Raw genomic sequence first — 110,262 nt, 5'->3', positions numbered from 1 at the left:
TTCTGATTGCCGTCGGCGGCGGTGGCTTGATCGCGGGCGCGCTGGGCTGGTTGCAGGGCGCGCGCAAGGTTGTGGCGGTCGAGCCCGAAACCTCATGCGCGCTGAACGCGGCACTTCAGGCCGGAGAGCCTGTGGATGTTACCGTTTCGGGTATTGCCGCCAATGCGCTGGGCGCGCGGCGGATCGGGTCGATCTGTTTCGGACTGGCGCAGGGGCTGGCATCGGTTCTGGTCAATGACGAGGCCATCGCCGAAGCCCAGCAGGTTCTGTGGCGCACGCATCGGATTTTGGTAGAGCCAGCGGGCGCGACCGCATTGGCTGCGCTGCTGTCTGGTGCCTATCAGCCGGAACCCAATGAGCGTGTGGCGGTGCTGGTTTGTGGTGGGAACCTCTCGCCGGACCCATTGAACGGCTGAAACTGCAGCAATCAGCCGCAAAGCGCGCATTCTGCGTCGCATTGCGGCCTGTCCCCTGCTTGCGTATAGGCAACACCAACGTGAACAGATTCTGCAGGGAGCCGCCAAATGTCCAACGCGCAACTGGAAGCCGCTATCGAAGCCGCCTGGGAGGCACGCGATACCATCACCCCCGCCACCTCAGGCGAACAACGCGAGGCGATCGAAGATACGCTGAACGCGCTGGACAGCGGTTCGCTGCGTGTGGCCGAAAAGATGGACAGCGGCGACTGGCATGTGAACCAGTGGGCCAAAAAGGCGGTTCTGCTGGGCTTCCGCATCAAGGACATGGAGATTCAGTCGGGCGGTCCGCAGGCCGGCGGCTGGTGGGATAAGGTGGACAGCAAATTCGCGGGTTGGGGCGAGGATCAGTGGCGCACCGCCGGGTTCCGCGCCGTACCGAACTGCGTGGTTCGCAAATCCTCCTATGTCGCGCCCGGCGTGGTGCTGATGCCGTCTTTCGTGAACCTAGGCGCTTATGTCGACGAGGGCACCATGGTCGACACCTGGGCCACCGTGGGGTCCTGCGCACAGATCGGCAAGAATGTACACCTGTCGGGTGGCGTCGGCATCGGTGGTGTGTTGGAACCGATGCAGGCAGGCCCCACCATCATCGAAGACAATTGCTTTATCGGCGCGCGCTCTGAGGTGGTCGAAGGCTGCATCGTTCGCGAAGGCTCGGTTCTGGGCATGGGTGTGTTCATCGGCAGGTCGACCAAGATCGTTGACCGCGAAACCGGCGAGGTCACATATGGCGAAGTGCCGCCCTATTCGGTGGTTGTTGCCGGATCGATGCCATCAAAGAACAATATCAGCCTGTACTGCGCGGTGATCGTGAAACGTGTGGATGAAAAGACCCGCTCGAAAACCGGGATCAATGAATTGTTGCGGGACTAACAGGTAAGAAAAAAGATAATGCCCGAACCACGTTCGGGCATTTCATTTGTTTAAGCTCGGTTATCGAGCGATCTGATTGTTGGCGTCCGCGAGCTATATTCTCGTCATCTGACCAACACCAGATAAGCTTAGTTAGCGATCTTCGCCTGGACGTTCGACTGCGCTGCCATTTTCTTCGCCGCTAGTGTAGCCACTGCCGTTGGATTCACCGTCGTCTCCGCCGCCGGATTCACCGCCGTCATTGGGTTCACTGCCGTCATCGCCGTCATTGGGTTCACTGCCGTCATCGCCATCGTTGGGTTCACTGCCATCGTCACCGCCGGATTCACCGCCGTCATTGGGTTCACTGCCGTCATCGCCACCACCGGAACTGTCGCCGTCATCGCCACCACCGGAACTGTCGCCTTCATCGCCGCCACCGGAACTGTCGCCGTCATCGCCACCACCGGAACTGTCGCCTTCATCGCCGCCACCGGAACTGTCGCCTTCATCGCCGCCACCGGAGCTGTCGCCTTCATCGCCGCCACCGGAGCTGTCGCCTTCATCGCCGCCACCGGAGCTGTCGCCTTCATCGCCGCCGCCGGAACCGCCACCTTCTTCGCCGCCGCCGCTGGCTTCAGCTTGCACAGAGTTGGTGGATGCGATTGTCACAACAAAAGCTGCGGGAGCCAGAGCTAGAACGGACACACTTGCCACGGTAGTTAGGAGTTTAGACAAAGTACTCATTGAACTTTCCTTTGTTAAAAAATTGCGACCAATAGTGTTGGGTATTCTAAATTTCGCATGCCATACCTCGTATCGACCTAAAGATGTGGCGCTGCCGTAAGCTAATTTCCGCGCAAATAAACCCGGGCTGTCGGCGAAATTGTACCGATTTCAACCATGCGGATTCTCAATAATATTCCTGTCAATCCAGTGGGGAAATTTTTGCTAGTAACGTGTGTCAATTTTGCATGAAGGCGGAAGCCTGTTGGCTTTGATGCAACGTATTTCGGTTGCCCACAAATCGAATCAGGTCTTGCTGCCGGATCGTTCTATCAGTTGACCATGCCTTGTTGCGCCCGTAATGCAGGCGCCATGGAAAAGCAAAAGAAACCCTCGCGTCAGCAAGTCTATACCCTGCTTGTGCAGATCGGCCGCAAGGATGGCGATGGCCTGCCCGACGGCGCGACCGGCGCGGCGCTGATGTGTTTCGCCAGTGGCGTGGATGAGGCCGAAGCCGTGCGCGAGACCGTGGCGATCCTGAAACAGGCAGACACCGCGCCGCTGGACGTCACCGGCTATGGTACATTGGCCGAGCGAGAAGCACAGGGCCATGACATTGACGCCGACGAGCGCGCGCTGATGCAGCGGGCATTGGATGAAAACGCGGTCATAGTCGCGCAGATGACGCCGTTTTTCGGCGATGAGGAGCAGGGTTAGTTCCGAACCCCGAACCACTTGCGGTATATCTCGTCATAGGTGCCGTCTTCACGCAGCGACAGCAGCGCCTGATTGACGTCCTCGACCAAGGGTGATCCCGTCGGGAAGGCGATCCCGTAATTCTCTCGCAAGAACACGCCGCCGGTCACCGATGCGATCCGTCGTCCTTCGTGCGAGGCATAGTAAGACAGGATCGGCGCGTCAAAAACAACCGCGTCCAGCTCTTTGTCCTTGAAGGCGGTCAGCATCTCATCCAGACCGGAATATCCGGTAAACTCGATCTCGCGCCGGTTCAGGAAATTGGCGGCGGTCGAGTTCGAAATCGTGCCCACCTGTTTGCCATACAGATCGTTGACCGAATTCACGTTGCCGCTGATCGCATCCACCGTCATGACCGAGGTGATGCGCGCGGTAAAAACCGACACGATGAACAGGGATGACACCACCAGAACCACGCCCAGCACACGGCCAAACGGGGTGCGCGGCATGCGTTCTTCGAACCCGCCATTGACCACCAGGTTCAGCGCCCACCAGAAGGACGGGAACCATGCCTCATTCAATTTGCGGTCGAAATAGGGCTGCGAGCGGCGCTCGAACCCCCACATCAGCATGCCACCGCCCAACAGGATGGCAAAGGCCAGGCCAATGGCGATGAACAATTCGGTCGACAGCAACGCATGCAGCAGCGAGGGCCGGCGTGCGGCCTCGGACGGGACCATGATCTGCAAACCGGCCTCAAAGATCGGCTGGCTGAAATCCATCTGCGTTTCGCGCGCCGCGGTGATCGAGATGTTGGCGATGGCCAGATCGGCGGTACCGTCCTGCACTGCACCCAGCATGTCGCTGAACGCCTCGACCCGGTTGACCGAATAGTCCCAATCCAGCGACTGGGCCAGCGCCGCCAGCAGATCCATGGAAAAACCGGTCTGTGCCCCGTCTTCGACATAGGAAAACGGAGGGCGGGTCACGGTGGTGACGTCCAGTGTCTGCGCCTGGGCTTGTTGTGCAAGCGTGGCGAAGGTCAGGCAGATCAGTGCGAATAGGGCGCGTATCATCGTCAGTTTACCTGTTTGGCGCGGCTCTAACGCAATTTTGACGGGTGCGGCAAGGTAGTCGCGGGGTCAAGGTCCGTGTTTTATTGGGGTATCGGCGCGATACAAACAGAAAAAAGCCCGTGGAATCGGGCGTGCGGGGGTTGGCAATCGGCCCAATTCGTTGAATCTGTGCGCGAACCAGCGCCCGAATGAAGCAAAGAGGTCTCACCATGACAGATCCGGTAGAATTGACAGCGGACCTAATCCGTTGCCCATCGGTCACACCCGAAGAAGGTGGCGCGCTGGTGTTGTTGGAAAAGTTATTGTCGGATGCGGGGTTCGATTGCACGCGGGTCGATCGCGGGGGTGTCGCCAACCTGTTCGCGCGCTGGGGCAAAAAGGGCCATGCGCGCAGCTTTGGGTTCAATGGCCATACTGATGTTGTTCCGGTCGGGGATGAAGCCGCCTGGACCATGCTGCCCTTTGGGGCGGAAATCCGCGACGGCGTGATGTACGGGCGGGGGACGACCGACATGAAATCCGGCGTGGCGGCCTTTGCGGCAGCGGCGGTGGATTTCGTGCAAGATACGCCACCAGACGGTGCAGTCATTCTGGCCATCACCGGGGATGAAGAAGGTGATGCCGTGGACGGCACAACCGCGTTGCTGGATTACATGGACCGCGCCGATGAACGGATGTCGGTCTGTCTGGTCGGCGAACCGACCTGCCCGAACACGATGGGTGAGATGATGAAGATCGGGCGTCGTGGCTCGATGACGGCGTGGTTCACGGTGACCGGTGTACAGGGGCATTCGGCCTATCCGCATCGCGCCAAAAACCCGCTGCCTGCAATGGCGCGGCTGATGCACGACCTGGCCAGTCATGAGTTGGATCAGGGCACGGATCATTTCGATGCCTCGACGCTGGCCGTTGTGAATATCGATACCGGAAATACAGCAACCAATGTGATCCCGGCGCAATGCCGTGGGGCAGTGAATATACGGTTCAACGATTTGCACTCGGGTGCAAGCCTAAGCGACTGGTTGCGGGCCGATGCGCAACGTGTGGCTAAGGCATATGACGTCGAGGTCGATATCAAAATCAAAATCTCAGGCGAAAGCTTTCTGACCCCTCCCGGCCCACTGTCGGATCTGGTGGCGCAAGCGGTCGAGGCGGAAACGGGCCTGCGACCCGAGATGTCCACGACCGGCGGTACTTCGGACGCGCGGTTTGTGAAAAACCACTGCCCGGTGGTCGAATTCGGCCTGGTCGGTCGCACGATGCATCAGGTGGATGAATGCGTCGAGGTGGCGCAGATCGACCAGCTCAAGGCGATCTACATGCGCATCCTGCAGGATTATTTCGCCTGATCCATGCAGCGGACTCTGGTCATCATGGTCAAGGAACCGCGCCCGGGGCGGGTAAAGACCCGTTTGGGTCGCGATATTGGCATGGTCGGCGCAGCCTGGTGGTTTCGGCATCAGACACAGTCGTTGATCCGGCGGTTACGCGATCCGCGCTGGCAGATTGTCCTGGCGGTCTCCCCGGACCGCGAGGGGCTGAACAGCCGTATCTGGCCGGTGGATCTGCTGCGAGTGCCACAGGGGAACGGTGATCTGGGCGATCGCATGGGCCGGATGTTGCGGGACATGCCAAAAGGTCCGATCTGTTTAATTGGTGCGGATATTCCCGGCATCACGCGGGGGCATATTGCGCGGGCGTTCAAGGCGCTGGGCTCGGCGCAAATGGTGTTCGGGCCTGCGCCGGACGGGGGCTACTGGCTGGTTGGCGCGCAACGCTATGGGGCAATGTCCACGAACCTGTTCCGCGATGTACGCTGGTCCACGGAACACGCACTGGCCGATACTCTGGTCTCAATCCCCGGAACGCGGGTGGCTTTTCTGGATCATCTGCGTGACGTGGACACGGTTGCCGATCTGAAACCCTGATCTTTTTTAGTCATGACGCCGTCGCATCCCCGTGATACGCCGGACTTATGACTCGCATCCCTACCAAGCAAGAGGTCCTCGATTGGATCTCGGCGAACCCCACCCTGACCTCGAAACGCGATATCGCCAAGGCCTTTGGCATCAAGGGTGCAGATCGAATTGATCTGAAGCGTATCCTAAAAGAGCTTGAGGCCGAAGGGCATCTGGAAAAGCGCAAGCGCAGCTATCGTGACCCGGACCGGTTGCCGCCAGTCAGCGTGTTGCAAGTAAAGGCTCCGAATGCCGATGGTGACCTGTTCGCGCGCCCGCTGGAATGGCATGGTGAAGGCGTTGAACCCATCGTTCTGATCGTTGCGCGCGCCAGCGATCCGGCGCTGGGCGAGGGCGACCGAATTCTGGCTCGCCTGACGGTGGTACATGAAGAAGACCACAACTACGAAGCGCGCCTGATTCGACGTATCGGAACCAATCCGCGCAGGATCGTCGGTATCTTCCGTAAAGGGGCTGAGGGTGGACGGATCGTCCCCATCGACAAGACCGGCTCGACCGAATGGCTGGTGCATGACGGTGCGGTGCTGGGTGCCAAGGATGGCGAACTGGTCGAGGCCGAACAGGCAGGCCCCAAGAACCGCATGGGTCTGCCGCGCGCCCGTATCGTCGAGCGGCTGGGTGACCCATCGGCACCCAAGGCGGTGTCGCTGATCGCGATCCACCAGCACGGTATCCCCGACGATTTCCCTGATAAGGTGATTGCCGAGGCCGATAAGGCCAAACCCGTCGGCCTGAAAGGGCGCGAAGACCTGCGGGACATGCCGTTGCTGACCATCGACCCCTCGGACGCGCGCGACCATGACGACGCCTGTTATGCGCACGCGGATGAGGACCCGAAAAACCCCGGCGGCCATGTGATCTGGGTCGCCATCGCGGATGTTGCTGCTTATGTGCAGCCGGGAACCGCACTGGATCGCGAGGCGCGAAAGCGTGGTAATTCCAGCTATTTCCCGGATCGTGTGGTGCCGATGTTGCCGGATCGCCTGTCTGGCGATCTGTGTTCGCTGCACGAAGGCGTTCCGCGCGCCTGTATCGCCGTACGGATGCAGATCGACGCAGACGGCAACAAGATCGAACACCGGTTTGTGCGGGGCCTTATGCGTTCGGCAGCTTCGCTGAACTATGCCGAGGTGCAGGACGCCATTGACGGTAACCCGAATGACCGCACCGGACCTTTGTTGGAAACTGTTCTGAAACCGCTCTACGCCGCTTATGCGGCCCTGAAGAAGGCGCGCGCCGAACGGCAGCCGCTGGAGCTGGACCTGCCGGAACGCAAGATCGTTCTCAGCGATGCGGGCGAAGTGACCAGCGTGGCGTTCCGCGAGCGGTTGGACGCCCATAAGCTGATCGAGGAGTTCATGATCCTCGCCAACGTCGCCGCCGCCGAGACCCTGATTGCCAAGCGCCGCCCGCTGCTGTTCCGCGTGCATGAAGAGCCCGCGCCTGAGAAACTGGAAAGTCTGCGGGAAACGGCGCAGGCCGCCGGTCTTAATTTGGCCAAGGGCCAGGTTCTGCAAACCCGGCATCTGAATGCGCTGTTGAACGCCGCCGCCGGGACCGAGGATGCCGAGTTGATCAACCTCAGCACATTGCGGTCGATGGCGCAGGCGTATTACAACCCAGAAAACTTCGGTCATTTTGGCCTGGCACTGCGGAACTATGCGCATTTCACCTCGCCCATTCGACGCTATTCTGACCTGATCGTGCATCGGGCGCTGATCACGGCGCATGGTTGGGGTGACGACGGTCTGACCGAGGATGAAATCGCCAGGCTGGAAGAAACCGCCACCCATATTTCGGACACCGAGCGGCGTTCGATGATGGCCGAACGGGATACGACAGATCGCTACCTGGCTGCCTATCTCAGCGAGCGCGTAGGCAATGAGTTCAGTGGCCGTATCAGTGGTATCGCCCGGTTCGGGGCCTTTGTGAAAATGGACGAAACCGGTGCGGATGGTCTGGTGCCCGTCCGATCACTCGGGCGCGAATTCTTCCATTTCGACCGTGAGGCAGGGACGCTGATGGGATCGGACACCGGGCTGATCATCGCCATCGGACAGCGTGTCACCGTGCGTCTTACCGCGGCGACGCCTGTGACCGGCGGTTTGGAACTGGAATTGTTGTCCATTGACGATCAGGCCCTGCCACGGGGACGCGGTGCGAAAGGGCGGCCAACCCGACGCAAAGCGGTTAGCAACAAGCGCAAGAAAGACAAGATCAAACGCAAGGTCGAACGCAAACGCCGTCAGAGGTGATAGGTCAGCGCCCGCGCAATCAGCCAGCCATGGCGCGTCGGGTCGATCTGCGCGGGGTCGTCAAACAACACGGCCCTGTTGCCATCCAGCCGATCCTCGCTGGGAAAGGCCGAGGTGAAATCACCCATCAACCGGCTTTGGCAATGCACATACAGTGCAAATCGCGCGGACTTATGCGTGCCGATCCGGATTGTTGAACCCTTTGGGGCCAGATAGGCGGGCTGACCCCAGCGCAGCGATTCCTGCAAAGGCTGCGCGTCGGGCAAGGACGCGGCAGTGTCAAAGATCAAGTCACGCAGGGCAAGCGCCCCGACACGAGCATCAAATGGCAGCGCGTCAAATGCCGCGGCAACTTTTGGATCGTCAAAGGGTGTCATCTCAGCAGCTTATTCGGTTTGGCCGGGCGCGTCAGGTATTTTGGTCTGAGTGCTTTGTGAATCTCTCACTTTGCGCTATCCTGAGGTTGAGCAGTAATCAGGAATTTCGGAATGCGTAAATGCGTAAGTGGCATCATAGCCGCAGCATTATGGGCATCCATTGTGCAGGCGGAATCCCACAATTCAGCGGATAGGTCACAGACCTTTCAGCTGGCCTCGGCTGATATGACCGTGTCCCTCCGACCGGTCGTGCGGCCTTCAGCTAAGGAGTATCGGGTGTCGACCGAAGGAAACGCGCGGTTTCAGGCGTGGCTGGGAGCGTTCCGCGAACGGGCAGAACAACAGGGCATTTCAGCCGCGACGCTGGATCGGGCGCTGGCGGGCCTGACCTATGACAAGAAAATCATCGAACGGGATCGCAATCAGGCCGAGTTTTCAAAACCGATCTGGGAGTATCTGGATGCCGCTGTGTCAGACACGCGGATCCGCAACGGCCGCGCGGGGCTGGAACGCCATCACGCAACCCTGACCCGGATCGAGGCGCAATATGGCGTCGAGAAAGAGGTTGTGACAGCAATCTGGGGGCTCGAGACAGCGTTCGGGACGTTTAGGGGCAGTGATCAGACCATCCGTTCGCTGGCGACACTGGCCTTTGACGCGCGGCGGGCGCAGTTCTTTGAAACTCAGTTGATCGCGGCTTTGCGGATCGTTCAGGCCGGGGATGTCAGTGCCGGGAATATGGTCGGCAGCTGGGCGGGCGCGATGGGTCACACGCAGTTCATGCCGACCTCATACCTGGATCACGCGGTGGATTTCGATGGCGACGGGCGGCGCGATATCTGGTCCGAGGACCCGACCGACGCGTTGGCCTCTGCCGCCGCCTACCTAGCGCGGCACGGCTGGACCAAGGGTCAGCCTTGGGGTGTCGAAGTACGTTTGCCGGAAGGGTTCGACTATGCCGTGGCCAAGCGGGATCATACATTGATGCCCTCTGACTGGGCCGCGCGCGGCGTGTTGGGTCGCAATGGTAAGCCGGTGCCGGATTACGGGCAGGCGGCCATTCTATTGCCCGCCGGAGGGCAGGGCGTGGCGCTGATGATCTTCGACAATTTCGGCGTGATCGAGAAATATAACGGTGCCGACGCCTATGTGATCGGTATCGGCCATCTGTCCGACCGTCTGGCCGGCCAAGCGCCGTTTCAAGCCAACTGGCCGCGCGGTGACCGGGTGCTGAGTTTCACCGAGAAAAAGGAACTGCAATCCCGCCTGACCGAGGCTGGCTTTGATACGCAGGGCATCGACGGGCGCACCGGACCAAACACGACCGACGCCGTCCGCGCATATCAGTTGGCGCAGGGGCTGCTCCCGGATGGATATGCCAGTTTGAATCTATTAGAGCTGTTGCGGTGATAACGAACGGGTCCTGTACGGTGTTTAGGTGCGTGGTGCGGACATTCTCTCAGTTTTCGGCTTTATGGGATGAGTAACCTCCCGACTACCGGCACTCACTACGATAGGCGGGAGGTGGACCCAGCAGTTTAGCGGGTCGCGACGCCAGTAGAGGTAATAAAAAACTGGATCGCATTCATATATTTGAACCTAAGATGCATCAAATCAAGTTTTTTATCGCGCGACAATTTTTATATTCCCGCGCGATGCGGTTGCAATGCTCGTGTGCTGAGCTTTGCTTAGCGCTGAAAACTGCTAGCACGCCTGACAGAGGCTGGAACTGATACACAGGGTATAGACACGGGTGAACCGAGCCAAACACGACCGGCGTCGTACGAACGTACCAACTGTGCCGAATTTACTGCCGGATGATTTCGTCAGCTTGAATATGCAAGGGCGGCTTCAAACACTAACGTCACTGAGGTGTCTTAGTCTGAATCTTATGGTCTCGGCCGCCATTTTGTTGTGACTACCCGCCACGTATATTGCCGATAGCTTCATCAATCCCAAGTGTGCCTCAAATGATGAGGCCGCACTATGACCGAAGACACACCACAACCAGCGCAGTACTATGACAAACACGACATCTGGACGTTGGATCCAACGTCCACGGACAAAGAGGTCTATGATGTCTTTGCCACAGAAGTCGCCAAACTTGTTCAGTTGCTGGATGAAAACGAGCCACTCATGTCGCGGGATTTTTACGCACGACTTTTTGTGTCACTATTGGGGTTGTCCCGAGTTTTGGGAGAGTACGATGATAGCTGGAGCCGGAGTGTCTATTCTCCGGACGAAAATTAGCTCTGTCACATATAACCTAATGAGGCAGAGCAAGACTCGGATCTTCAAAGCTAAGGGCGGTTGTTAATCCAACCGCCCCTTGCGTTTCGTAGTTACTCTGAACGCCGACCTATGCCGCCACCTTCATCAAGCCCTGCGCGATGATTTCGGCATGTGCCTCATCCAGCGACTTGTAAATCCGCACGAACATCTCGTCGATATCCGCAGGGGTCAGGATCAGCGGGGGTGAGATGATCATCCGGTCACCCACATGGCGCATGATCAGGTTGTTGGCAAAGCAGCGGTCGCGGCAGATATAGCCGACCGTGCCGGGGTCCGAGGCAAACTTGGCGCGGCTGGCCTTGTCCGGCGTCAGCGCGATCGAGGCCATCATGCCGACGATTTTGGCCTCACCGACCAGCGGGTGATCGGCCAGCGCCTCCCATTTCTCTTTCAAATAGGGCGCGGCCACGTCGCGGACGTGTTCGACGATCTTCTCCTCTTCGAGGATGCGCAGATTTTCCAGCGCTACGGCCGCCGCGACCGGGTGGCCGGAATAGGTGTAGCCATGGTTGAACTCGGTGCCGCCGATAACCTTGGCGATCTCATCACTGACGATGGACCCCCCGATGGGCGCATAGCCCGAGCTGAGCCCCTTGGCGATGGTCATGATATCCGGTCGGATACCTACGGTTTCTGAGCCGAACCAGTTGCCCGTGCGGCCAAATCCGCAAATCACCTCATCCGCGATCAGTAGGATATCGTATTTATCGCAGATTCGCTGAACCTCGGGCCAGTAGCTGTCGGGTGCCACGATCACGCCGCCCGCACCTTGCACGGGTTCGGCGATAAAGGCGGCGACGCGGTCTTCGCCCAGCTCCAGAATGGCGTCTTCCAACTCGCGCGCGCGGGCAAGGCCGAATTCCTCGGGGGTCATGGTGCCGCCTTCGGCCCACCAGTTCGGTTGGTTAATGTGGTGGATGTTGGGAATCGGAATGCCGCCCTGCGCGTGCATCCCTGCCATACCACCCAGCGATGCGGACCCCACGGACGAGCCGTGATAGGCGTTGTGGCGGCTAATGATGATGTTTTTGTCGGGCTGGCCTTTTTCGGCCCAATAGGTGCGCACCAGACGGATGTTGGTGTCATTCGCCTCGGATCCGCCACCGGCGAAGAAGACGTGGTTCAGATCGCCCGGCGCCAGTTCTGCCAGCTTCGCGGCGAGCGCGATAACAGGCACATGGGTCGTTTTGAAGAAAGTGTTGTAATACGGCAGCTCGCGCATCTGGCGGGCGGCGACCTCGGCCAGTTCATCGCGACCATAGCCGATATTGACGCACCACAGACCGGCCATGGCGTCCAGAATCTCTTCGCCCTCGCTGTCGGTCAGATAGACGCCATTGGCGCGGGTGATGACGCGGGCGCCTTCCTGGCCAAGCGAACCATTGGCCGAGAACGGGTGCATGTGATGGGCAGCATCCAGCGCCTGCAATTCAGCGGTGGGCATGTGATTGGTGATGGTGGACATCCGGACGTCTCCTGCAAAAGCGGTTGGCATTTACAATATGATCAAATTTTTCCCTGTCAATCGAATCGCAAATTTCTAACCGTCGGTCAGGGCGTCGGCCATAAGTTCCATCCCCTGTTCGATATCCTGAGCCGTGGCTTTTGCTGCCATTTTCGCATCTTTTGCGCGCAGCGCGGTGATAATGTCCTTATGCCGGTCCGGCAGGCTCTGCGTGCCGAAACGGCCACAGACCACACGCAGAGACGGCCCGAATCTCAGCCAGAGCCGCTCGGTCAGATCAAGCAGAATTGGGGCGTCAGCGTAGGAATAGAGGGTTTCGTGAAACGTGTGATTCAGATGCAGATAACCGCTGACGTCGCCGTCCGCGATTGTGCGGTCAAGCCGCTGATCGATTCGTTCAAGATTTTCGATATCCGCGCTGTTCATATTCGCAACTGCGCGGCTTGAAAGCTCTGATTCTATTGAAATTCTGGCAAATATCATCTGTTCGACATCTCCCGCCGACAACAGCGGTACGCTGACCCTGCGGTTGCCCTGAAACATCAATGCGCCATCCGAGATCAAGCGGCGAATCGCCTCACGCACGGGGGTCATTCCCACCCCCAGCGAATCAGTCAGTCCCTGTATCGTGACGGGCTGTCCCGGCACCAAGTCACCGAACATGATCTGCGCTTTGAGGGTTTGATAGACCTGTTCGTGCGCGGGTCGTTTTTCGGTCTCTACCTTCGCGCTGGATGCCTTATTTTTGATCAAATCCAATTGGTTTGCCCCGTTTCCAGTGATGATGTCTTGCCAGGTTTCAGGCCTCGTGAAACCATACGCGGGATCGGGGGAAAACGCAAAACTTGATCAAATCCAAAAAAACGGGATTATACCCGTACACTTGCAGGGAGAAGAAAATGACAATCAAAACGCTGACCATGACAGCGGTCATCGCGCTGGGGACTTCGGCGGCCTTTGCCGAAGAAGTGCGCGTTTACAACTGGTCTGACTATATCGATGAGGAACTGCTGTCCAAGTTCGAGGAAGAAACCGGCCTGACGCTGATCTATGATGTGTTCGACAGCAATGAGGTTCTTGAAACCAAGATGTTGGCCGGTGGTTCGGGGTATGACGTTGTGGTGCCCTCCGGAACATTCCTACAGCGCCAGATACAGGCTGGTGCATTTCAGGAGTTGGATTCGTCCAAACTGTCCAACGCGGGCAACCTGTGGGACGTAATCCAGGAACGCACCGCGGGTTATGATCCCAGCAACGCGTATTCGATAAACTACATGTGGGGCACCACTGGACTCGGCGTGAATGTCGACAAAGTCAAAGAAGCGCTGGGTGATGACGTCGCCCTCAATAGCATGGATCTGGTGCTGAAGCCTGAGAACATGGAAAAGCTGGCCTCATGTGGGGTTCACTTCTTGGACGCGCCAGCCGAGATGATACCAATGACTTTGCAGTACATAGGCGAAGATCCTGATAGCCACGATCCTGACGTCATCAAGAAAGTCGAAGAGGTTCTGACTAGCGTCCGCCCTCACATCCAAAAGTTCCATAGTTCGGAATATATCAACGCGTTGGCCAATGGAGATATATGCGTAGCCGTCGGCTGGTCGGGCGATATTCTTCAGGCACGCGATCGCGCAGCAGAGGCTGACAACGGTGTCAACATTGAATACCACCCATTTGCCGAAGGCTCGTTGATGTGGTTCGACCAGATGGCAATTCCGGCGGATGCTCCGAACCCAGAAGGTGCACACAAGTTCCTGGATTTTATTCTGGATGCCAATAACATGGCCGCTGCATCGAACTACGTTTACTATGCCAATGGCAACAAGGCGTCACAGGAGTTTCTTGTAGAAGACGTGATCGGTGATCCGGCGATCTATCCTGATGATGCTACCATGCAGAATCTCTACATCACGACGCCATACCCGTCGAAAACACAACGGGTGGTGACCCGTCTGTGGACCAAGATCAAATCGGGCACCTGACCGGTTATCTGCACAGGGCGGATTGGCCCGCCCTGTGCCATTTCCCAGATTGATGCACGGGGGCCGTTTTGAACTCTGACGTCTTTGAGCCGTGGAATGATCCACAGGCGAAACCTTTGATCCAGTTCCGGAATGTCACCAAACGGTTTGGTGAATTCACGGCCATCGACAACCTGTCTCTGGATATCTTCGAAAAAGAATTCTTTGCTTTGCTGGGGCCTTCGGGCTGCGGCAAGACCACCATGATGCGGATGTTGGCAGGGTTCGAAACGCCGACCGAAGGGCACATCATGTTGGGCGGTCAGGACATCGACCCGATCCCGCCGAACAAGCGGGCGGTGAACATGATGTTCCAGTCCTATGCCCTGTTCCCGCACCTCAGTATCTGGGACAATATTGCCTTCGGCCTGCGCCGGGACAACATGCCCAAGCATGACTTGGAAGAGCGTGTCGAAGAGATGCTGCGCCTGACCCGGCTGGAACAATTTGCCCGCCGCAAGCCGCATCAGATCTCGGGTGGGCAACGTCAGCGTGTGGCGCTGGCGCGGTCGCTGGCCAAGGCACCAAAGCTGCTGTTGCTGGATGAACCGCTGGGCGCGTTGGACAAGAAACTGCGGCAGGACACGCAGTTTGAACTGATGGATATTCAGGAAAAGACCGGCACCACCTTTGTGATCGTGACCCACGATCAGGAAGAGGCGATGACCGTTGCCAGCCGCGTCGCGGTGATGGACCAGGGCAGGTTGATGCAGGTGGAAACGCCGGATCGCATCTATGAAAACCCTAACTCGGTCTATGTTGCGGATTTCATCGGGGATGTGAACATCATCGAGGGCCGGGCGTCCGCCAACGGCGAAGACTCCTATCAGATCGACTGGGCCGAGGGGCAGGCACCGCTGACGGCAACCTCAGCAAATGGGTTTTCTAGCGGTCAGACCTGCCATCTGGCGATCCGGCCCGAAAAAGTGACGATCTCGGCGGATCGCCCGGCAGATGCGATCAACGCAGTGCAGGGCAAGGTTCATGACATCGCCTATCTGGGCAACCTGTCTACCTATCATGTCGAGCTTGCAAACGGCACGATCATCAAGGCGCAGACGGCCAATACCCGTCGAATCTCGCGCCGGTCGTTCACCTGGGAAGACCCGGTCTGGCTGTCCTGGACAGCGACGGCCGCGGTTCTGCTGGCCAGCTGATGCGCCGCGCATTTCTGATTGCCGTTCCCTATGTCTGGCTGTTGGCGCTGTTTCTGGTGCCGTTCTTCATTGTTTTGAAGATCTCGTTGTCGGATACCGAACTGGCCATTCCGCCCTACACGCCAACGCTGGACCTGTCGCAGGGCTGGGCCGGGATCAAAGAGTTCTTCAGCCAGTTGGATTTCGAAAACTTCGTCTGGCTGACCGAGGATGACCTGTATTGGAAAGCCTACCTGTCCAGCGTCAAGATCGCGGTGATCTCGACTTTTCTGACGCTGTTGGTGGGCTATCCGATTGCCTACGGCATGGCCCGCGCGCCGGTCGAGTGGCGGCCGACGCTGATGATGCTGGTGATCTTGCCGTTCTGGACCTCGTTCCTGATCCGCGTTTACGCGTGGATGGGGATTTTGTCGAACGAAGGCTATCTGAACCAGTTTCTGCTGTGGCTGGGCATCATCTCGACCCCGCTGACCATTCTGAACACGCAATGGGCGGTCTATATCGGCATCGTCTACACGTATCTGCCGTTCATGATCCTGCCGGTTTATTCGTCACTGGAGCGTATGGACGGGTCCCTGATCGAAGCGGCTGAGGATCTGGGCTGCTCACGTCTGCAGGCCTTTTGGCTGGTGACTGTTCCGCTGTCGCGCCCTGGCATCATCGCGGGATGTTTTCTGGTGATGATCCCGGTGATTGGTGAGTTCGTGATCCCATCATTGCTAGGCGGCTCGGGTACATTAATGATCGGCAAGGTGCTGTGGGAAGAGTTCTTCTCGAACCGCGACTGGCCGGTGGCCAGCGCCGTGGCGGTGGTACTGCTGCTGATCCTTGTCGTCCCGATTGTGCTGTTCCAGCGCAACCAGCAAAAGCAGACGGAGGCCGAGCAATGAGCAGGCTAAGCTGGTTCAACGCGGTGTCCCTGACGCTGGGATTTGCGTTCCTCTATATCCCGATGATCATCCTGATCATCTTCAGCTTCAATGAGAGCAAGCTGGTGACAGTCTGGGCCGGGTTCTCGACCAAATGGTATGGCGAAGTGATCCAGAACGAGGCCTTTCTGGATGCAGCCTGGGTGACCGTGCGCGTCGCGGTATTCTCATCCACATTGGCGACAATCTTGGGTACCGCCGCGGCCTATGTGTTGGTGCGTGGTGGGCGGTTCTTTGGTCGCACGCTGTTTTCCGGCATGATCTACGCGCCGCTGGTGATGCCCGAGGTTATCACCGGGCTGTCGCTGCTGTTGCTGTTCATCGGCATCGGGTTGGATCGGGGTATCCTGACCATCGTTCTGGCGCATACGACCTTTTCGATGTGTTTCGTCTCGGTCGTCGTGTCTTCACGCCTAGTGACCTTCGATAAATCTTTGGAAGAGGCTGCGCTGGATTTGGGCTGTTCACCCGCTCAGGCGTTCCGGCTGGTGACTTTGCCGATCATCGCGCCTGCGGTGATCTCGGGTTGGTTGCTGGCCTTCACTCTGTCGCTGGATGATCTGGTGATTGCGTCGTTCACCTCTGGGCCGTCGGCGACAACCCTGCCGATCAAGATCTTTTCGGCCGTGCGCCTGGGTGTCAGCCCCGAGATCAATGCATTGTCCACGATCATGATCGCGATTGTGACGGTGGGCGTTATCACCGCATCATTGGTCACAAAACGTGCGATGGTGCGGCAAAAGCAGGATGAAATGGCTGCTGCGCGTACCGAATGAAGCGGCTGTTCCCGGATTACACCTATGGGCCCGGCCCCCGGACCAACTGCTGGTGGGACGAAACGATTGCCAGCCCCGACTGGCCGGTTCTCAACGGTGAACAGAAGGTAGACGTCGCCATTGTTGGTGGCGGTTTCACCGGGCTGTCAGCGGCGCTGCATCTGGCAAACGCGTGTGTTTCGGTTGCGGTGCTTGAGGCCCGGACACCTGGTTGGGGCGCCTCGGGGCGCAATGGTGGCTTTTGCTGTCTGGGCGGATCAAAACTGAGCTACAGCGCAATGGTCCGCCAATTCGGTGAGGCGGCCGCGCACAGTTATGATCAAGCTGAAATGGACGCGGTTCACCTTGTCGCTGATCTGCTGAAAACCAAAGCCATAGATGCGGATGTGCATTCACAGGGTGAAACCCAACTGGCCCACACCCCCCGTGCGATGGAAAGGCTGCGCAAACGGGCCGAGGCCACGGGCACTTTGCACACCCCAGATGATCTTCCCGGACTTGGGTTTGGTGGTCGGTTTTATGGCGGGTACACCAACCCGGTCGGATTTGCACTGAACCCCAGAAAATACCTGTTCGGGCTGGCGCAAATGACCCAGACACTGGGCGCCAAGCTGTTTCAGAACAGTGCGGTGCAGACAATTCGGAAGACGCAATCTGGCTTTGACTTGGAGGCAGCCTCGGGTCGGATCAGCGCCGCAAACGTTCTGATCTGCACCAATGGTTACTCCAGCGAGGACGTGCCGCCCTGGCTGGCTGGCCGGTATATGCCTGTCCAATCCACGGTTCTGGTGACGCGCCCTCTGACGCAGGAAGAATTGCAAACCCAGGGTTGGACATCTGACCAGATGTCTTACGATACCCGCCATTTGCTGCATTATTTCCGCCTGATGCCCGACCGACGGTTTCTGTTCGGAATGCGAGGCGGGTTGCGCGCGTCTCCGCAGGCTGAGGCGGCCATTCGCCGGAAGGCTCTGAACGATTTCAGGCAGATGTTCCCGGAATGGGCGTCGGTCGATGTCACCCATATGTGGTCCGGTATGGTCTGCCTGTCGCGAGGGTTAACGCCGTTTGTGGGTCCCGTGACGGATCAACCGGGGATGTTCGCCGGGTTTGCCTATCACGGTAACGGGGTGGCGATGGGGACCTATTGCGGACGGGCGCTGGCCCGGATGGTTTTGCAGCAAGAGACCGGGCTACCTGAACCCATAACACGTGTCCCAGCGCGGTTTCCGCTGGGACGCTGGCGGCGCGCATTGATGCCGCCGGCCTATGCCATGATGGGTCTATTGGACTTATGACCGCTCTAGCACCGCGCGTTCTAGTTCCAACCCCGTGGCATAGTCCGGTGACCCGTTTTCTATCCGCCACAAACAATAGGCCGCCATCCGCCAGGCATACCAACGACGCAGCGATTTGAACCGGGTCACGATGTCTGCGCGTCTGTACGAGGACAGAAACTGATCTTCTTCCTCAGGTGTCATAGCTGACCCCCGGTACAGGTGCTGCATGGCGGGCGACACAAACAGTGCAATGTCTTCGCACGGATCGCCCTGCGCCGGGCATTGCCAGTCGATCAGGGTCAGCCCGGATGGCGCAACCAGAATGTTCCCCGCAACCGGGTCGCCGTGTATCAGGCAAGTCTGTTGGGTCGGCTGTACCTGTTCGTCAGGTTTTAGCTGTTCCAATTGGTGCCGCATGGCCGAGGTGCATCCGTTAAGGATGCTCTGGCCGTGCCGGGCCAGATCCGCACTGCCATTGCATCCGCGGGGCGCCGGAACCGACACATCCAGCCCATGTAGTTTGCCGAGCAATAGGGCAACGTCGGTTGTGTCCTTACGCCAGGGCGTACCCGGCGCGTGATCGTAAAACACCCATCGACCGTTTTGATGTTGACCCGCCGCGCGCAGACGCGGGGCAAACCCGGTCGGCTCCAACGCGGTTAGGCACTGCGCTTCCAACTCGGCATCGTTGCGAAACAATGGATTGCGCAACCCTGTTCGGTACAGTTTCAAAACCTTGCCGCCGTTCTCTTCCAGCACTTTCCAGACCTTATTGGTCCGACCGCCATACAGGGTTTGAAACTGAGCATCAGGTGCGATCAGCCTTCGGTGACGCAGGTCATCAACAAGATCCAAAGGGGGGAGTGTCGGGGCGGGCAGTGGGTTCACCAAAAAAACGAGTCGCAGTTTGCACTGGTTTGGCCTGTCCCGCCCTGCAGATCAAGTTCCGGTTCGGACCCCGGTCACCATCCCTGCCGGAACCACCTGCCCGCTTTCCAACGTCAGCACGACAGCATCCTCGCCAACCTGTGCCTCGACCACCTGACTGTAGGTTGAGACAGGCTGGCCTGAAAGCAACTCTTCCCCGTCATAGCTTTCCAATGTGGCTGAATAGCTGCCGGTCGGCAAAGGGCTGCCATCGCTAGTTGTCCCGGCCCAGTCAAATTCGGTCTGGGTCACCGGTACGGAAATCCTTTCGATCTCGGTGCCGTCACTGTCCCGGATCACCATCACCGCACTGTCTGCCGCCGGTTCAGCCTGCGCGGACAGGGTCACAGGCTCGCCATCAAAGTGGAACGCTGCGGTGGTCTGGACATCCATACCGACCCAATTGGCAAGATCCTCCAGCTTTATACCGCCCAGAGACAGCGCCAGTTCGGACAAAAGCTCGTTGCTCTGAACCTGTTGTTCAACCATCGAAAATTGCGCCAATTGCGAGGCGTACTCGGTCGAATCCATCGGCTCCAACGGGTCCTGATTTTGCGCCTGGGTTGTCATCAGCAACAGGAAAGTGTCGAAATCCGACGCGATCGAGGTTGCCTGTGACTGGGATGCTGATTGGGCCTGGGTATTGGCTTGCGTCGTCGATTGGGTTGGGGTGATCATGCTCAAAGCCTCATGTCGATCCGGCCGTCGGGGCCTAGTTTCGGAATGGCGGGACCTGCCTCGGTGACAGGCTCGTCCTGCGTTTTCGCAAGCCGGGTGCCGTCGCCCGAGTCAGACCTATCCTGCTGTGCGTCTGCAGAGGTGCCCAGATCAAAGGACAGGTCGCCCAGCCCAAAGTTCTGGAATTCGGCCTCCAGCACCGAGATGTGACGGCGCATCATATCCAGTGTTTCCGGCCGTTCCGCCGAGATTGTTACGTGCAGACCATCCTCGCGACCATTCAAGACTATCGAAACGCGTCCCAGTTCTTCGGGGTTTAACGCGACCTCGATTGTGCCTTGCTGTCCACGCGCGGAAACAACGGTTGCCATTTGATTGGCAACCGCGCGTGCCGTTTCAGCGCGCGCCGTCGATGTAATGGTCTGTGTTAATGGTGCCGAATCTCGGGCAGAGGACAATGTCGGGGTCTCTCTGGTGGTCGATATTTCTTCGATTTCTGGAAAGGTCTGAAGCTCGGTCTGCGTGTTGGTTTGATCCGTGGCCAAAAGCTGCATTTGTGCAAGTGTTGGCGCCCGATCAGGCACCACCGCTTGCGATTGCGCCACCTGTGGCGTCGCGGGGACACTTGGTCCGCCCAGGTCGGGTCGGATGATGGGCGAATGATCCAACATCTCTTTTGGGAGCATGTTCGGTGTTACAAGCCCGGCGGGAAAGCTTGGCGGATTGGTGGCCGCCTGGGGCGTTCTTCTTGGCGAAACTGTATCGAAAAGCATGGCTTGAACGGCTGGAGATACCGCACGCCGAGCAGAGCCCGCCGCGGGTTCCAACCTGTCGGCTTTTTGAGGGGGCGGGTGCGTTTCGTCTACCGTTTCAGTCTCCTCCTCAACAGTTGATGACGTCATGGTTGGTTTTTCAGCCATCGTCTTTGCAACCGGAGCCGGAACAACTTCCGGCACAGCCGCATGCAATTCGGCAGGCGGCTGATCCTCGGGGGTATCGGAAACATCCGGAATTTCAACGTTTGCAGCGATGTCGTCCACCTCTGACACCGAGTCTGGGTCCTGAACCAAAAGGTCGGTGAGATCGGGCTCGGCTGACTGCGGATCGGCCTCTTGATCCATGACCATTTGAAAGGACGCGGCCCCTTTGGACGCACGAGGTTCTTGCGGTTTTGCATCGGGTTTCGCGGCGGTGCCCGACGAAGACAACAGTGCTGAAAGTGGGTTGGGCATTTTGCTCCGACTCCGTTTGTGTGAACGGAAATCTGCCCGCAGGAGGTTACGTTTATTTTAACCGCTTTCGCCTTTGATCAAGAAAGTTCGATGCAAATTTCGGAGAAAGTGATGAAGATTTCCACAACCCTTCCTACCGCGCAGCCCCCCACCACGGCCGAGAAATTGCAGGCTGCGGCGGTCGAGTTGGAGGCCGCGTTTCTGGCGGAAATGCTCAAGTCTTCTGGGTTGGGCAAGGCCAGCGAATCTTTTGGCGGCGGTGCCGGCGAAGATCAGTTTTCGTCCTTCCTCGTGCAACATCAGGCGCGTGCGTTGGCCGCATCCGGCGGCCTTGGCCTGTCCGAAATTTTGTTCCAGTCCATGATGGAGAAAACCGATGCCGACCAATTCTGAAACCGACCTGATCCGATCCCTTGAGGAAGTGCTGGATCTTGAGCGATCCGCGCTTGTCGACGGGGATCTGGACCGGCTGAGCCATATGGCGCCGGAAAAGGAAAAGCTGATCGGTGCGATCAATGAATTGCAGGTTCTGGACAGCGCCGAATTGATTCGCCTGCAGCAGAAAGTCGAACGGAACCAGGCGCTGTTGAACAGTGCCGCCGAAGGGATTCGGGCCGTTGCCAGCTGTATGGCCGAATTGCGGCGCGTTCGGCAGGAGTTCAGCACCTACGGAGCGGACGGGCAGCGCAACGGATACGCCGTGCGTCGCAATGCGAAACTGGAAAAACGGGCATAGGAGCGGGTTTGATTCAAATCCGAAGTTTCTGAGTGAGGGGCTTTAGCATTCCGTTAGGGGATCAGGGGCAAAGGTGGCCGGGCATCTGAAACAACAGGTGGCGCGAACAGCCCGACGGCGGATCGCATTGATCAGAAAGACGTCAAAGCCCGCGTGTGGTGCGGGGTAAGCATGGGCGCAAAGGGCCCGAACGGAAAAGGAAGAAAGCTATGTCCAGCATTCTGACAAACAATGGCGCAATGGTGGCGCTGCAAACCCTGAAATCGGTCAACAAGAATCTGGAGATGACCCAGAACGCGATCTCGACCGGTAAGGACGTCGCAACTGCCAAGGACAACTCGGCCGTCTGGGCAATCTCCAAAGTCATGGAGTCGGACGTCAAGGGCTTCAACGCGATCAAAGACAGCCTGGCGCTGGGTGAATCGACCGTTGCGGTGGCGCGGAACGCGTCGGAAACCGTGACCGATCTGTTGACGCAGATGAAAGAGAAAATCGTCGCCGCGCAGGAGGACAACGTTGACCGCGGCAAGATCAACGATGATGTGACCGCTCTGCGGGATCAGATTGCGTCGGTTGTTGGTGCGGCACAGTTCAATGGGCTTAACCTTGTGGACGGCTCGGCCGGTACTGCTTCGATCTTGTCCTCACTTGATCGGGATAGCACTGGTGCAGTGAATTCGTCGTCGATTTCGGTCGCAAGTCAGGACCTGTCCATTGGCGGTTATACTGCCAAAGGCGTACTTGCAGGTTCGGGAGGCGCGACCACCGACAATGATGTTGCAGGCTTTACCATGGATAAAGCCGGCGGGTCAGGTGACATTGTGATCGACAGCTCGACTGACAACTTTGAAGTCGGTGATAGTGTCTCGATCCGAGTCGGTGATCAGGATGTGTCGTACACCATTCAAGCCAGCGATCTGGATCCCTCTGGAACCTATGACGATGCCTATACAGATGCTCTTGTTGCTGTTGGCCTCAAGAACCAGGTTGATGCGCTGGGCATCACAGGTGTTGCAGTCGACTATGACTCGGGATCGCCGAACACCCTGTCCTTTACTACAGGTACGGCAACGGCTGGTGCGGATGCGGATCAGGACATTACCGTGTCGGCTCAATTCACTAATGCTGGTTCCGGTGGGCTTGGCGCACTCAGCTCGATTGACGTTTCGACAGATGCAGGCGCGGCAGCCGCACTGGGCACCATCGAAACACTGATCGACACGTCGATTGATGCAGCGGCAGCCTTTGGTTCGGCGCAGGGCCGTATCGAAACACAGCAGGATTTCGTTTCCAAACTGACCGACTCGTTCAAGTCCGGCATCGGTTCGATGGTTGACGCCGATATGGAAGAGACCTCGGCTCGTCTGCAAGCTCTTCAGGTTCAGCAGCAGCTGGCCACTCAATCGCTGTCGATTGCCAATCAGGCGCCGCAGTCGATCCTGTCGCTGTTCCGTTAATTTTCGGAACCTGGTCGGGGCGCCCAGACGCGCCCCGACTCTGACCGCCAAAAGACGGCCTATTGGAAGGATTTCAAGTGACACAGCAAACTCTTGCACAACGTGCCTACGCGCAGACCGCCGCCCCGACCCGCACCCCGCGCGATACCGAGTACGAGGCGATTTCGAAGATCACGCATCGGCTCAAGGTTGCGGCGGCCCGACGTAAAACCGATTTCGGAGGGTTCGTTCACGCGCTACACGAAAATCGTCGCTTGTGGACCGTTCTGGCAACTGGCGTGTCCGACTCGGACAACGCGCTGCCCAATGAATTGCGTGCGCGAATCTTCTATCTGGCAGAATTCACCGAGCAACACAGCAGTCAGGTTCTGGGCAATAAGGCGACCGTTGAACCGCTGCTTGAGATCAATATGGCCGTCCTGCGCGGCCTGCGTCAGATGGGTGCTACCTGATGGGGGGGCTGGTTCTGAAACTGGCACCGAAAGAGAGGGTGCTGATAAACGGCGTGGTTGTCGAAAACGGAGATCGCCGCAGCCGTTTTTCAATCATGACGCCGGACGCAAATGTCCTGCGCCTGCGCGATGCCATTCATCCGGATGAGGTGACTACCCCGGTGCGGCGGGTGTGTTATGCCGCCCAGCTTGTTTTGTCCGGCGATATGGAGCCTGAGCGGGCGCGGCAACAGCTTTTGCGGCGGGTTGAAGAGTTGAGCCAGGTCTTCACCGATTCCGACAGTCGTCGTGTTCTGTCGGAAGCTACTGAGGCTTTACTGGCCGAACAGTATTACAAATGCCTGAAATCCCTGCGGGCGCTGTTACCGCGTGAAGAACGGTTGATGGCGTATCAGCAATGACATTCCGGCCTGTCATCCCCTCTGATGGTATTGTCGGCTGGCGTTTTTTGCAGCGTACCTATGATACGCAGCTCGAAAGCTTTTCGGCCTCGCCAGTCAATGAACGAGAGACAAAGTACTTTCTGGACAATATCGGCAAGGTACAGACGGCTGAGGAATTGGTTTCGGATAGGCGGTTGCTGCAAGTGGCGCTGGGCGCCTTCGGACTAGAGGATGACATCAACAATCGCTATTTCATCCAGAAAATTCTGTCCGATGGGACAAGCGCCGAGGATGCATTGTCCAACCGTCTGGCCGATAAGCGGTATCGGGAGTTTTCCGAAGCCTTCGGCCTGGGTCCGGGCGAGGTGCGCAGAACGGGTTTGACCACCTTTATGGAAGCAATTGCGCAGGACAATGTCGTGTCTCGGTTCGAAATCGCTGTGGGTGAGAGCGATGAGACGATGCGCATATCGCTTTATACGCAACATACCTTGGCGGATCTGGCCGCGCAGGACAGCAGTTCGGACACAAAGTGGTTCGACCTGATGGGGCAACCGCCGCTGCGAAGCATGATGGAGACGGCGCTGGGGCTGCCAACAAGTTTCGCGCAGTTGGACATCGACAGGCAGCTTGAGGTTTTCAAGGATAGATTGTCGGGCCTGACTGGATCAGACGATCTGGCCCAATTTACCGACGAGGCGTCGGTGGCCCGGCTGACAGACCAATATCTTGCACGCAGCCAGATTGCACAGCTGCAAAACACGATTTCCCCTGCTCAAACGGCGCTGATTTTGCTGGGGGCGTAACCTAGGCGCGACACAGATAACTATTCGAAAACTCAGGCGTTCAACACGGCATCCGCCGAAGTTCTGAGTGCAAATGCGGTCACTGGCTGGGACACATTGTGCAGCTTGACCTCGCCCAATGACAAAGCATCCGCGCATGCAGGCTGAATATCGGCCGAGACGACAATGCGCTGACCGATCGTTTTGCTGTATTCCCCCAACCGGGCCGCGACATTTGCGGCCTGTCCGATGACGGTGAAATCCAGCCGTTCGCGCGATCCGACATTGCCATATGTGACCCGACCATAGGCAACCCCGATCGAGCAATCGCAATGAACGTCTGAGCCAGATTGGCGCAACTGACCAAGTTTTTCGACAATTTCAACGGCTGAGCGTTGCGCGTTTCGGCGCGCGACCATGGAATCTTCACCCTCGGGAAAGACTGCCAGAACAGCGTCACCGATGAACTTCAATACTTCGCCGCCATTGTTATGCACGATATCGGACACGGTTTCGAAAAAGTCGTTCAGCACGTTGATATAGGCGGTACGGCCAAGCTGCTCTTCCAGGCTGGTCGAATTGCGCAGGTCGCAGAACATAATGGCCGCATCAATCTCATCTCCGTCGCCGCGCCGGATTTCACCGCCCAGCACCCGCGCGCCCGAGCGTTTGCCGACATAAGTCTCAAGCAACACCTGTGCGTTCTCGCGCTGCATGAAAACTTCGTAAAAGCGGGCAATGACAGATGAGCACTCGAACACCAACCCGAGGTTTTCTGTTGTAAACCCGTCAGGATGATCGCAGGTCAGGGTCAGAACATTTGTCCGCCCGTCCGAGAACGGCAATGGCATGGCGACGTAATCGGTGGCACCCTTGGCCCGCAGATCCTCCATAATCGGGAAGCTGTTTTGGGGGTTTTCGTCGTTCAACCGCTGGCGCACGCCGCCCAGCCCGTTCGAGACGTGACGCAGGGGGCTATTGATATAGGCCGGGTGATCGTGGATTTCATACGTGGGCACGTTGGTCGAAATCTCGGCCTCACCCTTTTCCCAGATATAATGCTTGCCCGCGATCAGCGGATGCAGAGACCAGGCCAGAATGCTGAGCCGTTGAATCGCGATGCCGTGTTCCAACATCTTTTCGGCCAATGCCTTGGTGAAGGCTTCCGGCGTGCTGAGGTTTGATGCACCACGCATCAGCCAATCAATCAGAGGCCCGCTTATATTGCCATCCTCGGTATCTCGCAGTTGGTTTTCGCCCAAGTCGACCCGTGTATAGGCCGAGGGCATAAACCCGACATAGCCCTGAATGGCGGCGCTTTCAGGCAGCGCTTCTTCATAGGCCCAGACTGAGTTGGCCAGCCGTTGCCCATCCAGGAAGACATCGTGATAGGTCGCCGTTCCCTTGAATGGGCAAAACGTCTGCAACTCGGTTTCTGCACCAAGATCGACACAGATATCCGTGCGCGGGACGTAAATTGTGGCCGGCAGCCGCGTTTCATACATGACTTTCGCGTCGGTGCTTTCGGCCAACAGGGTGTCATCCCGATAGATCGCGATCCGACCTTTCAGCGATTCGACCGATATCCCGTAGCCTTTAGTCGGCGGTGTGGTATGGACGTTCATCATCAGTTTCCCTGACCCGCTTGGTATTAGGATGGGCCTTTGGGGCAAGCATTCCAAGGGGGATAACCGGCATTTTATCACACATACCTTGTGCGATGCGGCAAAGTCAGACCATCTGAATCACATCTTTTTCGATCGACAACATATAGCCTTTTTTGGCGATATTCTTGACCAGCAACTCACTGACCATCTGATTGCCCAAGGCATCGCGAAGCCGTTTGATCCGTGTGGCACCTGCGGCCTCGTCACAATCGGCGGTGTCTTTGCCCGAGATCATCGACTCGATCTGGACGCCGGACAGGACCTCGTCGTCCAGCCGGGATTCGGCCAGCACCGACAAGGTCTCCATTGCCGCGGGTGTCAGTTTGAAATCCATGTTGTTCAGATAGACGGTATTTTCCTCGCGGCTGATTAACAGCGAGGTGACCTGAATGCCGGTGCGTTCGATCTGTGCCATTCGCCGGTTCAACAACACCAGCATTACCAGAAACACCAGCGCCGTTACCAGCATAGCAGTGGCAAAAACCAGCAACACGAAAATCACCATTCGGTAGCTGGACAGTGTATCGGCAAAAGCGGTGCCCGATTGCGCCAATATCTCAAGCAAGCGGATTTCAGTTTGCGAGGTTAGATCGCTTTCGATGAACAATCGTTCGACCCGGGCGTTGAATGCGTTCGCATCGGGCAGGGTCCAGAATAAAAAGATGGCCGCTGTTACCAGAATCACCACGATCGCCGCGATGCCCGCGCCGACCAGTCTGACACCAGATCGGCGGGCCTCAGTAACGGAGATAGAATTTTCCGGCATTGACCTTCCTTTTATCCAACCCTTCCGGCCCGAACACGGACATGACGTTCAGCAGGGTCCAGCCCGACCCCTTGAGGCGCTGGGCGACTTCTTTTTTAGCCTGCCCTTTGCCGCAAGCCGATACCTGCATGACGCCGTAGTGCAGGCGCAGCGGATTGTCCTGCTTGGCCTTGTAGTCGGCATAGCAATCGGCCGCCGAAGCGGTGGTGCCAAGCGATATCAGGGCCAACAGGGCCAGAGAAGAGAGGATCTGTTTCATAGGCCGCATCCTGCGCATGTGTTGGCACGATATTCAATAACCTAAGGGGTTTCGCGGGCCTGATATCGGATAACACCGGCCCGTTATTGCCTGTCTGAACGAGGCGCGGCCAGTGTCGGGTCATCAACACGGCCCGCCACCGGGTCACCTCAAGACTACTGAAGGACAAGCACCATGCATAAGAAATTCATTGCCCTGATCGTGGCCTCGGCAGTTGCCATCACCGGTATTTCCGCGTCTCAGGCGCGGGCCGCGGATGTCGAGGATATTCTTGGCGGGCTTGCAGCCATTGCGCTGATTGGCGCCGCTGTGAAGCATTTCGACGACAAGAGCAAAAAGAACAACGTGACGCACAACTACAATCACATATATAAGGCGCCCCAGAAACACGTACACACCCGGCCAAAGCACCGGCCACATCACGTACGCCCGCTGCCCCCGCGTGTTGCGCGTTACAGCCTGCCGCAACGATGCTTGCGCACGTTCAAAGGGTATTCGCCCAATCAACGACTGTTGGGGAAGACCTGTCTGGGCAAGCATTACAAATACAGCAATAGCCTGCCTAACCAGTGCAAGGTCAGGTTCTGGAATGGCAAAAAGGTCAAGCGGGCATACCACCCCGGCTGTCTGCGCCAGAAAGGATACCGCGTTAGTTACAAGTAACGGTTTTCGAGCAGGAGCGGCGCCACAGAAGCGCTGTGCGGGAGAGGGCGGCGCAAGCTGCCCTCTCCTTTTTTCTTGCGGTGGGTGGCAAAACGCGGTTTTCCGGGGGTATGACGACTCCGGATTATGAAATTGAGAAGGCCGCAGCGGCGCGTGGATTTCTGCGGATCGCAGGTGTCGACGAGGTTGGGCGCGGACCGCTGGCCGGACCGGTGGTTGCCGCAGCCGTGATTCTGAACCCCAGTGATATTCCCGACGGGCTGAACGATTCCAAAAAGCTGACGGCGAAACGGCGCGCCGCGTTAGAGGCAGCCCTGCGTGAGAAGGCCGAGATCGCAATTGCCGAGGCGTCAGTGGCCGAGATTGACGAACACAATATCTTGCGGGCTTCGCATCTGGCGATGGAGCGCGCGGTGGCAGCGCTGGACCCGCCGCCTGATTACCTGCTGATCGATGGGAACATGATTCCACGAGGCCTGACGATCCCCGCGAGGGCGGTGGTCAAAGGCGATGCGCATTCTGTGTCGATTGCGGCGGCTTCGATCGTCGCCAAAAACTGGCGCGATCAACTGATGGTGGATTTGGCGCAACAGCATCCGGGCTACGGATGGGAGACAAACGCCGGTTATCCGTCGAAACAACACAAGGACGCGCTGCAAAATCTTGGTGTGACCCCACACCATAGACGTTCCTTCAAGCCAGTACACAATATCTTGTATCAAGAGTAAATTGTAAGTCGCTGATTCAAAAAAGAAATTGACGGCGAATCGACTTTGACTCATCCTTGTCTCAACCAAATGAGCGCAAAAGCGCCGTGGATACTTGAGGCAGTACAAATGACAACAACCACTAAAAAGGGCGCAAAAGCGCTCCCTTTAAACACGATTCTATCCGGGGACTGCATCGATGTGATGAACAGTCTGCCCGAGGCGTCGGTGGACCTGATTTTTGCGGATCCGCCCTATAATCTTCAGTTGAAGGGTCAATTGCACCGCCCCGATAACAGCCAGGTAGATGCGGTTGACGATCATTGGGATCAATTCTCCAGCTTTGCCGTTTATGACCAATTCACCCGCGAATGGCTGAAGGCAGCGCGTCGTCTGCTTAAACCAAATGGCGCGATCTGGGTGATTGGGTCTTACCACAATATCTTCCGTGTGGGTTCGGCCCTGCAGGACGCGGGCTATTGGATTTTAAACGACGTCGTGTGGCGCAAATCCAATCCGATGCCGAACTTCCGCGGCAAACGCTTTACCAACGCGCATGAGACGATGATCTGGGCGTCGAAATGCGAAGGGGCAAAGTACACGTTCAACTATGAAGCCCTAAAGGCGCTGAACGAGGGCGTTCAGATGCGCAGTGACTGGGTGCTGCCGATCTGCACCGGGCACGAGCGCCTGAAGGATGAAAACGGCGACAAGGCGCATCCGACGCAGAAACCGGAATCGCTGTTGCACCGTGTGCTGATCGGCTCGACCAATCCGGGCGATGTGATCCTTGATCCGTTCTTCGGTACCGGAACCACAGGTGCAGTTGCCAAGATGCTGGGCCGCGAATTCATCGGCATCGAGCGCGAGGAAAGCTATCGCAAGGTCGCTGAAAAGCGCATCTCGAAGGTCCGTAAGTTCGACCGTGAGGCGCTGGAGGTCAGCGCCAGCAAACGTGCCGAGCCGCGCGTGCCCTTCGGCCAACTGGTCGAACGTGGGATGCTGCGCCCGGGTGAAGAACTGTATTCCATGAACCAGCGCCACAAGGCCAAGGTCCGTGCCGACGGCACGCTGGTGGGCAACAACGTCAAGGGCTCGATCCACCAAGTGGGGGCGCAGCTGGAAAACGCGCCGTCCTGTAACGGCTGGACCTACTGGTGCTTTAAACGCGACGGCAAAACGGTGCCGATTGACGTGTTGCGTCAGCAGATCCGGGCCGAGATGAACTGAATTTACCAACACCGCCGGTGCCTGTGGCCTGACACAAGGCACTAAACCTTGCCCCGCCGATCTCGGCGGGGTCTTTTGTTTTTCAACATCTGGTTTCGAAACGGGCCTTCTGTATCCTGCGGTGAAGTGAAGGAGCTTGTGCAATGTCGGATACCACAGCCAGCGAGTCCCGCTTTGACCGGTTCTTTGTGACCCGCCCGGACAATTTCGATCTGGAAAACAAATATACCGAAGCCGCGATGGAACGACACAAGCGCGAGGGGCTTGAACTTGCGGTCCGCGCTCGCTGGATCGCGATGGCGCTGACTGGTGTGCTGCTGATCTACCTGAATCCGCAATGGGAAGTGCTGTGGTATCACTTCATCTTGCTGCTGATCTGCGCCAACGGCTGGTTTATCAGGCGCGCGGGGCGTGTGGGGCAATCGCGGACCGAGCTGCTTTTGATCTTTGTGGACCTGCTGATCATGACACTGGGGATGATTGTGCCCAACCCGTTCAGCGACGATGTCCGACCGTTGGCGATGCAGTACCGGTTCGACAATTTCCAGTATTTCTTCATCATTCTGGCGGCCGGTACGTTGGCCTATTCCTGGCGCACGGTGATTGCGATCGGATCATGGACGGCAGGGGTCTGGACGGCTGGATGGATCATCGCCTGGTGGGTCGCAACCCCGATGCCCGGTCTCAGCGAGCGTGTGGCTGAGGCATTGGCTGTCTATCCCGATGTGGCAGAATTGCTGGACCCCAACAGCTTTATGCCAGCGCAGCGTATTCAACAGGTGATCGTATTCATGATGGTGGCGGTGACATTGGGCGTGTCGATGCGGCGGCTCAATCGGTTGCTGATGTCAAATGCGGGGTTGGAGCGTGAAAGGGCAAACCTGTCGCGGTATTTCTCACCGAACGTGGTGGATGAACTGAGCCAGAATGATGAGCCGCTGAAGCAGGTGCGCAAAGAGGAAATTGCCGTCCTGTTTATCGATATCGTCGGATTCACCAGATATGCCGCCGGGCGCGACCCTTACGAAGTGATCGAGGTTCTGCGCGGCTTTCACGCTCGAATGGAGGCCGAAGTGTTCCGCCATCACGGAACGCTGGACAAATACCTGGGTGACGGGTTGATGGCCACGTTTGGGACGCCGGTGCCGACACCGCAGGATGCGAGTAATGCAGTGGCCTGCGCGCGCGGGATGATCGATGTGATTGACCGTTGGAACGTGGAACGCCGCCGTACGGGCGAGCCTGAGATACGTGTGGGGATCGGGGTCCATTTCGGCGCGGTCGTTCTGGGGGATATCGGCGCCAACCGTTTGGAATTTGCGGTGATAGGGGATGCGGTGAATGTGGCCGCAAAGCTTGAGGCGCAGACCCGCGAATTTCAGGCAAAAGTCATCATGAGCGACGCAGTTCGGAGCCGTTTGGAGGAAGAAGGCCGCAACGTATCCGAGCTGATGGCGGGGTTTGCGAAACACGAAAATCGTGCGGTCCGGGGGGTGGAGGCCCCGATGGATGTATGGGTGATGACCGGGTGAGGGCTCCCGCCGAACAACCATGCATCGAAGATGCAAGGCGGATCGTTGGGCCGGGCAGCACGCTGACGCGTGCTGCGGTCAGGCACGTGGCAGCGGGTTTTGCAATTTGTTATAGGGCGTCCAGTCCGCGACCTCGGGATAGTATTGGCGCCGCCAAGCGCGGACGCGCGGGTTCATGATGCGACGCCACAGCGGTGGGATCATCGCGGCGACCGTCATCACCGGATAGCCATAGGGCAATTGCGGGGCGGCGTCCTCGGAGTGGTGTTGCAACAGTGGAAAGCGGCGGTTGGGTTTATAGTGGTGGTCCGAGTGGCGCTGCAAATTGATGAGCAGCCAGTTCGACGCTTTCTGTGACGCATTCCATGAGTGGCGTGGTTGGACATGCTCATACTTGCCTGCGCCCAGATGTTTGCGCGTCAGGCCATAGTGTTCGACGTAATTAACCAATTCTAGCTGCCAGATGGCGACGCCCGCCTGGATCAGGAACAGTGCGAGCCCCGAGAGACCTCCGATCACGAAGGCCAATACCAGCATTGCACCTTGTAATGCCCAGTAGCGCCAGAACGGGTTGGAGAGGTCGCTCCACGGGCGGTCTTTACGGGCCAGTTTTTCGCGTTCAGCCCGCAAGGCCGAGAACAGGCATTGTTTCAGCACCCGCGGATAAAACCGATGAAACCCCTCGTTATAGCGGGCAGTCACCGGGTCGCGGGGCGTACCGACATAGCGGTGATGCACCAGCAGATGTTCAGAGCGGAAATGTGAATACAGCACCATCGCCAGAAGGATATCGCCCAACCAGCGTTCGACTCGGCCTTTTTGGTGCATCAACTCGTGGCTGTAGTTGATGCCGATCGTGCCCGAGATTACTCCCATTCCGAAGAACAGCCCAACCTTAGCCAAGGTTGACAGGTGGTCGGTATGCGTGGCGTACCAGATCAGCCCGTAAAGGGTCAGGAATTGCACCGGAACCCAGGCTTTTGTCAGCAGGATGTACCAGTGCAACACCGAGTCGGGGGTATCGGGGCTGGCATTGGTCAGATCCAGCCCGGTGAGCCGGTCGAGCAACGCAAAGGCCCACCATGTGGAAAGTGGCACCAGCAAGACCCACCAACCGCCAGCCATTGCGGTGAACCAGAGCAGCGGGATCAGCAGGAATGAGATCCAGAACGGCAGGGCCGATTGCCAACGGGGTAAGGTATCTGTTGCGGTCATTGGGTGGCTCCGGATGACTGCGCGCACATTAGCCACAGTCCGGCAGGACAGACAATGGGTTACCGGTTGCGCCAGAGGTCATATGCTTTGCGCATCACGGTCGGCAGGTCGCTGGGGCGGAAAGTGTGTTTTTCCAAAACGATCAGATCATCGAGGGTCGTTTCCGTCGGCAACGTAGCCGTCCAGACACACAGGATCAGGTGAAAATGGGTGAAGGTGTGGCGCACCTCACCTGCTAAAGCTTGCCAGTCAGCGGCAAAGGGAGGGGAGTCTGCTGGCGCATCTGACCAAACTGACCCCGGCCAGCCCAGCATGCCGCCCAGCAACCCTTTGTCGGGGCGCCGCTCCAGCAGCAAGGCTCCATCCGTACGCTGAGCGATATAGACATGGCCATACCGCGTGGGTTTCTGCTTTTTCGGTGTCTTGCGCGGCAGGTCGGGCTGGGTTCCGGCCGCACGAGCCTGACAAGGGTCGCGCAGGGGGCAGATGCCACAGGCCGGAGATTTCGGGGTACAGATCGTGGCCCCCAGATCCATCACGGCCTGTGCATAATCTCCGGGTCGCAGGTCGGGCGTTAGCGCAGCGGCTTTTTCTTTCAACAGGGGTTTCGAGCCTGGCAGAGGGTCGTGAATGTCATACAGACGCGCCATGACCCGTTCGACATTGCCATCCAGAACCGTCTCGGGCCGGTCAAAAGCGATGGCCGAGATGGCGGCGGCCGTATAGGGGCCGATGCCGGGCAGTTTCAGCAGGGCGTCATAGGTATCGGGAAAAACGCCGCCATGTTCATCGGCCACCGCGCGCGCGCATTTCAAGAGGTTGCGGGCACGGGCATAATAGCCCAGCCCGGCCCATTCGCCCATGACCTGATCGTCCGGTGCGGCCGCCAGCGTCTGAACCGTAGGCCAGCGCGCGGTGAATCGCGTAAAATAATCTCGGACAGCGGCCACGGTGGTCTGTTGCAACATCACCTCGGACAACCAGACCCGGTAGGGGTCGGGTATCATGCCCGCCGCCCGGTCGGCTGGACTAACACGCCACGGCATCGTGCGAGCGTGGCGGTCGTACCAGGCCAGTAACGCACCGCTCAGGTCATATTGAATAGTGTCACGCAAGTTTTATCTATCTCTCTGTCGGGTTTCGCTGGCGTCCGATATCATGCCCTTTACAATAGCGGCGCAGGAGTTGGAAACCAGATGCAGCGCAGACGTTCTTCGACCCGCGGGTTCAAACGCACCGCGACATTGCTGAACGGCCAGATCAGGCGCGCCGGGGAAAGCCGGGGCTTTGCCGTTTCGCGTCTGCTGACCCATTGGGCCGAGATCGTGGGCCAGGATATGGCCGCCATCGCGCGACCGGTGAATGTGGGCTATGGCAAGGGCGGGATCGGCGCGACGCTGACGGTGCTGACTACTGGCCCGCAGGCTCCGATGCTTGAAATGCAAAAGGAACAGCTGCGCGACAAGGTGAATGCTGTTTATGGCTATAACGCCATCAGCCGGGTGCGTATCACCCAGACCGCGCCGACAGGATTTGCCGAGGGGCAGGCCAGCTTCGATCACAAACCGAAAGCGGCGAAACCCAAAATCGATCCCGAAATCGTGGCCGAGGCGGACCGGACCGCGCGCGACGTCAATGACGGTGATCTGCGCGCGGCCCTTGAACGTCTGGGCCGCAACGTATTATCCAAGCAAAAACGCTGAGAAAGGGCTGAGAAATGAGCCGTATTGCAACCGGAATCTGCGCGGCCGTAGCTATCGCCGCTGGCGGCTATTGGCTGTCGAATTCCTCTACTTCCTATCCGATGATTGGCAGTGCCGAGGCGCAAGAGGCCGATATTGACACCTCGACCATCGTCGAGATGGTGCAGGGGGCCGAAGATGCGCCGGTCGAGATCATCGAATATGCATCCTATACCTGCCCGCATTGCGCCAACTTCCATACGGGGGCGTATAAGCAGCTGAAGAAGGATTTCATCGACACCGGCAAGGTCAAGTTCATCTACCGCGAGGTGTATTTCGACAAATATGGCCTGTGGGCTTCGATGGTCGCGCGTTGTGACGGCCCCGATAAGTTCTTTGGCATTTCCGACCTGATCTATGAAGGTCAGTCCGAATGGACCCGCGCGGGTGGTCCAGCTGAAATCGTGGACGAGCTGCGCAAGATCGGGCGTCTGGCTGGTATTGACAATGACCAGCTTGAAGCCTGCCTGCAGGACGGCACCCGCGCGCAGACACTGGTGGCCTGGTATCAGGAAAACGCCGAACGTGACGGTGTTCAATCCACGCCTTCGTTCGTTGTGAATGGCAAGAAGGTCGACAACCAATCTTATGCCGATTTCAAGAAGCTGATCGAAGAAGAACTGGGCAGCTGATTGCCTGTTGCGACCGGTTCTGCATGGACCGGTCGCACTTTACGGCGACGGGGCGATTTGCAGCAGCATCTGCCGCACCTTGTCGGCCTCATTCACATTCAAACGCACAGGCAGGGTGATGACCTTGCTGCGAAACGCCGGTGGCAGGCGCACGGCGTCTTTTTCTGTTGTCACCATTTGCGCGCCCAGCAGGCGGGCCTCGTTCTCTAACCGGGTCATAAGGGCAGGGGTCAGCGGTTGGTGATCGTCCAGTGCCTCGGCCCGCAAGAGTGTCGCGCCCTGTTGGCGCAAGGTGGCAAAGAACTTTTCAGGATGGCCGATCCCTGCAAAGGCCAGAACCGGCGTATCTGCCCAATCCATACCTGTTTGCAGGGGCTCAACCGCGCCGGTGGCGTGGGGAGCGGTCAATTTCGCCCCCCAGCGATCGGTAAATTGCGATTGCGCGTCGGTATCACCCAGCGACAGTACCAGATCGGCGCGTTGCAATCCGGTTTCAACAGGTTCACGTAAAGGCCCGGCAGGCAGACACAGCCCATTGCCGAATCCGCGCGCCGCATCGACCACGATGACCGAGAAATCCTTGGCGACCGAGGGGTTCTGAAACCCGTCGTCCAGCAGGATCACACTGGCCCCGGCTTCGGCCGCCGCGCGCGCGCCGGCGGCGCGGTCCTTGGCCACCCAAACCTCAGCAAATGCGGCCAGCAACAGGGGTTCATCCCCGACTTGCGCGGCGGTGTGTTTGGATGGGTCAACCTGCACGGGCCCTTCTAACGAACCTCCATGGCCACGCGTCACCACATGCGTTTCGTGCCAGGCGTCGCGCAATTGCTCGATCATCCAGATCACGGTTGGGGTCTTGCCGGTGCCACCCGCGTTCAGGTTGCCGATGCAGATGACCGGGACGCCAGGTTTAACCCCCGGTTCCGACGCAACCCGCCGGGCGGTTGCGGCGGCATAAATACGGCCAAGCGGTGCCAGTAGTCTGGCACGCATATCCAGCCGGTTGGGGGCGGTGTTCCAAAAACCAGGTGCTCGCATCAACCCGCACTCCGCTGATCCAGGCAATCCTGCACCATATCGATCAGTTGATCCGCTTGTGGTGCGCCTTCGGATACGATCTGCCACCCGGCCAGCGCCATATCTGCAGCCCGGTCAGGCGATAGCAGCTCGACCACGGCGTCGCCCAGTTCGGTTGCGGATCTGACCATGCGGGCAGCCCCAGCCCGATCCAGTTGATCGTACATCTGCTGATGACGATGCACAAACGGGCCGTGGATGACGGACGACCCAAGGGCAACGGCAACAAGTGGATCGCGCCCACCCGCGTCGCGCTCTAGGGAACTGCCCATGAATGTGACTGGCGAGACCCGGTGCCACAGGCCCAGATCTTCGGAGTGGGCGGACAGGATAACCTGCGTGTTGTCTTCGATCTGACCGCTGGTGTCCCAATTGGTACAACGCAGATCCATAGTCTCAAGGCGGTTTTGCAGTGGTTCTGCCTCGGCGGTGTCTGCCACATGCAGCACCAGTGTCAGCCGGGGCAACATCCGCAATGCCTGGCGATGGGCACTAAGGATCGAGATGAACTCTTTGTCCCGCACACTTGCTGCCAACCAGACCGGACGCCCCGCCAGTGCGTGATTGGTTTCGATCAGTTCATCCTCGGGCCAGGGCTGCGGGTTCGGGCTGACATACAATGGTGGAGAGTCGGTGACTTTGCCCGACGTGATGCCAAGGCGACGGATTGTCCGGGTGGTTTCCGAATTCGTGGTCAGGATGGTTTTGAAACAGTCTAGAGTAAAACGGGTGATGTCTGGTAGCCACCGGGCGCCGCGCGCGATCTTTATATCGACCCGTGCTTCGATCAGGATCAGGGGAATACCGCGCTCTTCGGCGCGCGTGATAACATTAGGCATCAGCCCGCCCCCGACCCACAGGCCGATTTCGGGGTGCCAATGGTCCAGAAACGCGCGTGCTGCCCCCGCTTGTTCCGAGGGCAGGTTCACCAGCGGGTAGTCTCCTTGCTCCCAAAGGCTCAGGTCGGCTTCGGCGGGCACTGTCAGCAGCACATGCAAAGTGGGTCGAACCTGCTGCAGTCTATGGCAGAAGTCTACGACCGCGCGCTGGCGATCCTGCGCGTTGATATGGACCCATAGCAACTCGCCCTCAGGGCGCTGGATCTCGGGTTGGCTGCTCGGGTTGGACACGCCCCAGGACAGAACCCGATAGGCTGCCAGGCTGAGGGATCGCGGTCGGCTCATGGGCGGATTCCGGTGCTGCCCGGGTCAAGCTGTGCGTGCAGGGTGTCATGAATGGGCGTGCCGGCTGCGATCACGCCGTTCAGGCGCGGATGGGCGTTGTTGAACCGCAAGGGTTGCGCCAACCGGTCGGAACAGCGGCCGCCAGCCTCGCGGATAAGCAGGTCGCCCGCGGCGATATCCCATTCCCAACTGGGCCGCAGCGTCAGCATCCCGTCGAAACGCCCTTGTCCGACCAGCGCCATTCGATAGGCCAGTGACGGGCGATAGACCCGTTCAAAGTCAGGCACCTGACCCTGCCGCCAATGGTGTGGCTTCATATTGGGTTTGGCCGCCAATATTTGCGCCGTGTCCAGCGTCGTGACGCCCGAGACGTGGATCGCCGCCCCATTCAGAAACGCGCCTTGTCCTTTGGCCGCAGTATACAGCAGATCGCGCAGGGGCAGGTAAATTACAGCCGCAATCACTTCGCCCTGTTCTGCAATGGCCAGTGAGTGTGCCCAGGTGCGCGATCCTTCGGCAAAGCTGCGAGTGCCGTCGATCGGATCGATGATGAACACCCGGTCCTTCGTCAGCCGGTCAGTGGAATCCTCGGTTTCTTCGCTCAGCCAGCCATAGCCTGGCCGGGCGGCGGGCAGGCTCTGTTCCAGCATGGCGTTGACGGCCAGATCGGCCTCGGTCACCGGTCCGGCGCCGTCGGGTTTATCCCAGCGCTGCGCCGTTGTGCCCGAGTATCGGGTGGCGATCTTTCCGGCCTCTAATGCGGCGTCGATCAAAAGTTGCAGGTCAGCTGCCGGCAAGTGTCATTCCTTCGATCAGCACCGACGGAACCACCCGCGACAGATACGGGCGCGCGTCGTTTGCCGGGATGATCCGTTTCAACATATCGCGCAGGTTGCCCGCGATGGTGCATTCGTTGACCGGATGCGTGATCTCTCCGTTCTCGACCCAGAACCCTGATGCACCGCGTGAATAGTCACCCGTGTTTGGGTTGATGGTCGAGCCGATCATAGATGTCACCAGCAGCCCGGTGCCCATGTCACGCAGCAGGTCCTGGCGGCTGTGTGTGCCTTGGGTCAGGCTCAGGTTCCAGTTGCTGGGCGAAGGTGGCCCCGACACGCCGCGCGTGGCGTTGCCGGTAGAGGTCATGTCCAGCTTGCGCGCGCTGGACAGATCAAGCGTCCAGCCGGTCAGCACGCCGTTTTCGACAATGGCGCGCCGCTGCGTTGGCAGTCCTTCGGCGTCGAAGGGGCGCGAGCCCGCGATGCGTGGGCGGTGCGGGTCTTCGATCAGCGACAGGTGGTCAGGTAACACCTGTTCGCCCAGGCAGTCCTTAAGCCAAGACGCGCCCCGCGCGATAGCCGCACCATTGCTGGCCCCCAGCAGGTGACCGATCAGCGAGGATGAGATGCGTTCGTCAAACAGCACCGGAAATGTGCCGGTGGCGGGTTTCTGAGCCCCGACCAGCGCCACAGCACGTTCACCTGCGGTGCGGCCAATTTCCTCGGGGCTGCGCAGGTCGCTTTGAAAGGTGCGGCTGTCGCCGTCATAGTCGCGCTCCATCCCGGTACCTTCGCCCGAGATCGCCACGCATGAGGTCGAGCGGCTGCTGCGGGCATAGCCACCGGAAAAACCGTTGGTTGCTGCCAGATGTACACGGTGCGTGCCATAAGCCGCCGCTGCATCGGATACTTGCGATACGCCGTGAACCGCCAGTGCCGTAGCTTCGGCGGCCAGCGCGTCATGCAGCAGGCCTTCGGCCGCTGGTTCCGGGGTAGGGTCGAACAATTCCAATGCGGGCAGATCCCAATCCGTGGCCAACTGCGCCGCATCGGCCAGCCCGGTGAACGGATCTTCGGGGGCTTCGCGGGCCATGGCCACGGCGCGCTCGGCCATCGCGGTCAAGGTTTCCGGGCGGCTGTCAGAGCTGGACACGATCGCCTGCCGCTGCCCCAGGAACACCCGCAGACCAAGGTCAGTACCCTCGGACCTTTCGGCATGTTCCAGCGCCCCGCTCCGCACTTCGACTGAAACCGAAGAGCCATCGATCACAATAGCATCCGCCGCGTCGGCCCCGGCATTGCGGGCCGCGTCAATCAAGGATTGGCTGATGTCTTCTGGTGTAAGGGTCATGCGGCCTCCGGTTGTATTGCATTGGACCTAGCCTTGGACCGCCCGTCCCGCAAGACCTCTGGGCAGATAGATCACAGGTCAGACCCCTTAGTTTGGCCCAAATTCAGATGGGGCAGCCGAAGGGTTTACATTACCGTATAAACTTTCATTAGTTGGGACGCATTACAGATTTCCGGGTGACGATCACAACAGATTGAATCTTTCACCCGGGCAAGTGAAGGCAAATAGGAGAGCTTGGCTTGGCTCAGTTTTTCGTAGTTGATTTTGACGAGCCGCATGTCGTTGCCGCGGGCAAAGGGTCGAGCAATATCATCAGCCATTTCACAAGGGTTCTTACCAAGCTGCAAGTCCCTGCTGAAGTTTTGCCTTTCCGGGAACTGATTGAGCGCGGCCCGACAACAGATCCGAAAAGCTATGTTTTGCTGCACTACAACGAGCTTTTCGTCGTTCAGCATCAAAAAGTAGACTGGCTGCGTGCACGTGAAACAGAGCTTGCTGCTCTGGGTCACAAGGTACTGCATTCCGTTGAACATGGGCGCGTCATTGGCCACAAAGTCCGCCAGAACAAGGTTTTGACGGCCGCGGGCGTTCCCATGCCTAGATTGATTGAGGCGGGTGACAGTTTCGGAACTGTTTTTTCGAACGAAGTGTCAAACGCGCATGTTCCGGTCCAACTCGTGAGTGACGAAAGGGAATTGGATTCCACGCGGTACAACACCGATTACATCAATTGCAAATACGAATACAAAGGTAAGCCCTGGCATGTATCCATTCGTGCCATGGCGGTAGGCGAACAGGTCCTGTTTTCGTGGATAAGAGCCGGAAAAGGACTCAATGTCCGAACTCGGGGGACGCCGGTCGATGCTGAAATGCTAACACATTTTCACGACCTACTGATCAAACCCAATATTGACCAAATCCGCGACATCGCGAAAAGCGTCAAGAATGCTGTGGGCGTCGGGCTTTACGCGCATGACATTCTTCCATGCGCAGAAACCGGGAAATTTTTTCTGTGTGAGACCAACTTCAAATTTTATGAGGGGATGTACCGGTTCCACATGCAGAGCATTGCTAAGGATCTGCCGACACCCGCGTATTTTAATGGTCGAACCGCCGGACGGCGTATCGCACGAGCTCTAGTCCACGAGTTGGATTTGCAGACCTGAGTCAGTTAGCGGGCGAAGCTCTGGTAATATTGAGCTTCGCCCCCCAACATCACTTGATGCGCTGACCGTTGGCCAGTATCTGGCCATCTTCCGTGAACTCGATTTTCGAGTTCAGCGTATCCGGTTCGTCGCCGGGTACGGCCATCAGGCCCATCATCATCCGCGCACCCATCGCGTCGCTTTCGCCGATCACGCCCATGGTGATCAGCGTGTCGATCAATGCGTTGGCGCCCGCCAGCTGAAGGTTCGCCACGCCGGCCGGGGTCGGCAGCCCGTCGAACTCCTCGGTGCTGGAATTGTCAAAAGTAAAGTCCGCGTCACCCGTCAATTTAGCTCCGACCATTGAGACCAGCAATTCGTTGATCTTCAGCGAGTTCAGCTCACCCGGTGCTTCGCCAGATGTTTCCAGAGCCTCGATGGCGGCCGGATCGAAGAAGTTCGTCAGGATTTTTGCGGTTCCGGTGGCGTCCAGCGCGATCGTTGCCGGGTCGCGCGGCAGGGCGCCTGCCGGGTCGAAGATGCTCCACAACACGTCCGACATGGTGAAATCGGTTACGTTGACCGACAGTCCAAAGGGCTGCTCTTCTTCCGATTGCTGCACCGGGAATTCGAACCCTAACCCCGTCTTGGCCATTGCCATCTCGATTGGGAACGGCAGCTCGGCCGTAGTCACGGCGAGGTTTGCGCTGTTTTGTTCGACATCATAAGCCAGACGCTGATCGTCCAAGCTGGCGCCGAACCGGCCACCTTCGGATTGGGTGGCCATCGAAAATGCCTGACCTTCGCTCGTCCCTTCAATCGCGGTCTGACCCGAAGCGTAAGTGAACAGACCCGAGAATGAGACCCCGCCGTTGAAGAAGGATTGCGGATCGGTGCCGTCGAAATCTTCGGGGATCACGCTGGTGCCTTCGAAGGTCAATTGGTTCATCGACCCGTTGATCTTGCCATCATCTGACCCTTCGGGATCGGTGAATCCCAGATCATAGGTCAGCCCGGCTGCGGTCATTTTCTGGTCCACTGTGCGGGTTTCGCCGATCTTCATCCGCGAATCTCCTGACAAGTCGGTCAGTTTGAAATCCATGGCCAGCATGTCGTTGGGCAGGGTCTCATCCTCGACCTGTACGCCACCCAGTTTCAGACCAAGTGTGGGCGCGGAATAGTCATAAGTCATATCGTCCGGTTGGCCCGAAACGACCATCTCAAGCCCGGTATGGTAGTACTCGATATCAACGGAAAACGCCTCGCCCTCTTCCTCGCCGGACAGGGTCATGGGAAAGCTTTCTGGAAAACCGATGCTGACTGTGCCGTCACCATTTTCAGTCAGGGTCATCTGCGGGACGGTCATCTTGAACGATCCGTCCGTGTCCGGCGAAGACAAGGCAACATTCATATCGGTGATCGTGGTCACCCCGCCCGAGATGGATTGTTCCGCCGACACCGTATAGCCCATCTGGGACAAGTAGGCCTGCCAATCATCCCAAACCTGCTGGGCGGTGACATCGGCGAACGCGCCCTGAGTGACAACGGCATAGGCCAGAACTGCGCCGCTGCTGCGGCGGAGGAAAGCGGACATTTGAGAACCCTTCTTGATCAAATTTGCCGGCATCGTCGTGCCTGAGGCCGCAGGCGTCAAGGGGCAAGGGCTGGACCCTTTCCCCGTTGGCACGGTAAAGATTCACACAATCTAAAAACAACGGAGGTACAGGGTCCATATGCAGGGTAAAACCGTACTGATAACAGGGGCCAGTCGTGGCATCGGGGCCGAGGCGGGGCGCGTATTTGCCGCAGCGGGGGCAAATGTCGCGCTAGTGGCCCGTAACCTCGACCAGATTGATGCGCTGGCTGCTGCATTGGGTGACAATGCTATCGCGCTGCAATGCGATGTCAGCGATTTTGCGCAGGTCGAACAGGCCGTCGCGGATTGTATCGACCGTTTTGGCGGGTTGGACGTTTTGATCGGCAACGCGGGTGTCATTGATCCGATCTTTCACTTGTCCAATGCCGATGTCGCCGCGTGGAGCCAGGCAATCGACATCAACCTCAAAGGTGTCTTCTACGGAATGCGCGCCGCGTTACCGGTTATGCGCGCGGCGGGCGGGGGCACGGTGATCACGGTTTCTTCGGGCGCGGCGACAAACCCGATCGAGGCGTGGAGCCACTACTGCGCCTCGAAAGCCGGGGCTAAAATGCTGACCGAATGCCTGCATCTTGAAAATTCAATGCACGGCATTCGTTCTATGGGCCTGTCGCCGGGCACCGTGGCCACGGATATGCAGCGGGTGATCAAGGCGAGCGGCATCAATGCCGTTAGCCAGCTGGATTGGGATGATCACATTCCCGCCGATTGGCCTGCACGGGCATTGCTGTGGATGTGTTCGACGGATGCAGATGAGTTTCTGGGCTCAGAAATCTCGCTGCGACGCGAAGATATCCGGCAAAGGGTAGGGCTGACGTGATCAAACTAACCAAGAAGGACGGGTTGTGGACGGTCACACTCAACAACCCGCAAAAGGCCAATGCACTGACCGAGGCGATGCTGAGTGAACTGGTTGAGATCGCCGAAGCTGCTAATGAGGCGCGGGCCCTGATCCTGACAGGTGAGGGTAAGGTGTTCAGCGCCGGGGCCGATCTGGATGAGGTCCGTGCAGGGCTGGCGACCTCGGATCTTTGGGAGAGGTTGTCAGGCGCCATCGCGGCCTTGCCGTGTCTGACGGTGGCTGCTTTGAACGGGACGCTGGCGGGCGGTGCCAACGGGATGGTGCTGGCCTGTGACCTCCGAATCGCGGTGCCGCAAGCCAAGTTCTTTTATCCGGTGATGAAGCTAGGATTTTTGCCGCAACCCTCGGACCCGGTGCGTATGGCTGCCCTGATCGGGTCATCGCGCACCAAGATGATTCTGATGGCCGGGCAAAAGATCACGGCAGAGGAAGCGTACGGTTTCGGTCTGGTCGACCGGGTTGTCGACCCTGATCAACTGATGCCAACGGCGCATGAATTGGTGGCAGACAGTCTGGCCGCCGATCCCCGAATTGCCGCTGGAATCGCAAGGATGTGCCAATGAAATTGTCCGCCGTGCTGCTGCGTGTTGCCGACCCCAAGCAACTGACTAATTTTTATACGGATGTTCTGGGTATGACGGCGCGTGCGCAGGGGGCGAATTATCGCATTGGCTATGGTGGGCAGGACGCGGACCTGCTGCTGATGCCGGGTGGGGGCGGATATGCCCACGATGGTGGACAGCGGTATTGGAAGATCGGTATTACCGTGCCCGATGTTGACCTGGCTGTTTCTCGTCTGCGTGAAAAAGGCGTCGAGGTCTCGGAGCCGAAACAGTTCCGCGACATCGGCTATATGTGCCACCTGAAAGACCCCGAAGGGTTTGTGATCGAGCTGCTGCAACACGACTTTCAGGGCAACCGTCCTGACAACGCAGCCGACCCTGCCGCACCATTCGCCAAAGCCTGCATCGGCCAGATCACCTTGCGGACAGGGGACATAGCCGCCGAGGATGCGTTCTGTCGGGCGCAAGGCATGCGACTGCTTTCAGTGCAGGATGTGGCCCAATACGGGTTCGACCTGCATTTCTATGCCTTCACCGATGATGTGCCGCCTAATCCGGACCTTTGGTCCGTTGAGAACCGCGAATGGCTTTGGAAACGTCCCTATACCACGCTGGAATTCCAACATATCGCCGGGGCGCAGTTTGCGCCGGCGCCGGATTACAGGGGGTTAGAGGTTCAGGGGCTGTCGACGTCCCTGAGGGATGCTTTTGGTGATCCGGTGCGGCCTGGCTGATCAGCGCCCACGTCGCTTGCCCGGAACTTTCGACCAAAATCCGGGTGGTCGTTTGCGCACCCAGATCAGGAATTTCTCCAGACGCGGGTGGGTGCGCAGAGCCTCGACCGTATTGAACGCGCGGGCCAATTCGCCCTCGGTCAGGGTGGCGTGGATCTCTTTGTGGCAAATCACGTGCAGCAAAACCGTGGGTCCGCCCTTGCCCCCTTTGAGTTTTGGGATCAGATGGTGCAGGCTGCCGCCCCCATCCGGGATGGGGCGGTCACAGAGCGGGCAGATCGGATCGCTGTCTGACATGGCAGGTACAAATTTGCGCTGGATGGCGTGAAAGGCAAGGGGACAGACATGACGCAGGCAGTGGTGATCGGGGCCGGACCCGCAGGCCTGATGGCGGCAGGGGAATTGAAAGCTGCTGGCCATGACGTGCTGGTAGCCGAGGCCAAGCCATCAGTCGCACGCAAGTTTCTGATGGCGGGCAAGTCGGGTCTGAACCTGACCAAGGAAGAACCGTTCGAAACCTTCCTGCAGTCCTACGGAGAGGCGGCTGGTTGGCTGCGCCCGATGATTGCCGAATTCGACGCCGCTGGGGTGCAAGACTGGGCGCAGGGCTTGGGGCAAGAGCTGTTTACCGGCTCGACCGGGCGGGTTTTCCCGACAGTGATGAAAGCCTCGCCGCTGTTGCGCGCATGGCTGAGGCGGCTTGAGGGCGCGGGCGTTCGGATACAAACCCGCTGGCGTTGGTTGGGATGGGACGGCGATGCGCTGATTTTCGATACGTCTGAAGGTACACAGAGCCTGAAGCCGGATGTGACCATTCTGGCGCTGGGCGGGGCCAGCTGGGCGCGGTTGGGGTCAGACGGTCAATGGGCGGATATCTTGCAACAGAAAGGCGTCGCGCTGACACCCTTCGCCCCGGCGAATTCCGCCTTGTCCGTTGACTGGAGCCCCCACATGACCCCGCATTTCGGCGCGGCGCTGAAATCGGTGCGTTGGATGGCGGGAGAGCTGGACAGCCGCGGAGAAGCCACGATATCGGCAACGGGGCTTGAGGGCGGCGGGTTGTATTCTTTGACCCCGGCTTTGCGCGCCGGTGCGGATCTGTTAGTCGATCTTGTGCCCGATCTGGACGCAGTGGCGCTACAGTCGCGGTTGGCTGCAAAGAATTCCAAGACCACACTGTCACAATGGCTGAAGAAGTCATTGAAGCTGCCGCGGCAAAAGATTGCGTTGTTCCATGAGATGTCGAAACGTTGTGGATTGCCGCAATCCTCTGAGGCCACTGCACTCAAACAACTTCCTGTTTCCGGGGCTGCCTTGCGCCCGATGGATGAAGCCATTTCAACGTCGGGTGGGGTCAGATGTACAGCGCTGGACGAGGGGCTAATGCTGACCGCAATGCCCGGCGTGTTCTGTGCCGGAGAGATGCTGGATTGGGAAGCTCCGACCGGGGGCTATCTGCTGACCGCTTGCATGGCGACTGGGCGATGGGCCGGGCGTTCGGCTGTGGATTGGTTGCGCACCGGCTAGCGGGATCGGGCCAGCATAGCCAGACGGATCATTGCCCGTTCCACCAGCGCCATGGCAGGCGCAGTCTGCCCAGCTGAGCGCAGTGACAGGTCAGTATCAGTCAGAACTGTCAGAGCCGTTTGCAACTTCGGTGCTCCCCAGCCCTGGGCCTGCCGTAAAATCCGGTCACGGCGTTTGCCATAGACCGGTGGCCGCAGCTTGCCGATGCCCTGTGCCGCCCCGCCGGGGTCCGAGGCACAGGCATACAATGTGCGAAAGTGCCGGGTTGCGCCGATACACAGGCTGACCGCATTGGTGCCCTGTGATTGCAGCCGTCGGATCAGCGGACCGATCTCTCCGGCGCGGCCTTCAGCCACCACGTTCAAAACATCATCCAACGCGGCCTCGGTCGAGCGGGGCGCGCAAGCTTCGATATCCTCGATGGCCAGTTCGGAACTGTCTCCACGTTTATAGAGCGACAGTTTTTCAATGGTTTGCGTGAAGTCTCCGGGGCTGATCCCAGTGGCCAGCTCAGCAAGGGCTGACATCGAATCGCGAGGGATGTTCTGCAACCCGGCCTGTGTCAGAATCCGTTCGATCTCGGCCCGTGAGGGCGGATCGTCATAAATGCCGACAGCATAGGCAGCGGGATGCGCCTCGAACGCTTTGCGGATTTTCGAGCTGGGTTTCAACTGCCCGGCGGTGACGATGATCTGGGCATCACCAGGGGCCCAGTCTTCGAACGCGGCGATGATTGCGGGGGCGGCGGTGTCGGTGGTGTCTTCGACGAATACGGCGCGGGGGCCTGGGAAAAACCCCACGGCCTTGACCGCATCCAACAATAGTGCGGGATCGCCGCGCAAATCCGTGCCCGGAATGCGGGTCAGGCGCATTTCCTCTTCGGCATTGGCGCCCAGAAGTGCCGACAGAACCTGCTGGCGTTTCAGTGCCACGCGCATCGTATCCGCACCATAAATCAAGAGCCCGGCCTTGTCCGCGTCGGGCCGGGCGAAATACCCTTCAGCCTCGCGCGGGCTGAGCTTCATGAACCAAGGCCTGGCGCAGCATAGAGTTCGTTTACGATCTGATCCGACAGGATCGCCATCAGCCGTTTGCGGGCGTCGCGTTCGTCCGCCAGCGTGGACACTGTTGATCCGGCGGCAGAATAGCTGACGAAATTCTCGACCGTGCCCGAGGCAATGACCTGACCGGTCTCGTTTGATTTGAGCGTGTAGCTAGACCTGCCTTCGATGGTATAGCGGTTGGTTTCGTTCGTCGAAGTGATCGCTGACCGCTGGAAAGCAATCGAGACGTTTACATTCAGATTGTATTCGCTGCCCGAGGTCGCGCTGCGCCCCAGCCGCTGTTCCAGATTTTGGACCAGCAAATAGGTGTCGACCGAGTTTGGCGCTGAAACGGCGACCTTGCCGTTCAGGGCCGCACCCGAACCACCGGGCGCGTAGACCGGTTCAAAGCCGCAGGCAGCCAACACCAGCGGTATCATCAACAGGATTCTGCGGTTAAACAACGACATTTACGATCCGGCCCGGGACAACAATAACCTTCTTAGGCGCATTGCCATCCAGCGCCTTTTGCACAGCTTCGGTGCTGAGCGCGATTTTTTCAACCTCGTCCTTCGCCATATCCTTGGCCACGCTGATTTCCGCGCGGCGCTTGCCGTTGATCTGAATCGGCAGGGTCACCGTGTCGTCGACCAGCATCGCCTGATCCGCAACGGGCCATGGGGCTACCGCCACCAAGCCTTCGCCGCCTTGATGTGCCCAGATGTCTTCTGCAAGGTGCGGCGTCATCGGCGACATTAGCTGCGCCAGCGTTTTTATTGCCTGCTTTTGCGCCGCAGCGCCAGCCTTGGATTTTGCCAGCGTATTGGTGAAGGCGTAGAGTTTCGCGATCGCTGCATTGAAGCCAAAGCTCTCAACGCCAAGGGTAACGTCGTGGATGGTCTTGTGCATCTCGCGCAAAAGCTCTTGATCGCCTTCCCCTTCGGCTGCTGGGTTCATGGCCCCGATCTTGTCGCAGAGGTTCCATACCCGGTTGAGGTGCTTATAGGCGGCCTCGGCCCCGGACGCGGTCCATTCCACATCGCGCTCGGGCGGCGAATCGGACAGCACGAACCAGCGCGCGGTGTCGGCACCGAACGCCGAGATAATGCTGACCGGGTCGACCACGTTCTTCTTGGATTTCGACATCTTGGCCGAAGGGATGATCTCGACCTGGGTGCCGTCTGACAGTTTGCCGTCGGTCACATCCTCGGGCAGGTGATAGACCGGGCGGCCGTTTTCGTCGCGGGTCTGGTAAATCTCGTGTGTCACCATGCCTTGGGTAAACAGCGCATCGAAGGGTTCGATGGCCTTTTTGGGCAGATGGCCCGTGATGTTCATCGCCCGCGCGAAGAAGCGGGAATAGAGCAGGTGGAGAATCGCGTGCTCGATGCCGCCGATATACTGGTCCACATTCATCCAGTATTCGGCCTCGGCCAGATCAGTGGGCGTTTCGGCGCGCGGGGCGGTGAAGCGGGCGAAATACCACGACGAATCGACAAACGTATCCATCGTGTCGGTTTCGCGCTTGGCCGGGGCGCCGCAGTTCGGGCAGGAACAGTCGCGCCAGGACGGATGACGGTCCAGCGGGTTGCCTGGTTTGTCAAAGGTGACATCATCGGGCAGGCGGACCGGCAGGTTCTCTTTCTTCTCGGGCACCACACCGCAGCTGTCGCAATGGACAACGGGAATCGGGCAACCCCAATAGCGCTGGCGGGAAAGGCCCCAGTCTCGCAGGCGGTATTTGGTGACGCCTTCGCCCCAGCCTGCCTTTTCGGCAAAATCCACGGTGGCGTTGATAGCCTCGTCGCCTGTCGCCTCGGTCAGGCCCGCAAAATGGTTCACCCAACGGACTTTCTCGGTTTTCGGCGGGACAAAGGCGATCTTGTCGACCGGAGTGGCGTCATCCAGCGCAAAGAACGCATCGACCACGGGCAGGCCGTATTTGCGGCAGAAATCCAAGTCGCGCTGGTCATGCGCGGGGCAGGCAAAGATCGCGCCCGTGCCATAGTCCATCAGGATGAAGTTGGCGATCCAAACTGGCAGTTCCCAGCTTGGGTCCAGCGGGTGCTTGACGCGGATCCCGGTATCGTAACCCAGCTTTTCAGCCGTTTCGATGGCTTCTTCGGTGGTGCCACCTTTGCGACATTCAGCTACGAATTCAGCAATTTCGGGGTTCTCGGCTTCCAATTGCTTGGCAATCGGGTGATCCGGCGAGATGCCCACAAACGACGCGCCCAGCAGCGTGTCGGGGCGGGTCGTATAGACGGTGATCGGTTCGCCTCCGTCCGTGCGCTCGAACCCGAATTGCAGGCCGCGTGACTTGCCGATCCAGTTTTCCTGCATCAAGCGGACCTTTGCGGGCCAGTTTTCCAACGTGTCCAGTGCGTCGAGCAGTTCCTCTGAATAGTCCGAGATCTTGAAGAACCATTGGGTCAACTCGCGGCGTTCAACCAACGCGCCCGAGCGCCAGCCGCGCCCTTGTTCCACCTGTTCGTTGGCCAGAACGGTCATGTCGACCGGGTCCCAATTCACAACGGCGTTCTTGCGGTAAACAAGCCCAGCATCGAGCATATCCAGAAACAACGCCTGTTGCTGGCCGTAATATTCTGGGTCACAGGTTGCAAACTCACGCGACCAATCGATCGACAGGCCCAATGGCTTCATTTGCCCCCGCATGTCGGCGATGTTCCCGTAGGTCCAGTCTTTGGGGTGGCCACCGATGGCCATGGCGGCATTTTCCGCGGGCATTCCGAAGGCGTCCCAACCCATCGGGTGCAATACGTTGTGGCCGGTCGCCAGTTTGTGTCGCGCGATCACGTCGCCCATCGTATAGTTGCGCACATGTCCCATATGGATTCGGCCCGACGGGTAAGGGAACATCTCAAGCACATAGTATTTCGGCTTGTCCGCCTTGTGGTTGGCGGTGAAGATTCCGGCCTTGTCCCAGGCCTCTTGCCATTTTGCTTCGATTTCGTTGGCCGAGTAGCGAGACATCGTACGGTCCTTCGTGAATGAAAACGCCGGGTAGGAACCCGGCGTGGTATTAGTGTGATTTTCGACGAGTTGCTAGAACTTGTTGTCCGCAATGCGCAACTGACGGGCGCGGGACAGGATTGCATCTTCGACTGCGCGGGTCGTGGCCGCACTGACCGGGGCGCCACCGCTGGTCTGCAGCGAGACCGACAGAGACCGCGCCGCCAGGGCCGGGTCACTGATGTGAACTGTCGCGCGATACTGCCGCCCTCCACCCGGAGGTGTGCCGTACCCGGTCACGATTATCCCGGTAAAGGGATCAACTTCCTGAACCGGCAGGAAATTCAATACATCCAGCGACGCCGTCCAAAGATAGCGATTCACATTTGTGATCTGTTCAGCATTGGCCGTGTTGAACACATCCCAGATGGTCTCGCGATTCGGATCGTTGAGCTGGCGCTCATCGGTTTTACCCGCATCGAGATTCGTAGTGTACTCGGTTGGTGCGGCCCGATTCTGTCCGCAGGCGGACACGGCAGCAGTCATTATGATCAAACCGAAAATCGTCTGCAGGCGCATTATCGACTGGTCCTGTTCACTTTGGTCAACGTTGTCAATTGTTACTCCTAGACAAGGACCCGTTCAGCAACAACCCTATTATTGTCACATATCAGTGGTCGTAGGGCTTACCGATGCCCAAAAACAGACTGTGGCATCCTTGCACCAATTTTCCCTCAATGCAGCCGAGTCATTTATGCCAAGCTTGCGTGTTGGGGGCAAAAAGAGCGAAACGGTTCCCGTGCTGAGACATGTGCTGAGGCATGTGTCGAGTAGAAAAACTTTTGAAACCGAGGGAAACAAGATGAAAAAAGTTCTCTTCGCATCGACAGCTCTGATTGCAACCGCAGGTGTTGCAGCGGCTGATTCCGGTGTAAACTTGAGCGGTTATGGCCGTTTCGGTATTGGCTACGTTGAAGATCGCGCCAATGCGACCGGCGTAACTGCTGCCACTCTTACCACCGTGAACGGCGGAACTACAGCAGGTGTCATCCCGACCTTTGCTGATTCCGACGACGCGATCCTGGTATCGCGCTTCCGTCTGAACATCGACGGTTTCACTGAAACCGACGGTGGCGTTCGCTTTGAAGGCCGTGTTCGTCTGCAAGCCGACGAAAACTCGTCGACCGGCGAAGCCAACTCCGCTGGCCTGAACGGCGCGCGCTTCTCGGTTATCTACGGTGGTCTGCGTGTTGACGCCGGCAACGTTGCCGGTTCGTTCGACAACCTGGCAAACTACTACGGTAACGAAGTTGGTCTGGAACTGTTCGCAGGTCAGTATTCGGGTGTTGACTACAGCTTCCTGTCGTACACCTCGACCGGTTCGGGCGCGAACGCAGTGTTCTTCCAGTACGCTGTTGGCGACTTCGCTTTCGGCGCATCGTATGACCAGCGCACCATCTTCCTGAACGACGGCCTGGGCGGCACCATCGACGCCGACCGTTGGGACGTGAGCGCGACCTACACCTTCAACAACATCACCGCAGCTATTGCTTATGGTCAAACTGACGCTGGTGTTTCGGGTGTTTCGGATCCAGAACTGCTGGTTTTCACCCTGGGTGCTGAATTCGGCGACTTCTCGGGTACCCTGTTCGTGGCTGACGAAGACAATACCGCTCCTGCTCTGATCGGTACTCGCTTCTATGAAACCGACGGCACCGCTTGGGGTGTGTCGGGTGCCTATAACCTGGGCGCAGCAACCACCCTGCTGTTCACCTACGGTGACGGTAGCGCGGACGCTGACCTTCAGCAGATTGCTATCGGCGCAAGCTATGACCTGGGCGGCGGCGCGTCGCTGGTCGGTGGTATCGGCCGCAACGATTGTTCGGTTTGCGAAGACTCCATCCAGGCTGACTTTGGTGCAATCTTCAACTTCTAAGTTGGGTTGAACCGCAAGGTTTAAGGGCAGGTCTTCGGACCTGCCCTTTTCTTTTTTGCCGACATGGTGTTTTCCTGCGCTGAAAGCAGATTGAGGAAGCTTATGTCGCTGCAAGATATCACTGCCCGTATTTCCAAAGCCGAAACTGCCGCCGGGCGGCCTGCCGGTTCTGTCAAACTGATCGCCGTATCAAAAGTGCAGCCGAACGAACGTGTGCAGGCTGTTCTGGAGCAGGGCCATCGGTGTTTTGGTGAAAATCGGGTTCAAGAGGCCGTAGGTAAATGGCCGGGTTTCATGGAGCAGTTCGCCGACATTGATCTGCATCTGATTGGCCCGCTTCAAACCAACAAGGCCCGTCAAGCGATTGAGCTGGTCAACTCTATCCACTCGGTGGACCGGCCCAAGCTGGCCAAAACGCTGGCGCGGCTGGCACAAGAGGTCGGCACCTGCCCGGATCTGTTCATTCAGGTCAATACCGGGGAAGAGGATCAAAAGGCCGGTATCCTGCCTGCCGAGGCGGATACGTTCATTGCAGAATGCCGGGGGCTGGACCTGCCGATCCAGGGATTGATGTGTATCCCACCCGTCGATGAGGAACCCTCACTGCATTTCGCACTGCTGGCGAAAATAGCCGAGCACAACGGCCTGACTGGTCTATCGATGGGTATGAGCGGTGATTTCGAACAAGCCATCGCATTGGGGGCGACCCATGTGCGCGTTGGCTCGGCCATTTTTGGCGAACGGGTCAGGCCGCAGGAATGATCAAACTCGTGCCCGGCGAGACGCGGCGCGCGATCCAATGCAGGTGATCACGGCGAAAGGCAACGCAGCCCTCGGTCGGGTATCCGGGGCGCCGCCATTGATGAATAAAGATCGCTGATCCGTGACCCGGTATGGCATTGGGCCAGTTCCAATCGGTGATCAACACCAGATCATACAGCGGATCAGCGCGGCGCAGCTTTTCATGGCTAAAGTCATAGGGCGCGCTGACCAGATTATTGTACTGGTCGTCCCGCCCGTCATCCGACCAAAGATCGCGCGGACCGATGGGAATCGCCCAAGGGGCCGGTTTGGCCATGCGATCTGGCCGGTACAGCATCCCCACGATGTGATGTACACCCGTGGGCGTGGCGCCATCCCCTTCGCGTTTTGCGTGGCTCAACCCACCTTTGCCGATTGTGCAGGGAAAAACACGCCCGGCAAATCGTACTCCGCGCGGTGTCAGGACCAGATCATTCGGCGTCACAGCAGATGCCCGGACTTGGCCGCTTTGGTCGCAAGATATCCGCGGTTATGGGCGGTTTCGCCAACCTTCAGCGGCACGCGCTCGGTCACGGCGATACCGGTCTTCTCCATCATCGCGATTTTTGCCGGGTTGTTGGTCAGCAACCGGACCGAGTTGAACCCCAGAGATTTGAGAATGTCCGAACCCAGCCTGAAATCCCGCTCATCATCCTCGAAACCCAAACGATGATTAGCTTCGACCGTGTCGAACCCCTGATCCTGCAGGAAATAGGCGCGCATCTTGTTGGCAAGGCCAATCCCGCGCCCTTCCTGGTTCAGATACAGCAGCACCCCGGCCCCTTCCGAACCCATCTGAGCCAGCGCACCACGCAATTGCGGACCGCAGTCGCATTTCAGACTGCCCATAAGGTCTCCGGTAAAACAGGCCGAATGCAAACGGGCCAAAACCGGTTTATCCCGATCAGGGCGGCCGATCTCGACTGCGTAATGTTCCTCGCCACCGTCTTCGGGGCGAAAAACGTGCAATCGACCGGCCTCGGATACTTCCATCGGCAGGCGGGCGGCAACCACAGCATGAAGCTCACTGCGATCGGCCAGATGTGGCGCAGCGCGGGTGTGGTCAATGCATGTCAGGCCATGTGCCGCAGCAAAGCCGCGCCCATCCTCAATGGGCATCACAACGGCTGCGGGTAGCAATCGCGCCGACTTTGTGAGGGCGATTGCGATGCGGTGCAGGTTGGCGTTGCCCTGACGTTCGGTCATCAGGGGGCCCTTCATCGGAGCGTTCAGGTCGTCTGACGGATCGGCCACCGCCTGCACCCAGGTCATATCGGCATCGGCAGGGATAATCACACGCGCCAGATCGCCATCATAAGACCGGGCCTTCAGCGTTTCCGCCCGCCGCACAGTGACAGCAACCACCGGTTCGCCACCAAGCCCGCGCAGATCCGCGAGCCGTTGCGCGCTCAGGGTCTCAGCCGCGATGGCCAGCACGCTGAACCCGCTGTCGTCGGTCAATGCGACGGGAACCCCCATGCGCAGATCGGCGCGGGCCCGCGCCAGCAATTCTGAAATATCCGGGATCAGACTCATTTATGTTACCCTGTAACGTTCAAGCCTTCCTGTAGCCTGATACGGCAGAAATGTGAAACATTTCCTCTACCTTGGACACGAGGGCGTGAGACAATTGCAGCAAACCTTGTTGATTGCATCTTCCGCGCGCAAGTGGTGGAAAAGGCTTAGGAGGACCGCACATGGCTCAGCTCAAGAAAATTCTGCTGGTGGATGATGACGAAGACCTGCGCGAGGCGCTTAGCGAGCAACTTGTGATGACCGAGGATTTCGACGTGTTCGAAGCCCATGACGGTCAGTCTGCGATGGAACGGGCGCGTGAAGCGATTTACGATCTGGTCATTCTGGACGTTGGTCTGCCGGATACCGATGGGCGCGAGCTGTGCCGCCTGATGCGCAAGCAAGGTGTAAAAAGCCCGATTCTGATGCTGACCGGCCATGACAGCGACGCAGATACCATCCTGGGCCTGGATGCAGGTGCCAACGACTATGTCTCGAAACCGTTCAAGTTTCCCGTGCTGCTGGCCCGTATCCGTGCCCAGCTGCGCCAGCATGAGCAATCCGAGGATGCGGTGTTTGTTCTGGGGCCGTACACGTTCAAGCCTGCGATGAAGATGCTGATCACCGAAGAAGATCGCAAAATCCGGCTGACCGAAAAAGAAACCAATATTCTCAAGTTCCTGTACCGCTCGACCGATGGCGTGGTTGCCCGCGACGTTCTGCTGCATGAGGTCTGGGGTTATAACGCCGGTGTCACCACCCACACGTTAGAGACGCATATCTATCGTCTGCGCCAGAAAATCGAGCCCGATCCGTCAAATGCGCGCCTTTTGGTCACAGAATCGGGTGGATATCGCTTGGTCTCTTAACTCGGGTGGATTGACGTGGATCAAAGTGATACTCTGGATACGTAATTAGATTACTCCCAACCCGCGCATGTCCGGGTTATGACATGCACCTCCCTGTTGGACTGCCGGGCCTGATGGCCCGGCCTTTTTTTGAAACAAGCTGGGTCGAAGATACAAATCCGATGGCCAGATTTGCTCCCTCAAACACAGTTTAGCTGGTGCCGTCGTTTTCCAGAACGGTACCGTAGGTTATGCCGCTGCGCAGGCTACGAAAATCAGCATAAATCTTGCCATCTTCAAATGTGGCATCGATCAACCCGTTGACCTGGCGGTCTTCTCCGACCCGGGTTTCAACCATGGCGATTGAACCAGTGCCATCGCGGCTGATTGTCCCGGTAACCTGACCTTCGTTCCACCGGTCCGAGCCGATCCGGCTCCATTTGCTGGTTCCCCAGAACGCATTGTCCTGTTGTTCTTTGATCTCAAGAACCCACTCAGATTGATTAAAACGCGGGGCTCCATCACTGTGTTCGTTGGGCAGGGCCGCAACGGTGTGGGTGCCGCTCCAGACGCCGCGCAAATCAGGTGTGTTTTCCGCAACTGCATGGGTTGCAAAGGCAAGGGTGCTGGCCAGCGCGGCGGCGCCAAGTGTCTTGAATCTGGTCATGGTTTCCTCCGTTTTCTAGTCACAAATGTTGGGAACCGCTGATCTGATTTCCATGCTGGCGACGAAACATAAACAGGATTTAACCTGCGCTTTATGTTGCGAACGGTGTGGTGGATTGAACCCGTTTGCCCTCAAAACCAAAAACTGGCTCAGGACAATTTTTTCTCGTGGCACCGGCGGAAACGCCACGCTAACCTGCGCCAATTGCGACAGAGGAATCCCCCATGCCCTTTACACTTGCCACCTGGAACATCAACTCGGTCCGCCTGCGCGAGCCTATCGTGCTGAAATTGCTGCAGGAGGAAGCGCCGGATGTACTGTGTCTGCAGGAGTGCAAGTCGCCGGTCGAAAAGATCCCGACCGAGGGGTTTGCCGAGCTGGGCTACACCCACATGATCGCACGTGGGCAAAAGGGGTATAACGGCGTCGCGATCTTGTCTCGGCTGCCGATGGAAGAGGTCGGCGACAAGGATTTCGCGGGTCTCGGTCACGCGCGACACATTGCCGGACGGTTGGAAAACGGGGTTACCATCCACAATTTCTATGTCCCCGCAGGTGGCGACGTGCCGGACCGCGAAAAGAATGAGAAGTTCGGGCAAAAGCTCGATTACCTCAGCGACATGCGCGATTGGTTCCATGCGGAAAAGCCGGAAAAATCCATTCTGGTGGGGGATCTGAACATCGCCCCGCGCGAGGATGACGTCTGGTCGCACAAACAACTGCTCAAGGTTGTTTCGCACACACCGATCGAGGTCGAAGCGCTGGCTGAAACCCAGGATGCGGGTGGTTGGGTTGATATCACCCGCCAGGATATTCCCGAGGGGCAATTGTACAGTTGGTGGTCCTATCGCGCGCGCGATTGGGACGCCGCTAACAAGGGGCGGCGGCTGGATCACGTCTGGGCCACGCCCGATATCTCGAACGCGGGCCACTCCAGCCGCGTCCTGCGCGACGCGCGCGGATGGGAAAAACCCAGCGACCACGCACCCGTTTTTGCCAGTTTTGACCTGTAATTGCGCAACTCTGCCCTTGGTTTCCGCTGCCAGCGGTTGCATATAGGGCGCAAGTTCGAACCGGAGAGTGAAAACCATGGATCTTCTGAACGCCGCAGCCAGCCCCGAGGCCACCGATCTGATCAAGGACGGGTCCGAGGCGACCTTTATGGTCGACGTGGTCGAGGCCTCTCAGGAAACGCCTGTCATCGTTGATTTCTGGGCGCCGTGGTGCGGGCCATGCAAGACGCTGGGGCCCGCCCTGGAAGAAGCTGTAACCGCTGCCAAGGGCGCGGTGAAGATGGTCAAGATCAACGTGGATGAGGCGCAGATGATCGCGTCGCAAATGCGCATTCAGTCGATCCCGACCGTTTATGCCTTTTTTAAAGGTCAGCCCATCGACGGGTTTCAGGGCGCTCAGCCGGGTTCGGAAATCAAGGCTTTTGTTGATCGTGTGATCGAAGCCGCGGGCGGCGAAAGCCCCGGTGGGCAGCTGGATGACGCGGTCGAAGCTGCCGAAGATATGCTGGCCGATGGCGCCGCTGTTGATGCGGCCCAAACCTTTGCTGCGATTTTGGGCGAAGATCCGAACCATGCCGGGGCTTACGGCGGGCTGGTTCGCGCACATATCGCGTCAGGCGATTTGGAACAGGCCGAAGCCATTCTGAACGGCGCACCTGCCGAGATTTCCACCTCGGCCGAGGTGGAAGCGGCGCATGCGCAGTTGGAACTGGCCAAGCAGGCCGCTGATGCCGGTCCGGTGGCCGAATTGACCGCTGCGGTCGAGGCTGATCCCGACAACCTTCAGGCCCGTTTCGATCTGGCGCAGGCACTGCACGCCAATGGCAATGTGGAGGAGGCCGTGGCGCAGTTGCTGGACCTGTTCCGCCGTGATCGCGAATGGAATGACGGTGCCGCCAAGGCCCAGCTGTTCACCATCTTCGACGCGCTAAAACCCAATGATCCGATCGTTCTGAACGGGCGGCGCAAGCTCAGCTCGATGATATTTGCCTAATTCGGGATCAGAGCTACACTCGGATACATGATGCATCCCGCTGATCTGCCGGAAACGGTATCCGTTTTTCCATTGCCGGGGGCGCTGTTGTTGCCCCGCTCGCGCCTGCCGCTGCATATTTTCGAGCCGCGCTATCTGCAGATGCTGGACGACGCACTGAAAACGCAGGAGCGGCTGATCGGCATGGTGCAGCCGAACCCATGTCACAGCAACGAAGATAAGCTGCACCAGATCGGCTGTGCTGGGCGTGTGACGCAATTTTCGGAAACCGAAGATGGCCGTTACCTGATTACCCTGACCGGGATTTCACGGTTCCGCGTCCAATCCGAGTTGGACGCCTTTACGCCTTACCGGCGCTGTGCCGTGTCGTGGGGTGGGTTTGATCGGGATTTGGGCCGGGCCGAGATGGACGATAGTTTCGACCGCAGCGCATTTTTGGGCTTGTTGGAACGGTTTTTCGCCTCGCGCCAGCTTTCGACCGATTGGGATACGTTGAAAGATGCAGATGATGAGTTGCTGGTGAATTCACTGTCGATGCTGCTGGATTTCGATCCCGAGGAAAAACAAGCGCTGCTTGAGGCCCCCTGTCTGCGCACCCGGCGCGAGACACTAACGACACTGATAGAATTCGCCATGCGCGGCGGCACGAATGAGGAAAAACTGCAATGACCGAGCCCCAACATCCTTTCGACCGGCATATGCTTGAGGCTCTGATTTGTCCGCAGACACACACGACTTTGCACTACGATGCCGACAAGCAGGAACTGGTGTCCAAGGCGGCCAATCTGGCCTTTCCGATCCGAAATGGGATTCCGGTGATGTTGGTCGATGAGGCGCGAGAACTAGACTAGATCGCGCGACCCTGCAGCAGTTTTGGCAGGTCTCCGGTCAGCCCGGCGGCCTCACGCACGAAGCCACGGCGCAGGCCGGGCAGCGATCCCACAATTCCCATTCCAATGTCGCGTCCGATCCGCAGCAGTGGGTTGTCGTTGGAAAACAGCTTGTTGAACACGTCTGTCGCAATAGCCAGCGCCGCCGTGTCGAACCGCCGCCATTCCTGATAGCGTTCCAGCACCAGGACAGATCCGATATCCTCGCCGCGCCGTCCGGCCAGTGTTAGCACCTCGGCCAGAGCCCCGACATCGCGCAGACCCGCGTTCAGGCCTTGCCCCGCGATGGGGTGCAGGCCGTGGGCGGCGTCTCCGACCAGGGCCATTCGGTCGCCAATGAAGGAATTGGCGATGGTCAGGTTCAGCGGATAGGTGAACCGGTCGCCCTGCAGGCGGATATCGCCCAGAAAATCTCCGAACCGGGGGCGCAGGACCTGCAGGTACTCGTCTTCGGGCAGGGTGTTGATGTGCTGGGCCGTCTCGGTCCGTTCGCTCCAGACGATCGAACTGCGATTGCCGGTCAGGGGCAGAATGGCTAGCGGGCCGGGTGGCATGAAGAACTGGTGGGCAACGCCGTGGTGGGGCAGGTCATGTTCGATGGCGCAGACCAGTGCGGTCTGGCCGTAATCCCAGCCAGTACGCTTGATGCCCGCCCGCGTGGCGGTCCCGCTGCGGCGACCGTCGCAACCGACCAGCATTAAACCTGTCAGTGTGGTTCCGTCGTCCAAGGTCAGCGTCACGCCGGTCGCATCGCAATCCTGCGCGACAACGGTTCTGCCGCTGATTTCTTTGATGCCTTTTTCCTCGGCCATGGCGTTCATAAAGGCGCGGCGCAGGTGACGGTCTTCGACCATATAGCCCATCGGACCTTCTTCGATCTCGGCATGGTCGAAATGCATGAAGAACGGGGATGGCCCAACGCCCGCATGCCCATCGGTGACCTTGATTTCCAACATCGGCTGGGCGTGTTCGGCCACGCGATCCCAGACCCCGATCGCATCCAACAACCTTTGCGAGGCTAGCGCCAGCGCATAGGCACGCCCATCAAAGGCTGCGTTCTTGCGCACTTTTTCCGCCAGCGCGTCAATCACGGTGACCGAATGGCCGGTCTGCGCCAGTGCCAAAGCCAATGCCGGGCCGTTCAGGCCGCCGCCCACGATCAGGATATCCGAGGTTTGTTCCATGCTCCGCAATATGCGCGCCCATTCGGGATTGTCCATGTGCGGTCCTGTCGCTACCGTCCGTCAAAGCGCAATTTTTTCAAGGGGGCGGTGATGCAGGATTGGCTGACCATGACGGCGTGTGATCTGGGTCGGGGCATCGGTATGGGGCGGATTGACCCGGTGGAATTGACCGAAACATACCTGTCGGCCATCGACGAACATCCCCACAGCGACCGAATCTATGCCCGTGTCACCCATGATCGCGCCCGGTCTGAGGCGGCAGCGGCGCAAGCCCGCGCCAAGCATGGGCAGCGTCTGTCGCTTTTGGATGGGGTGCCGATCAGTTGGAAAGACCTGTTCGACACTGCCAGTATTGGAACCGAGTCCGGGTCGGCCTTGCTGAAAGGTCGGGTGCCGGAAACTGACGCGGTCGTGGTGCGCAACGCCACCGCATTGGGGGCGGTCTGTCTGGGCAAAACCCATATGAGCGAGCTGGCTTTTTCCGGCCTTGGCCTGAACCCAATTACTGGCACGCCGCCCTGCGTCGATGATGTAGAGGCGGTGCCGGGTGGATCCTCGTCTGGTGCCGGGGCATCGGTGGCCTGGGGATTGGCGGCTGGCGGGATCGGCTCGGACACCGGCGGATCGGTCCGCATCCCCGCGGCCTGGAACAACTTGGTGGGGCTTAAAACCACCGCCGGACGGATCAGCCTGGAAGGTGTAGTGCCCTTGTGCCTGCGATTCGACACCGCCGGTCCGCTGACCCGGTCGGTTGAGGATGCCGCGCATATGCTGGCGCTGTTGGAAGGAGGCACACCGGCGGACCTGCGGGGGGCCAGCCTGAAAGGTCGGCGCTTTGCTGATCTGCAGAACGTCGCCAAGGACGACCTACGCGATGCGCCCCGCAAAGCTTTTGACGACGCTGTTGACCGGTTGCGCGATGCTGGCGCGGAAATCGTGCCATTGGAAGTGCCCGAACTGGATGAGGCGATGGGGCTTTCGGGCATTCTCTACACCACCGAAGCCTATGGCTTGTGGCGCGACGTGATCGAGGCGAACCCTGACGCCATGTATCCCGAAATTCTGGCTCGGTTCCGTGCAGGCAAGGATACCTCTGGCCCCGATTACGTCGCCGCATGGTCCAAACTGAAAGCCTGCCGGGCCGCTTGGGATGCGGCAACCTCTGGCTTTGACGCCGTTCTGGCCCCGACAGCCCCCATTCTGCCACCGAATCTGGAGCGGTTGATGACGGATCACGACTATTACGTCACCGAAAACCTGCTGGCGCTGCGCAATACGCGGATTGGCAACCTGATGGGGCTTGCAGCCCTGACCCTGCCCACCGGCACCCCCGGTTGTGGGCTGATGATGTTAGGTTATCCGGGCTCGGAAGAAGTGCTTTTGCGACTTGGATCAGCAGCCGAAGCAGCATTGGCCTGAATGCCACAATCCCCTGATTCGGCACCTCTTTGTCTGGACGAAGCGGGGTGCGGCCTGTAATCTGCTAAAAAAACGGGGCGAAAATGATCCCGATATTGAGGCAGCAGTTATGAATTTCCCCGAGCGGTTTTCGAACCTACCGGAATACGCATTTCCGCGTCTGCGCACCCTGCTGGACCACCACCAGCCGGGCGGAGACGTGATTCACATGACCATCGGCGCGCCGATGCATGACTTCCCGGCTTGGGTGACGGATGTGATCATGGAAAACGCTGCTGGGTTTCAGGGCTATCCGCCAAACGAAGGCTCGCCCGAGCTGCGCGGCGCGATCACCGACTGGATCAAGCGCCGCTATGGCGTGGCGATGGACCCCGAAACCAACGTGATGGCGCTGAACGGCACGCGTGAAGGGTTGTATAACGCCGCCATGGCGCTGTGCCCGGAACAGAAGAACGGCCAAAAACCGGTCGTCCTGTGCCCGAACCCGTTTTATCAGGTCTATATGGTCGCCTCGATCTCGGTTGCGGCCGAGCCGGTCTTTGTGCCTGCGACCGCCGCGACCGGTCATCTGCCCGATTACGCTGGATTGCCCGAGGACGTGCTGAACCGCACCGCTGTGGCCTATATCTGCTCACCCGCCAACCCGCAGGGGGCCGTGGCCTCGCGCGATTATTGGGCCGAGCTGATCCAATTGGCCGAGAAATACGATTTCCGCATCTTCGCGGATGAGTGTTATTCCGAGATTTACCGCAATGATGCCCCAGCCGGGGCCTTGACCGTAGCGCAGGAACTGGGGGCTGATCCCGAACGGGTCACCCTGTTCAACTCGCTGTCAAAACGGTCCAATCTGGCAGGGCTGCGGTCCGGCCTGATTGCGGGCGGGCCTGAGACGATCAAACGGGTCAAGCAGTTGCGCAGTTACGCGGGCGCGCCCTTACCAGCCCCCTTGCAGGCCGCAGCGGCACGGGTTTGGGCGGATGAGGCGCATGTCGCTGAGAACCGCGCGCTGTATCAGGAAAAATACGCGATTGCCGATGAGGTATTTGCCAATGTTCAGGGTTACATGCCGCCAGAGGCGGGGTTTTTCCTGTGGCTACCTGTCGAAAACGGCGAAGAAACCGCATTGAAGCTTTGGCAGCAGACCGGGGTACGGGTGCTGCCGGGCGCATATCTTTCTCAAGGCGATCCGGGGCAAAACCCGGGCGAACAATTTATCCGGGTCGCCATGGTGGCCCCAAAAACAGAGATGAAGCGCGGGCTGATCACGCTCCGCGACTGCATCTATTCGTGAGGTACGAGGGCAAAATGGCATCTTATAACGCGCGCAACCGCGATCCATTGCTGGACAGCACGACTCAGGCCGCGATTGAGCGGCGCAGCAAAGAGCTGATCGGGATCGCCCTGATCCTGCTGGGGCTGGCCGCCGCCGCGATGATCTGGTCCTACACGCCGGATGATCCGAATTGGATGGTTTCAACGGACGCGCCGGTGCAAAACTGGATGGGGCGGATTGGTGCCTCAATCGCCGCACCGTTGTTCATGATCGTAGGTTGGGGCAGCTGGAGTATCGCGCTGGTGCTGATCGGCTGGGGCGTGCGCTTTGCTGGGCATTTCGGCGAGGAGCGCGCGGTTGGCCGCCTGATCTTTGCGCCGATCTGGATTGCTATAGTCTCGGTCTATGCCGCGACGCTGGTGCCGGGGGAGGCGTGGCGTGCGACCCACAGCTTTGGTCTGGGTGGCCTGTTTGGCGATACCGTAATGGGCGCGCTTCTGACGCTGCTGCCGATTTCCTCGCATTTCATGGTCAAGCTGATGTCACTGGCCATGGCTGCTGGGATGTTGGCGCTGGGTGTTTTTGTGCTGGGTTTCACCAAAGCGGATGTGCGCAAGGGCTTCCGCGCCTTCTTGCTGGGCTTGGTCATGTCCTATGACATGCTGATGAACCTGCTGGGCCGTGGGGCCACTGCCACCGCGCAGGCCGCTCGCGACCGTCGCACGCAGTGGGAGGAACGCAAGGCCGCCCGTACGGAAGCGGCGGAAGCTGTGTTTGAAGATAATCTGGCCTATGCCGATCCCGTGTTCGAAGAGCCGGACTATGAAGAACCCGAGCCCGCAAAGCCGGGCTTGTTGGCGCGGATGCCCAGCCTGATCCGCCGTCCCGATCCGATGATCGAGCCCGAGCTGGTCGATCCTGAACCCGTTGCTGGCTTTGACGAAATGCCGGGTGAGGATCGTATCCGATCCAAGATCTCTGCCGCTGTGCGCAACCGCAAGGTCGCGATCGGCGAAATGACCCCCGAGCCTGATCCGAACCTGCCGCTGACCAAGGGGCGGGGCCGGGGGCCCGATCCGCTGATCCTGAACCCCAGAGGTGGCGACGAGCTACCGCCCGAACCGCCGATGACCTCGGCTGGACTGCCGCCGGAACCGATGCTGACAGCGGAACCTGCGCCCGAATGGCAGCAAGAACCGCTGCATCAGGATTTTGCGTCCGAGCCGGATTTCGAAGACGAAGCCGTGTTCGAGGATGCGCCACAGTCTGAACCCGCGTCGCAGCAGCGCCCTGCGATGAAAATCCCGGTGGCCGAGCCGCGCAAACCGGTGGTGGCACAGCCCGTGCGCCGGACCCCGCCGCCCTCGCGCCGCGCTCAGGCCGAGGCACAGCCGACCTTGTCCTTCGAGGAACGGCATTCCGATTTTGAATTGCCGCCGCTAAGCCTGTTGTCCAATCCCGCCAGCATTCAGCGCCATCATCTTAGCGACGAGGCGTTGGAAGAAAACGCGCGGATGCTTGAAAACGTGCTGGATGACTATGGCGTCAAGGGTGAGATCACCAGCGTCCGCCCCGGCCCGGTTGTCACCATGTACGAACTGGAACCGGCGCCGGGCCTGAAAGCCAGCCGTGTGATCGGTCTGGCCGACGACATTGCCCGTTCGATGTCGGCGTTGTCGGCCCGGGTTTCGACTCTGCCGGGCCGCTCGGTGATCGGGATCGAACTGCCGAATGAAAACCGTGAGATGGTGGTTCTGCGCGAAATTCTGGCCAGCCGAGATTTTGGTGACGGTAACCATGCGCTGCCTCTGGCGTTGGGCAAGGATATCGGTGGCGAGTCCGTTGTGGCGAACCTGGCCAAGATGCCTCACTTGCTGATCGCGGGGACCACCGGGTCCGGTAAGTCGGTAGCGATCAACACGATGATCCTGTCGCTGTTGTACAAGTTGTCACCGGACGAATGCCGCCTGATCATGATCGATCCGAAGATGTTGGAACTGTCAGTTTATGACGGCATCCCGCATCTGCTGTCGCCCGTTGTAACCGACCCGAAAAAGGCGGTTGTGGCCCTGAAATGGGTCGTGGGCGAGATGGAGGACCGCTATCGCAAGATGTCCAAGATGGGCGTGCGTAATATCGCGGGCTACAACGGCCGTGTGAAGGACGCGTTGGCCAAGGGCGAGTTGTTCAGCCGCACGGTGCAGACCGGGTTCGATGACGAAACCGGCGAACCGATGTTCGAGACCGAAGAATTCGCCCCCGAGTCGATGCCCTATATCGTTGTCATCGTCGACGAGATGGCCGACCTGATGATGGTAGCGGGCAAAGAGATCGAAGCTTGCATTCAGCGTCTGGCGCAAATGGCGCGGGCCTCGGGCATTCACTTGATCATGGCTACGCAGCGTCCCTCGGTCGATGTGATCACCGGTACGATCAAGGCGAACTTCCCGACCCGGATTTCGTTCCAGGTGACCTCGAAAGTCGACAGCCGCACCATTCTGGGCGAAATGGGCGCCGAGCAACTGTTGGGGCAGGGCGATATGCTGTATATGGCCGGTGGGGCCAAGATCACCCGCTGCCACGGGCCATTTGTCTCGGACGAAGAGGTCGAAGAAATCGTCAACCACCTGAAACAGTTCGGCCCGCCGGATTACATGAGCGGCGTTGTCGATGGACCGGCAGATGAGAAGGCTGACAATATCGATGCCGTTCTGGGTCTGAACACGGGTGGCAATACGAACGGCGAAGATGCCCTCTATGATCAGGCCGTGGCGATTGTGATCAAAGATCGCAAATGTTCGACCTCATACATCCAGCGGAAACTTGCCATTGGCTACAACAAGGCCGCGCGGTTGGTTGAGCAGATGGAGGACGAAGGCGTTGTTTCTTCTGCAAATCACGTCGGAAAGCGGGAAATCCTCGTCCCCGAGCAGTAGGATATTTAATAACAAGGGCAAAGCGCTTATCTGGGTTTTATGAAACAGATTGCTTTTGCCCTTGCTCTGACCCTGGCCGCACCTGCCGCTTGGGCGGCCGACAAACTGCCATTGTCGCAGATATCCAATTATCTGAACGGTCTGAATACCGTTGAGACGACATTCACTCAGGTCAATGATGACGGCTCGTTGAGTACCGGCAAGCTGTGGATGCAGCGGCCGGGCAAGATGCGGTTCGAATATGATCCGCCCAACAGTGCCGTTGTTCTGGCCAATACGGGCACGGTGCAAATCTTTGACCCCAAGTCGAACCAGCCGCCCGAGCAATACCCGCTGAATCGGACACCGCTGTCACTGGTGCTGGCGCGTAACGTGAACTTGGGGCAGGCAAATATGGTTGTGGCTCATGACTTCGACGGCACCGCCACAGTTGTCACCGCCCAAGACCCGAAAAACCCCGATAGCGGACGGATCGAGCTGATGTTCACCGACAACCCGGTTGAGCTGCGCAAATGGGTGATCCATGACAATGCGGGTACGAAAACAACTGTGCTGTTGGGTCAACTGGATACAGACAGCAGCCTGAGCCGAGATCTGTTTACCAAAGCGAAAAGAAGCGGGTCAGGCAATCGCTGACCCGCGTTCTGGTCAATAGCGGCAACCGGACAGTTGCGCTTGGTAAAGTTTGGCGCGCGCATCCACATCATTGGCGACATTCAGCAACCAGGTCTTGCTATAGTGGCTGCCCCTGGCATAGCCGGTGTGGCCTTCGTGATAGGCTAGATACTGGTTGCGGGTGTCGCTGGGGTGAATGCCGTTCCGCTGATAACTTTTGTTCATATACCAGCCGATAAAGTCAGACGCATCGCGGATACGGTCACGCTTGGCCCGGCGCTTGCCGGTCTCGCGCTGGTATTCATCCCAGGTGCCATCCAACGCTTGACTGAAGCCATATGCGCTGCTCTGCCGGCCCATCGGAATCACACCCAGAACGTAATTATGCGGCGTGCGTGCGTCATGCTTATAGCGGCTTTCCTGATAGATCGTCGCCATTTGTACATGAACCGGGACGCCCCATTTGCGCTCGGTGCTCTTAAAGGCCTTCATATAATCGGGCCGTTCGCGCGCAATGCTGCACGCGTCATTCAATTTGCTGGGTGGTTGCTTGGTCCCACCACCACAGGATGCCAAAAGCAGCACCCCGAAGAGTACGATAAGAATTCTGCTCATGTGCCTCGTGCCTTTTTTCTTTATTCTAGCGCAGATTGAGCGTTTAGGGAATCACAATCGCTACAGAATAATCGCGAGAATTATAGGTAATGCGCCCACGGACAACGCTGTTGAGACCATGACCATCCCGGCAACCGCGTCGGAATCGGCATCGAACCGCTCGGCCAGCAAGTAAGAGGTTACTGCCACCGGAGTACACATCTGCAGCACCAGAACGCCAAAGGCCACGGCTTCGAGTTTGAAGATCAGCGCAACAGACCAGCCCAGGGCGAAACAGACAGCCAGTTTAAGAAATGACAGCCAGACCGCCTGACCCAGCCGGTGCGTTGTCAGCCGCGCAACCGCCACGCCCAGCGTTATCAGCATCAGGGGCACTGCCATCTGGCCCAACAATTCCAATGTGTTAGTCAGAAACAGGGGCGTCTGCCATCCGCGCCACAAAAACAGCGCCCCCAATAGGGTGGCCCAGACCATCGGTTCGCGCACGACTTTGCCGAACGCGCCTTTTCCGGCCACAAGGTAGATGCCGTACGTAAACGAAAACAACGCTGTTACTGACAGGAAAATGACCGCATAGCCCAACCCGGCCTGGCCAAAGGCGAAAATGCACAAAGGAAGACCCAAATTTCCGGTATTTCCGAATATCAGCGGCGAAAGATAGGTGCGCTGTTCAAGTTTCAGCCCCCGGACGATCAGCCAAAAGACCGCTGCCATCACCAGATTGGCAACGATTGTCGCAACGGTAAAACGGGAAAGATCGCCGCCCGGAATGTCGGTTTGCATCAGCGCCACAAAGATCAGGCTGGGCACAGCAAGGGTCATGGCAAAGCGGGTGACGAATTGCAGGCGATACTCGAATCCCAGCTTGACCCAGGCAAAGCCGATGCCCGCCAGAACAAAGACCGGGGCCACGATTTCGAATACTGTCAGCAAGAGGTTCACAGACTGTTTCCCTTATTTACGGATCAATGATTGGCATTTCCGCCCGGAAAGAGGTAGTAAGTTCAATGGGGGCATAAACTATGCTGAAGACACACGCCAAGTATGGCCTGGGACAGGTCGTCCGTCATAAAAAACATCCCTTCCGAGGGGTGATTTTTGACGTGGACCCCGAGTTTGCGAACACGGAAGAATGGTATCAGGCCATCCCCGAAGACAGCCGCCCGATCAAGGACCAACCGTTTTACCACTTGTTGGCGGAAAACGATCAATCCTTCTATGTGGCTTATGTTTCTGAACAAAATCTGGTCGCCGACCAATCGGGTGAGCCGGTTGAACACCCCGATATTCCCGATATGTTCGGTCCGTTTGAAAACGGCGCCTATCCGCTCCACTTCCATCTGAACTAAGGGTGCTTGGCCGGGTGTCGGCCCGTCAGTACCCAAGGGCGCACCCGTCTTTTCGCGGGTCGCTTGCGCCTTGAAGAACGCCATCCTCACAGATTCGAATGGCTTGTGCGCCGCCCAACGGCGTTTCTGGAATCTCTACAGTGTGCCCTAAATCACGTAATTGTTGGATGGTGCTGGGCGAAATTCCGCGTTCCAGCTTTAATACGCCATTGTCGGCAAAGGCGCGCGGTGCCTCGATGCTGGCCTGAAGGCCCAACCCGTGGTCCGTCAAATTTGACACAAACCGGGCGTGGCCGGTGGGTTGATAGGCGCCACCCATCACGCCGAACGGCATCAGCACACGACCTTTTTGCGTCAACAGCCCCGGAATGATTGTGTGCATGGGGCGTTTGCCGCCGCCCAGTTCATTCGGATGACCCGATTGCAGGGTAAAGCCTGCGCCTCGGTTTTGTAGCAGAATGCCGTATTTTTCGGATGCGATCCCCGAACCGAAGCTGTGAAAGATGGAATAGATCAGCGAAACCGCCATTCTGTCCCGATCCACAACGGTGATATAGACGGTGTCCTTGTGAATCGCCTCGGTCAGCGGGGCGGCGGCGGGCATGGCGCGTTTCGGGTCGATTAGCGCGGCCAGCCTGTCGGCCACATCCTGATCCGTGAACCGATCCGCATGTGTTGTATGATCGGGATCGGCGATAAAGCGGTTGCGCGCGTCATAGGCGAGTTTCGAAGCCTCCGCCTCAATATGCAAACGCTGCGCCCCGAACAGGTCCATGCTGGCTAGGTCGAAGTTCTTGAGGATATTCAGCAAAAGAATGGCCGTGGCGCCCTGGCCATTTGGTGGATGTTCAACCAAATCCAACCCATTGTAGTCACCTCTGACAGGCTGTGTTTCAGTGCATGCGGTGGCCAGAAAATCCTCAATCGTGTGAACGCCGCCGAGTTGGGTGAGTGCAGCGACCATGTCCTCGGCGATGTCACCGGAGTAAAACGCATCCCGCCCGGTACGAGCAATCTGGCGCAAGACTTCGGCTTGCCCTCGAGAGCGAAACACCTGCCCAGTTTTAGGAGCACTGTCATTGATCAGGTATTGCGTCCGCGCGGCCCCCTGTAGAGTGGCTGCCCCTGTTTCCCAATCAAACGCCACCCTTGGGGCAACCGGCACCCCAGCTTCGGCATAGTGAATGGCGGGTTGCAAAATGGCCTCAAGCCCCAGTTTGCCCTCGGTTTGCGCCAGATGACAGAACGCATCGACGGCGCCGGGAACGGTTACAGCGTCTGCTGTGTTCAAAGGCACTTTTGTCAGCCCCTGCGACCGCAGTTTTTCTGCGCTAGCTGCTGCAGGCGCGCGGCCCGAACCATTCAGGGCGCGTATCTGATCCTCACCCGCCCGGTTGTACAGCACGAAACAATCGCCGCCCAGCCCGGTCATCTGAGGTTCACAAATACCCAGCAGCACCGCCCCGGCGATGGCGGCATCCATTGCGTTGCCACCCTGAGTAAGAATGTCCACAGCGACCTTTGCGGCCAAGGGATGCGACGTGGCGCACATCCCTTCGGTCGCCAGAACTTCGGATCGACCCGGTGAGTGAAAATCCCGCATGACATTATTCCCCGATTGAACGCGCCGAAGGTATCGCGCAGTCCGGGGTTGTCCAGTCAAATCAAAGGGAAGTTCCTCGGCGCCGTTCACTGGGTGGGGGCTGTGACACGTGGCGCCGAGGGAAGCTATCTGAGCTACAGGTACTGTTTTGCCCTTTGTTTGGGGCGTTACAATGGTTCGATCTGGGCCTTATTGTGACGTTTTCTTGCCGTCAGACAGGTTCTGGAAAGTCAAAGCGCAGCGACAAACGGTTACAACCATTGCTTCGTTCATAGCGGATATCGCTGGTCAGTTCATGGATTAGAAACCAGCCGAACCCACCTTCGGGCAGGTCTTCGATGGTCGATCCCAATGATGCCGGGATGCCGTCAGGTACCCGAAATCCGGGCAATGGGTTGCCGGTGTCCGAGATCAGAATCTCAAGCCAGTTCTGATGCAGGCGGCACCGAACCTTCACCTTGGCCGGAGTTATGTCGGCATAGGCGTGTTCGACCACATTATTGATTGCTTCGGCCAGCGCGATTTTTACATCACCCGCCTTGTGCGCCGGAAGCCCATGCGTCGCCAACCCCCGGCTGAGTTGCGCGATCCCGTCACTGGCCTCAGTCTCAGTTGCTGCGAAGCTCAGATCTAAACACTTGCCGTTGTACATGGGCATCGCGCCTATTCAGATAGTCAATTAGGTCAATCCGCGGAGATCGACAGGGCATCATCCAGGGTTGGATACAGTTTGAACACCGTGTCCATACGGGTCAGGCGGAATACCTTTTCAACAAAAGGGTGCAGCCCAGCCAGGTCCAGCCTGCGCTCATTTCCAAGCTGTTTCATCGAGGCGACGATAGCACCCAAGCCACTTGAATCTATGAACTCGACACTGGTCAGGTCCAGCACTACGCGCGTGGCCCCGCCTTCGGCCTGATTGCGCATATCTTCCTTGAACTGGATGGCCATGGCCGCATCAATCCGGTCGGAATGCACTTTGATAATTTGGGTTGCGTCGGTCGTTGTGCTGGTCAAGGCCATGCGCGACGGTCCTCTAATATGAAACTCGCTAGTAGAAATACGCTAGACGACAATTCTTACCATTCGGTATCCATCAAAGCTGAAAGAGGAGGATCATCGCGATGAAACAGGTTGTTATCGCGGGGGCGGCGCGGACGCCCATGGGCGGGTTTCAGGGTATGTTCGACGGTATTGCCGCTGCTGAATTGGGCGGGAGCGCCATTCGTGCTGCGCTGCACGGCGCGGGCGCTGAAACGGTCGACGAAGTGCTGATGGGCTGTGTTCTGCCCGCCGGTCAGGGCCAGGCCCCGGCACGACAGGCCGGATTTGCGGCGGGATTGGGTGAAGAGGTGCCCGCAACAACCCTGAACAAGATGTGCGGGTCGGGAATGAAGGCTGCCATGATTGCCTTTGACCAGATTGCTCTGGGTCACGCTGATACGATGATCGCAGGTGGCATGGAGAGTATGACCAACGCCCCTTACCTGTTGCCGAAAATGCGCGGCGGTGCGCGCATCGGGCATGGTCAGGTGGTTGACCATATGTTTCTGGACGGCCTCGAGGACGCCTATGACAAAGGCCGCCTGATGGGCACCTTCGCCGAGGATTGCGCCGAAGCCTATCAATTCACGCGAGAATCGCAGGACGAATATGCGCTGCAGTCGCTTTCCAACGCCCTGTCTGCACAGGAAAGTGGTGCCTTCGAGGGTGAGATCACACCTGTTACCTCCAAGACCCGCAAGGGCGAGGTCACTTTTGCCCAAGATGAACAGCCGCAATCCGCCCGGCCAGATAAAATCCCGACGCTGAAACCTGCCTTTCGTAAGGATGGGACGGTCACGGCAGCCAATTCGTCATCGATTTCTGACGGGGCAGCCGCGTTGCTACTGGCTTCGGCTGAGGCGGCCGAAGCGCAGGGCCTGACTGTGCGTGCCCGGATCATTGGTCATGCCAGCCACGCGCAGGCCCCGGGTTTGTTCACGACCGCGCCGGTTCCGGCCGCACAGAAACTACTGTCGAATATCGGCTGGTCCAAAGATGACGTCGACCTGTGGGAGGTGAACGAGGCCTTTGCCGTTGTACCCATGGCCTTTATGCACGAAATGGGCCTGTCGCGCGACAAGGTGAACGTAAATGGCGGGGCCTGCGCTTTGGGGCATCCAATCGGCGCCTCGGGCGCGCGGATCATGGTCACTCTGCTCAACGCGCTGGAAAAGCGGAACCTCAAACGCGGCGTGGCTGCCATCTGCATCGGTGGCGGCGAAGGCACGGCCATCGCCATCGAACGCGTTTGACGCTTGGGTTTATTCCACATACTGCGGGATGAACCTTTTCCAAAGAGCTCAATCATGACCGCCGATTACGACACGCTTGCTAAAACCATCGCCGCCCTGACCGAAGGTGAAACGGATCAGGTTGCCCTAATGGCGACAATTACCTGCGAGGTGCATCACGCCGATGACCGGTTCGACTGGACTGGCTTTTACCGCGTGACCCAGCCCGGTTTGTTAAAGATCGGTCCCTATCAGGGTGGGCACGGCTGTTTGGTCATCCCGTTCGACCGGGGCGTCTGTGGTGCTGCCGCGCGGACTGGCGAAGTGCAGCTTGTGCCGGATGTCGAAGCCTTTCCGGGTCACATCGCCTGTGCGACGTCCACCCGGTCAGAATTGGTGCTGCCAGTGCGGGACGCATCGGGAAAGGTGATAGCGGTGTTCGACATCGACAGCAATCAGCCGGACGCATTTACCGATCAGGACGCCACAGCGCTTGGCGCCATTCTGACCGACGTTTTTGCAAGATGAATTCAGCCGGGACATGTCCCGGCTGATTGATGTTCAAAAAGGGTCGCGATTTATCAGCTTGCCAGGATCTTGGCCTTTTGCGCGGCGAATTCCTCTTCCGTCAGGTGGCCGCTCTCCTTGAGCTTGGCTAGCCGTTCCAATTCATCCGCGGCGGATACGCTCGCGACCGAGCGGATGTAATCCTTCTGCGCCTCTTCTATCTGATTCATGGTCTCGACATTGTGCTGGTGCATCTTATCCCCGCGCACGATGAGATAGCACAGCACGCCCAACCAGGGGATCAGGATCACAAAGGCGATCCACAACGCTTTGCCACCGCCGCTCAGGTCCTTTGAGCGGAAGACATCGGCAACGACCGAAATCATCACCCAGAACCAGGCAACCATCAGGAACAACCAGAAGATTGACCAGACTATATCGAAGAAACCGATCCCATTTTCCATATTCATCCAACCCTTTGCATAAAAAATAGAAATCTCTGCGCACAGAGACACCTATTTGTAACAGACAGTTGGCGATATGGTTAGATATTGATTTAGGTGAATATAATATTTTTAGAGTAGTTTTTCCGAGGCTTCGGTCACCACCAAGAATACTAGAATCATTTGAACTCCAGTTATCGCGAACAGCCAGACTGAGAACCCGCGTTTGCGGGTTTTGTGCCTGAAAATCCATCGCCCGACCACTGCGCCGGGGCTGCCACCAAGCGCGGCCAGCCATAATAGGCGGCGTTCCGGCACCCGGTTTTTGCGCCGTCGTGCGCGGGCCTTGTCCCAGCCAAAGGCCAATAGTGTCAGGGTGTTGATCCCCCATAAATAGATCACTGCAATCCACATGCGAAAGGCATACCAAGCAAACTGATCAAGTGAAATGAAAAAACTCTTGGAAATTTCATGATTCTCAGCCATCGTGAAAAAGGAGAGGATATTTTCACAAGAATCGGAGCGGCCCTGGTGAATACCCAAGCCCCCCACAGCGCGACACTTGGTGCGGATATCCGCGCCCTGCGCAAGGCGCGAGGGTTGACCTTGACCGAGATTGCAGCGCGGCTGAACCGGTCGGTCGGATGGCTCAGCCAGGTTGAGCGCGACATGTCCGATCCCTCGATCTCGGACCTGCGCCAGATTGCTGAGTGTCTGGGTGTGCCGATGTCGATGCTGTTTGCGCATTCCTCGGTGCCGGTGGCCGAACAGGGTTATGTGGTGCGCGCCGGATCGCGCCGTCCGATGGGCTCGGGTGAGGAAGGGTTGATCGAAGAATTGCTTTCGCCCGATCTGACTGATGATTTCGAGATGGTACATTCCACATTCGAGCCACGCTCCAGCATGCAGAAACCGGCCAATCGGCCGACGCAAGAGGTTGGTTACATGATCTCTGGCCGATTGGATCTGACCATAGGCTCCAACCAGTTCACGGTGGGGCCGGGTGACAGTTTCCGCATCCGGCATGAACCCTATCAATGGGACAACCCCTATGATGAGCCCGCCGTGGCCATCTGGGTCATCGCCCCGCCGGTGTACTGATGAGTTTCGAGGCCTGGACCATATTCGCGCTGTTTTGGGTAGTGTTCGTAACTACGCCTGGGCCGAATGCGGTCAATTGTATTTCGAATGGGATGAGCCTGCCGTTTCCAAAGGCGATGCTTGGCGTTCTGGCAATCCTGACGCAGGCCAGCGCGTTTCTGATCCTGTCAGCGCTGGGTGTGACCGCGCTGATCGCGGCCTCTCCAACCGGGTTCTTCATCGCAAAGCTGGTGGGCGCGGGTTTCCTGATCTGGGTGGGTATTCGTGGCTGGATGAATGCTACGAAACCTGCGCCAGTTTCGGAACGGCCTGCACGTCATGTCTATCTGCACGCGCTGGCCGTGGCGACGATCAACCCCAAAAGCGTGGCTGGATATCTGGCGGCCTTTTCGCAATTCGTGCAGCCCGAGGTGCCGATCTGGCAGCAGATGGGGGTGATCATGCCCACCGCGCTGGTCATCACCACGCTCAGCTATACCGGGTTCACCTTGCTGGGTGCGCTGATGGGCAAGGCGGCACTGGGGGCGGTGTTCAACATCTGGGTGCGCCGGGTCATGGCGACCTGTTTCATCATCTATGGCGTGTTGCTGGGGGCCAGCTCCACGCCCGCAACAAGGGGGTAATGACATGCAAGCCGGTTCCTGCCTGTGCGGCGCGGTCGCGTTCACGATTGACGGAGAGTTGTCGCCGCCCTCGGCCTGCCATTGCGGTCAGTGCCGCAAGCAATCAGGGCATTATTGGTCTTCGACCTCGACCAATCAGGACAACCTCAGCTTCGCTGCCAGCGATACGCTGAACTGGTTCCGTGCCTCGGACATTGCTCGGCGTGGCTTTTGCAACGCCTGCGGTTCGTTCCTGTTTTGGCAGCACAATGACGAAGACACGATTTCGATTTCCATGGGCGCACTGGATGAGCCCACAGGACTGCACCTCGCCCGGCATATCTTTGTCGCTGACAAGGGCGATTACTACGACATCACAGACGATCTGCCCCAACGGGCACAGTAACAAGGATCAAGACCAATGAGCGATTTTCCGACAAAAGCCCGCGTGGTTGTTATCGGTGGCGGTGTGGTGGGAGCCTCCTCGCTGTACCATCTGGCCAAGAAAGGCTGGACCGACTGCGTTCTGCTGGAAAAGAACGAGCTGACCGCAGGCTCGACCTGGCACGCGGCGGGTAACGTACCGACTTTCTCGACCTCATGGGCGATCATGAACATGCAGCGGTACTCGACCGAGCTGTATGCGCGGCTGGGTGAAGAAGTCGACTATCCGATGAACTATCATCAGTCCGGCTCGATCCGTTTGGCGCACAGCAAAGAGCGGATGCAGGAGTTTGAGCGTGCCATGTCGATGGGCCTGTACCAGGGCATCCCGATGGAGATGTGGACCCCAGAAGAGGCCAAGGAACGCTATCCCTTCCTTGAAACGCATGATCTTGAGGGCGTGCTGTATGATCCGACCGATGGTGACATTGACCCGGCGCAGTTGACACAGGCGTTGGCCAAGGGTGCCCGCGACATGGGACAAAAGATCATCCGGTTCTGCCCGGCAACCGGCGTGACCCAGCATGATGACGGCACCTGGACCGTACACACTGACAAGGGCGATATCGCCTGTGATTATGTGGTCAACGCTGCTGGATATTACGCGCAACGCGTGGGTGAGTGGTTCAAGCCTTACGGTGGCCGCACTGTGCCCGCGATGGTCATGAGTCACCAGTACCTGCTGACCGACGAAATCCCCGAGGTTGAAGAATGGTCCAAGGAAAACGGCGGCAAGAAGCTGCCGCTGCTGCGCGACGTAGATATCTCGTACTACCTGCGGCAAGAGAAGCACGGTTTCAACCTTGGCCCGTATGAGCCCAACTGCAAGGGCCACTGGATGAGCGAAGACGACCCGATGCCCGAAGATTTCTCGTTCCAGCTTTGGAATGACGATCTGGATCGGATTGAGGACATCGTCACCGACGCGATGGAGCGGGTGCCGCTGATGGCAACCTCGGGCGTTGGTCGCGTGATCAACGGCCCGATTCCTTACGCGCCGGACGGTCTGCCACTGATTGGCCCAATGCCGGGCGTCAAAAACGCGTTCGAGGCGCACACCTTTACCTTCGGCATCGCGCAAGGCGGTGGTGCAGGCAAAGTGCTGGCCGAATGGATTGTCGATGGTCACACCGAATGGGATATGTGGGCCGTCGATCCGCGCCGCTATACCGATTACACCGATCAGGATTACTGCAACCAGAAAGGGCTTGAGGTCTATGGCAACGAATACGCCATGCACTATCCCCAACACGAATGGCCGGCCGCACGCGACAAGAAACTGTCGCCGGTCCACGCCAAGGTGAAGGAACTGGGCGGCGTCATGGGAGTATATAACGGTTGGGAACGGGCCAACTGGTTCGCACAACCCGGCGATGACACCTCGCTTGAAGCCACCCATACCTGGGGCCGCTCGGGCCCGTGGGAGCAGCGCGTCAAAGAAGAATGCGAGGCTGTACGCGACCATTGCGGTGTGTTGGATCTGCCGGGCTTTTCGCGCTTTATGGTCAAAGGCGAGGGCGCGGCCGAGGCGTTGCGCGGGCTGGTCGCGGGTGGTCTGCCCAAGGTCGGCCGCATCAATTTGGTTTATATCTCGGACGATCGGGGCCGGATCCTGACTGAGATGTCCTGCCTGCGTTTGGGCGAGGATGAGTTCGTCATGATAACGGCCGCAACGGCGCAATGGCATGACCGCGATATTCTGGTGAATGCGATGCCTGCTGGTGTTTCGGTCGAGGATGTCACCACCACACGCGATACACTGATCGTCACCGGACCGAAATCGCGGGATATCCTGTCGGGTTTGACGGATGCCGATCTGACCACAGGTTGGCTGACCCACCAAGCGGCCACCGTCGCCGGGCAACCTGCCTATTTGATCCGCGTGTCCTTTGCCGGCGAGCTGGGCTGGGAAGTGCATGCCCTGAACGAGCATATGCCTGCGATCTATGACGCGATCATTGATGCCGGGGCCAAGCCGTTTGGTATGTATGCCTTGAATTCGCTGCGGATCGAAAAGGGATATCGCGCCTGGAAAGGCGACCTGTCGACCGACTATTCGCTGCTGGAAGGTGGACTGGGGCGGTTCGTCAAGCTGGACAAGCCGCAGGACTTCCCCGGCAAGGCCGCGATCCAGAACGAAAAACAGCAGGGCGTGAAGAAATCCTTTGTCACCCTGACTGTGGACGCAGGCGATTGCGACGCACCCTACATGTCTTGCATTTGGCAGAATGGTGAGATCGTTGGCGAAACCACCTCGGGCGCATGGGGCTACCGTGTTGGCAAATCCATTGCGCTGGGCATGATCAAGGCCGAGCTTGCCAACCCCGGCACCGAACTTGAGGTCGAAATTTACGGCCGGAAATGCCGCGCCGTGGTAGAAGAGGATCAACCGCTGTGGGATCCTCAGAACGAGCGGCTGCGCGCCTAACCCCTGTCGGAGGAGCCATGAGCAAGCGATATTCCAAATTGGGGCCCGGTGAGGGTCCCAACTATGACTGGGAAAACGACCATACGTTCGTAAAGGTTTCGGCCCGGGATACGAATGGCGCCTATACGCTCATGGAAGACAATCTGAAGGCCAGCTTCGCGCTTGGCCTTCATCGCCACGATACCCATGCCGAGTCCTTCTATTTCTTGGAAGGTGCAGTGGATTTCTATGTCGACGGTGACTGGCATCGATGCGGTCCGGGTACCACGATGCATGTCCCGCCAGGGGTTCCGCATGCTTGTCGCGTGGCCGATGGGGCACCGGCGCGGATGCTGATGATTTTTCAGCCTTCGGGGTTTGACGGTTTCCTTGCAGAACTTTCGACTATGACCAACGCCGATTTCGCTGATGAGGCTAAGATGGCAGCACTAAACGCCCGCTATGACATCATCCCGATGGGTCCCGTTCCGTCGCATCCAGACGATCAGGCATAAAGGCAGTATCTGATGACGACACCCACAGTCATGTCCGGCGTTTTTCTGACCCAACACGGCGGACCCGAGGCGTTGGAATGGCGCGACGACCTTCCGGTACCGCAACCGGGTCCGGGGCAGGCGCTGGTTCGGGTGTTGGCCGCCGGGGTGAACAACACGGATATCAATACGCGGGTCGGCTGGTATTCCTCGGATGTGACAGGCGCGACGGATTCTGTTGATCAGAACGTCGATGCCGGAGGTTGGGGCGGTGCGCTGCAGTTTCCACGCATTCAGGGTGGTGATCTGTGTGGTGTCGTTGAACAAGTGGGTTCAGGGGTGGCGTTCCAACCGGGCCAACGCGTGACCTGCCCGATCAACCTGCCCCGCCCCAGACCCGGTCATCCGACCGGTTTCGTTGCGCTGGGCTCGGAGTTGGACGGCGCATTTGCGCAATACTGTCTGGTTGAGGCGGATGATCTGTACGACGTCAGCGCCTCGCCCCTGTCTGACGTGGAAATCGCCGCCATCCCCTGCGCCTTTGGCACGGCCGAGAACCTGCTGGCCCGCGCAGGTGTGACCTCGGGGCAAAAGGTGCTGATCACCGGCGCGTCAGGTGGCGTCGGTCTGGCGGCCGTACAGCTGGCGGTGTTGCGGGGGGCAACCGTCTGGGGCGTGACCAGCCCGTCCAAGGCCGAAGTGGTCAAATTACAGGGCGCCGCGGATACGTTCGACCGTGATGCCGCACTGCCAGCCGATATGTTCGACGTGGTGATCGACGTTGTGGGCGGCCCGGCATGGCCCGGCCTGATCCTGGCGTTGAAACCGGGTGGACACTACGCGGTTTCCGGTGCCATCGCCGGCCCGATCGTAAAGGCCGACCTGCGAGATATCTATTTGCGCGACATCACCATTCACGGCTGTACGCATCAGGCGTTCGAGGTGTTCGGACGGCTGGTTGAGATGATCAATGGCGGGCGCATCATGCCCTTGATCGCAAAGACTTATCCGCTAAAGGACATCGCAACCGCGCAGGCTGATTTTCAATCCAAGGCGTTTGCGGGCAAACTTGTGCTGATTCCCTGAATAGGATGAGATATGGCGGATATCACTCTTCTGGATGGCTCAATCGGACAGGAACTGGTCAAGCGCAGCGGGGACCGGGCCACGCCACTGTGGTCGACGCGGGTGATGATCGACTATCCCGAACTGGTGGGTGACGTACATAACGACTACTTTCGTCGTGGTGCGACTGTCGCCACCACAAACACCTATGCCGTCCACCGCTCGCGTCTGGTGCGGGTGGGGATGGAGGATCAGGTGCCGACCCTGATCGACACCGCCCTAACGCAGGCCGAGCGGGCCCGTGCGGGAACTGAGGGACGTATTGCCGGGTCTCTAGGGCCGCTTTTGGCTTCGTACCGGCCCGACCTGAACCCTGACCCGACAGATGCGGCGAATAAGTTTCGGGAGCTAGTGTCGCTGATGGCCACGCGCGTCGATCTTTTCCTGATTGAAACGGTGTGTTCGGTGCAGGAAGCCCAAGGTGCTTTGCGCGGCACCGAAGGCTGCGGCAAACCTGTCTGGTTGGGGCTGTCGGTGATGGATGAGGACGGAACCCGCCTACGCTCGGGCGAGCCGTTGAGGGATATCGAACCGGTTGTGGCACGCTTTGCGCCCGACGCCATCTTGATCAACTGTTCGCGTCCCGAGGCGATTCCCGCGGCGCTGCCGATCATTGCGCAGATGGGCAGCCCGTTCGGGGCCTATGCCAACGGGTTCACCGGAATATCAGAAGGATTTCTGAAAGACGCACCCACAGTCGATGCATTGGAACAACGTCAGGATCTTGGACCTGATGCCTATGCCGATCACGCCATGGCCTGGGTGGCGCAGGGGGCGACGATTGTGGGTGGCTGTTGCGAAGTTGGCCCGGATCACATCGAAACGCTGGCCGGCCGGCTGCGCGCAGCCGGCCACCGGATTGTCTGAGGAAAAGGCGATGCGGACACGCTCGGACAACTTACCGCAGACACAGCAGCACTTCGATATCCTTGTGGCACCCGGCTATGTGTTGTTGGAACTGGCCTCGCTGGTCGAAGTTCTGCGACTGGCCAACCGCGTCTGTCCGACCCCTCCGTTCACCTATGCCTATCGGTCACTGAAAGGCGGCCCGATTTCCAGCAGCAGCGAGGCGATGGTTCAAACTGATCCTATCCCGGGGCAGCCCAAGGCGGATTACCTGTTCGTGATCGGCAATTCTGACCCGGATCACCCTGACCTTTCACTGGGGCGTGTCGTGTCGAGTTATACGTTCCGCGGGGCCAAGGTGTTCCTTCTGGCCGAGGCCGCCAGCCGCTATATCAACGAACACGGCACGGGCGACATGGCGACCCATTGGGAGAACGCCTCGTTCCTGCGTGAGCGCGGCGCACGGTTCGAGGCCAAGCTGTCCATTGCCACCGAACAGGGCGCGGTGGTGACCTGTGCCGGGATGGAGGCGACAACAGATGTGGCGCTGGCGGTGATCGGTCGCCATATCTCGGGACCTGCCAAGATGACGGTGGCCGATATCATGCTACATGAAAACATCCGCGATTTTTCATCAATGCAGCCGTTTTCCGGGGCGAAACTGACCGCGACGGGCGACGCCAGACTGGATCAGTGCATCAAGCTGATGCAGGCCAACATTGAAGACCCGATGCCAATCCATCAGATCGTCGAGTCGCTGCACCTGTCGAACCGGTCGCTAGAGCGGAAGTTCAAAACCTTTTTCGGTACCACGCCCAATGGATTCTATCGTGAAATGCGACTGGCCAAGGCCAATAACCTGCTGCTGAACACCACAATGAGCGTTCGTGAAATCGGGCTTGCCTGCGGATTTCCCAACGGTTTTTCCTCTGTCTACAAAAGCTTCTTCGGGGTTACGCCCTTTGTTGTAAGGCGGGAAAAACGGGCCGCGATACAACGGTGAAAATCGCCAATACAGTGACGGTTTTGGCGCATTTATTGTCGATCTTCCGTGGCATTTTGGCGCAAACCTGACACATCGGAGATTCTCAGGATGGTTGATCTTCCCAGCAAGGCCAAAGTGGTCATCATCGGCGGCGGCGTCATCGGATGCTCGGTCGCATATCATTTGACCAAGAAGGGCTGGAACGACGTTGTGCTGCTGGAGCGCAAGCAACTGACCAGCGGCACCACATGGCATGCCGCCGGTCTGATCGCGCAGCTGCGCGCCACGGCGAACATGACCAAGTTGGCGAAATACAGTCAGGAGCTTTACGGCTCGCTTGAGGAAGAGACCGGTGTGGCCACCGGTTTCAAACGCTGCGGGTCGATCACCGTGGCGTTGACCGAAGAGCGCAAGGAAGAAATCTATCGCCAGGCCGCCATGGCTCGCGCTTTTGGGGTGGAAGTCGAAGAGATTTCCAACGAACGCGTTCAGGAACTGTATCCGCATATCAACCTCGAAGGTGTGACGGGCGCGGTTTACCTGCCGCTGGACGGGCAGGGCGATCCGGCGAACATTGCGCTGGCTTTGGCCAAGGGCGCACGCCAACGCGGTGCGGTTGTCAAAGAGCGGGTGAAGGTTGCCGATATCGTCAAGCAGGGCCGCAAGGTGACCGGTGTCGATTGGGTTGCGGATGACGGCAGTGCCTCGGGTCATATCGAATGTGACATGGTGGTGAACTGTGCGGGAATGTGGGGGCATGAGGTCGGTCGCATGGCGGGCGTCAATGTTCCGCTGCACGCGTGCGAACACTTCTATATCGTCACCGAGAGTATTGACGGGTTGACCCAGTTGCCGGTGCTGCGGGTGCCGGATGAATGCGCCTATTACAAGGAAGACGCAGGAAAAATCCTGCTAGGGGCCTTTGAGCCCAACGCCAAGCCTTGGGCGATGAACGGCATCCCTGACACGTTCGAGTTTGACCAGCTGCCTGAAGATTTTGATCACTTCGAACCGATCCTCGAAGCTGCCTGTGAACGGATGCCGATGTTGGCCGAGGCCGGTATCCATACCTTCTTTAACGGACCGGAGTCTTTCACACCCGATGATGCATACCATCTGGGCCTCGCGCCCGAGATGGACAATGTCTGGGTTGCCGCGGGGTTCAACTCGATCGGTATCCAGTCCGCCGGTGGCGCGGGTATGGCGCTGGCTGAATGGATGGATACGGGCGAGAAGCCGTTTGATCTGGGCGATGTGGACATCAGCCGGATGCAACCTTTCCAGGGCAATAAGCAGTATCTGTTTGAACGCTCTAAGGAAACGCTGGGCCTGCTTTATGCCGACCACTATCCCTATCGCCAGAAAGCCTCCGCGAGGGGTGTGCGGCGGACCCCGTTCCACCATCATCTGCTGGAACAGGGCGCCGTGATGGGCGAATTGGCTGGTTGGGAGCGCGCCAACTGGTTTGCCAATGAAGGGCAAGAGCGAGAATACCATTACAGCTGGAAGCGCCAGAACTGGTTCGAGAACTCGGCCACCGAACACCACGCCGTGCGTGAGAATGTGGGCATGTACGATATGTCCTCGTTCGGTAAAATCCGCGTCGAAGGACCGGATGCTGAGAAGTTCATGAACTATGTCGGCGGCGGCGACTATGCGGTGCCGAATGGCAAGATCGTCTATACTCAGTTTTTGAACCGCACCGGCGGGATTGAGGCGGACGTGACTGTCACCCGGTTGACGGAAACTTCCTATCTGGTGGTCACTCCGGCGGCGACCCGTCTGGCGGACCAGACCTGGATGATGCGTCACGCAGGCAACTTCAACGTAGTCATCACCGATGTCACCGCGGGCGAGGGCGTTCTGGCCGTTATGGGCCCGAATGCGCGCGCGCTGCTTGAAAAGGTCTCGCCAAGCGACTTCTCGAACGCAATCAACCCGTTTGGCACCGCGCAAGAGATTGAGATCGGGATGGGTCTGGCCCGCGCGCATCGCGTGACCTATGTGGGTGAGCTTGGTTGGGAAATCTATGTTTCATCCGACATGGCAGGGCACGTGTTTGAAACCCTGCATGAGGCCGGGCAGGACATGGGTCTGAAACTGTGTGGCATGCATATGATGGACAGCTGCCGGATCGAGAAGGGCTTCCGCCATTTCGGTCATGACATCACCTGTGAGGATCACGTGGTCGATGCGGGCCTGGGCTTTGCCGTGAAGGTCGACAAGGGCAGCGACTTTATCGGCCGCGAGGCGGTGATTGCGCGCAAGGAAAACGGGCCCAAAAATCGCCTGGTCCAGTTCAAATTGACGGACGCCGAACCGCTGCTGTTCCACAACGAACCGATCATCCGGGATGGCGAATATGTGGGCTATCTGAGTTCAGGCAACTATGGCCACACGTTGGGTGGTGCCATCGGTCTGGGCTATGTCCCGTGTGAGGGTGAGAAGGCAGTAGATGTGCTGGCCTCGACCTACGAGATCGACGTGTGCGGTGTGAAGGTCAAGGCAGAGGCTTCGCTGAAGCCGATGTATGACCCGAAATCCGAACGCGTTAAGGTGTAATCAAATTGTCGGGGCGCTGCGGCGCCCCGCTCGATTTTGGTGCCTGCCTGTATTGGCACGACGTATCAGATTTCCTGATGACCCTCTTCACAGTTTTCGCGGTTTCCAAGCTAGTCTGATTTGCCGTAGAGAAATACGGTATCAGTCGGAGACCCGCCGTGGCAGACGCCCCCCTAGCATCGAACAATGCAGACACGCCCAAAGGGCTTGCGCTGGCTGTGACGGCCTATGTCCTGTGGGGATTTTTGCCCCTGTATATGAAGGCACTGTCGCACGTTGGCCCGGTTGAGATTGTTGCGCATCGCGTCATCTGGTCGGTGCCTGTGGCCGGGTTGTTGCTTGTGGCGCTGGGGCGTACGCGGGATCTGAAAACGGCGCTGGTAAACCCAAAGATGTTAGGGATGGCTTGCCTGACGGCAGCGCTGATCTCGGTTAATTGGGCAATCTATGTCTGGTCGATTGCCAATGACCGGGCTTTGGATGCTGCGCTGGGATATTACATCAACCCGTTGTTCAGCATTGCGCTGGGCGCGGTTCTGCTGCGCGAGCCGTTGACGAAAACGCAGCTGATGGCAGTGGCGATTGCGGCCCTTGGAGTGCTGGCTTTGATCATCGAGGCGGGTAGCCTGCCGTGGCCAGCACTGGGGTTGATGGTAACGTGGGGATTTTATGCCTTTTTCAAGCGGTCACTGCCCATTGGCCCCAACCAAGGCTTTTTGCTTGAGGTCCTGATCCTGCTGATCCCGGCGTTGATGTACGTCACGTGGTTGGGTGTGAAAGGTACTGGCAATTTTGGGGTGGGTGCATCGGACACCTTGCTGCTGGCTGCGGCAGGGGTAGTGACGGCGGTGCCCCTGCTGGTTTATGCCAATGGGGCCAAGCTGGTACGGTTGTCGACCATGGGTATTCTGCAATACATCGCTCCGACCATGATTTTCATCACCGCCATTACCGTGTTTGGTGAACAGATTGACCGAGGACGCATGATTGCATTTCCTCTGATCTGGACGGCTCTGGTGGTGTATTCGATTCCGATGATCCGGCAGATGCGGACTCAGGCTTGAAGTAGAAGACGGGCCGCCTCTTCGGCCCAGATCGCATAGGTTTTTGGACTTGGGTGATATCCGTCCGGCGCGACCAGTGCCGGATCGTCGGCCAGATCCATCGCCAGATACCGCGCCTGCGCGAAGCTGGCCGCAACATGCCGTAGGCCCTGATCCAACCGTCTTGCCTGATGGCCTAAGACCCAGGCCAGCGGCTGCGGCAGGGCCGGGAACCGGTTCATCTGCGGTACCGCTGTGACGGCCAATCGTTTTACGCCCAGAGGGCCGGTCAAATGCTTCAACAATTGGGTCTGGCGGTCCACGAAGCGCTTGTACGTCACGCCGCGCGTCACGTCATTTACACCGAGCGCTGTCACTGCCATGTCGAACTGGCCGCTCAGGCCGCGCAATCGGTCAATCGTATCCTGAGTTGTGTGTCCAGTGGTGGCCTCAAGCCGCCATTCGACCGTGTAGTGACTGGCCAGTCGGGACACGAGATGCCCGGACAGCGCTTGCGCCTGTGTCCCCGCACCGACCCCGGCGGCCGAGCTGTCGCCCGTGATCAGCAAACGCAGTCGGGGCCCACGCCCGTCACGCCCTTCGCGCGGGCCAATTGGTTCCGGCAGCAATTGGGCGTTGCGGCGCACCGACAGGCCCTGCATCGCCAGAACCGGCAGTAAGGGCACACGCAACAGCTGATCCGGGGCAAAAGGCATGGTCAGTTGAGCGCGTTCTTGAATTCTAGGAACCGCGCATCGGTCATGATCCGCGCCATCATCGCCTCGCGCAGGGCACCGATGGTTTTGTGGGGGCGCATGACGACCTCGAATTCCTGGATCAGTCCATCATCGTTCAGGGTGATCAGATCGACACCCACCGCATCCAGGTCACCGACCTTGCACTGAAACTCCAACGCCCAGTCCTTGCCCGCACCCAGCACACGGCGATAGCGGAAGTCCGAGAACACTTGCCCCACGTGCCCCAGTACCGCCGCCACCGGTGTGCGCCCTGTCCAGGTACTGTAATAGGTGGGCGGTGAAAACCGCACATCCTCGGCCAGCAACTCGTGGATCAGGCTTTCATCGCCCTTGGCCACCACTTCTTGCATGTGTTTGATCGTGGGGTGCATGGTCTCTCCTTCCGTATTGGAGCGAGAGTTGCTGAACCGTTCCGTTCAGGCAAGCGCGACGTTGCGGGAGGTCGCGCGCTGCGATAGGCAGGCGCGCATGAGCGAGACCTATGATCCCCCGATGACCCCCTTGGACGTGTTGCACGAGGATGCGCAGCTAATTGTGGTGAACAAGCCCTCGGGCTTATTGTCCGTGCCGGGGCGGGGCGAGCATCTGGCCGATTGCTTGCTGACGCGGGTTCAGGCGACGTTTCCGCAAGCGCTGTTGGTGCATCGGCTGGATCGGGACACTTCTGGCGTCATGGTCTTTGCTCAGACACCCCACGCTCAGCGGCATCTGAGCATGCAGTTCGAAAATCGTCAGACCCGCAAGACCTATGTGGCGCGCGTCTGGGGGCGGGTCGAGGACAAGACCGGAACCGTCGATCTGCCGCTGATCGTGGACTGGCCCAACCGCCCGCTTCAGATGGTGTGTCATGAGACCGGCAAAGCGGCCGTCACCGACTGGCGCGTGGTCAAGCATGAAGGCGAAACAACCCGCATGCGGCTGTTTCCAAAGACCGGCCGGTCGCACCAACTTCGGGTACATATGCAGGCGCTGGGTCACCCGATCCTGGGTGACCCGTTCTATGCCGAAGGTGCGGCGCGGCAATTCCCGCGCCTGATGCTGCATTCCGAAGAGCTACGCCTGAAAAGCCCCGAAGGCGGGGTTGCAACGAAGTTTCGCGCCAAGGCGGATTTCTGATCCTAAGCCGTGCTGGTCCAGAACAGTTTCAGATTGCCCAGTGAAAACCGCTTCGCTCGTTTCTTAGGGGCGCAAGGTCGGCGAGCGGCCATGATTTCGCGTTCGATTTCAAAGGCACGCAGGGTGTGATCCTGCGCCCAGCGGTCCAATTTCAGGGTCATCATCACGTGATTGTCGCGGCTTGGCATGGGAATTCTCCTTTCAACTGATCCCAAGTCTGGCCCATCACTCCTGACACCACCCTGTCAGGGGGGTGTGCTAGTGTGTCAGCAGATCAATCGGAGACCCCCATGCGTCGTTCGACACGCCTGTTTGAAATCATCCAGATTTTGCGTTCAGCCGAAACGCCGGTGACGGCCGAGATGTTGGCAGAAAAGCTGGAGGTGTCCGCGCGCACCGTCTATCGCGACATTGCGGCCCTTCAGGCGCAACGCACCCCGATCGAGGGAGAGGCTGGTGTCGGCTATCTGATGCGACGCGGCTATGACCTGCCACCGCTGAATTTCGATGCCGAAGAGGTCGAGGCCCTGTGGGTCGGCCTGTCGATGCTGGCACGGACCGGGGATAGCACGCTGCAGCAGGCCGCCGACCGTGTGTGCCGCAAGATCGAGGCGTTGCGCGTGCCGACAGACTGGTTGCAGGTTGCCCCATGGGGGGCGCCGATGGATGATCCTGAAAAGGGTTGCGTACCGGTTGTGAACTATCGCGAGGCCATACGGAACGAGCGCAAAATCCGCATCACCTATGTCAACGCCAACGAAGATCGGACCGAACGGATCGTCCGGCCCGTTGCGCTGATCTATCATATCGAGTGCACCATGCTGGCCGCGTGGTGCGAGTTGCGGAACGGGTTCCGCCACTTCCGTACCGACCGTATCTGGGCCTGCGAGTTGATTGACGATCACTTTTGCGGGCAGGGTGAGCCGTTGCGCGCGATCTGGCAGGAACAGAATCACTGGGATGTCCCCACAGGTACGTCGTAATTGGCAGGTATTTGCCGATTTCACTTGATTGTTGCTTGAGCCCACCTGCGGGCAACGCGATATACTGCGCCAAACAATACGCGCCCGAAGAACGGGCGCCGGAGCAGAAGGTGATATCATGACGATTTCCAAATTTGTTTTGTCTGCCGGGCTATCCTCGGCTCTGGTCTTGGCGGCCTGTACGGACCCTGGCACGCTGAACCTGCCATCCGACCCCAATCAGAACACCAGACAAGGTGCGATTCTTGGCGGTCTGGTCGGGGCCGGAGTTGGCGCCATTGCAAACGACTCGGATCCGCTGTTGGGCGCGCTGGCAGGTGGTGCCATCGGTGCTGCAGGTGGTGGTCTGGTCGGCAACCAACTGGACAAGCAGGCGGCGGAACTGCGTCAGCAGCTGGCCAATCAGGGCATCACCGTCACCAATGCCGGAGATCGCCTGATCGTCACCGTGCCGAATGATATCAGCTTTGACACTGACAGCGCGACCGTGCGCCCGGCGCTGCGCGCCGATCTGGTGCGGGTAGGGCAGAACCTGACGCGGTATCCGAACTCGAACATTCAGGTCATCGGCCATACCGACAGCGATGGCGAGGCGTCCTATAATCAGGCCCTGTCCGAACGCCGTGCACGGTCCGTGGCAGATATTCTGCAGGCCAATGGGGTGAGCAGCGCCCGTCTCACGACTATCGGGCTGGGGGAAAACCGCCCCGCTGCGTCGAACCTGACGCCCGAAGGCAAGGCTCGCAACCGCCGGGTTGATATCGAGATTGTCCCCAGCGGCCAAACCTGACGAAACGGGGCACCTGCGGGTGCCCCTTTTTCGCACATTGACTGCGCGTCACATGGGCTTTGGTGCGCGCGTGCTTTGGGTTAGCTGTTGGGAAACCCAAACCGGAGTTCCCCAATGTCCGCACCAATCCTTCTGAGCCTGTCCGGTTCGCTGCGTCAAAGCGCCACCAACCGCAAACTTCTGCGCGAGGCGGCGCGGCTGTTCGACCCCGGCACCCATATCGAAGCCGACCTGAACCTGCCGCTCTATGATGGCGATCTGGAGGATGGTGAAGGCATTCCCGCGCCTGTTCAAACTCTGGCCGATCAGATCGCGCAGGCGCATGCGGTGATCATTTCCACACCCGAATACAACAAAGGCCCGTCAGGCGTGCTGAAAAACGCGTTGGACTGGGTCAGCCGAACCGAGGGCCGCCCCTGGGCTGACAAGCCGGTCGCCGTGATGTCGGCGGCGGCGGGTCGTGCCGGGGGTGAGCGCGCGCAGATGGTGTTGCGTGGCTATATGGTGCCGTTCCAGCCGCGCATCCTGCAAGGGCCCGAGATCCATCTGGCCAACAGCTCTAACGAGTTTGATGAACATGGAAAACTGACCAGCGACCGCTATGAAAGCAGCTTGCGAACCCTGATGGAGAAGCTGCGGGCCGAGGCGGGGTTCTAACGCTTGTTCACACAGGTCGGGCTGCCTAATCTACGGCCATGGCAGAGGAAATTCAGACCGATGTGATTGACCCGGCCCGTGCCGCAGCATTTCAGGTGGCGCTGGGGCAGGAGGGGACGGTGACCGACGGAACGCCGTTACCACTGTTTTTTCATCAGCTCTATTTCTGGTCGCCTCGCCCGCCGTCCGAATTGGGTCGTGATGGTCACCCCAAGGTTGGCGGGCTGATCCCCGATATGGGACTGCCACGCCGGATGTGGGCCGGAGGGCGATTGGATTTTAATGCGCCATTGATTGCGGGCCGCAGTGCCAAACGTCGGTCGATCTGCGACAGTGCAACCTCAAAAAAAGGGCGCAGTGGGCCGCTGGGATTTGTGACTTTACGGCATGAAATCTGGCAGGGGGATACCCATTGTCTGACCGAATGGCAGGATCTGGTGTACCGTCAAGACCCTTCGCCAGATCAGGTCAAGCCCGCCCCACCCACGGCGCGCACCGATGAAACCGACCGGCGCGAGGTCACGTTCGATTCCACCTTGCTGTTTCGCTATTCGGCGCTGACCTTCAATGGCCACCGTATCCATTACGATCTGGATTATGCCCGCGATGTCGAAGGTTATGCCGGACTGGTCGTGCATGGCCCGCTGCTGGCGCAGCTGCTGATGTTGTTTGCCGAAGAATTGATGGGGCCTTTGGCGCGGTTCTCATTCCGTGCAACCGCGCCGTTGATGCATTTTGAAACCGCGACCTTGTGCCGGGAAGGGAAAACCCTGTGGGTGAGTGGCCCCGATGGGCGGCAATGTATGATCGCCGAAGCTGTTGCCCGGTCAGAGTGAGGCTTCAGGCCGGAAATCGTCGGGGATGTTATCGCGTCCGTCCAGAACCAGATCGGCCATGGCCTCGGCCACTTTGGGTGCCATGCCAAAGCCGATCTTGAAGCCTCCATTGGCGATGAACTGCCCCTGATGTAGCGGGTGTTCCCCCAGCATCGGTGCACGACTTTTGCTGCGGGGGCGCACACCGGCCCAGCGGTCGATGACCTCTGCCCCATGCAATACAGGCACCGCGCGGGTGGCGCGATCCAGCACATCATCCAGCGCGGCATCCGTACTGGCCGGGTCATCATATTCGCGTTCCGAGGTCGAGCCGATCGCCAGTGTGCCATCCGCATGGGGGACGATATGGATCGCATCCGCAAACAGCTGTGGCACTTCCCCAGCATCGAACCGCAACAGCGCAGCCTGTCCCTTGACGCCATTGCCGACGGTTTTGCCGAAGGCTTGGCTAAGTTCCAGTAATCCGGCCAGACCAGTGGCATGGACAACCTGCCCCTTGTTCGGCGCGTCTGTCACCACCTCGACACCCATCACCGCAAGCGCAGAAACCAGCGCAGCGCAGGCGCGGCGGGGGTGCATCCGGGCACTTAGCGTATCGTGGATCACGAAACCGGTTGGGCTGGGTGGGCACCATGACCCAAGCGTATCAGTCGCAACAACACGCCATTCGGCGTGACCCTGCCACAGCTTGTCCGCCGTAGCCGCGCGGGCATGGGCAAGCTCCAAGGTGCGGGCGTCAGTGACGGGCTGCAACCGGCCCAGACGCGCATACCCGGCGGAAACCCCGCCGGTGGCTTCGACCTGTTTCCAGAAGGGTTCGGCCAGGATCAGGCTGTCGAATTGAAAGGCCTTCTTGGCGTTCCAGTTTTCGGGCACATGCGGGGCCAACGCGCCGACCAAACCACCGCTGGAGCCTGATCCGGGACCGAACGGATCGACAACCTGCACCTTGGCGCCGCGCCGGGCGCAGGTCCAGGCAATGGACAGGCCAAAGATGCCCGCGCCGCGCACCGTTACATCGACCATTGCCATTCCCCTTATCCTTGTTCAGTGTCGCGCCGCTTAGCTACAGGATTCCCCGATGGCAGACCAGCGCGCCGAACTGACATGGACGGAGGATCAGATCCCGGTCTCGGACCGTTTCGACGATCCTTATTATTCGTTGCAGAACGGGTTGGAGGAAACGCGGCATGTCTTTCTGGCGGGTAATGATCTGCCCGCGCGATTTGCGCCGGGGTTTCGTATCGCCGAGCTGGGTTTTGGCACGGGTCTAAACATGCTGACTGTGTGGTCCGAATGGGAGAAATCTGGCCAAACCACGCCCCTGACCTTCACCAGTTTCGAAGCCTTTCCGATGACGCCCGAGGACATGTCCCGCGCAATGGCATCGTTCCCCGAATTGACACCGTGGAGCGACCGTTTTCTGGCGCAGTGGCAGAGTGGCGGGTGCGATCTGGGGACCCTGCGCCTTGAAGTGATCGAGGGCGACGCTCGTCAGACATTGCCTGACTGGGCTGGTCGGGCAGATGCATGGTTTCTGGACGGGTTTTCCCCGGCAAAGAACCCTGAATTGTGGGGGGCTGATCTGATGCAGCAGGTGGCGGATCATACGGCAGCCGAGGGCACGGCAGCCACCTACACTGCCGCCGGATTTGTGCGGCGCGGGCTGGAAGAGGCGGGCTTTACCGTCGCCCGAACCCCCGGCTATGGCCGCAAGCGCCATATGACCCGGGCGCGCAAGCCATGACGCAGCAGAATAACGTGCGGGCCGGAATTGGCCTGATGATCGCGGCCACCATCGTGTTTGCCTTGCAGGACGGTATCTCGCGCCATCTGGCCGGGACCTACAACACCTACATGGTTGTGATGATCCGCTACTGGTTCTTCGCCGCGTTTGTCATTGCGCTGGCAGCGCGCGCGCCGGGCGGGTTACGGGCCGCAGCGCAGACGAGCCAGCTTGGGCTACAGGTGTTTCGTGGCGTCTTGCTGGCGGCAGAGATTTGCGTGGCCGTGTTTGCGTTCACCGTTCTTGGCCTGATCGACACGATGGCTGTGTTTATCTGTTATCCATTGCTGGTCGCAGCCTTAAGCGGACCGGTGCTTGGTGAGAAAGTAGGTTGGAGACGCTGGTCCGCTATTGGTGTCGGTTGCATTGGGGTTCTGATCATCCTGCAACCCGGGGTCGGGGTGTTCAACCCGTGGGCCATCGTTCCGCTCATATCCGCGCTGATGTTTGCACTCTATGGTCTACTGACTCGGTTCGCTGCCCGTAAGGACAGTGCGGCCACTAGCTTTTTCTGGACTGGAATTGCGGGCGCTGTTGCGATGACTTCGGTGGGAATGTGGTTCTGGGAACCGATGGCCCGCCCGGACTGGGTCTGGATGGCGGTGTTGTGTGTCAGCGGCGTGTTAGGCCACTGGCTGCTGATCAAATGCTATGAGATGGCCGAGGCCAGCGCGGTGCAGCCCTTTGCCTATTTCCACCTGGTCTGGGGTACGATTTTGGGCATCACGGTCTTTGGCGAGGCGCTGCGGCCAGAGGTCGTTCTGGGCGCAGCTCTGGTCGTGGCGGCGGGTCTGTTCACCCTATGGCGCGAACGCCGCCAGGGTTGAGCCGACCAATTCCTGCGAGAAGGGGATCGGCAGAGCGGGCTGGCCCAGGCGCGCGCGATAGACCGGCAGGCTTTCGGCCACACGCATCACATAGTTGCGTGTCTCGCTGAACGGGATTGTCTCGATCCAGTCGACCACGTCAATCTCACCGGCGCGGGGATCGCCATATCGATCCATCCACGATATCGGACGGCGCGGCCCGGCATTATAGCCTGCGGCCATCATCACCACATTGCCGTTGAAATCCTCTGCCAGCCCGGACAGGTAATTGGCGCCCAGCTTGGCGTTGTATTGCCAGTCCGAGGTCAGCTTGATTGTCTTATGACCGCTGAGAATGCCCAGCTCCTTAGCTACCAGCTGTGCGGTGGCGGGCATCACCTGCATCAGCCCGCGCGCGCCCGCACCGCTGATCACAACCGGATCGAACTCGCTTTCGCGACGGGCGATGGCCAAGGTCATCTCTTTCGCCATGGGCAGGCCCATATCGGCCACCGGATGCACCGGGTAATAGGCGGCGGGTAGAACAACGCCCGTTTTCGCCGCCCGTTTGGCGATCATCACCGCCAGATGCGGTTCCTTGAGTTCGATCACCAGATCGCCCAATTGCGTCGCCTGCACCTGATCCAGTTCTTCTACCAGATGGGTTAGGAAGCGTTCGGATAGGTTATCTTCGCCCGCACGCAACAGCAGCAGCCCGGCTTCCAAGACGCTGGAGTCGGCAAACTCGGCCTGTTTCCAATGCGGCGCGCGGCGAGGGTTGGCCAATTCGCTGTCAAACGGTCGTCCAATGCGTTCAGCCGCCAACAGGCCATAGAACGACGTCTGGTAATCCGCGCCCATCGCATAAGCTTCATAGGCTTTGTCGGCATCGCCTTGCGCGCTATAGGCCCGGCCCAGCCAGTATCCGCCGCGCCCTTTCGAGATCGGAGACTGCACCGCGCCTGAAAAGTTCTGGAAATGCCGCACGGCCGTGGCCGGATCGTTCAGCTTGCGCAGGGCCAAGAACCCCGCCAGCCATTCCAGATCGGCATAGGCATAGCCCATTTCCGGCGTCATGTGATGGTTCGCAGCGATCTGATAGGCGCGATTCACGTCGCCATTGCGCATCTCAAGCCGGGCCAGACGGCGGCGGCCCTCGGCCCATTTGTCAGGCTCACCCAGCGCCTCAGGCCCGGTCGAGCGTGCTAACATCAGGTCAATTGCGCTGTCGTCCAGCTCTTTCCGGTCGCGCCAGACAAAACGGTCAAAGGCCAACCCAGGCGCGTCGGCCAGGGATTTCGGAACCGCCGCAACCTTGCCATCGACGCCGGGCAGGCGTTTTTGCAGGGCAATCCGCGCTTCGGCCAGCTTGCGCTGATCGGCACTGACCAAGGGCAGCATCTGCCCCGCGCTGACCAGATGGTTGTCCCACAGCATCCGGTCCAGCCGCGCCGCGTGGTGGGGTTTCAGCAGCTTGCTGAAATTCTCAAGGTAATTCTTCTGCAGACCCTTACCCATCGGCATGGTGCGCCATGCAGCCACAATGTCAGCCTCGGCATCACCTTCGCGCCCCTTGGCCATCAAGGCGACAGCATAGTTCAGCGCCCCTTCGGCGGTTTGCGGCGGTACGTCGGCGTAAAATTTCAAGACCCGATCGGGATCAGCACCGGTAAAGACCGGCTCGCTTTTGCGCCGCAGCCAGGCCAGACCCGGCCAATCCGGTCGGCGTTCCAGAAACACCAGCACATCGCCAGAGCTGCCATAGCCTTCGCGCAGCCAGTGCCAGACGATGATATCGCGGCTGACCGACCCCCGATTGCCCGAAACCCGCAGGGCGGCATTCCAGTCGCCCTTACGCATTTCGTTCATCCCGGCCCGCAGATCACCGACCGAGTCGGCCTGCGCTTGCCCCATTGACCCAAGAATCATTGCTATCAAAAGCGCTAGAACGCGTGTCATGCCTTGCATTTCCCAACCAACCAAGGATAGAGCCATTCAGGATAAACCTTGTGCCGACGGTATCAACTCACATCGCCATGATTGTGACGATCCTTGGGCACAAAAAACACAAACTGCACACTAAGGAGCGTGTCATGTTCAAAGGCTCAATGCCAGCCCTCGTCACACCGTTTTCAAACGGCGAGTTGGACCTGAAGACGCTCAAACACTTGGTGGAATGGCAGATTCAGGAAGGCTCGACCGGGCTGGTTCCTGTGGGCACCACCGGTGAAAGCCCGACCCTTAGTCATGAAGAGCATGAAACCGTTGTGGAAGAGGTGGTCAAAGCGGCCGCCGGTCGTGTTCCGGTTATCGCCGGGGCGGGGTCGAATAACACGGTTGAGGCAATCCGCTTTGTGCGATTCGCAGAACGGATCGGCGCCGATGCAGCACTGGTGGTGACGCCGTATTACAACAAGCCGACCCAAAAGGGTCTGGTGGCACATTTCCGTGCGCTGCATGATTGCGCCGATATTCCGATCATCATCTACAACATCCCCGGTCGGTCGGTCGTCGACATGACCCCGGCAACCATGGGTGAACTGGCTGAACTGCCGCGCATCGTGGGCGTCAAGGACGCCACTGGTGATCTGGCGCGCGTCAGCCAGCAGCGTGCGGCCTGTGGGCCCGCGTTCTGCCAGCTGTCCGGCGAAGACGCGACCGCGCTGGGCTTTAACGCGCATGGCGGTGTTGGCTGCATCTCGGTGACCGCGAATGTCGCACCGAAGCTTTGCGCCGAGTTCCAGCAGGCGACGTTGGCAGGCGATTTTGCCAAGGCGCTGGAATATCAGGATCGCCTGATGCCCTTGCACGAGGCGATTTTCCTCGAGCCGGGTCTGGTCGGGGCAAAATACGCGCTTAGCAAACTGGGTCTGTGCAGTGACGAGGTCCGCTCGCCTCTGACACCGCTGGAAAACAGCACCAAGGCCGCCATTGATGCCGCAATGGCCCATGCCGGTCTGATTTGAGCCCGGCTTGGCCGGATGTTTTCACCCGGTTGGCAATCCCTTGGAAAAGATGGATTGGCCTGTCAGGCTAAAAAAGAAGGGGGCTGAGAGCCCCCTTTTATTATCGTTTTCCGTAGTACAGCCCGACGACGTGTTCGGCCTGTGCAAAGAATAGCCATCGGGAAATTGCAACGCCGGTCAGATGGGATAGGACGGCGAGCAATGCCAGTATGTGATGGAATGGCAGCATCAACAGGATCAGCGGTACGAAAATGGCCAACGTGAACGAGATGATCCGCAGCTTTTCGGCGTGTTTGCGCCCGACCACGTGGACGAACTCGCGCAGCAGATAGTTGGTGCCGGTATGGGGTGGTTCAAACGCCCGAACCGAACCGCGGCCGCCCAGGCCTGTAGCGGTGCCCAGATCAGTGCCGGATTGGGCAAAGGCCTTGTCCCCTTGCCGCCAGTACATCAGTTGCACCGCGCCGGCGATCAACAACAACGGCATCGCCCAAGCAAGTTGCCCGGACAGAAGCGCCCCGCCCGCAAGGCTGAAGCTGAGGAACATGGCGGGTGTCAGCTTCATGTTCCAGCGCGGGATGGTCTTGAGCTGGGTATAGATCATCGATGTCGTGAACACTGTTGCGAGTGAGAACAAGGAACCGAGAACGCCCAGAGCGCCCCAGCGCTGCCCAAAAAACACCGCGCCGATGGCGTAAAGCCCCATCAGGACCAGGGCGATGACTGCGCACCAGCCTTCGCGGCTGAGCCAGCTTGACCGCCATTGCGTGAAGGCCTTCATCGCGCGTTCCGGGTGGCCCAGGTGGAAGGTCGAGGCCAGCAAGCCGCCGACGGAAAGACCAAAGCCGATGGCAAAAAGCGCAAAGGCGACCCAGCCGGTGACGACGGGCAAGCCGAGGCCGAGGAAAAACAGCAGGCCAAAACCCAGGCCCGAGAGGGTGGTGAAGACGATGACGGAAGGTGCGGGATGCATCAGAGCTTCTCCAGAGTTTTGTCGAGCCAGCCAAGGAATCCTTTGGGTTCTTCGGCGACCGGGGCCAGCAGCGGGGCCAGAATGTCGATCTGATCCTCGATCTGATCCTTGGGCCGGGGTGGCAGATATTTGTTGACGGGTTTGGTGCCCATTTCCGGCATCAGGTCCATGCCCTCACGCTCAGCCACCAGTTTGCTGACGTCGCTGTCAGGATCGCCAAGATCACCGAAATGCCGGGCCCCGGCGGGGCAAGTGCGCACGCAAGAGGGGACGCGATCCACCTCGGGCAGGTTCTCGTTGTAGATGCGATCAACGCACAGGGTGCATTTCTTCATCACACCTTCCGCCTGATCCAGCTCGCGCGCGCCATAAGGGCAGGACCACGCGCATAGGCCGCAGCCGATGCAGTCGCTTTCATTGACCAGAACGATGCCATCCTCGACCCGCTTATAGCTGGCCCCGGTGGGGCACACGGTGACGCAGGGCGCGTCTTCGCAATGCAGGCAGGATTTGGGGAAATGGATCAGCTGTGCGTGACCCTCATCCGGTGTCACTTCGTAGGAATGCACACGGTTCAGGAAGGTGCCCGACGGATTGGCGCCATAGGCATCCTGATCCGACAGCGGCGCGCCATAGTTTTCGGTGTTCCAGCCTTTGCAGGAAATCACGCAGGCATGGCAGCCAACGCAGGTGTCCAGGTCGATAACCAGACCCATCTTACGTTCGGTGGATTGGGGGAGTTGGGTCATTTGCCTACCTTCCACGCCAGATCTTTCGGGCCGGTTCCCACCGGCGATTTTATAGGATCGAATTCCGGTTGGCTTTCGGCGTCACCCGGGGCTTCGGCTTTTTCGATTTTGACCTTCAGGTCGAACCAGGCGGCCTGACCGGTAATGGGGTCGGAGTTGGCCCACCGCATGCCATCGCCTTTCGGCGGCATCAGCTCGTGAATCAGATGGTTCAGCAGGAAGCCCTTGGTGGCCTCGGGCGCGTCCTCTTGCAGGGCCCAGGCGCCTTTGCGCTTGCCGATGGCGTTCCAGGTCCAGACGGTGTTTTCATTCAGCGCTGCCATTTCCATGACCGGCACCGTGATTGCCCCATGCGGCGAGCTGACCTTGGCCCAGTCACCATCCTGCAGCCCGTGCTCGCGCATCAGTTTGGTCGGGACATAAAGAGGGTTGCGCCCGTGCAACTGGCGCAGCCAAGCGTTCTGGGTGCCCCAGCTATGGTACATTGCCATAGGGCGTTGGGTCAGGGCGTTGACGGTGAAACCTTCGTTGCCTTGTTGATCGGTCTCGTACCAGATCGGCAGCGGGTCCATCGTGTCCTTGATGCGCTGGCGCAGATGCTCGGGTGGTTGCCTCTCACCATGGCCTTCGGCCGCCAGTTGGAATTTGCGCATCGGTTCCGAGTAAAGCTGGAAAAGGTAAGGTTGCGGGCTGTCATAGATACCCATGCCCACGGCCCAGTCCTGATAGGCTGCGTTCCAAGGTTTGTAGTAATCCGCACCTTCGGGAATATGCGCGACATAGAAGCCGCCGTTGTCGATATAGCGGTTCAATTGTTCCGGGTTGACCTCACCACGCCCTTCCTTGTCGCCATCTGGGCCACGGAAACCGGCCAGCGGGCCAATGCCCGGGCGGCGTTCGTGGTTGACGATGTAGTCGGCATAGTCCTTCCACTTGGCGCTGCCATCTTCGTTGGTGAAGCCGGGCAGGTTCATGCGGTTGGCCAGTTCGATCAACACCGACTGGAACCCGCGGACGTCGCGATCGGGTTCGATCACCGGCCAGCGGATCGCATCGGCGGCGGCATCAGCCTCGCAGATTGGACGGTCCAGAAGCGAGATACAGTCATGCCGTTCCAGATAGGTGGTGTCGGGCAAGACCAGATCGGCATAGGCCACCATTTCCGAGGAATAGGCATCGGAATAGATGATGTTCGGAATGACGTAATTTCCGTCATCATCTTTGGCGGTCAGCATTTCCATCACGCCTTTGGTGTTCATGGACGAGTTCCACGACATGTTTGCCATGTACATAAACAGCGTGTCGATCTTGTAGGGATCACCCGCAGCAGCGTTTGAAATCACCATATGCATCAGCCCGTGGGCCGACATCGGGTTTTCCCAGGTGAACGCCTTGTCGATGCGAATGGGGCTGCCGTCATCGTCCAGCAGCAGATCGTCGGGACCGCGTGGAAAGCCCAGATGCGGCCCGTTCAGCGGTCGGCCCGGACGGCGGTCGCCATGCGGTGTCGGGTGCGCCTCGACCGGTTTGGGATAGGGCGGTTTGAAACGGAAACCTCCGGGCACTTCGACAGTGCCCAGCAGGATTTGCAGAACGTGCAGCGCGCGGCAGGTCTGGAACCCATTTGCATGGGCCGATACCCCGCGCATCGAATGGAAGCTGACCGGACGACCGATCATCTTGGAGTGCTTCTCACCCCGGAAATCGGTCCATTCGTGGTCCAGTTCGATTGCTTCGTCAAAGGCAACACGGGCGATTTCGGCCGCGATGGCGCGGATGCGTTGCGCCGGGATGCCACAGCGTTCGGCCACGGCCTCGGGCGCGTTGTCGTCGCTGAGGTATTTGTCCGCCATCAGGTGGAAGACCGGGCGGTGGGTGACGCCATCTTTTTCGTAAGTCGCCGACAGGTCAGGGCGCACACCCGGCTTGTCAAAGGCGGTCAGCTCGCCTGTGGTGCGGTCGATCACCAGCGGTTTTCCATCGGCGTCGCGCAGGAACAGGCCTTTCTCGGGGCCTTCGGCGGCATTCACCAGAACCGGCGCGTTGGTGTAGCGGCTGAGGTAATCAAGGTCGATCTTGCCCGCCTTCATCAGCACGTGGATCAGCGACAGGATGAACAGCCCATCGGTGCCCGGCGTGATCCCGACCCAATCATCGGCCACAGCGTTATATCCCGAACGGATCGGGTTCACCCCGATCACCCGCGCGCCGCGCTTTTTGATCTTGCCGATGCCCATCTTGATCGGGTTGCTGTCATGGTCCTCGGCCACGCCGAACAGCATGAACAGCTTGGTGTGATCCCAGTCGGGCTGACCGAATTCCCAGAACGCGCCACCCATGGTGTAGATGCCACCCGCCGCCATGTTGACGGAACAGAACCCGCCATGGGCCGCATAGTTGGGGGTGCCGAAATTTTGCGCCCAGAAGCTGGTGAAGCTTTGGCTTTGGTCGCGACCGGTAAAGAAGGCCAGTTTCTGCGGCGCGGTTTCGTGCAGCTCGTTCAGCCAGCCAACGGCAGTGCTGATCGCTTCGTCCCATTCGATCTCGCGAAACTCACCCGAGCCGCGCGGACCAACCCTGCGCAGCGGCTTGCGCAGCCGCGACGGCGCGTTGACCTGCATGATCCCGGCCGAGCCCTTGGCGCACAAAACGCCCTTGTTCACTGGATGGTCGCGGTTGCCTTCGATATAGGCGACCTTGCCGTCTTTCATATGAACGTTGATGCCACAGCGGCAGGCACACATGTAACAGGTGGTGCGCCGAACCTCGTCCGAGACTTTAGGGCTGGTGTCTATCTTCGGTTGCTGGATGGTCATCTGGCGTCCTTCTGTCGGGGCGGATCAGGTCAGGAAAGTTATTCCGGCTAGGATAATTCCTGCAATGAAAAGAGTTTCTAAGACGATCAGGGCAATGGCTGCGCCGCCGACCGACAAGATTTGTTTCAGGTTGGTCTTCATGCCGACCGCCGCGATGGCGATCAGCAGCAGCCACCGCGATGCCTGACTAAGCAGTTCAGTGATGAAAGGAGGGATCAGGCCAAATGAGCTGGCGGCAGCCAGAACAAGAAATCCAAGGACAAAGCCCGGAAGGATCGGGGGCCGTTTGCCGGTTTCATCCATTTCAGCAACGCCGCGAATGATCAGCGACGCGACCAGAACCACCGGGGCCAGCATCGCCACACGGATCAGTTTCACCAGCGTTGCGGTATCGCCGGTCTGTTCCGAGATCGAAAAGCCTGCGCCGACCACTTGCGCCACGTCGTGGATCGTACCGCCCAGAAACACGCCCCCTGCGACATCGCTCATGCCCAGAATGCGCACTAAGATCGGATAGGCGATCATCGCAATGGTCGATAGAACGGTGACGCCCAGAACGGTAAAAATCAGGCGCTCTTCGGATCGTTCATCCTTGGGTAGAATGGCGCTGATGGCCATCGCGGCAGAGGCCCCGCAAATCGCGACAGAACCGGCGGTCAGAAAGGCAAAGCGCCATTTGTGGCCAAAGAATCGGGCAACCAGAAGGCCAAAGCCAATTGTTGCTAGAACCCCGCCCACGACCAGAGCGATCAGGTCCCAGCCCAGCCCCATCATCAGCGTCATTGAAACCCGAACACCCAACAGCGCCACGCCCAGGCGTAGCAGGGATTTTGCGGCAAAGCCGATACCAGGGACGGTTTTACCCTCTTCCCCCAAAAAGCTAAGCGCAATGCCCAAAAGTAGAGCCATCAGCATGGCTGGCGTTGCGTAATGCTCAGACAGGAATTTGGCAGATACGGCAACGATGATCGCCACCAGAATGCCTGGGAAAAGGGTGCGGGCCTTTTGGGTGGCGTTTACACCGACAAGATTTGAAATCTGGGTCATGGCCAGCATTTATTCGACGGTCCTTCCTGACGCAGCGGCGTCATCGGCGAGTATGCCGCCGAAGTTATGCTGGTTCCGGATCAGCATGTCTCGGGCTCGGCATCGTCGTGCTGGGCCTGAACAGCGGTCACTGCAATCATGTGCAGAACATCATCTGCCGAACAGCCGCGTGACAGGTCGTTTGCTGGTTTCGCCAGTCCTTGCAGAACCGGCCCGATGGCCTCGGCCCCGCCAATACGCTGTGCGATCTTGTAGCCGAGGTTCCCGGCATCGAGATTCGGGAAGACAAACACGTTGGCTTGCCCCTTCAACGGCGAATCCTTGGCCTTTTTGCTGGCAACTTCGGGCACGTAGGCGGCGTCGAACTGCAGCTCTCCGTCGATCAGCAGATGCGGGCTTGCGGCTTTGGCGATCCGGGTGGCTTCGACCACCTTGGAAACTTTGGGATGGTTGGCGCTGCCGCCTGTGGAAAAGGACAGCATGGCAACACGGGGTTCTTGGCCGGTCAGTGCGTGGTACGACGCCGCCGATGCCTGCGCGATTTCGGCCAGTTCCCGTTCGTCGGGATCAACAACCAGACCGCAATCGGCAAAGATGTGAACACCCTGAACCGCGTGGTGGTCGCGGTCATAAATCATCAGAAAGAAGCTGGACACCATATGGGCGTCGGGCGCTTTGCCAATGATCTGCAAAGCGGCGCGCACAGTGTCCGAGGTGGTTTCAACCGCCCCTCCGACGGTGCCATCAGCCAGTCCCAGGTGGACCAGCATGGCGGCATAGTTCAGGCGGCTTCTGATCAGTTTCTGCGCGTTCTCTGGCGTCATGCCCTTGTGCTTGCGCAGCTCATAATAGGTCGTGGCGAACCGATCTGTATGGGGGGATGTCGCGGGGTCATGGATGGTAATCCCGTCCACATCGGATCCGCCTTTTTCCGCCAGCAAGGCGGTGATCTTGGCGTGATCGCCCACAAGGATGATATCGGCGGCATTTTCGGCACGCGCTTTCAGCGCACCTTCCACCACACGTGGATCATCGCCCTCAGCAAGGGCGATGATCTTTTTGGAACTGGTCGCAGCCCCAAGTATTTGGCGCAGGGGCTTCACGTAATTATGCTCCGGCCTGGGGCTTCATGTCCGCAGCGTCGATACCAGCGACCTCGACGGGCTTCTTCATCGCATCGCGGCGGAACGGGTCACCCAATTCCTGGTTGATCATCGCTTCGATCAGCGTGGTGATGCCGTTTTTCTGATCGATGATCGCCTGGTTCAGCGCCGCAGTCAGCTCGTCCTGTGTGCGCGCCTGAACGCCCTTCAGTCCACAAGCTTGCGCGATGCCCGCATAGGATACTTGCTGGTCCAGCTCTGTGCCCACGAAGTTGTCGTCAAACCACAGGGTCGAGTTACGCTTTTCCGCGCCCCACTGATAGTTGCGGAAAACGATCTGGGTTACAGCAGGCCATTCTTCGCGACCAATCGCCGTCAGCTCGTTCACTGCGATGCCGAATGCGCCGTCACCTGAGAAACCGACAACCGGAACATCGGGGCAGCCAATCTTGGCACCGATAACCGCTGGCAGGCCATAGCCGCAGGGGCCGAAAAGGCCAGGAGCCAGATATTTGCGACCCTCTTCAAACGACGGATACGCATTGCCGATGGCGCAGTTGTTGCCGATGTCGGACGAGATGATTGCCTCTGTCGGCAGCGCCGCCTGAATTGCGCGCCACGCCATGCGCGGGCTCATCCAGTCGGGCTTGGCGGCACGGGCGCGCTCGTTCCAGGTGGTGCCCGGATCGTCGTTCTCGTGGGTCAGCGAGCTCAGCTCTTGCGCCCAAGCAGATTTGGTGGTGGCGATGGTGTTTTTGCGATCTTCTCGACCTGCGTCACCAGCATGATCACCCAGACGGGCCAGTAGACCTTCGGCAACTTTCTTGGCATCGCCAACGATGCCAACCGTGACATCTTTGGTCAGGCCGATACGGTCAGGGTTCAAGTCAACCTGAATGATCTTGGCGTCGGTCGGCCAGTAGTTGATGCCGTAGCCGGGCAGGGTCGAGAACGGGTTCAGACGGGTGCCCAGAGCCAGTACGACGTCTGCTTTGGCGATCAGCTCCATACCAGCTTTCGAGCCGTTATAGCCCAAAGGACCGGCAAACAGCGGGTGCGAGCCGGGGAAGGCGTCGTTGTGCTGGTAGCCAACGCAGACCGGTGCGGTCAAACGTTCGGCCAGCTCGGCAGATGCGGGGATCGCGCCGGACAGAACAACGCCAGCGCCGTTCAGGATGACGGGAAACTTGGCTTCCGACAGAATGTCAGCCGCTTCCTGCAGTGCCTCGTCACCGCCTGCGGTGCGAGCGAATTCAACGATCTTCGGCAGCTCGATGTCGATAACCTGGGTCCACATATCGCGCGGGATGTTCATCTGAGCCGGTGCCGAGGCACGCTTGGCCTGCAGGATTACCCGGTTCAGAACTTCGGCGACACGCGACGGGTCACGCAGTTCTTCCTGATAAGCCACGCAGTCCGAGAACATGCGCATCTGCTCCATCTCCTGAAAACCGCCCTGACCGATGGTTTTGTTCGCGGCCTGTGGTGTGATCAGAAGTACTGGTGTGTGGTTCCAGTATGCGGTTTTAACAGCCGTTACAAAGTTGGTGATCCCAGGACCGTTTTGCGCGATCATCATCGACATCTTGCCGGTCGCGCGGGTGTAGCCGTCGGCCATCATGCCGCCGGACCCTTCGTGCGCACAGTCCCAGAACGAAATTCCGGCCTTCGGGAAAATATCCGAGATCGGCATCATGGCCGAGCCGATGATACCGAACGCATGTTCGATCCCGTGCATCTGCAACGTCTTAACGAATGCTTCTTCAGTCGTCATTTTCATGTGTGTGATCTCCGCGCATGTGTGGAATGGCCGGGCCCGGTGCCCCGCCTTTGCATACGGTTTTGACCTATGGGGGAGGGCTGCGTTAGGGCCAGATGGATTTGCGGAATATGTCCAGTATGGCGCTAACAGCCGCGTATGGCCTCTGCGATCAATTTCACACCCGGTTCGATACGGTCCTGCCGGATCGAGGAATAGCCGATACGGTAGAAATTCTTCGGCTGATCCGGCCCCGAAAAGAACGGCGCGCCGGGTTCGATATGAACGCTCTGGCCCTGCAGCGTGTGGGCCAGTTGCGTTGTGTCGACGTGTTCAGGGGCAGACATCCACAGGGATGATCCGCCCATGATGCCACGCCCGGCCACTGTCAGCCCGTGTTTGTCGATCGCTTGGTCCAAGGCCTCACGCCTGCGCGCCAAAGCCTTGGACATGCGCCTGATCTGCGCGTCGTAATGGCCCAATGACAGGAAATAGGCGGCGGTGCGCTGGATGTGCCCCGGCGGGTGGCGCAACACCAACGAACGCAGCGCCCGCGCCTCGCGGATGAAAGGTTCCGAGCCGACCATGTATCCCAGGCGCAATCCCGGAAATAGCGATTTTGAAAAGCTGCCGACATAGATCACGCGGCCATCGCGGTCCATTGACTTCAACGCCGGAGAGGGCGCGCCCAGAAAGGCCATTTCGAACTCATAATCGTCTTCGACCACCATTGCGTCCAGGTCGTGCGCGCGTTCCAGCAATTTGTGCCTGCGTTCAACGGGCATAGTTGCAGTGGTTGGGCTTTGGTGACTGGGCGTCGTAAAGATAACGTCGGCGGTGTCAGGCAATGTCTCAGGGGGCAGCCCGTCGCGGTCGACGGGTATCGGAGTCACGTCGCAATCCCAATGCTCTAGCAGGCTGCGCAGAGAGTAATAGCATGGGTCTTCGATCACCGCGGTGCGATTGTGGGTCAGCAAAATTCGTGAGGCCAGCCACAGTGCGTTCTGCGCGCCCATGGTGATCAGAATCTCTTCGGGGCGGGCGGCGATGCCGCGGCGGGGCAGGGTGTGACGGGCAATGAATTCGACCAGCAACGGATCATCCTGATCCACGTAATCGGTGGTGAGGGATTCGAAATCCTTGTGCCCAAGGGCGCGTACGGCACACAGGCGCCAGTTGGCGTGGTCAAAAAGATTGCGATCCGCTTGCCCGTAAATGAATGGATAGCGATAGCTGCGCCAGTCCCGTGGTTTCGACAGCATGTCCCCGCCCGAGAATCGGCGGGCCAGCGCAGCATCCCAATCCACGGTTTCGGCACCGCGCTGAAGGGGTGTGTATTTCGGCGGCACCGGTGCGTTTTGCGAGACGAAATAGCCCGAACGCCCCTTTGCCGTCAGATAATCATTGGCCAGCAGTTCGGTATAGGCCAGCGTCACCGTAATCCGGCTGACACCCAGATGGGCGGCCAGTTTGCGTGATGAGGGCAGCTTTTCCCCGACATGAAACCTGCCGGACAGTATGCCTTCGGCAATCATCTGCTGGATCTGCGCCTGCAGCGTACCTTGCCCGTTCAGCTCAAGAAAGAATGTGTCGACCGATATTGCCATGAGGTCTTATAGGGTGGACCTAAAAGATGAGCAATCTGGACTTATGACTTTTCCAAAAATTCCCGCGTTGCCGTGGTTGACGGTGGGTTTCAATTAACCTAAATAACTAGAAATCTAGTTTAATGGAGAATCGAATATGTGGGAAACTGCTGCAGCAGGATTTTCGGCCATGGGGTCCGAGGCCCGGTTGAAGGTTCTGAGAACTTTGGTCCGCGCCGGGCAGGCGGGCCTGACGGTTGGTGAAATTCAAGAGCGGACGGGAATAGCACCGTCAACCTTGGCGCATCACCTTCGGTTTTTGGCCGCTGGCGGTGTCGTGGAACAAGAGAAAGTCGGGCGCAGCACGATCAACCGTGCCTGCTATGACGAGTTGAGAAATCTGGCGCAGTTCATCCTTGCCGAATGCTGCGCGGACGAAGTGGGAAAGGCCGCGAACGATGGCTGAACTGACGCAAAATCCCAAAGTGCCCGTGAAAGCGCTTGATCTGATCAAAACCCCTTGGGCATTGATCGTTGCAATCCTGGCCGCCGTGGCTGTTCTGGACCCTGGTAATTGGGTTGAAGTCGTGACTTTTGCTGGTAAGGCGCTGATCCATACCGGCCAGTATATCCTGTTTGCCGTTTTGTTGCTGTCCTACCTCAAGGCGACCGGGGCCGAGGTGATGGTCGCGCGCGCCTTTGAAGGGCGCGAGACGCGGATGATCTTCCTTGCTGCGGTGTTTGGTGGATTGGCGCCGTTCTGTTCCTGTGAGGTCATCCCGTTCATTGCCGGATTGCTGGCGCTGGGTGCGCCCCTGTCTGCGGTGATGGCGTTCTGGCTCAGCTCTCCGTTGATTGACCCGCCAACCCTATTGATCACCGCCGGTGCGTTAGGATGGCCCTTTGCGATAGGCAAGGCGATTGCTGCGGTGGCGCTGGGTCTGTTCGGCGGTTTCGTTGTGCGCGGCCTGAAGCGCTCGGGCGCCTTTGCCCAACCGCTGCGCGACTACAAACCGGCCGGTTGCAGCGCTTGTGGTGGCCCAAAACAGGATGACAAACCGGTCTGGCGATTCTGGCAGGAAGCTGAGCGTCGTCAGCGGTTCCAGTCGGAATTCGTTCACAACGGGCTGTTCCTGCTGAAATGGCTGGCCCTGGCTTATGTGTTAGAGGCGCTGTTGGTCAGCTATGTTCCGGCCGATCTGATCGCCCGCGTGGTGGGGGGCGAAGGTGTCGTACCCATCGTGATCGCGGCGTTGGTCGGGATGCCTGCCTATCTGAATTCCTACGTCGCGCCGCCACTGCTAGCGGGGCTGACAGAACAGGGGATGAGTGCGGGGGCCGCGATGTCGTTCATGATCGCGGGTGCGGTCAGCTCGATCCCGGCGATGGCAGCGGTGTGGTCACTGGTCAAACCACGGGTCTTTGCCACCTATCTGGGTCTTGGGATTACCGGGGCGATCATTGCTGGTATTCTGTTTCAGATGATCTAAAGGAAAAACCGCCCGGAGATACCTCCGGGCGGTTTTGCTTATTGGTTGGCCTCGCACAGGCTCGGCAATTTGAACCTGTACCGTGCCTCTCCGCTGTTTACGTAGACACGTTTTTCGACACAGGCTGTGGTGCCTACTGTTCGTGCGACATGCTCTTTGGGTTCGTTGATGGAGGTGGCCGACCCATCCGGCAATTGAATCGAGGCTATGACACCGTTCTTCAAGTCACCGTTCACGGGGGTTGCCGACAGAACCGAAACGGTCAGGTACGAGTCATGTTCGTGCGCGCCGTTGTCATTGAAAACCAGCAATGCGGTAGCAATTGAGATGGTGCCGACGATTGCAACCGCCAACAAACCCCATGTCTTCAAAAAAGCATAGATTGATACGGCGCGGTGCGGGCCAAAGATTTTGGACAGGATGGTCAGCATGGAATCCCTGCGGGAAAAAAGCCCCTGCCTGTTCGGACTGGGGCCATCTGTGCCTTAGGGGCGCAGATCGTCTTCGTCTTCATCCTCGGCCCCGCCTTTGGGCAGGTTGAAGAAGCTGTCGGCGTCGATGACCGGCTCTTCTTCTTTCTCTTCCACAGGCTCGTCTGACAGCGAGAAGGTTTCCAGACCTTCGATGGCGGTTGGGATCTTGGGTGCTGCGTCCATTTCCAGCGATTGTTCGGTCGAAACCAGCTTGCGGCGTTCGTCATCGCTCATGACGCCACCTTCGGCTGCCTTCTTGGCCGCGGCTTTCTGAACGATGGCGTCCAGCTCGGATTGCTTGCACAAGCCCAGCGCAACCGGGTCGATCGGTTGCATGTTCGAAATGTTCCAGTGGGTGCGCTCGCGGATCGATTGTATGGTCGGCTTGGTGGTGCCGACCAGCTTGGCGATCTGACCGTCGCTAAGCTCGGGGTGGAACTTTACCAGCCACAGGATCGAGTTCGGACGGTCCTGCCGTTTGGACAGCGGGGTATAGCGCGGACCACGACGTTTTTCTTCACCGCTGGCAGCGGGGTTGAACTTGAGCTTCAGCTTATGCAGCGGATTACCCTGCGCCGAGTCGATCTCATCCTGGGTCAGCTGGTTGTTTGCGATGGGGTCGAACCCTTTCACGCCCGCGGCTACGTCGCCATCGGCGATGCCTTGCACTTCCAACTCGTGCATGCCCACGAAATCCGCGATCTGCTTGAAGCTGATCGTGGTGTTGTCCACCAGCCATACGGCTGTTGCCTTGGCCATAAGCGGTTTTGCCATCAGCCCGTCTCCTATAAATACATCTATCCCGTCGCCGGAATTCGGCGGCCCCGTGGCTTTGGGGCAGGTTTCCGTTGTCGGGGAACTTGGGGCCTATATAGTCGCGGCAAGGCAAGAAGGGAAGAGGCGAATGCGCTGGGTGATTTTGTGGGTCTTGAGCGCGGTCGCCGCACTGGCAGACGGAGAGAAGGCTGGCGAGTTCGACTACTACGTTCTGTCGCTGAGCTGGTCGCCCAACTGGTGCGCCCGCGAAGGCGATGCGCGTGGATCAGACCAATGCGATGCGCGCCATGATCACGGTTGGATATTGCATGGGTTGTGGCCGCAATATCACCAGGGTTGGCCAGCGTTCTGTCGCACGGCTGAGGCACCGCCAACGCGCCGCATGACACGCGAAATGACGGATATTCAGGGCTCTTCGGGTTTGGCGTGGCACCAGTGGAAAAAGCACGGAACCTGTTCGGGGCTGTCCGCGCCGGACTATTTCGCGCTGTCTCGGCAGGCTTATGACGGAGTCGTGCGTCCGCAAGTGTTCCGTCAATTGGAGACATCGGTCAAGTTACCCGCCTCGGTGGTCGAAGAGGCGTTTTTGAAGGCCAATCCCGGTTTAGAGCGGGACATGATCACAATCACCTGCAAGCAGGGCTATATTGAAGAGGTCCGTCTGTGCCTGTCGCGCGACCTTAATCCGGTGCCTTGTGGTCGCGACGTTATCCGCGATTGCACAGCCAAAGACGCGCTGTTCGATCCGATTCGTTAGAGCTTCCGGTTCTGGCAGTCACGGGCATAGTCCAGCGCTTTGGCGGTGCCCTTGAGATCAATTGCCATCACCACTTCGCCTGCCGGGTTATAGACGGTCATGGTTTTGTTCTGCGCGATGGCGTTAACGAAACTGCGGTCGGTGAAGAACACTGTCGCGCCCGGCACGTCACGCTGATTGAAGCCGATGGCAGTGGCATCAAAGCTTTTACCATCGAGTTCGAAGCGGATTGGGTAACTCTTACCCTGCTCAATATCGCCCCAGGCCTTGTTGTAGACGGCGAAATACCCGCGATTGTCCAACGCGTCATAGCCGATACGCACCACCGAGAGGTCTTGATAGATCGTCTGGATCAGACACCCATTGCCCAGCGCGGGGTCCATCATGATGTTCCAGCCTTCGACAAAGCCTTTGTCGATGAGTTCCTGCGACCAAGCTGCAGTTGCGGTGAAGGCGGCGATTGTGAGGGCGAGAAGGCGGGTCATCAAACAACTCTCAAACTAATAGGGTTCTATTGACGTTATTAATTTTTTATTGAATTACAAAGGTATAACTTCTTTGTAAGAAATTACAGTGACTTGGAGCCGATGAAGCTGTTGCTCACCGCGCTATTCAGCGTTTTCGCATACTCTATGACTTCTCTATTCCTGTTCGGAGGTGTTTTTCAGCCAATAGCATTTATTACGATTTGGAACGGTCGATTGGGTGCCCCATTTTGGTTGGCTTTTGTGTTTCTCGGCGGTTTTTTTGGTTTTTTTGTTGGTGCGTTCTTAAGTAAGCTTGGTTTCAAGTCCCAAGTGACCCTGCCGGTGTTTATTGTCATGGCTATGAGCCTTTCAGGCGTGTTTGTCGGGTCGTATACAAGCTTTCTACGTGCCCGAGAAATCAATGCCTTCGGTACGGACGTAGAGTTTAGGAATTCGTTCTTTCAAACGCTTCGAAATGCGCCAAGAGAATTTCAGTTCTATTTACATGCAGCAGCCCTAAAAGACTGCGTTCCATATGCTTGGAGTTATCGGAGCATGTCATTTTATCAACTGCCGAACAACGTCGCGGTCAATGTTCTGCCGTATGAATGGTTGGCGCAATGCAATATCACCAGAAATTAGCTTGAGCACTTGTCAAACGGAACACCTGACAAGATCAAAGCTCTTTCCGCGCCCTCAACGCAGCCGTGATCGTCCCGTCATCCAGATAATCCAGCTCTCCGCCAATCGGCA

The 110,262-nt window shown here is 58.8% G+C and carries 116 protein-coding genes (2 of these 116 cut by a window edge); 66 read left to right on the top strand and 50 right to left on the bottom strand.

The genetic code is table 11. The features are described 5' to 3' along the window. A protein-coding gene (locus ACR0AL_RS16745) for a threonine/serine dehydratase (protein WP_170553242.1) crosses the window boundary here: on the top strand, positions 1 to 416 show its end. The gene continues 502 nt to the left of window position 1, outside the view; only the last 416 of its 918 coding nucleotides appear in the window; its start codon lies beyond the left edge, outside the window; its stop codon occupies positions 414 to 416. A 108-nt stretch (positions 417 to 524) separates the two neighbouring features. Then, a complete protein-coding gene (gene dapD, locus ACR0AL_RS16740; RefSeq protein WP_480663932.1) occupies positions 525 to 1,352 on the top strand; it encodes a 2,3,4,5-tetrahydropyridine-2,6-dicarboxylate N-succinyltransferase in 828 nt (275 codons plus the stop codon). Between the two features lie 132 nt (positions 1,353 to 1,484). Here the strand turns inward: dapD and ACR0AL_RS16735 are convergent, their stop codons facing one another. Continuing rightward, positions 1,485 to 2,078 carry a hypothetical protein gene (locus tag ACR0AL_RS16735; protein WP_480663931.1) on the bottom strand — a complete coding sequence of 198 codons (594 nt, stop codon included), beginning with the start codon at positions 2,076 to 2,078 and terminating at the stop codon, positions 1,485 to 1,487. 351 nt (positions 2,079 to 2,429) lie between these two features. Here ACR0AL_RS16735 and ACR0AL_RS16730 point away from each other — a divergent pair, with 351 nt between their 5' ends. Next, complete coding sequence (locus tag ACR0AL_RS16730) at positions 2,430 to 2,774, top strand: hypothetical protein (RefSeq protein WP_170351102.1); 345 nt, start codon at positions 2,430 to 2,432, stop codon at positions 2,772 to 2,774. On the opposite strand, the gene ACR0AL_RS16725 is transcribed toward ACR0AL_RS16730, so the two are convergent. Then, positions 2,771 to 3,829, bottom strand: a complete 1,059-nt coding sequence (locus tag ACR0AL_RS16725) for a transporter substrate-binding domain-containing protein (protein ID WP_170351101.1) — start codon at positions 3,827 to 3,829, stop codon at positions 2,771 to 2,773. The two genes, ACR0AL_RS16730 and ACR0AL_RS16725, sit on opposite strands and share 4 nt — an antisense overlap. Positions 3,830 to 4,038: 209 nt before the next feature. Here ACR0AL_RS16725 and dapE point away from each other — a divergent pair, with 209 nt between their 5' ends. Genes dapE through rnr form a run of 3 tightly spaced genes read left to right on the top strand, consistent with a single transcriptional unit; the run spans position 4,039 to position 8,063 of the window. Then, positions 4,039 to 5,178, top strand: a complete 1,140-nt coding sequence (gene dapE, locus ACR0AL_RS16720; protein WP_480663929.1) for a succinyl-diaminopimelate desuccinylase — start codon at positions 4,039 to 4,041, stop codon at positions 5,176 to 5,178. A 3-nt stretch (positions 5,179 to 5,181) separates the two neighbouring features. Next, complete coding sequence (locus tag ACR0AL_RS16715) at positions 5,182 to 5,757, top strand: TIGR04282 family arsenosugar biosynthesis glycosyltransferase (RefSeq protein WP_170398122.1); 576 nt, start codon at positions 5,182 to 5,184, stop codon at positions 5,755 to 5,757. A 47-nt stretch (positions 5,758 to 5,804) separates the two neighbouring features. After that, entirely contained in the window at positions 5,805 to 8,063 is a 2,259-nt protein-coding gene (rnr, locus tag ACR0AL_RS16710) for a ribonuclease R (RefSeq protein WP_480663926.1), read from the top strand. Here rnr and ACR0AL_RS16705 read toward each other — a convergent pair. Continuing rightward, positions 8,054 to 8,440, bottom strand: coding sequence for a DUF1801 domain-containing protein (locus tag ACR0AL_RS16705; protein WP_480663924.1), 387 nt, complete (start codon positions 8,438 to 8,440; stop codon positions 8,054 to 8,056). The two genes, rnr and ACR0AL_RS16705, sit on opposite strands and share 10 nt — an antisense overlap. Before the next feature lie 111 nt (positions 8,441 to 8,551). Between ACR0AL_RS16705 and ACR0AL_RS16700 the strand changes: the two genes are divergently transcribed. After that, a complete protein-coding gene (locus ACR0AL_RS16700; RefSeq protein WP_480663922.1) occupies positions 8,552 to 9,850 on the top strand; it encodes a lytic murein transglycosylase in 1,299 nt (432 codons plus the stop codon). A 576-nt stretch (positions 9,851 to 10,426) separates the two neighbouring features. Further along, the gene (locus tag ACR0AL_RS16695) at positions 10,427 to 10,690 is read left to right on the top strand and encodes a hypothetical protein (RefSeq protein WP_480663920.1); all 264 of its coding nucleotides are present in this window, start codon (positions 10,427 to 10,429) and stop codon (positions 10,688 to 10,690) included. Between the two features lie 109 nt (positions 10,691 to 10,799). Here ACR0AL_RS16695 and ACR0AL_RS16690 read toward each other — a convergent pair whose 3' ends face one another. Both ACR0AL_RS16690 and ACR0AL_RS16685 read right to left on the bottom strand, forming a co-directional pair. Further along, positions 10,800 to 12,197, bottom strand: a complete 1,398-nt coding sequence (locus tag ACR0AL_RS16690) for an aspartate aminotransferase family protein (protein WP_170351094.1) — start codon at positions 12,195 to 12,197, stop codon at positions 10,800 to 10,802. A gap of 75 nt (positions 12,198 to 12,272) precedes the next feature. Then, a complete protein-coding gene (locus ACR0AL_RS16685) occupies positions 12,273 to 12,956 on the bottom strand; it encodes a GntR family transcriptional regulator (protein WP_480663918.1) in 684 nt (227 codons plus the stop codon). Positions 12,957 to 13,096: 140 nt separating this feature from the next. On the opposite strand from ACR0AL_RS16685, the gene ACR0AL_RS16680 reads away from it, so the two are divergent. The 5 genes from ACR0AL_RS16680 (at position 13,097) to ACR0AL_RS16660 (ending at position 18,381) form a co-directional block, all read left to right on the top strand. Then, positions 13,097 to 14,182, top strand: a complete 1,086-nt coding sequence (locus ACR0AL_RS16680; RefSeq protein ID WP_480663916.1) for a polyamine ABC transporter substrate-binding protein — start codon at positions 13,097 to 13,099, stop codon at positions 14,180 to 14,182. A 68-nt stretch (positions 14,183 to 14,250) separates the two neighbouring features. After that, a complete protein-coding gene (locus ACR0AL_RS16675; protein ID WP_170362383.1) occupies positions 14,251 to 15,378 on the top strand; it encodes an ABC transporter ATP-binding protein in 1,128 nt (375 codons plus the stop codon). Further along, positions 15,378 to 16,268 carry an ABC transporter permease subunit gene (locus tag ACR0AL_RS16670; protein ID WP_170362382.1) on the top strand — a complete coding sequence of 297 codons (891 nt, stop codon included), beginning with the start codon at positions 15,378 to 15,380 and terminating at the stop codon, positions 16,266 to 16,268. The genes ACR0AL_RS16675 and ACR0AL_RS16670 overlap by 1 nt, the downstream gene beginning before the upstream one ends. Beyond that, on the top strand, positions 16,265 to 17,083 hold the full coding sequence (locus tag ACR0AL_RS16665; RefSeq protein ID WP_480663914.1) for an ABC transporter permease: 819 nt from the start codon (positions 16,265 to 16,267) through the stop codon (positions 17,081 to 17,083). Before ACR0AL_RS16670 ends, ACR0AL_RS16665 begins: the two co-directional genes overlap by 4 nt. Beyond that, positions 17,080 to 18,381 carry an NAD(P)/FAD-dependent oxidoreductase gene (locus ACR0AL_RS16660; protein ID WP_480663912.1) on the top strand — a complete coding sequence of 434 codons (1,302 nt, stop codon included), beginning with the start codon at positions 17,080 to 17,082 and terminating at the stop codon, positions 18,379 to 18,381. The genes ACR0AL_RS16665 and ACR0AL_RS16660 overlap by 4 nt, the downstream gene beginning before the upstream one ends. Here the strand turns inward: ACR0AL_RS16660 and ACR0AL_RS16655 are convergent. The 3 genes from ACR0AL_RS16655 to ACR0AL_RS16645 form a co-directional block, all read right to left on the bottom strand. After that, positions 18,376 to 19,218 carry a phosphotransferase family protein gene (locus ACR0AL_RS16655; protein WP_254440253.1) on the bottom strand — a complete coding sequence of 281 codons (843 nt, stop codon included), beginning with the start codon at positions 19,216 to 19,218 and terminating at the stop codon, positions 18,376 to 18,378. The two genes, ACR0AL_RS16660 and ACR0AL_RS16655, sit on opposite strands and share 6 nt — an antisense overlap. 84 nt (positions 19,219 to 19,302) lie before the next feature. Then, on the bottom strand, positions 19,303 to 19,968 hold the full coding sequence (locus ACR0AL_RS16650) for a flagellar hook capping FlgD N-terminal domain-containing protein (RefSeq protein WP_170351087.1): 666 nt from the start codon (positions 19,966 to 19,968) through the stop codon (positions 19,303 to 19,305). A 2-nt stretch (positions 19,969 to 19,970) separates the two neighbouring features. Then, positions 19,971 to 21,200 (bottom strand): flagellar hook-length control protein FliK, encoded by a 1,230-nt coding sequence (locus ACR0AL_RS16645; RefSeq protein WP_480663910.1) that lies wholly within the window; start codon positions 21,198 to 21,200, stop codon positions 19,971 to 19,973. Between the two features lie 111 nt (positions 21,201 to 21,311). Here ACR0AL_RS16645 and ACR0AL_RS16640 point away from each other — a divergent pair, with 111 nt between their 5' ends. The 6 genes from ACR0AL_RS16640 to ACR0AL_RS16615 all read left to right on the top strand — a co-directional run bounded on the left by ACR0AL_RS16640 (position 21,312) and on the right by ACR0AL_RS16615 (position 25,034). After that, on the top strand, positions 21,312 to 21,593 hold the full coding sequence (locus ACR0AL_RS16640) for a rod-binding protein (RefSeq protein WP_170351085.1): 282 nt from the start codon (positions 21,312 to 21,314) through the stop codon (positions 21,591 to 21,593). Next, positions 21,577 to 21,936, top strand: a complete 360-nt coding sequence (locus tag ACR0AL_RS16635) for a flagellar biosynthesis protein FlgN (RefSeq protein WP_480648668.1) — start codon at positions 21,577 to 21,579, stop codon at positions 21,934 to 21,936. The genes ACR0AL_RS16640 and ACR0AL_RS16635 overlap by 17 nt, the downstream gene beginning before the upstream one ends. A 209-nt stretch (positions 21,937 to 22,145) precedes the next feature. Then, complete coding sequence (locus tag ACR0AL_RS16630) at positions 22,146 to 23,393, top strand: flagellin (RefSeq protein WP_170351083.1); 1,248 nt, start codon at positions 22,146 to 22,148, stop codon at positions 23,391 to 23,393. 77 nt (positions 23,394 to 23,470) lie between these two features. Beyond that, entirely contained in the window at positions 23,471 to 23,845 is a 375-nt protein-coding gene (flaF, locus tag ACR0AL_RS16625; protein ID WP_480659212.1) for a flagellar biosynthesis regulator FlaF, read from the top strand. Beyond that, entirely contained in the window at positions 23,845 to 24,246 is a 402-nt protein-coding gene (gene flbT / locus ACR0AL_RS16620; protein WP_480663908.1) for a flagellar biosynthesis repressor FlbT, read from the top strand. The genes flaF and flbT overlap by 1 nt, the downstream gene beginning before the upstream one ends. After that, complete coding sequence (locus ACR0AL_RS16615; protein WP_480663906.1) at positions 24,243 to 25,034, top strand: DUF1217 domain-containing protein; 792 nt, start codon at positions 24,243 to 24,245, stop codon at positions 25,032 to 25,034. Before flbT ends, ACR0AL_RS16615 begins: the two co-directional genes overlap by 4 nt. Positions 25,035 to 25,066: 32 nt before the next feature. Here the strand turns inward: ACR0AL_RS16615 and ACR0AL_RS16610 are convergent, their stop codons facing one another. From ACR0AL_RS16610 to ACR0AL_RS16600, 3 genes are all read right to left on the bottom strand, one after another. Beyond that, a complete protein-coding gene (locus ACR0AL_RS16610) occupies positions 25,067 to 26,638 on the bottom strand; it encodes a DUF427 domain-containing protein (protein WP_480663904.1) in 1,572 nt (523 codons plus the stop codon). A gap of 106 nt (positions 26,639 to 26,744) precedes the next feature. Then, positions 26,745 to 27,446 (bottom strand): winged helix-turn-helix domain-containing protein, encoded by a 702-nt coding sequence (locus ACR0AL_RS16605; RefSeq protein ID WP_170351079.1) that lies wholly within the window; start codon positions 27,444 to 27,446, stop codon positions 26,745 to 26,747. Next, positions 27,418 to 27,705 (bottom strand): hypothetical protein, encoded by a 288-nt coding sequence (locus ACR0AL_RS16600; RefSeq protein WP_170351078.1) that lies wholly within the window; start codon positions 27,703 to 27,705, stop codon positions 27,418 to 27,420. Before ACR0AL_RS16600 ends, ACR0AL_RS16605 begins: the two co-directional genes overlap by 29 nt. A 174-nt stretch (positions 27,706 to 27,879) precedes the next feature. Between ACR0AL_RS16600 and ACR0AL_RS16595 the strand changes: the two genes are divergently transcribed. The 4 genes from ACR0AL_RS16595 (at position 27,880) to ACR0AL_RS16580 (ending at position 31,837) form a co-directional block, all read left to right on the top strand. Continuing rightward, positions 27,880 to 28,368 (top strand): hypothetical protein, encoded by a 489-nt coding sequence (locus ACR0AL_RS16595; RefSeq protein ID WP_170351077.1) that lies wholly within the window; start codon positions 27,880 to 27,882, stop codon positions 28,366 to 28,368. A gap of 110 nt (positions 28,369 to 28,478) precedes the next feature. Further along, the gene (locus ACR0AL_RS16590; RefSeq protein ID WP_170351076.1) at positions 28,479 to 29,096 is read left to right on the top strand and encodes a ribonuclease HII; all 618 of its coding nucleotides are present in this window, start codon (positions 28,479 to 28,481) and stop codon (positions 29,094 to 29,096) included. Between the two features lie 108 nt (positions 29,097 to 29,204). Further along, positions 29,205 to 30,305 (top strand): site-specific DNA-methyltransferase, encoded by a 1,101-nt coding sequence (locus ACR0AL_RS16585; protein WP_170351075.1) that lies wholly within the window; start codon positions 29,205 to 29,207, stop codon positions 30,303 to 30,305. Between the two features lie 143 nt (positions 30,306 to 30,448). Beyond that, on the top strand, positions 30,449 to 31,837 hold the full coding sequence (locus tag ACR0AL_RS16580) for an adenylate/guanylate cyclase domain-containing protein (protein ID WP_170351074.1): 1,389 nt from the start codon (positions 30,449 to 30,451) through the stop codon (positions 31,835 to 31,837). A gap of 78 nt (positions 31,838 to 31,915) precedes the next feature. Here ACR0AL_RS16580 and ACR0AL_RS16575 read toward each other — a convergent pair whose 3' ends face one another. Further along, entirely contained in the window at positions 31,916 to 33,052 is a 1,137-nt protein-coding gene (locus ACR0AL_RS16575) for an alkane 1-monooxygenase (RefSeq protein ID WP_480663902.1), read from the bottom strand. A gap of 59 nt (positions 33,053 to 33,111) precedes the next feature. Then, a complete protein-coding gene (gene mutY, locus ACR0AL_RS16570; RefSeq protein WP_170351072.1) occupies positions 33,112 to 34,167 on the bottom strand; it encodes an A/G-specific adenine glycosylase in 1,056 nt (351 codons plus the stop codon). Positions 34,168 to 34,248: 81 nt separating this feature from the next. On the opposite strand from mutY, the gene ACR0AL_RS16565 reads away from it, so the two are divergent. Next, positions 34,249 to 34,755 (top strand): DUF721 domain-containing protein, encoded by a 507-nt coding sequence (locus ACR0AL_RS16565; RefSeq protein WP_170398192.1) that lies wholly within the window; start codon positions 34,249 to 34,251, stop codon positions 34,753 to 34,755. 14 nt (positions 34,756 to 34,769) lie between these two features. After that, entirely contained in the window at positions 34,770 to 35,426 is a 657-nt protein-coding gene (locus ACR0AL_RS16560; protein WP_170378256.1) for a DsbA family protein, read from the top strand. A gap of 39 nt (positions 35,427 to 35,465) precedes the next feature. Here ACR0AL_RS16560 and lpxK read toward each other — a convergent pair whose 3' ends face one another. Genes lpxK through ACR0AL_RS16540 form a run of 4 tightly spaced genes read right to left on the bottom strand, consistent with a single transcriptional unit; the run spans position 35,466 to position 39,817 of the window. Then, on the bottom strand, positions 35,466 to 36,464 hold the full coding sequence (gene lpxK, locus ACR0AL_RS16555; protein WP_480663900.1) for a tetraacyldisaccharide 4'-kinase: 999 nt from the start codon (positions 36,462 to 36,464) through the stop codon (positions 35,466 to 35,468). Beyond that, positions 36,464 to 37,687 carry a 3-deoxy-D-manno-octulosonic acid transferase gene (locus tag ACR0AL_RS16550; protein WP_480663898.1) on the bottom strand — a complete coding sequence of 408 codons (1,224 nt, stop codon included), beginning with the start codon at positions 37,685 to 37,687 and terminating at the stop codon, positions 36,464 to 36,466. Before ACR0AL_RS16550 ends, lpxK begins: the two co-directional genes overlap by 1 nt. Then, positions 37,684 to 38,484 (bottom strand): inositol monophosphatase family protein, encoded by an 801-nt coding sequence (locus tag ACR0AL_RS16545; RefSeq protein WP_480663896.1) that lies wholly within the window; start codon positions 38,482 to 38,484, stop codon positions 37,684 to 37,686. Before ACR0AL_RS16545 ends, ACR0AL_RS16550 begins: the two co-directional genes overlap by 4 nt. Then, positions 38,471 to 39,817 carry a TldD/PmbA family protein gene (locus tag ACR0AL_RS16540; RefSeq protein ID WP_480663894.1) on the bottom strand — a complete coding sequence of 449 codons (1,347 nt, stop codon included), beginning with the start codon at positions 39,815 to 39,817 and terminating at the stop codon, positions 38,471 to 38,473. The genes ACR0AL_RS16545 and ACR0AL_RS16540 overlap by 14 nt, the downstream gene beginning before the upstream one ends. Positions 39,818 to 40,056: 239 nt before the next feature. On the opposite strand from ACR0AL_RS16540, the gene ACR0AL_RS16535 reads away from it, so the two are divergent. Then, positions 40,057 to 40,983: a hypothetical protein gene (locus ACR0AL_RS16535; RefSeq protein WP_480663892.1), complete on the top strand. Its 927-nt coding sequence runs from the start codon at positions 40,057 to 40,059 to the stop codon at positions 40,981 to 40,983. A gap of 49 nt (positions 40,984 to 41,032) precedes the next feature. Here ACR0AL_RS16535 and ACR0AL_RS16530 read toward each other — a convergent pair whose 3' ends face one another. Further along, positions 41,033 to 42,556 carry a DUF2125 domain-containing protein gene (locus ACR0AL_RS16530; protein WP_170578128.1) on the bottom strand — a complete coding sequence of 508 codons (1,524 nt, stop codon included), beginning with the start codon at positions 42,554 to 42,556 and terminating at the stop codon, positions 41,033 to 41,035. 139 nt (positions 42,557 to 42,695) lie between these two features. On the opposite strand from ACR0AL_RS16530, the gene ACR0AL_RS16525 reads away from it, so the two are divergent. From ACR0AL_RS16525 to ACR0AL_RS16515, 3 genes are read left to right on the top strand one after another with little or no spacing between them, the layout of a single operon-like run. Next, on the top strand, positions 42,696 to 43,439 hold the full coding sequence (locus ACR0AL_RS16525) for an SDR family oxidoreductase (RefSeq protein ID WP_480663890.1): 744 nt from the start codon (positions 42,696 to 42,698) through the stop codon (positions 43,437 to 43,439). After that, positions 43,436 to 44,044, top strand: a complete 609-nt coding sequence (locus tag ACR0AL_RS16520) for an enoyl-CoA hydratase/isomerase family protein (RefSeq protein ID WP_226689243.1) — start codon at positions 43,436 to 43,438, stop codon at positions 44,042 to 44,044. The genes ACR0AL_RS16525 and ACR0AL_RS16520 overlap by 4 nt, the downstream gene beginning before the upstream one ends. Further along, a complete protein-coding gene (locus ACR0AL_RS16515) occupies positions 44,041 to 44,778 on the top strand; it encodes a VOC family protein (protein WP_480663888.1) in 738 nt (245 codons plus the stop codon). The genes ACR0AL_RS16520 and ACR0AL_RS16515 overlap by 4 nt, the downstream gene beginning before the upstream one ends. Here ACR0AL_RS16515 and ACR0AL_RS16510 read toward each other — a convergent pair whose 3' ends face one another. After that, on the bottom strand, positions 44,779 to 45,075 hold the full coding sequence (locus ACR0AL_RS16510) for an HNH endonuclease (RefSeq protein ID WP_170351060.1): 297 nt from the start codon (positions 45,073 to 45,075) through the stop codon (positions 44,779 to 44,781). Between the two features lie 48 nt (positions 45,076 to 45,123). On the opposite strand from ACR0AL_RS16510, the gene ACR0AL_RS16505 reads away from it, so the two are divergent. Continuing rightward, positions 45,124 to 46,305 (top strand): TIGR03862 family flavoprotein, encoded by a 1,182-nt coding sequence (locus ACR0AL_RS16505; protein ID WP_480663886.1) that lies wholly within the window; start codon positions 45,124 to 45,126, stop codon positions 46,303 to 46,305. Here the strand turns inward: ACR0AL_RS16505 and holA are convergent. From holA to ACR0AL_RS16485, 4 genes are all read right to left on the bottom strand, one after another. Beyond that, positions 46,302 to 47,330, bottom strand: a complete 1,029-nt coding sequence (holA, locus tag ACR0AL_RS16500) for a DNA polymerase III subunit delta (protein ID WP_480663884.1) — start codon at positions 47,328 to 47,330, stop codon at positions 46,302 to 46,304. The two genes, ACR0AL_RS16505 and holA, sit on opposite strands and share 4 nt — an antisense overlap. Beyond that, entirely contained in the window at positions 47,327 to 47,818 is a 492-nt protein-coding gene (gene lptE / locus ACR0AL_RS16495; protein WP_170351057.1) for an LPS assembly lipoprotein LptE, read from the bottom strand. The genes holA and lptE overlap by 4 nt, the downstream gene beginning before the upstream one ends. Continuing rightward, the gene (gene leuS / locus ACR0AL_RS16490) at positions 47,805 to 50,342 is read right to left on the bottom strand and encodes a leucine--tRNA ligase (RefSeq protein WP_480663882.1); all 2,538 of its coding nucleotides are present in this window, start codon (positions 50,340 to 50,342) and stop codon (positions 47,805 to 47,807) included. Before leuS ends, lptE begins: the two co-directional genes overlap by 14 nt. 72 nt (positions 50,343 to 50,414) lie before the next feature. Next, on the bottom strand, positions 50,415 to 50,900 hold the full coding sequence (locus ACR0AL_RS16485; RefSeq protein WP_170413879.1) for a DUF3576 domain-containing protein: 486 nt from the start codon (positions 50,898 to 50,900) through the stop codon (positions 50,415 to 50,417). Between the two features lie 283 nt (positions 50,901 to 51,183). Between ACR0AL_RS16485 and ACR0AL_RS16480 the strand changes: the two genes are divergently transcribed. Continuing rightward, positions 51,184 to 52,257 carry a porin gene (locus ACR0AL_RS16480; protein ID WP_170351137.1) on the top strand — a complete coding sequence of 358 codons (1,074 nt, stop codon included), beginning with the start codon at positions 51,184 to 51,186 and terminating at the stop codon, positions 52,255 to 52,257. Positions 52,258 to 52,359: 102 nt separating this feature from the next. Continuing rightward, positions 52,360 to 53,019, top strand: a complete 660-nt coding sequence (locus tag ACR0AL_RS16475; RefSeq protein WP_170362352.1) for a YggS family pyridoxal phosphate-dependent enzyme — start codon at positions 52,360 to 52,362, stop codon at positions 53,017 to 53,019. On the opposite strand, the gene ACR0AL_RS16470 is transcribed toward ACR0AL_RS16475, so the two are convergent. Together ACR0AL_RS16470 and ribA are read right to left on the bottom strand one after the other, a co-directional pair. Continuing rightward, complete coding sequence (locus ACR0AL_RS16470; RefSeq protein ID WP_170378286.1) at positions 53,003 to 53,503, bottom strand: L,D-transpeptidase family protein; 501 nt, start codon at positions 53,501 to 53,503, stop codon at positions 53,003 to 53,005. The two genes, ACR0AL_RS16475 and ACR0AL_RS16470, sit on opposite strands and share 17 nt — an antisense overlap. Beyond that, on the bottom strand, positions 53,500 to 54,594 hold the full coding sequence (ribA, locus tag ACR0AL_RS16465; RefSeq protein ID WP_480663881.1) for a GTP cyclohydrolase II: 1,095 nt from the start codon (positions 54,592 to 54,594) through the stop codon (positions 53,500 to 53,502). Before ribA ends, ACR0AL_RS16470 begins: the two co-directional genes overlap by 4 nt. 161 nt (positions 54,595 to 54,755) lie before the next feature. Between ribA and ACR0AL_RS16460 the strand changes: the two genes are divergently transcribed. Beyond that, entirely contained in the window at positions 54,756 to 55,442 is a 687-nt protein-coding gene (locus ACR0AL_RS16460; RefSeq protein WP_058283107.1) for a response regulator transcription factor, read from the top strand. Between the two features lie 190 nt (positions 55,443 to 55,632). Here ACR0AL_RS16460 and ACR0AL_RS16455 read toward each other — a convergent pair whose 3' ends face one another. Continuing rightward, a complete protein-coding gene (locus ACR0AL_RS16455; RefSeq protein ID WP_170351051.1) occupies positions 55,633 to 56,088 on the bottom strand; it encodes a hypothetical protein in 456 nt (151 codons plus the stop codon). 224 nt (positions 56,089 to 56,312) lie between these two features. Here ACR0AL_RS16455 and ACR0AL_RS16450 point away from each other — a divergent pair, with 224 nt between their 5' ends. The 4 genes from ACR0AL_RS16450 to ACR0AL_RS16435 all read left to right on the top strand — a co-directional run bounded on the left by ACR0AL_RS16450 (position 56,313) and on the right by ACR0AL_RS16435 (position 58,946). Next, entirely contained in the window at positions 56,313 to 57,101 is a 789-nt protein-coding gene (locus tag ACR0AL_RS16450) for an exodeoxyribonuclease III (protein ID WP_480663880.1), read from the top strand. Positions 57,102 to 57,177: 76 nt separating this feature from the next. Beyond that, a complete protein-coding gene (trxA, locus tag ACR0AL_RS16445; RefSeq protein WP_170378292.1) occupies positions 57,178 to 58,095 on the top strand; it encodes a thioredoxin in 918 nt (305 codons plus the stop codon). Positions 58,096 to 58,122: 27 nt separating this feature from the next. Beyond that, positions 58,123 to 58,764: an LON peptidase substrate-binding domain-containing protein gene (locus ACR0AL_RS16440; RefSeq protein WP_170362347.1), complete on the top strand. Its 642-nt coding sequence runs from the start codon at positions 58,123 to 58,125 to the stop codon at positions 58,762 to 58,764. Then, positions 58,761 to 58,946: a Trm112 family protein gene (locus ACR0AL_RS16435; protein ID WP_170351047.1), complete on the top strand. Its 186-nt coding sequence runs from the start codon at positions 58,761 to 58,763 to the stop codon at positions 58,944 to 58,946. Before ACR0AL_RS16440 ends, ACR0AL_RS16435 begins: the two co-directional genes overlap by 4 nt. On the opposite strand, the gene ACR0AL_RS16430 is transcribed toward ACR0AL_RS16435, so the two are convergent. Then, positions 58,943 to 60,205 carry an FAD-dependent monooxygenase gene (locus tag ACR0AL_RS16430; protein WP_480663878.1) on the bottom strand — a complete coding sequence of 421 codons (1,263 nt, stop codon included), beginning with the start codon at positions 60,203 to 60,205 and terminating at the stop codon, positions 58,943 to 58,945. The genes ACR0AL_RS16435 and ACR0AL_RS16430 overlap by 4 nt on opposite strands. A 54-nt stretch (positions 60,206 to 60,259) precedes the next feature. Between ACR0AL_RS16430 and ACR0AL_RS16425 the strand changes: the two genes are divergently transcribed. The 4 genes from ACR0AL_RS16425 (at position 60,260) to ACR0AL_RS16410 (ending at position 66,433) form a co-directional block, all read left to right on the top strand. After that, positions 60,260 to 61,588, top strand: a complete 1,329-nt coding sequence (locus ACR0AL_RS16425; RefSeq protein ID WP_170413870.1) for an amidase — start codon at positions 60,260 to 60,262, stop codon at positions 61,586 to 61,588. A gap of 109 nt (positions 61,589 to 61,697) precedes the next feature. Further along, positions 61,698 to 62,879 (top strand): aminotransferase class I/II-fold pyridoxal phosphate-dependent enzyme, encoded by a 1,182-nt coding sequence (locus ACR0AL_RS16420; RefSeq protein ID WP_170553135.1) that lies wholly within the window; start codon positions 61,698 to 61,700, stop codon positions 62,877 to 62,879. A gap of 14 nt (positions 62,880 to 62,893) precedes the next feature. After that, complete coding sequence (locus ACR0AL_RS16415; RefSeq protein ID WP_480663875.1) at positions 62,894 to 65,797, top strand: DNA translocase FtsK; 2,904 nt, start codon at positions 62,894 to 62,896, stop codon at positions 65,795 to 65,797. Between the two features lie 39 nt (positions 65,798 to 65,836). Further along, positions 65,837 to 66,433: a LolA family protein gene (locus tag ACR0AL_RS16410; protein WP_170351043.1), complete on the top strand. Its 597-nt coding sequence runs from the start codon at positions 65,837 to 65,839 to the stop codon at positions 66,431 to 66,433. Between the two features lie 12 nt (positions 66,434 to 66,445). Here the strand turns inward: ACR0AL_RS16410 and ACR0AL_RS16405 are convergent, their stop codons facing one another. Both ACR0AL_RS16405 and ACR0AL_RS16400 read right to left on the bottom strand, forming a co-directional pair. After that, entirely contained in the window at positions 66,446 to 67,027 is a 582-nt protein-coding gene (locus tag ACR0AL_RS16405; RefSeq protein WP_480663873.1) for a transglycosylase SLT domain-containing protein, read from the bottom strand. 60 nt (positions 67,028 to 67,087) lie between these two features. After that, entirely contained in the window at positions 67,088 to 67,969 is an 882-nt protein-coding gene (locus ACR0AL_RS16400; protein WP_480663871.1) for an AEC family transporter, read from the bottom strand. Positions 67,970 to 68,049: 80 nt separating this feature from the next. Here ACR0AL_RS16400 and hspQ point away from each other — a divergent pair, with 80 nt between their 5' ends. Beyond that, a complete protein-coding gene (gene hspQ / locus ACR0AL_RS16395; RefSeq protein ID WP_170398253.1) occupies positions 68,050 to 68,376 on the top strand; it encodes a heat shock protein HspQ in 327 nt (108 codons plus the stop codon). 25 nt (positions 68,377 to 68,401) lie between these two features. Here hspQ and ACR0AL_RS16390 read toward each other — a convergent pair whose 3' ends face one another. The 3 genes from ACR0AL_RS16390 to ACR0AL_RS16380 all read right to left on the bottom strand — a co-directional run bounded on the left by ACR0AL_RS16390 (position 68,402) and on the right by ACR0AL_RS16380 (position 71,002). After that, a complete protein-coding gene (locus tag ACR0AL_RS16390) occupies positions 68,402 to 69,979 on the bottom strand; it encodes a gamma-glutamyltransferase family protein (RefSeq protein WP_480663869.1) in 1,578 nt (525 codons plus the stop codon). A 211-nt stretch (positions 69,980 to 70,190) separates the two neighbouring features. After that, complete coding sequence (locus tag ACR0AL_RS16385; protein ID WP_170362338.1) at positions 70,191 to 70,631, bottom strand: ATP-binding protein; 441 nt, start codon at positions 70,629 to 70,631, stop codon at positions 70,191 to 70,193. A 32-nt stretch (positions 70,632 to 70,663) separates the two neighbouring features. Next, positions 70,664 to 71,002, bottom strand: a complete 339-nt coding sequence (locus tag ACR0AL_RS16380) for an STAS domain-containing protein (protein WP_170351037.1) — start codon at positions 71,000 to 71,002, stop codon at positions 70,664 to 70,666. Between the two features lie 101 nt (positions 71,003 to 71,103). Between ACR0AL_RS16380 and ACR0AL_RS16375 the strand changes: the two genes are divergently transcribed. Both ACR0AL_RS16375 and ACR0AL_RS16370 read left to right on the top strand, forming a co-directional pair. Next, on the top strand, positions 71,104 to 72,276 hold the full coding sequence (locus tag ACR0AL_RS16375) for an acetyl-CoA C-acyltransferase (RefSeq protein WP_170351036.1): 1,173 nt from the start codon (positions 71,104 to 71,106) through the stop codon (positions 72,274 to 72,276). A gap of 54 nt (positions 72,277 to 72,330) precedes the next feature. Beyond that, on the top strand, positions 72,331 to 72,783 hold the full coding sequence (locus tag ACR0AL_RS16370) for a GAF domain-containing protein (RefSeq protein ID WP_170362335.1): 453 nt from the start codon (positions 72,331 to 72,333) through the stop codon (positions 72,781 to 72,783). A 53-nt stretch (positions 72,784 to 72,836) separates the two neighbouring features. On the opposite strand, the gene ACR0AL_RS16365 is transcribed toward ACR0AL_RS16370, so the two are convergent. Beyond that, on the bottom strand, positions 72,837 to 73,232 hold the full coding sequence (locus tag ACR0AL_RS16365; protein ID WP_170378302.1) for an SHOCT domain-containing protein: 396 nt from the start codon (positions 73,230 to 73,232) through the stop codon (positions 72,837 to 72,839). Between the two features lie 105 nt (positions 73,233 to 73,337). Further along, complete coding sequence (locus ACR0AL_RS16360; protein ID WP_254428568.1) at positions 73,338 to 73,748, bottom strand: DUF1294 domain-containing protein; 411 nt, start codon at positions 73,746 to 73,748, stop codon at positions 73,338 to 73,340. Here ACR0AL_RS16360 and ACR0AL_RS16355 point away from each other — a divergent pair. The 10 genes from ACR0AL_RS16355 to rarD all read left to right on the top strand — a co-directional run bounded on the left by ACR0AL_RS16355 (position 73,737) and on the right by rarD (position 84,835). Further along, positions 73,737 to 74,306, top strand: a complete 570-nt coding sequence (locus ACR0AL_RS16355) for a helix-turn-helix domain-containing protein (protein WP_170378303.1) — start codon at positions 73,737 to 73,739, stop codon at positions 74,304 to 74,306. The genes ACR0AL_RS16360 and ACR0AL_RS16355 overlap by 12 nt on opposite strands. After that, positions 74,306 to 74,929 carry a LysE family translocator gene (locus tag ACR0AL_RS16350; RefSeq protein ID WP_170378306.1) on the top strand — a complete coding sequence of 208 codons (624 nt, stop codon included), beginning with the start codon at positions 74,306 to 74,308 and terminating at the stop codon, positions 74,927 to 74,929. Before ACR0AL_RS16355 ends, ACR0AL_RS16350 begins: the two co-directional genes overlap by 1 nt. A 4-nt stretch (positions 74,930 to 74,933) precedes the next feature. Then, a complete protein-coding gene (locus ACR0AL_RS16345; RefSeq protein WP_170378308.1) occupies positions 74,934 to 75,314 on the top strand; it encodes a GFA family protein in 381 nt (126 codons plus the stop codon). A 15-nt stretch (positions 75,315 to 75,329) separates the two neighbouring features. After that, positions 75,330 to 77,780, top strand: coding sequence for a GcvT family protein (locus tag ACR0AL_RS16340; protein ID WP_170351030.1), 2,451 nt, complete (start codon positions 75,330 to 75,332; stop codon positions 77,778 to 77,780). Between the two features lie 17 nt (positions 77,781 to 77,797). Beyond that, positions 77,798 to 78,274 carry a cupin domain-containing protein gene (locus ACR0AL_RS16335; protein WP_170351029.1) on the top strand — a complete coding sequence of 159 codons (477 nt, stop codon included), beginning with the start codon at positions 77,798 to 77,800 and terminating at the stop codon, positions 78,272 to 78,274. Between the two features lie 12 nt (positions 78,275 to 78,286). Continuing rightward, entirely contained in the window at positions 78,287 to 79,339 is a 1,053-nt protein-coding gene (locus ACR0AL_RS16330) for an alcohol dehydrogenase catalytic domain-containing protein (RefSeq protein WP_480663866.1), read from the top strand. Between the two features lie 12 nt (positions 79,340 to 79,351). After that, positions 79,352 to 80,245 carry a homocysteine S-methyltransferase family protein gene (locus ACR0AL_RS16325; RefSeq protein WP_480663864.1) on the top strand — a complete coding sequence of 298 codons (894 nt, stop codon included), beginning with the start codon at positions 79,352 to 79,354 and terminating at the stop codon, positions 80,243 to 80,245. 10 nt (positions 80,246 to 80,255) lie between these two features. Next, on the top strand, positions 80,256 to 81,227 hold the full coding sequence (locus ACR0AL_RS16320) for a GlxA family transcriptional regulator (RefSeq protein WP_480663862.1): 972 nt from the start codon (positions 80,256 to 80,258) through the stop codon (positions 81,225 to 81,227). Positions 81,228 to 81,317: 90 nt separating this feature from the next. Then, the gene (locus tag ACR0AL_RS16315; RefSeq protein ID WP_480663860.1) at positions 81,318 to 83,771 is read left to right on the top strand and encodes a GcvT family protein; all 2,454 of its coding nucleotides are present in this window, start codon (positions 81,318 to 81,320) and stop codon (positions 83,769 to 83,771) included. 158 nt (positions 83,772 to 83,929) lie between these two features. Further along, the gene (gene rarD / locus ACR0AL_RS16310; protein ID WP_480663858.1) at positions 83,930 to 84,835 is read left to right on the top strand and encodes an EamA family transporter RarD; all 906 of its coding nucleotides are present in this window, start codon (positions 83,930 to 83,932) and stop codon (positions 84,833 to 84,835) included. On the opposite strand, the gene ACR0AL_RS16305 is transcribed toward rarD, so the two are convergent. Together ACR0AL_RS16305 and ACR0AL_RS16300 are read right to left on the bottom strand one after the other, a co-directional pair. Then, entirely contained in the window at positions 84,826 to 85,530 is a 705-nt protein-coding gene (locus ACR0AL_RS16305; protein WP_480663856.1) for an SGNH/GDSL hydrolase family protein, read from the bottom strand. The two genes, rarD and ACR0AL_RS16305, sit on opposite strands and share 10 nt — an antisense overlap. Before the next feature lie 2 nt (positions 85,531 to 85,532). Next, entirely contained in the window at positions 85,533 to 85,943 is a 411-nt protein-coding gene (locus tag ACR0AL_RS16300) for a nuclear transport factor 2 family protein (RefSeq protein WP_480663854.1), read from the bottom strand. A 97-nt stretch (positions 85,944 to 86,040) separates the two neighbouring features. Here ACR0AL_RS16300 and ACR0AL_RS16295 point away from each other — a divergent pair, with 97 nt between their 5' ends. Then, positions 86,041 to 86,688, top strand: a complete 648-nt coding sequence (locus ACR0AL_RS16295) for an RluA family pseudouridine synthase (protein WP_480663852.1) — start codon at positions 86,041 to 86,043, stop codon at positions 86,686 to 86,688. 2 nt (positions 86,689 to 86,690) lie between these two features. On the opposite strand, the gene ACR0AL_RS16290 is transcribed toward ACR0AL_RS16295, so the two are convergent. Further along, entirely contained in the window at positions 86,691 to 86,876 is a 186-nt protein-coding gene (locus tag ACR0AL_RS16290) for a hypothetical protein (protein ID WP_058283078.1), read from the bottom strand. Between the two features lie 102 nt (positions 86,877 to 86,978). Between ACR0AL_RS16290 and ACR0AL_RS16285 the strand changes: the two genes are divergently transcribed. The 4 genes from ACR0AL_RS16285 (at position 86,979) to ACR0AL_RS16270 (ending at position 89,954) form a co-directional block, all read left to right on the top strand. Next, positions 86,979 to 87,671, top strand: a complete 693-nt coding sequence (locus tag ACR0AL_RS16285) for a helix-turn-helix transcriptional regulator (protein WP_170351019.1) — start codon at positions 86,979 to 86,981, stop codon at positions 87,669 to 87,671. Between the two features lie 118 nt (positions 87,672 to 87,789). Continuing rightward, positions 87,790 to 88,461: a YiaD family glycine zipper/OmpA-like lipoprotein gene (locus tag ACR0AL_RS16280; RefSeq protein ID WP_170351018.1), complete on the top strand. Its 672-nt coding sequence runs from the start codon at positions 87,790 to 87,792 to the stop codon at positions 88,459 to 88,461. Positions 88,462 to 88,575: 114 nt separating this feature from the next. After that, a complete protein-coding gene (locus tag ACR0AL_RS16275) occupies positions 88,576 to 89,118 on the top strand; it encodes an NADPH-dependent FMN reductase (protein WP_170378327.1) in 543 nt (180 codons plus the stop codon). 38 nt (positions 89,119 to 89,156) lie between these two features. Beyond that, positions 89,157 to 89,954, top strand: a complete 798-nt coding sequence (locus tag ACR0AL_RS16270; RefSeq protein ID WP_480663850.1) for an HTD2 family dehydratase — start codon at positions 89,157 to 89,159, stop codon at positions 89,952 to 89,954. On the opposite strand, the gene ACR0AL_RS16265 is transcribed toward ACR0AL_RS16270, so the two are convergent. Then, positions 89,946 to 90,986, bottom strand: coding sequence for an NAD(P)/FAD-dependent oxidoreductase (locus tag ACR0AL_RS16265; RefSeq protein ID WP_480663848.1), 1,041 nt, complete (start codon positions 90,984 to 90,986; stop codon positions 89,946 to 89,948). The two genes, ACR0AL_RS16270 and ACR0AL_RS16265, sit on opposite strands and share 9 nt — an antisense overlap. A 49-nt stretch (positions 90,987 to 91,035) precedes the next feature. Here ACR0AL_RS16265 and mnmC2 point away from each other — a divergent pair, with 49 nt between their 5' ends. Both mnmC2 and ACR0AL_RS16255 read left to right on the top strand, forming a co-directional pair. Beyond that, on the top strand, positions 91,036 to 91,701 hold the full coding sequence (mnmC2, locus tag ACR0AL_RS16260; RefSeq protein ID WP_170351014.1) for a tRNA (5-methylaminomethyl-2-thiouridine)(34)-methyltransferase MnmC2: 666 nt from the start codon (positions 91,036 to 91,038) through the stop codon (positions 91,699 to 91,701). Continuing rightward, the gene (locus ACR0AL_RS16255) at positions 91,698 to 92,567 is read left to right on the top strand and encodes a DMT family transporter (RefSeq protein ID WP_170362317.1); all 870 of its coding nucleotides are present in this window, start codon (positions 91,698 to 91,700) and stop codon (positions 92,565 to 92,567) included. Before mnmC2 ends, ACR0AL_RS16255 begins: the two co-directional genes overlap by 4 nt. On the opposite strand, the gene ACR0AL_RS16250 is transcribed toward ACR0AL_RS16255, so the two are convergent. Beyond that, positions 92,541 to 94,505, bottom strand: coding sequence for a lytic transglycosylase domain-containing protein (locus ACR0AL_RS16250; RefSeq protein WP_480663846.1), 1,965 nt, complete (start codon positions 94,503 to 94,505; stop codon positions 92,541 to 92,543). The genes ACR0AL_RS16255 and ACR0AL_RS16250 overlap by 27 nt on opposite strands. A 134-nt stretch (positions 94,506 to 94,639) precedes the next feature. Here ACR0AL_RS16250 and dapA point away from each other — a divergent pair, with 134 nt between their 5' ends. Next, the gene (gene dapA, locus ACR0AL_RS16245; protein ID WP_170351012.1) at positions 94,640 to 95,512 is read left to right on the top strand and encodes a 4-hydroxy-tetrahydrodipicolinate synthase; all 873 of its coding nucleotides are present in this window, start codon (positions 94,640 to 94,642) and stop codon (positions 95,510 to 95,512) included. 100 nt (positions 95,513 to 95,612) lie between these two features. Here the strand turns inward: dapA and ACR0AL_RS16240 are convergent, their stop codons facing one another. The 7 genes from ACR0AL_RS16240 to pdxR form a co-directional block, all read right to left on the bottom strand. Beyond that, on the bottom strand, positions 95,613 to 96,485 hold the full coding sequence (locus ACR0AL_RS16240; RefSeq protein ID WP_170398313.1) for a dimethyl sulfoxide reductase anchor subunit family protein: 873 nt from the start codon (positions 96,483 to 96,485) through the stop codon (positions 95,613 to 95,615). After that, positions 96,485 to 97,234 (bottom strand): 4Fe-4S dicluster domain-containing protein, encoded by a 750-nt coding sequence (locus ACR0AL_RS16235; protein WP_170362313.1) that lies wholly within the window; start codon positions 97,232 to 97,234, stop codon positions 96,485 to 96,487. The genes ACR0AL_RS16240 and ACR0AL_RS16235 overlap by 1 nt, the downstream gene beginning before the upstream one ends. Further along, a complete protein-coding gene (locus ACR0AL_RS16230) occupies positions 97,231 to 100,050 on the bottom strand; it encodes a molybdopterin oxidoreductase family protein (protein ID WP_480663844.1) in 2,820 nt (939 codons plus the stop codon). Before ACR0AL_RS16230 ends, ACR0AL_RS16235 begins: the two co-directional genes overlap by 4 nt. A gap of 24 nt (positions 100,051 to 100,074) precedes the next feature. Continuing rightward, the gene (locus ACR0AL_RS16225) at positions 100,075 to 101,097 is read right to left on the bottom strand and encodes a YeiH family protein (RefSeq protein WP_217354111.1); all 1,023 of its coding nucleotides are present in this window, start codon (positions 101,095 to 101,097) and stop codon (positions 100,075 to 100,077) included. Between the two features lie 80 nt (positions 101,098 to 101,177). Further along, positions 101,178 to 102,200 (bottom strand): phosphate acetyltransferase, encoded by a 1,023-nt coding sequence (gene pta / locus ACR0AL_RS16220; protein WP_170351007.1) that lies wholly within the window; start codon positions 102,198 to 102,200, stop codon positions 101,178 to 101,180. Between the two features lie 4 nt (positions 102,201 to 102,204). Next, entirely contained in the window at positions 102,205 to 103,980 is a 1,776-nt protein-coding gene (gene xsc / locus ACR0AL_RS16215) for a sulfoacetaldehyde acetyltransferase (protein WP_170398326.1), read from the bottom strand. Positions 103,981 to 104,105: 125 nt separating this feature from the next. Further along, positions 104,106 to 105,566: a MocR-like pyridoxine biosynthesis transcription factor PdxR gene (gene pdxR, locus ACR0AL_RS16210; RefSeq protein WP_170398329.1), complete on the bottom strand. Its 1,461-nt coding sequence runs from the start codon at positions 105,564 to 105,566 to the stop codon at positions 104,106 to 104,108. Between the two features lie 136 nt (positions 105,567 to 105,702). On the opposite strand from pdxR, the gene ACR0AL_RS16205 reads away from it, so the two are divergent. Beyond that, positions 105,703 to 106,011 (top strand): ArsR/SmtB family transcription factor, encoded by a 309-nt coding sequence (locus tag ACR0AL_RS16205; RefSeq protein ID WP_058283064.1) that lies wholly within the window; start codon positions 105,703 to 105,705, stop codon positions 106,009 to 106,011. After that, positions 106,004 to 107,035, top strand: coding sequence for a permease (locus ACR0AL_RS16200; RefSeq protein WP_480648735.1), 1,032 nt, complete (start codon positions 106,004 to 106,006; stop codon positions 107,033 to 107,035). Before ACR0AL_RS16205 ends, ACR0AL_RS16200 begins: the two co-directional genes overlap by 8 nt. A gap of 38 nt (positions 107,036 to 107,073) precedes the next feature. On the opposite strand, the gene ACR0AL_RS16195 is transcribed toward ACR0AL_RS16200, so the two are convergent. Both ACR0AL_RS16195 and ACR0AL_RS16190 read right to left on the bottom strand, forming a co-directional pair. Further along, on the bottom strand, positions 107,074 to 107,466 hold the full coding sequence (locus ACR0AL_RS16195) for a hypothetical protein (protein ID WP_170362307.1): 393 nt from the start codon (positions 107,464 to 107,466) through the stop codon (positions 107,074 to 107,076). Positions 107,467 to 107,520: 54 nt separating this feature from the next. Then, complete coding sequence (locus ACR0AL_RS16190; protein WP_480638053.1) at positions 107,521 to 108,282, bottom strand: DUF1013 domain-containing protein; 762 nt, start codon at positions 108,280 to 108,282, stop codon at positions 107,521 to 107,523. Positions 108,283 to 108,412: 130 nt separating this feature from the next. Between ACR0AL_RS16190 and ACR0AL_RS16185 the strand changes: the two genes are divergently transcribed. Then, entirely contained in the window at positions 108,413 to 109,042 is a 630-nt protein-coding gene (locus ACR0AL_RS16185; RefSeq protein WP_480663842.1) for a ribonuclease T2 family protein, read from the top strand. On the opposite strand, the gene ACR0AL_RS16180 is transcribed toward ACR0AL_RS16185, so the two are convergent. Then, complete coding sequence (locus ACR0AL_RS16180; protein WP_170351000.1) at positions 109,039 to 109,527, bottom strand: hypothetical protein; 489 nt, start codon at positions 109,525 to 109,527, stop codon at positions 109,039 to 109,041. The two genes, ACR0AL_RS16185 and ACR0AL_RS16180, sit on opposite strands and share 4 nt — an antisense overlap. Positions 109,528 to 109,629: 102 nt before the next feature. On the opposite strand from ACR0AL_RS16180, the gene ACR0AL_RS16175 reads away from it, so the two are divergent. After that, positions 109,630 to 110,151, top strand: coding sequence for a hypothetical protein (locus ACR0AL_RS16175; RefSeq protein ID WP_480663840.1), 522 nt, complete (start codon positions 109,630 to 109,632; stop codon positions 110,149 to 110,151). A gap of 34 nt (positions 110,152 to 110,185) precedes the next feature. Here ACR0AL_RS16175 and recR read toward each other — a convergent pair whose 3' ends face one another. Beyond that, on the bottom strand, positions 110,186 to 110,262 hold the end of the coding sequence (gene recR, locus ACR0AL_RS16170) for a recombination mediator RecR (protein WP_480663838.1). The gene runs 517 nt beyond the window's last position; only the last 77 of its 594 coding nucleotides appear in the window; the start codon falls outside the window, past its right edge; its stop codon occupies positions 110,186 to 110,188.

The organism is Ruegeria sp. BB1 (assembly GCF_056539465.1).
This window is presented reverse-complemented; position numbering and strand designations above follow the sequence as displayed.

Excerpts from the sequence above, each read along its gene's own strand:
- dapD (WP_480663932.1), top strand. The coding sequence starts at position 525 with ATGTCCAACGCGCAACTGGAAGCCGCTATCGAAGCCGCCTGGGAGGCA.
- ACR0AL_RS16735 (WP_480663931.1), bottom strand. The coding sequence starts at position 2,078 with ATGAGTACTTTGTCTAAACTCCTAACTACCGTGGCAAGTGTGTCCGTT.
- ACR0AL_RS16730 (WP_170351102.1), top strand. The coding sequence starts at position 2,430 with ATGGAAAAGCAAAAGAAACCCTCGCGTCAGCAAGTCTATACCCTGCTT.
- ACR0AL_RS16725 (WP_170351101.1), bottom strand. The coding sequence starts at position 3,829 with ATGATACGCGCCCTATTCGCACTGATCTGCCTGACCTTCGCCACGCTT.
- dapE (WP_480663929.1), top strand. The coding sequence starts at position 4,039 with ATGACAGATCCGGTAGAATTGACAGCGGACCTAATCCGTTGCCCATCG.
- ACR0AL_RS16715 (WP_170398122.1), top strand. The coding sequence starts at position 5,182 with ATGCAGCGGACTCTGGTCATCATGGTCAAGGAACCGCGCCCGGGGCGG.
- rnr (WP_480663926.1), top strand. The coding sequence starts at position 5,805 with ATGACTCGCATCCCTACCAAGCAAGAGGTCCTCGATTGGATCTCGGCG.
- ACR0AL_RS16705 (WP_480663924.1), bottom strand. The coding sequence starts at position 8,440 with ATGACACCCTTTGACGATCCAAAAGTTGCCGCGGCATTTGACGCGCTG.
- ACR0AL_RS16700 (WP_480663922.1), top strand. The coding sequence starts at position 8,552 with ATGCGTAAATGCGTAAGTGGCATCATAGCCGCAGCATTATGGGCATCC.
- ACR0AL_RS16695 (WP_480663920.1), top strand. The coding sequence starts at position 10,427 with ATGACCGAAGACACACCACAACCAGCGCAGTACTATGACAAACACGAC.
- ACR0AL_RS16690 (WP_170351094.1), bottom strand. The coding sequence starts at position 12,197 with ATGTCCACCATCACCAATCACATGCCCACCGCTGAATTGCAGGCGCTG.
- ACR0AL_RS16680 (WP_480663916.1), top strand. The coding sequence starts at position 13,097 with ATGACAATCAAAACGCTGACCATGACAGCGGTCATCGCGCTGGGGACT.
- ACR0AL_RS16670 (WP_170362382.1), top strand. The coding sequence starts at position 15,378 with ATGCGCCGCGCATTTCTGATTGCCGTTCCCTATGTCTGGCTGTTGGCG.
- ACR0AL_RS16665 (WP_480663914.1), top strand. The coding sequence starts at position 16,265 with ATGAGCAGGCTAAGCTGGTTCAACGCGGTGTCCCTGACGCTGGGATTT.
- ACR0AL_RS16660 (WP_480663912.1), top strand. The coding sequence starts at position 17,080 with ATGAAGCGGCTGTTCCCGGATTACACCTATGGGCCCGGCCCCCGGACC.
- ACR0AL_RS16650 (WP_170351087.1), bottom strand. The coding sequence starts at position 19,968 with ATGATCACCCCAACCCAATCGACGACGCAAGCCAATACCCAGGCCCAA.
- ACR0AL_RS16645 (WP_480663910.1), bottom strand. The coding sequence starts at position 21,200 with ATGCCCAACCCACTTTCAGCACTGTTGTCTTCGTCGGGCACCGCCGCG.
- ACR0AL_RS16640 (WP_170351085.1), top strand. The coding sequence starts at position 21,312 with ATGAAGATTTCCACAACCCTTCCTACCGCGCAGCCCCCCACCACGGCC.
- ACR0AL_RS16635 (WP_480648668.1), top strand. The coding sequence starts at position 21,577 with ATGCCGACCAATTCTGAAACCGACCTGATCCGATCCCTTGAGGAAGTG.
- ACR0AL_RS16630 (WP_170351083.1), top strand. The coding sequence starts at position 22,146 with ATGTCCAGCATTCTGACAAACAATGGCGCAATGGTGGCGCTGCAAACC.
- flbT (WP_480663908.1), top strand. The coding sequence starts at position 23,845 with ATGGGGGGGCTGGTTCTGAAACTGGCACCGAAAGAGAGGGTGCTGATA.
- ACR0AL_RS16615 (WP_480663906.1), top strand. The coding sequence starts at position 24,243 with ATGACATTCCGGCCTGTCATCCCCTCTGATGGTATTGTCGGCTGGCGT.
- ACR0AL_RS16610 (WP_480663904.1), bottom strand. The coding sequence starts at position 26,638 with ATGAACGTCCATACCACACCGCCGACTAAAGGCTACGGGATATCGGTC.
- ACR0AL_RS16605 (WP_170351079.1), bottom strand. The coding sequence starts at position 27,446 with ATGCCGGAAAATTCTATCTCCGTTACTGAGGCCCGCCGATCTGGTGTC.
- ACR0AL_RS16600 (WP_170351078.1), bottom strand. The coding sequence starts at position 27,705 with ATGAAACAGATCCTCTCTTCTCTGGCCCTGTTGGCCCTGATATCGCTT.
- ACR0AL_RS16595 (WP_170351077.1), top strand. The coding sequence starts at position 27,880 with ATGCATAAGAAATTCATTGCCCTGATCGTGGCCTCGGCAGTTGCCATC.
- ACR0AL_RS16590 (WP_170351076.1), top strand. The coding sequence starts at position 28,479 with ATGACGACTCCGGATTATGAAATTGAGAAGGCCGCAGCGGCGCGTGGA.
- ACR0AL_RS16585 (WP_170351075.1), top strand. The coding sequence starts at position 29,205 with ATGACAACAACCACTAAAAAGGGCGCAAAAGCGCTCCCTTTAAACACG.
- ACR0AL_RS16580 (WP_170351074.1), top strand. The coding sequence starts at position 30,449 with ATGTCGGATACCACAGCCAGCGAGTCCCGCTTTGACCGGTTCTTTGTG.
- ACR0AL_RS16575 (WP_480663902.1), bottom strand. The coding sequence starts at position 33,052 with ATGACCGCAACAGATACCTTACCCCGTTGGCAATCGGCCCTGCCGTTC.
- ACR0AL_RS16565 (WP_170398192.1), top strand. The coding sequence starts at position 34,249 with ATGCAGCGCAGACGTTCTTCGACCCGCGGGTTCAAACGCACCGCGACA.
- ACR0AL_RS16560 (WP_170378256.1), top strand. The coding sequence starts at position 34,770 with ATGAGCCGTATTGCAACCGGAATCTGCGCGGCCGTAGCTATCGCCGCT.
- lpxK (WP_480663900.1), bottom strand. The coding sequence starts at position 36,464 with ATGCGAGCACCTGGTTTTTGGAACACCGCCCCCAACCGGCTGGATATG.
- ACR0AL_RS16550 (WP_480663898.1), bottom strand. The coding sequence starts at position 37,687 with ATGAGCCGACCGCGATCCCTCAGCCTGGCAGCCTATCGGGTTCTGTCC.
- ACR0AL_RS16540 (WP_480663894.1), bottom strand. The coding sequence starts at position 39,817 with ATGACCCTTACACCAGAAGACATCAGCCAATCCTTGATTGACGCGGCC.
- ACR0AL_RS16530 (WP_170578128.1), bottom strand. The coding sequence starts at position 42,556 with ATGTCCGCTTTCCTCCGCCGCAGCAGCGGCGCAGTTCTGGCCTATGCC.
- ACR0AL_RS16525 (WP_480663890.1), top strand. The coding sequence starts at position 42,696 with ATGCAGGGTAAAACCGTACTGATAACAGGGGCCAGTCGTGGCATCGGG.
- ACR0AL_RS16515 (WP_480663888.1), top strand. The coding sequence starts at position 44,041 with ATGAAATTGTCCGCCGTGCTGCTGCGTGTTGCCGACCCCAAGCAACTG.
- ACR0AL_RS16510 (WP_170351060.1), bottom strand. The coding sequence starts at position 45,075 with ATGTCAGACAGCGATCCGATCTGCCCGCTCTGTGACCGCCCCATCCCG.
- ACR0AL_RS16505 (WP_480663886.1), top strand. The coding sequence starts at position 45,124 with ATGACGCAGGCAGTGGTGATCGGGGCCGGACCCGCAGGCCTGATGGCG.
- holA (WP_480663884.1), bottom strand. The coding sequence starts at position 47,330 with ATGAAGCTCAGCCCGCGCGAGGCTGAAGGGTATTTCGCCCGGCCCGAC.
- lptE (WP_170351057.1), bottom strand. The coding sequence starts at position 47,818 with ATGTCGTTGTTTAACCGCAGAATCCTGTTGATGATACCGCTGGTGTTG.
- leuS (WP_480663882.1), bottom strand. The coding sequence starts at position 50,342 with ATGTCTCGCTACTCGGCCAACGAAATCGAAGCAAAATGGCAAGAGGCC.
- ACR0AL_RS16485 (WP_170413879.1), bottom strand. The coding sequence starts at position 50,900 with ATGCGCCTGCAGACGATTTTCGGTTTGATCATAATGACTGCTGCCGTG.
- ACR0AL_RS16480 (WP_170351137.1), top strand. The coding sequence starts at position 51,184 with ATGAAAAAAGTTCTCTTCGCATCGACAGCTCTGATTGCAACCGCAGGT.
- ACR0AL_RS16475 (WP_170362352.1), top strand. The coding sequence starts at position 52,360 with ATGTCGCTGCAAGATATCACTGCCCGTATTTCCAAAGCCGAAACTGCC.
- ribA (WP_480663881.1), bottom strand. The coding sequence starts at position 54,594 with ATGAGTCTGATCCCGGATATTTCAGAATTGCTGGCGCGGGCCCGCGCC.
- ACR0AL_RS16460 (WP_058283107.1), top strand. The coding sequence starts at position 54,756 with ATGGCTCAGCTCAAGAAAATTCTGCTGGTGGATGATGACGAAGACCTG.
- ACR0AL_RS16455 (WP_170351051.1), bottom strand. The coding sequence starts at position 56,088 with ATGACCAGATTCAAGACACTTGGCGCCGCCGCGCTGGCCAGCACCCTT.
- ACR0AL_RS16450 (WP_480663880.1), top strand. The coding sequence starts at position 56,313 with ATGCCCTTTACACTTGCCACCTGGAACATCAACTCGGTCCGCCTGCGC.
- trxA (WP_170378292.1), top strand. The coding sequence starts at position 57,178 with ATGGATCTTCTGAACGCCGCAGCCAGCCCCGAGGCCACCGATCTGATC.
- ACR0AL_RS16440 (WP_170362347.1), top strand. The coding sequence starts at position 58,123 with ATGATGCATCCCGCTGATCTGCCGGAAACGGTATCCGTTTTTCCATTG.
- ACR0AL_RS16435 (WP_170351047.1), top strand. The coding sequence starts at position 58,761 with ATGACCGAGCCCCAACATCCTTTCGACCGGCATATGCTTGAGGCTCTG.
- ACR0AL_RS16430 (WP_480663878.1), bottom strand. The coding sequence starts at position 60,205 with ATGGACAATCCCGAATGGGCGCGCATATTGCGGAGCATGGAACAAACC.
- ACR0AL_RS16425 (WP_170413870.1), top strand. The coding sequence starts at position 60,260 with ATGCAGGATTGGCTGACCATGACGGCGTGTGATCTGGGTCGGGGCATC.
- ACR0AL_RS16420 (WP_170553135.1), top strand. The coding sequence starts at position 61,698 with ATGAATTTCCCCGAGCGGTTTTCGAACCTACCGGAATACGCATTTCCG.
- ACR0AL_RS16415 (WP_480663875.1), top strand. The coding sequence starts at position 62,894 with ATGGCATCTTATAACGCGCGCAACCGCGATCCATTGCTGGACAGCACG.
- ACR0AL_RS16410 (WP_170351043.1), top strand. The coding sequence starts at position 65,837 with ATGAAACAGATTGCTTTTGCCCTTGCTCTGACCCTGGCCGCACCTGCC.
- ACR0AL_RS16405 (WP_480663873.1), bottom strand. The coding sequence starts at position 67,027 with ATGAGCAGAATTCTTATCGTACTCTTCGGGGTGCTGCTTTTGGCATCC.
- hspQ (WP_170398253.1), top strand. The coding sequence starts at position 68,050 with ATGCTGAAGACACACGCCAAGTATGGCCTGGGACAGGTCGTCCGTCAT.
- ACR0AL_RS16390 (WP_480663869.1), bottom strand. The coding sequence starts at position 69,979 with ATGCGGGATTTTCACTCACCGGGTCGATCCGAAGTTCTGGCGACCGAA.
- ACR0AL_RS16385 (WP_170362338.1), bottom strand. The coding sequence starts at position 70,631 with ATGTACAACGGCAAGTGTTTAGATCTGAGCTTCGCAGCAACTGAGACT.
- ACR0AL_RS16380 (WP_170351037.1), bottom strand. The coding sequence starts at position 71,002 with ATGGCCTTGACCAGCACAACGACCGACGCAACCCAAATTATCAAAGTG.
- ACR0AL_RS16375 (WP_170351036.1), top strand. The coding sequence starts at position 71,104 with ATGAAACAGGTTGTTATCGCGGGGGCGGCGCGGACGCCCATGGGCGGG.
- ACR0AL_RS16370 (WP_170362335.1), top strand. The coding sequence starts at position 72,331 with ATGACCGCCGATTACGACACGCTTGCTAAAACCATCGCCGCCCTGACC.
- ACR0AL_RS16365 (WP_170378302.1), bottom strand. The coding sequence starts at position 73,232 with ATGAATATGGAAAATGGGATCGGTTTCTTCGATATAGTCTGGTCAATC.
- ACR0AL_RS16350 (WP_170378306.1), top strand. The coding sequence starts at position 74,306 with ATGAGTTTCGAGGCCTGGACCATATTCGCGCTGTTTTGGGTAGTGTTC.
- ACR0AL_RS16345 (WP_170378308.1), top strand. The coding sequence starts at position 74,934 with ATGCAAGCCGGTTCCTGCCTGTGCGGCGCGGTCGCGTTCACGATTGAC.
- ACR0AL_RS16340 (WP_170351030.1), top strand. The coding sequence starts at position 75,330 with ATGAGCGATTTTCCGACAAAAGCCCGCGTGGTTGTTATCGGTGGCGGT.
- ACR0AL_RS16335 (WP_170351029.1), top strand. The coding sequence starts at position 77,798 with ATGAGCAAGCGATATTCCAAATTGGGGCCCGGTGAGGGTCCCAACTAT.
- ACR0AL_RS16330 (WP_480663866.1), top strand. The coding sequence starts at position 78,287 with ATGACGACACCCACAGTCATGTCCGGCGTTTTTCTGACCCAACACGGC.
- ACR0AL_RS16325 (WP_480663864.1), top strand. The coding sequence starts at position 79,352 with ATGGCGGATATCACTCTTCTGGATGGCTCAATCGGACAGGAACTGGTC.
- ACR0AL_RS16320 (WP_480663862.1), top strand. The coding sequence starts at position 80,256 with ATGCGGACACGCTCGGACAACTTACCGCAGACACAGCAGCACTTCGAT.
- ACR0AL_RS16315 (WP_480663860.1), top strand. The coding sequence starts at position 81,318 with ATGGTTGATCTTCCCAGCAAGGCCAAAGTGGTCATCATCGGCGGCGGC.
- ACR0AL_RS16305 (WP_480663856.1), bottom strand. The coding sequence starts at position 85,530 with ATGCCTTTTGCCCCGGATCAGCTGTTGCGTGTGCCCTTACTGCCGGTT.
- ACR0AL_RS16300 (WP_480663854.1), bottom strand. The coding sequence starts at position 85,943 with ATGCACCCCACGATCAAACACATGCAAGAAGTGGTGGCCAAGGGCGAT.
- ACR0AL_RS16295 (WP_480663852.1), top strand. The coding sequence starts at position 86,041 with ATGAGCGAGACCTATGATCCCCCGATGACCCCCTTGGACGTGTTGCAC.
- ACR0AL_RS16290 (WP_058283078.1), bottom strand. The coding sequence starts at position 86,876 with ATGCCAAGCCGCGACAATCACGTGATGATGACCCTGAAATTGGACCGC.
- ACR0AL_RS16285 (WP_170351019.1), top strand. The coding sequence starts at position 86,979 with ATGCGTCGTTCGACACGCCTGTTTGAAATCATCCAGATTTTGCGTTCA.
- ACR0AL_RS16280 (WP_170351018.1), top strand. The coding sequence starts at position 87,790 with ATGACGATTTCCAAATTTGTTTTGTCTGCCGGGCTATCCTCGGCTCTG.
- ACR0AL_RS16275 (WP_170378327.1), top strand. The coding sequence starts at position 88,576 with ATGTCCGCACCAATCCTTCTGAGCCTGTCCGGTTCGCTGCGTCAAAGC.
- ACR0AL_RS16270 (WP_480663850.1), top strand. The coding sequence starts at position 89,157 with ATGGCAGAGGAAATTCAGACCGATGTGATTGACCCGGCCCGTGCCGCA.
- ACR0AL_RS16265 (WP_480663848.1), bottom strand. The coding sequence starts at position 90,986 with ATGGCAATGGTCGATGTAACGGTGCGCGGCGCGGGCATCTTTGGCCTG.
- mnmC2 (WP_170351014.1), top strand. The coding sequence starts at position 91,036 with ATGGCAGACCAGCGCGCCGAACTGACATGGACGGAGGATCAGATCCCG.
- ACR0AL_RS16255 (WP_170362317.1), top strand. The coding sequence starts at position 91,698 with ATGACGCAGCAGAATAACGTGCGGGCCGGAATTGGCCTGATGATCGCG.
- ACR0AL_RS16250 (WP_480663846.1), bottom strand. The coding sequence starts at position 94,505 with ATGACACGCGTTCTAGCGCTTTTGATAGCAATGATTCTTGGGTCAATG.
- dapA (WP_170351012.1), top strand. The coding sequence starts at position 94,640 with ATGTTCAAAGGCTCAATGCCAGCCCTCGTCACACCGTTTTCAAACGGC.
- ACR0AL_RS16240 (WP_170398313.1), bottom strand. The coding sequence starts at position 96,485 with ATGCATCCCGCACCTTCCGTCATCGTCTTCACCACCCTCTCGGGCCTG.
- ACR0AL_RS16235 (WP_170362313.1), bottom strand. The coding sequence starts at position 97,234 with ATGACCCAACTCCCCCAATCCACCGAACGTAAGATGGGTCTGGTTATC.
- ACR0AL_RS16230 (WP_480663844.1), bottom strand. The coding sequence starts at position 100,050 with ATGACCATCCAGCAACCGAAGATAGACACCAGCCCTAAAGTCTCGGAC.
- ACR0AL_RS16225 (WP_217354111.1), bottom strand. The coding sequence starts at position 101,097 with ATGACCCAGATTTCAAATCTTGTCGGTGTAAACGCCACCCAAAAGGCC.
- xsc (WP_170398326.1), bottom strand. The coding sequence starts at position 103,980 with ATGAAAATGACGACTGAAGAAGCATTCGTTAAGACGTTGCAGATGCAC.
- pdxR (WP_170398329.1), bottom strand. The coding sequence starts at position 105,566 with ATGGCAATATCGGTCGACACATTCTTTCTTGAGCTGAACGGGCAAGGT.
- ACR0AL_RS16205 (WP_058283064.1), top strand. The coding sequence starts at position 105,703 with ATGTGGGAAACTGCTGCAGCAGGATTTTCGGCCATGGGGTCCGAGGCC.
- ACR0AL_RS16200 (WP_480648735.1), top strand. The coding sequence starts at position 106,004 with ATGGCTGAACTGACGCAAAATCCCAAAGTGCCCGTGAAAGCGCTTGAT.
- ACR0AL_RS16195 (WP_170362307.1), bottom strand. The coding sequence starts at position 107,466 with ATGCTGACCATCCTGTCCAAAATCTTTGGCCCGCACCGCGCCGTATCA.
- ACR0AL_RS16190 (WP_480638053.1), bottom strand. The coding sequence starts at position 108,282 with ATGGCAAAACCGCTTATGGCCAAGGCAACAGCCGTATGGCTGGTGGAC.
- ACR0AL_RS16185 (WP_480663842.1), top strand. The coding sequence starts at position 108,413 with ATGCGCTGGGTGATTTTGTGGGTCTTGAGCGCGGTCGCCGCACTGGCA.
- ACR0AL_RS16180 (WP_170351000.1), bottom strand. The coding sequence starts at position 109,527 with ATGACCCGCCTTCTCGCCCTCACAATCGCCGCCTTCACCGCAACTGCA.
- ACR0AL_RS16175 (WP_480663840.1), top strand. The coding sequence starts at position 109,630 with ATGAAGCTGTTGCTCACCGCGCTATTCAGCGTTTTCGCATACTCTATG.